This is a genomic window from Thalassospira sp. HF15 (genome assembly GCF_011806525.1).
In the GTDB taxonomy this organism is placed as follows: Bacteria; Pseudomonadota; Alphaproteobacteria; order Rhodospirillales; family Thalassospiraceae; genus Thalassospira.
This window is the reverse complement of the sequence record NZ_JAAVKI010000009.1, coordinates 1-115343: the sequence shown is the minus strand read 5'-3', so window position 1 is coordinate 115343 and position 115343 is coordinate 1. Positions and strand designations below refer to the sequence as shown.

Annotated in this window: 112 protein-coding genes and 1 riboswitch (1 of these 113 running past the window's edge); of the genes, 51 read left to right on the top strand and 61 right to left on the bottom strand. The window is 54.6% G+C overall.

Going from position 1 to position 115343, the window contains the following annotated elements; all coding sequences use genetic code 11:
- Positions 1–148: the 3' portion of a nucleoside deaminase gene (locus HED22_RS18680; protein ID WP_167725112.1), read on the top strand. It extends 305 nt beyond the left edge of the window; only the last 148 of its 453 coding nucleotides appear in the window; its start codon lies beyond the left edge, outside the window; the stop codon is at positions 146–148.
- Positions 149–158: 10 nt separating this feature from the next.
- On the opposite strand, the gene HED22_RS18675 is transcribed toward HED22_RS18680, so the two are convergent.
- Complete coding sequence (locus HED22_RS18675) at positions 159–632, bottom strand: Rrf2 family transcriptional regulator (RefSeq protein ID WP_167725110.1); 474 nt, start codon at positions 630–632, stop codon at positions 159–161.
- 153 nt (positions 633–785) lie between these two features.
- Between HED22_RS18675 and HED22_RS18670 the strand changes: the two genes are divergently transcribed.
- Complete coding sequence (locus HED22_RS18670; RefSeq protein WP_167725108.1) at positions 786–1415, top strand: bifunctional 2-polyprenyl-6-hydroxyphenol methylase/3-demethylubiquinol 3-O-methyltransferase UbiG; 630 nt, start codon at positions 786–788, stop codon at positions 1413–1415.
- Positions 1416–1480: 65 nt separating this feature from the next.
- On the opposite strand, the gene HED22_RS18665 is transcribed toward HED22_RS18670, so the two are convergent.
- A complete protein-coding gene (locus HED22_RS18665; RefSeq protein ID WP_167725106.1) occupies positions 1481–1747 on the bottom strand; it encodes an Atu4866 domain-containing protein in 267 nt (88 codons plus the stop codon).
- Positions 1748–1829: 82 nt separating this feature from the next.
- Positions 1830–2564 carry an SDR family oxidoreductase gene (locus HED22_RS18660; protein ID WP_167725172.1) on the bottom strand — a complete coding sequence of 245 codons (735 nt, stop codon included), beginning with the start codon at positions 2562–2564 and terminating at the stop codon, positions 1830–1832.
- Positions 2565–2746: 182 nt separating this feature from the next.
- On the opposite strand from HED22_RS18660, the gene HED22_RS18655 reads away from it, so the two are divergent.
- The gene (locus HED22_RS18655) at positions 2747–3664 is read left to right on the top strand and encodes an AraC family transcriptional regulator (protein ID WP_167725104.1); all 918 of its coding nucleotides are present in this window, start codon (positions 2747–2749) and stop codon (positions 3662–3664) included.
- Between the two features lie 4 nt (positions 3665–3668).
- Here the strand turns inward: HED22_RS18655 and HED22_RS18650 are convergent, their stop codons facing one another.
- Positions 3669–5270: a glucan biosynthesis protein gene (locus tag HED22_RS18650; RefSeq protein WP_167725102.1), complete on the bottom strand. Its 1602-nt coding sequence runs from the start codon at positions 5268–5270 to the stop codon at positions 3669–3671.
- Between the two features lie 172 nt (positions 5271–5442).
- Positions 5443–5647: riboswitch (cobalamin riboswitch) on the top strand.
- Between the two features lie 223 nt (positions 5648–5870).
- Here HED22_RS18650 and HED22_RS18645 point away from each other — a divergent pair.
- Genes HED22_RS18645 through HED22_RS18635 form a run of 3 tightly spaced genes read left to right on the top strand, consistent with a single transcriptional unit; the run spans position 5871 to position 8706 of the window.
- Complete coding sequence (locus tag HED22_RS18645; RefSeq protein ID WP_167725100.1) at positions 5871–6902, top strand: ABC transporter substrate-binding protein; 1032 nt, start codon at positions 5871–5873, stop codon at positions 6900–6902.
- Positions 6899–7933 (top strand): iron ABC transporter permease, encoded by a 1035-nt coding sequence (locus HED22_RS18640; protein WP_175581318.1) that lies wholly within the window; start codon positions 6899–6901, stop codon positions 7931–7933. Before HED22_RS18645 ends, HED22_RS18640 begins: the two co-directional genes overlap by 4 nt.
- On the top strand, positions 7930–8706 hold the full coding sequence (locus tag HED22_RS18635; RefSeq protein WP_167725098.1) for an ABC transporter ATP-binding protein: 777 nt from the start codon (positions 7930–7932) through the stop codon (positions 8704–8706). The genes HED22_RS18640 and HED22_RS18635 overlap by 4 nt, the downstream gene beginning before the upstream one ends.
- Positions 8707–8761: 55 nt before the next feature.
- On the opposite strand, the gene purD is transcribed toward HED22_RS18635, so the two are convergent.
- Positions 8762–10045, bottom strand: coding sequence for a phosphoribosylamine--glycine ligase (gene purD / locus HED22_RS18630; protein ID WP_167725096.1), 1284 nt, complete (start codon positions 10043–10045; stop codon positions 8762–8764).
- A 115-nt stretch (positions 10046–10160) separates the two neighbouring features.
- Between purD and xseA the strand changes: the two genes are divergently transcribed.
- From xseA to HED22_RS18615, 3 genes are read left to right on the top strand one after another with little or no spacing between them, the layout of a single operon-like run.
- On the top strand, positions 10161–11837 hold the full coding sequence (xseA, locus tag HED22_RS18625) for an exodeoxyribonuclease VII large subunit (protein WP_167725094.1): 1677 nt from the start codon (positions 10161–10163) through the stop codon (positions 11835–11837).
- Positions 11837–12691 (top strand): M23 family metallopeptidase, encoded by an 855-nt coding sequence (locus HED22_RS18620; RefSeq protein ID WP_167725092.1) that lies wholly within the window; start codon positions 11837–11839, stop codon positions 12689–12691. The genes xseA and HED22_RS18620 overlap by 1 nt, the downstream gene beginning before the upstream one ends.
- Positions 12692–12716: 25 nt before the next feature.
- Complete coding sequence (locus tag HED22_RS18615) at positions 12717–14255, top strand: gamma-glutamyltransferase family protein (protein WP_167725090.1); 1539 nt, start codon at positions 12717–12719, stop codon at positions 14253–14255.
- 23 nt (positions 14256–14278) lie between these two features.
- Here the strand turns inward: HED22_RS18615 and HED22_RS18610 are convergent, their stop codons facing one another.
- The 6 genes from HED22_RS18610 to HED22_RS18585 form a co-directional block, all read right to left on the bottom strand.
- Entirely contained in the window at positions 14279–14872 is a 594-nt protein-coding gene (locus HED22_RS18610; RefSeq protein WP_167725088.1) for a hypothetical protein, read from the bottom strand.
- A gap of 106 nt (positions 14873–14978) precedes the next feature.
- Positions 14979–15878, bottom strand: a complete 900-nt coding sequence (locus tag HED22_RS18605; protein WP_167725086.1) for a lauroyl acyltransferase — start codon at positions 15876–15878, stop codon at positions 14979–14981.
- Complete coding sequence (gene lpxK / locus HED22_RS18600; protein WP_167725083.1) at positions 15871–16842, bottom strand: tetraacyldisaccharide 4'-kinase; 972 nt, start codon at positions 16840–16842, stop codon at positions 15871–15873. The genes HED22_RS18605 and lpxK overlap by 8 nt, the downstream gene beginning before the upstream one ends.
- Complete coding sequence (locus tag HED22_RS18595; protein ID WP_167725081.1) at positions 16835–18127, bottom strand: 3-deoxy-D-manno-octulosonic acid transferase; 1293 nt, start codon at positions 18125–18127, stop codon at positions 16835–16837. The genes lpxK and HED22_RS18595 overlap by 8 nt, the downstream gene beginning before the upstream one ends.
- Positions 18124–18855 carry a lysophospholipid acyltransferase family protein gene (locus HED22_RS18590; protein ID WP_167725079.1) on the bottom strand — a complete coding sequence of 244 codons (732 nt, stop codon included), beginning with the start codon at positions 18853–18855 and terminating at the stop codon, positions 18124–18126. Before HED22_RS18590 ends, HED22_RS18595 begins: the two co-directional genes overlap by 4 nt.
- A 62-nt stretch (positions 18856–18917) precedes the next feature.
- Positions 18918–20726: an ABC transporter ATP-binding protein gene (locus HED22_RS18585; protein WP_167725077.1), complete on the bottom strand. Its 1809-nt coding sequence runs from the start codon at positions 20724–20726 to the stop codon at positions 18918–18920.
- 176 nt (positions 20727–20902) lie between these two features.
- Here HED22_RS18585 and HED22_RS18580 point away from each other — a divergent pair, with 176 nt between their 5' ends.
- Positions 20903–21700 carry a hypothetical protein gene (locus tag HED22_RS18580; protein ID WP_167725075.1) on the top strand — a complete coding sequence of 266 codons (798 nt, stop codon included), beginning with the start codon at positions 20903–20905 and terminating at the stop codon, positions 21698–21700.
- 13 nt (positions 21701–21713) lie between these two features.
- On the opposite strand, the gene HED22_RS18575 is transcribed toward HED22_RS18580, so the two are convergent.
- Positions 21714–22856: a glycosyltransferase family 1 protein gene (locus HED22_RS18575; RefSeq protein ID WP_167725073.1), complete on the bottom strand. Its 1143-nt coding sequence runs from the start codon at positions 22854–22856 to the stop codon at positions 21714–21716.
- The gene (locus HED22_RS18570; protein WP_167725071.1) at positions 22853–23770 is read right to left on the bottom strand and encodes a UDP-2,3-diacylglucosamine diphosphatase; all 918 of its coding nucleotides are present in this window, start codon (positions 23768–23770) and stop codon (positions 22853–22855) included. Before HED22_RS18570 ends, HED22_RS18575 begins: the two co-directional genes overlap by 4 nt.
- Positions 23771–23988: 218 nt before the next feature.
- Here HED22_RS18570 and HED22_RS18565 point away from each other — a divergent pair, with 218 nt between their 5' ends.
- Together HED22_RS18565 and HED22_RS18560 are read left to right on the top strand one after the other, a co-directional pair.
- Positions 23989–24936 carry a diacylglycerol kinase family protein gene (locus HED22_RS18565; protein WP_167725069.1) on the top strand — a complete coding sequence of 316 codons (948 nt, stop codon included), beginning with the start codon at positions 23989–23991 and terminating at the stop codon, positions 24934–24936.
- A gap of 264 nt (positions 24937–25200) precedes the next feature.
- Entirely contained in the window at positions 25201–27249 is a 2049-nt protein-coding gene (locus HED22_RS18560; RefSeq protein ID WP_167725067.1) for a methyl-accepting chemotaxis protein, read from the top strand.
- 96 nt (positions 27250–27345) lie between these two features.
- On the opposite strand, the gene HED22_RS18555 is transcribed toward HED22_RS18560, so the two are convergent.
- Entirely contained in the window at positions 27346–28695 is a 1350-nt protein-coding gene (locus HED22_RS18555; RefSeq protein WP_167725065.1) for a TldD/PmbA family protein, read from the bottom strand.
- 236 nt (positions 28696–28931) lie between these two features.
- Between HED22_RS18555 and HED22_RS18550 the strand changes: the two genes are divergently transcribed.
- Positions 28932–29525 carry a hypothetical protein gene (locus tag HED22_RS18550; protein ID WP_167725063.1) on the top strand — a complete coding sequence of 198 codons (594 nt, stop codon included), beginning with the start codon at positions 28932–28934 and terminating at the stop codon, positions 29523–29525.
- A gap of 55 nt (positions 29526–29580) precedes the next feature.
- Here the strand turns inward: HED22_RS18550 and HED22_RS18545 are convergent, their stop codons facing one another.
- Positions 29581–31107 carry a UbiD family decarboxylase gene (locus tag HED22_RS18545; RefSeq protein WP_167725060.1) on the bottom strand — a complete coding sequence of 509 codons (1527 nt, stop codon included), beginning with the start codon at positions 31105–31107 and terminating at the stop codon, positions 29581–29583.
- A gap of 264 nt (positions 31108–31371) precedes the next feature.
- Here HED22_RS18545 and HED22_RS18540 point away from each other — a divergent pair, with 264 nt between their 5' ends.
- Both HED22_RS18540 and HED22_RS18535 read left to right on the top strand, forming a co-directional pair.
- Positions 31372–31728, top strand: a complete 357-nt coding sequence (locus tag HED22_RS18540; RefSeq protein WP_062953954.1) for a hypothetical protein — start codon at positions 31372–31374, stop codon at positions 31726–31728.
- Positions 31729–31744: 16 nt separating this feature from the next.
- Entirely contained in the window at positions 31745–32485 is a 741-nt protein-coding gene (locus HED22_RS18535) for a hypothetical protein (protein WP_167725058.1), read from the top strand.
- Here the strand turns inward: HED22_RS18535 and HED22_RS18530 are convergent.
- Positions 32482–33189 carry a methyltransferase gene (locus HED22_RS18530; RefSeq protein ID WP_167725056.1) on the bottom strand — a complete coding sequence of 236 codons (708 nt, stop codon included), beginning with the start codon at positions 33187–33189 and terminating at the stop codon, positions 32482–32484. The genes HED22_RS18535 and HED22_RS18530 overlap by 4 nt on opposite strands.
- A 30-nt stretch (positions 33190–33219) precedes the next feature.
- Positions 33220–34173 carry a 4-hydroxybenzoate octaprenyltransferase gene (ubiA, locus tag HED22_RS18525; RefSeq protein WP_167725054.1) on the bottom strand — a complete coding sequence of 318 codons (954 nt, stop codon included), beginning with the start codon at positions 34171–34173 and terminating at the stop codon, positions 33220–33222.
- Positions 34174–34233: 60 nt separating this feature from the next.
- On the opposite strand from ubiA, the gene HED22_RS18520 reads away from it, so the two are divergent.
- Positions 34234–35034 (top strand): 16S rRNA (uracil(1498)-N(3))-methyltransferase, encoded by an 801-nt coding sequence (locus tag HED22_RS18520; protein ID WP_167725052.1) that lies wholly within the window; start codon positions 34234–34236, stop codon positions 35032–35034.
- Positions 35035–35045: 11 nt separating this feature from the next.
- Entirely contained in the window at positions 35046–36416 is a 1371-nt protein-coding gene (locus tag HED22_RS18515) for a glutamate--cysteine ligase (RefSeq protein WP_167725050.1), read from the top strand.
- A gap of 80 nt (positions 36417–36496) precedes the next feature.
- Here the strand turns inward: HED22_RS18515 and glpD are convergent, their stop codons facing one another.
- The 5 genes from glpD to phnD form a co-directional block, all read right to left on the bottom strand.
- The gene (gene glpD / locus HED22_RS18510; protein WP_167725048.1) at positions 36497–38017 is read right to left on the bottom strand and encodes a glycerol-3-phosphate dehydrogenase; all 1521 of its coding nucleotides are present in this window, start codon (positions 38015–38017) and stop codon (positions 36497–36499) included.
- Between the two features lies 1 nt (position 38018).
- On the bottom strand, positions 38019–38843 hold the full coding sequence (phnE, locus tag HED22_RS18505) for a phosphonate ABC transporter, permease protein PhnE (RefSeq protein WP_167725046.1): 825 nt from the start codon (positions 38841–38843) through the stop codon (positions 38019–38021).
- The gene (phnE, locus tag HED22_RS18500; RefSeq protein WP_167725044.1) at positions 38837–39643 is read right to left on the bottom strand and encodes a phosphonate ABC transporter, permease protein PhnE; all 807 of its coding nucleotides are present in this window, start codon (positions 39641–39643) and stop codon (positions 38837–38839) included. Before phnE (HED22_RS18500) ends, phnE (HED22_RS18505) begins: the two co-directional genes overlap by 7 nt.
- Positions 39640–40437, bottom strand: coding sequence for a phosphonate ABC transporter ATP-binding protein (phnC, locus tag HED22_RS18495; protein ID WP_167725041.1), 798 nt, complete (start codon positions 40435–40437; stop codon positions 39640–39642). The genes phnE (HED22_RS18500) and phnC overlap by 4 nt, the downstream gene beginning before the upstream one ends.
- A gap of 82 nt (positions 40438–40519) precedes the next feature.
- Complete coding sequence (gene phnD, locus HED22_RS18490; protein ID WP_254870281.1) at positions 40520–41446, bottom strand: phosphate/phosphite/phosphonate ABC transporter substrate-binding protein; 927 nt, start codon at positions 41444–41446, stop codon at positions 40520–40522.
- 228 nt (positions 41447–41674) lie between these two features.
- Here phnD and HED22_RS18485 point away from each other — a divergent pair, with 228 nt between their 5' ends.
- The 4 genes from HED22_RS18485 (at position 41675) to HED22_RS18470 (ending at position 45289) form a co-directional block, all read left to right on the top strand.
- Positions 41675–42520: a DeoR/GlpR family DNA-binding transcription regulator gene (locus HED22_RS18485; RefSeq protein ID WP_254870286.1), complete on the top strand. Its 846-nt coding sequence runs from the start codon at positions 41675–41677 to the stop codon at positions 42518–42520.
- Positions 42521–42672: 152 nt separating this feature from the next.
- The gene (gene fumC / locus HED22_RS18480; RefSeq protein ID WP_368484518.1) at positions 42673–44064 is read left to right on the top strand and encodes a class II fumarate hydratase; all 1392 of its coding nucleotides are present in this window, start codon (positions 42673–42675) and stop codon (positions 44062–44064) included.
- Between the two features lie 154 nt (positions 44065–44218).
- On the top strand, positions 44219–44692 hold the full coding sequence (locus tag HED22_RS18475) for a DUF2946 family protein (protein ID WP_167725035.1): 474 nt from the start codon (positions 44219–44221) through the stop codon (positions 44690–44692).
- A 75-nt stretch (positions 44693–44767) separates the two neighbouring features.
- Positions 44768–45289, top strand: a complete 522-nt coding sequence (locus HED22_RS18470) for a copper chaperone PCu(A)C (protein WP_167725033.1) — start codon at positions 44768–44770, stop codon at positions 45287–45289.
- Positions 45290–45386: 97 nt separating this feature from the next.
- Here the strand turns inward: HED22_RS18470 and HED22_RS18465 are convergent, their stop codons facing one another.
- Positions 45387–46442 carry a pentapeptide repeat-containing protein gene (locus tag HED22_RS18465; RefSeq protein WP_167725031.1) on the bottom strand — a complete coding sequence of 352 codons (1056 nt, stop codon included), beginning with the start codon at positions 46440–46442 and terminating at the stop codon, positions 45387–45389.
- Positions 46443–46597: 155 nt separating this feature from the next.
- Between HED22_RS18465 and HED22_RS18460 the strand changes: the two genes are divergently transcribed.
- Positions 46598–47101, top strand: a complete 504-nt coding sequence (locus tag HED22_RS18460) for a cupin domain-containing protein (protein ID WP_167725029.1) — start codon at positions 46598–46600, stop codon at positions 47099–47101.
- 108 nt (positions 47102–47209) lie between these two features.
- Here HED22_RS18460 and HED22_RS18455 read toward each other — a convergent pair whose 3' ends face one another.
- The 11 genes from HED22_RS18455 to tldD form a co-directional block, all read right to left on the bottom strand.
- Positions 47210–48205: a peptide ABC transporter ATP-binding protein gene (locus tag HED22_RS18455; protein ID WP_167725027.1), complete on the bottom strand. Its 996-nt coding sequence runs from the start codon at positions 48203–48205 to the stop codon at positions 47210–47212.
- Positions 48202–49206 (bottom strand): dipeptide ABC transporter ATP-binding protein, encoded by a 1005-nt coding sequence (gene dppD, locus HED22_RS18450; protein ID WP_167725025.1) that lies wholly within the window; start codon positions 49204–49206, stop codon positions 48202–48204. Before dppD ends, HED22_RS18455 begins: the two co-directional genes overlap by 4 nt.
- Positions 49207–49209: 3 nt before the next feature.
- Positions 49210–50145 carry an ABC transporter permease subunit gene (locus HED22_RS18445; RefSeq protein ID WP_167725023.1) on the bottom strand — a complete coding sequence of 312 codons (936 nt, stop codon included), beginning with the start codon at positions 50143–50145 and terminating at the stop codon, positions 49210–49212.
- 15 nt (positions 50146–50160) lie between these two features.
- Positions 50161–51171, bottom strand: coding sequence for an ABC transporter permease subunit (locus HED22_RS18440; RefSeq protein WP_167725021.1), 1011 nt, complete (start codon positions 51169–51171; stop codon positions 50161–50163).
- Between the two features lie 113 nt (positions 51172–51284).
- Positions 51285–52892, bottom strand: a complete 1608-nt coding sequence (locus tag HED22_RS18435) for an ABC transporter substrate-binding protein (RefSeq protein ID WP_167725019.1) — start codon at positions 52890–52892, stop codon at positions 51285–51287.
- Between the two features lie 405 nt (positions 52893–53297).
- Positions 53298–54317 (bottom strand): low specificity L-threonine aldolase, encoded by a 1020-nt coding sequence (locus HED22_RS18430; RefSeq protein WP_167725017.1) that lies wholly within the window; start codon positions 54315–54317, stop codon positions 53298–53300.
- A 73-nt stretch (positions 54318–54390) separates the two neighbouring features.
- Positions 54391–55413, bottom strand: coding sequence for a low specificity L-threonine aldolase (locus HED22_RS18425; protein ID WP_167725015.1), 1023 nt, complete (start codon positions 55411–55413; stop codon positions 54391–54393).
- Between the two features lie 101 nt (positions 55414–55514).
- Complete coding sequence (locus HED22_RS18420; protein WP_167725013.1) at positions 55515–57803, bottom strand: CHASE2 domain-containing protein; 2289 nt, start codon at positions 57801–57803, stop codon at positions 55515–55517.
- Positions 57804–57828: 25 nt separating this feature from the next.
- Positions 57829–59265, bottom strand: a complete 1437-nt coding sequence (locus tag HED22_RS18415) for a FecR domain-containing protein (protein ID WP_167725011.1) — start codon at positions 59263–59265, stop codon at positions 57829–57831.
- 2 nt (positions 59266–59267) lie between these two features.
- Positions 59268–60740: a tetratricopeptide repeat protein gene (locus HED22_RS18410; RefSeq protein WP_167725008.1), complete on the bottom strand. Its 1473-nt coding sequence runs from the start codon at positions 60738–60740 to the stop codon at positions 59268–59270.
- A 254-nt stretch (positions 60741–60994) separates the two neighbouring features.
- Complete coding sequence (gene tldD / locus HED22_RS18405; RefSeq protein WP_167725006.1) at positions 60995–62428, bottom strand: metalloprotease TldD; 1434 nt, start codon at positions 62426–62428, stop codon at positions 60995–60997.
- 209 nt (positions 62429–62637) lie between these two features.
- Here tldD and HED22_RS18400 point away from each other — a divergent pair, with 209 nt between their 5' ends.
- Positions 62638–63906 (top strand): DUF3422 family protein, encoded by a 1269-nt coding sequence (locus tag HED22_RS18400; protein WP_167725166.1) that lies wholly within the window; start codon positions 62638–62640, stop codon positions 63904–63906.
- Positions 63907–63924: 18 nt separating this feature from the next.
- Here HED22_RS18400 and HED22_RS18395 read toward each other — a convergent pair whose 3' ends face one another.
- On the bottom strand, positions 63925–64980 hold the full coding sequence (locus HED22_RS18395; protein ID WP_167725004.1) for a COX15/CtaA family protein: 1056 nt from the start codon (positions 64978–64980) through the stop codon (positions 63925–63927).
- A gap of 253 nt (positions 64981–65233) precedes the next feature.
- Here HED22_RS18395 and HED22_RS18390 point away from each other — a divergent pair, with 253 nt between their 5' ends.
- Positions 65234–65794, top strand: a complete 561-nt coding sequence (locus tag HED22_RS18390) for a bifunctional precorrin-2 dehydrogenase/sirohydrochlorin ferrochelatase (RefSeq protein ID WP_167725002.1) — start codon at positions 65234–65236, stop codon at positions 65792–65794.
- Positions 65791–66534 carry a phosphoadenylyl-sulfate reductase gene (locus HED22_RS18385; RefSeq protein ID WP_167725000.1) on the top strand — a complete coding sequence of 248 codons (744 nt, stop codon included), beginning with the start codon at positions 65791–65793 and terminating at the stop codon, positions 66532–66534. The genes HED22_RS18390 and HED22_RS18385 overlap by 4 nt, the downstream gene beginning before the upstream one ends.
- A 49-nt stretch (positions 66535–66583) precedes the next feature.
- Here the strand turns inward: HED22_RS18385 and HED22_RS18380 are convergent, their stop codons facing one another.
- Together HED22_RS18380 and HED22_RS18375 are read right to left on the bottom strand one after the other, a co-directional pair.
- Positions 66584–68032 (bottom strand): deoxyguanosinetriphosphate triphosphohydrolase, encoded by a 1449-nt coding sequence (locus HED22_RS18380; RefSeq protein ID WP_368484517.1) that lies wholly within the window; start codon positions 68030–68032, stop codon positions 66584–66586.
- Positions 68033–68145: 113 nt separating this feature from the next.
- Positions 68146–68565: a hypothetical protein gene (locus HED22_RS18375; protein ID WP_167724998.1), complete on the bottom strand. Its 420-nt coding sequence runs from the start codon at positions 68563–68565 to the stop codon at positions 68146–68148.
- Between the two features lie 502 nt (positions 68566–69067).
- Between HED22_RS18375 and gor the strand changes: the two genes are divergently transcribed.
- From gor to HED22_RS18345, 6 genes are all read left to right on the top strand, one after another.
- Complete coding sequence (gene gor / locus HED22_RS18370; RefSeq protein ID WP_167724996.1) at positions 69068–70429, top strand: glutathione-disulfide reductase; 1362 nt, start codon at positions 69068–69070, stop codon at positions 70427–70429.
- Positions 70430–70710: 281 nt separating this feature from the next.
- The gene (locus HED22_RS18365; RefSeq protein WP_167724994.1) at positions 70711–71277 is read left to right on the top strand and encodes a hypothetical protein; all 567 of its coding nucleotides are present in this window, start codon (positions 70711–70713) and stop codon (positions 71275–71277) included.
- On the top strand, positions 71274–71777 hold the full coding sequence (locus tag HED22_RS18360; protein ID WP_167724992.1) for a hypothetical protein: 504 nt from the start codon (positions 71274–71276) through the stop codon (positions 71775–71777). Before HED22_RS18365 ends, HED22_RS18360 begins: the two co-directional genes overlap by 4 nt.
- 20 nt (positions 71778–71797) lie before the next feature.
- The gene (locus HED22_RS18355) at positions 71798–72271 is read left to right on the top strand and encodes a hypothetical protein (protein ID WP_254870280.1); all 474 of its coding nucleotides are present in this window, start codon (positions 71798–71800) and stop codon (positions 72269–72271) included.
- Positions 72272–72278: 7 nt separating this feature from the next.
- A complete protein-coding gene (locus HED22_RS18350; RefSeq protein WP_167724990.1) occupies positions 72279–72749 on the top strand; it encodes a hypothetical protein in 471 nt (156 codons plus the stop codon).
- On the top strand, positions 72746–73174 hold the full coding sequence (locus HED22_RS18345) for a hypothetical protein (protein ID WP_167724988.1): 429 nt from the start codon (positions 72746–72748) through the stop codon (positions 73172–73174). The genes HED22_RS18350 and HED22_RS18345 overlap by 4 nt, the downstream gene beginning before the upstream one ends.
- Before the next feature lie 96 nt (positions 73175–73270).
- On the opposite strand, the gene HED22_RS18340 is transcribed toward HED22_RS18345, so the two are convergent.
- The 4 genes from HED22_RS18340 to HED22_RS18325 all read right to left on the bottom strand — a co-directional run bounded on the left by HED22_RS18340 (position 73271) and on the right by HED22_RS18325 (position 77046).
- On the bottom strand, positions 73271–74578 hold the full coding sequence (locus HED22_RS18340) for a TRAP transporter large permease subunit (protein ID WP_167724986.1): 1308 nt from the start codon (positions 74576–74578) through the stop codon (positions 73271–73273).
- Positions 74579–74653: 75 nt separating this feature from the next.
- Positions 74654–75256, bottom strand: coding sequence for a TRAP transporter small permease subunit (locus tag HED22_RS18335; protein WP_167724983.1), 603 nt, complete (start codon positions 75254–75256; stop codon positions 74654–74656).
- A 155-nt stretch (positions 75257–75411) separates the two neighbouring features.
- A complete protein-coding gene (locus HED22_RS18330; RefSeq protein WP_167724981.1) occupies positions 75412–76440 on the bottom strand; it encodes a TRAP transporter substrate-binding protein in 1029 nt (342 codons plus the stop codon).
- 21 nt (positions 76441–76461) lie between these two features.
- Positions 76462–77046 carry a gluconokinase gene (locus HED22_RS18325; RefSeq protein WP_167724979.1) on the bottom strand — a complete coding sequence of 195 codons (585 nt, stop codon included), beginning with the start codon at positions 77044–77046 and terminating at the stop codon, positions 76462–76464.
- Positions 77047–77228: 182 nt separating this feature from the next.
- Here HED22_RS18325 and HED22_RS18320 point away from each other — a divergent pair, with 182 nt between their 5' ends.
- Positions 77229–78266 (top strand): LacI family DNA-binding transcriptional regulator, encoded by a 1038-nt coding sequence (locus HED22_RS18320; protein ID WP_167724976.1) that lies wholly within the window; start codon positions 77229–77231, stop codon positions 78264–78266.
- Positions 78267–78272: 6 nt separating this feature from the next.
- Here HED22_RS18320 and HED22_RS18315 read toward each other — a convergent pair whose 3' ends face one another.
- Both HED22_RS18315 and HED22_RS18310 read right to left on the bottom strand, forming a co-directional pair.
- Positions 78273–78839, bottom strand: a complete 567-nt coding sequence (locus tag HED22_RS18315; RefSeq protein ID WP_167724974.1) for a YigZ family protein — start codon at positions 78837–78839, stop codon at positions 78273–78275.
- Positions 78840–78905: 66 nt separating this feature from the next.
- Complete coding sequence (locus HED22_RS18310; protein WP_167724972.1) at positions 78906–79652, bottom strand: sulfite exporter TauE/SafE family protein; 747 nt, start codon at positions 79650–79652, stop codon at positions 78906–78908.
- Positions 79653–79771: 119 nt separating this feature from the next.
- On the opposite strand from HED22_RS18310, the gene HED22_RS18305 reads away from it, so the two are divergent.
- From HED22_RS18305 to HED22_RS18295, 3 genes are all read left to right on the top strand, one after another.
- On the top strand, positions 79772–80209 hold the full coding sequence (locus HED22_RS18305; RefSeq protein ID WP_167724970.1) for a GFA family protein: 438 nt from the start codon (positions 79772–79774) through the stop codon (positions 80207–80209).
- Positions 80210–80516: 307 nt separating this feature from the next.
- Positions 80517–81902 carry a class II 3-deoxy-7-phosphoheptulonate synthase gene (locus HED22_RS18300; protein WP_167724968.1) on the top strand — a complete coding sequence of 462 codons (1386 nt, stop codon included), beginning with the start codon at positions 80517–80519 and terminating at the stop codon, positions 81900–81902.
- A gap of 248 nt (positions 81903–82150) precedes the next feature.
- A complete protein-coding gene (locus HED22_RS18295; protein WP_167724966.1) occupies positions 82151–82636 on the top strand; it encodes a hypothetical protein in 486 nt (161 codons plus the stop codon).
- Between the two features lie 92 nt (positions 82637–82728).
- Here HED22_RS18295 and HED22_RS18290 read toward each other — a convergent pair whose 3' ends face one another.
- The 3 genes from HED22_RS18290 to HED22_RS18280 are packed head-to-tail and all read right to left on the bottom strand — an operon-like array spanning position 82729 to position 85032.
- Positions 82729–83304: a hypothetical protein gene (locus tag HED22_RS18290; protein ID WP_167724964.1), complete on the bottom strand. Its 576-nt coding sequence runs from the start codon at positions 83302–83304 to the stop codon at positions 82729–82731.
- Positions 83305–83307: 3 nt separating this feature from the next.
- Positions 83308–84669, bottom strand: a complete 1362-nt coding sequence (locus tag HED22_RS18285) for a M48 family metallopeptidase (RefSeq protein WP_167724962.1) — start codon at positions 84667–84669, stop codon at positions 83308–83310.
- 18 nt (positions 84670–84687) lie between these two features.
- A complete protein-coding gene (locus HED22_RS18280; protein ID WP_167724960.1) occupies positions 84688–85032 on the bottom strand; it encodes a YbjQ family protein in 345 nt (114 codons plus the stop codon).
- Between the two features lie 261 nt (positions 85033–85293).
- Between HED22_RS18280 and HED22_RS18275 the strand changes: the two genes are divergently transcribed.
- The 3 genes from HED22_RS18275 (at position 85294) to cysS (ending at position 89782) form a co-directional block, all read left to right on the top strand.
- Entirely contained in the window at positions 85294–86970 is a 1677-nt protein-coding gene (locus tag HED22_RS18275; RefSeq protein ID WP_167725160.1) for an NAD+ synthase, read from the top strand.
- Positions 86971–86984: 14 nt separating this feature from the next.
- Positions 86985–88337 carry a glutamate--tRNA ligase gene (gene gltX, locus HED22_RS18270; RefSeq protein ID WP_167724958.1) on the top strand — a complete coding sequence of 451 codons (1353 nt, stop codon included), beginning with the start codon at positions 86985–86987 and terminating at the stop codon, positions 88335–88337.
- Positions 88338–88405: 68 nt separating this feature from the next.
- Positions 88406–89782, top strand: a complete 1377-nt coding sequence (gene cysS / locus HED22_RS18265) for a cysteine--tRNA ligase (RefSeq protein WP_167724956.1) — start codon at positions 88406–88408, stop codon at positions 89780–89782.
- A 71-nt stretch (positions 89783–89853) separates the two neighbouring features.
- Here cysS and HED22_RS18260 read toward each other — a convergent pair whose 3' ends face one another.
- Together HED22_RS18260 and HED22_RS18255 are read right to left on the bottom strand one after the other, a co-directional pair.
- Positions 89854–90267, bottom strand: a complete 414-nt coding sequence (locus HED22_RS18260) for a carboxymuconolactone decarboxylase family protein (protein WP_167724954.1) — start codon at positions 90265–90267, stop codon at positions 89854–89856.
- Entirely contained in the window at positions 90264–90635 is a 372-nt protein-coding gene (locus HED22_RS18255) for a MerR family transcriptional regulator (protein ID WP_167724952.1), read from the bottom strand. The genes HED22_RS18260 and HED22_RS18255 overlap by 4 nt, the downstream gene beginning before the upstream one ends.
- Positions 90636–90839: 204 nt before the next feature.
- On the opposite strand from HED22_RS18255, the gene HED22_RS18250 reads away from it, so the two are divergent.
- From HED22_RS18250 to HED22_RS18240, 3 genes are all read left to right on the top strand, one after another.
- Positions 90840–91796, top strand: coding sequence for an aldo/keto reductase (locus HED22_RS18250; protein WP_167724949.1), 957 nt, complete (start codon positions 90840–90842; stop codon positions 91794–91796).
- Between the two features lie 24 nt (positions 91797–91820).
- The gene (locus tag HED22_RS18245; RefSeq protein WP_167724947.1) at positions 91821–92528 is read left to right on the top strand and encodes a hypothetical protein; all 708 of its coding nucleotides are present in this window, start codon (positions 91821–91823) and stop codon (positions 92526–92528) included.
- 193 nt (positions 92529–92721) lie between these two features.
- Positions 92722–94077, top strand: a complete 1356-nt coding sequence (locus HED22_RS18240) for an MFS transporter (protein ID WP_167724945.1) — start codon at positions 92722–92724, stop codon at positions 94075–94077.
- Between the two features lie 16 nt (positions 94078–94093).
- On the opposite strand, the gene HED22_RS18235 is transcribed toward HED22_RS18240, so the two are convergent.
- From HED22_RS18235 to HED22_RS18225, 3 genes are all read right to left on the bottom strand, one after another.
- Positions 94094–94750 (bottom strand): LysE family translocator, encoded by a 657-nt coding sequence (locus HED22_RS18235; RefSeq protein WP_167724943.1) that lies wholly within the window; start codon positions 94748–94750, stop codon positions 94094–94096.
- Positions 94751–94871: 121 nt separating this feature from the next.
- The gene (locus tag HED22_RS18230; RefSeq protein ID WP_167724941.1) at positions 94872–95567 is read right to left on the bottom strand and encodes a DsbA family oxidoreductase; all 696 of its coding nucleotides are present in this window, start codon (positions 95565–95567) and stop codon (positions 94872–94874) included.
- 146 nt (positions 95568–95713) lie between these two features.
- Entirely contained in the window at positions 95714–95962 is a 249-nt protein-coding gene (locus tag HED22_RS18225; protein ID WP_167724939.1) for a hypothetical protein, read from the bottom strand.
- A 349-nt stretch (positions 95963–96311) separates the two neighbouring features.
- On the opposite strand from HED22_RS18225, the gene cimA reads away from it, so the two are divergent.
- Positions 96312–97925 carry a citramalate synthase gene (gene cimA / locus HED22_RS18220; protein WP_167724937.1) on the top strand — a complete coding sequence of 538 codons (1614 nt, stop codon included), beginning with the start codon at positions 96312–96314 and terminating at the stop codon, positions 97923–97925.
- Between the two features lie 167 nt (positions 97926–98092).
- On the top strand, positions 98093–98869 hold the full coding sequence (locus HED22_RS18215; RefSeq protein WP_167724935.1) for an RNA methyltransferase: 777 nt from the start codon (positions 98093–98095) through the stop codon (positions 98867–98869).
- Between the two features lie 106 nt (positions 98870–98975).
- Here HED22_RS18215 and HED22_RS18210 read toward each other — a convergent pair whose 3' ends face one another.
- Together HED22_RS18210 and HED22_RS18205 are read right to left on the bottom strand one after the other, a co-directional pair.
- Positions 98976–99551: a rhodanese-like domain-containing protein gene (locus HED22_RS18210; RefSeq protein WP_254870278.1), complete on the bottom strand. Its 576-nt coding sequence runs from the start codon at positions 99549–99551 to the stop codon at positions 98976–98978.
- A gap of 26 nt (positions 99552–99577) precedes the next feature.
- Complete coding sequence (locus HED22_RS18205; RefSeq protein WP_167724933.1) at positions 99578–100036, bottom strand: hypothetical protein; 459 nt, start codon at positions 100034–100036, stop codon at positions 99578–99580.
- A 388-nt stretch (positions 100037–100424) separates the two neighbouring features.
- On the opposite strand from HED22_RS18205, the gene rpsD reads away from it, so the two are divergent.
- A complete protein-coding gene (rpsD, locus tag HED22_RS18200; RefSeq protein ID WP_008891604.1) occupies positions 100425–101042 on the top strand; it encodes a 30S ribosomal protein S4 in 618 nt (205 codons plus the stop codon).
- Between the two features lie 90 nt (positions 101043–101132).
- On the opposite strand, the gene HED22_RS18195 is transcribed toward rpsD, so the two are convergent.
- The 4 genes from HED22_RS18195 to HED22_RS18180 all read right to left on the bottom strand — a co-directional run bounded on the left by HED22_RS18195 (position 101133) and on the right by HED22_RS18180 (position 105264).
- Positions 101133–103280: a mechanosensitive ion channel domain-containing protein gene (locus tag HED22_RS18195; protein ID WP_254870277.1), complete on the bottom strand. Its 2148-nt coding sequence runs from the start codon at positions 103278–103280 to the stop codon at positions 101133–101135.
- A gap of 244 nt (positions 103281–103524) precedes the next feature.
- Positions 103525–103857, bottom strand: coding sequence for a Grx4 family monothiol glutaredoxin (gene grxD, locus HED22_RS18190; RefSeq protein WP_167724930.1), 333 nt, complete (start codon positions 103855–103857; stop codon positions 103525–103527).
- A gap of 92 nt (positions 103858–103949) precedes the next feature.
- Positions 103950–104858, bottom strand: a complete 909-nt coding sequence (gene rarD, locus HED22_RS18185; RefSeq protein ID WP_167724928.1) for an EamA family transporter RarD — start codon at positions 104856–104858, stop codon at positions 103950–103952.
- 172 nt (positions 104859–105030) lie between these two features.
- Positions 105031–105264 (bottom strand): BolA family protein, encoded by a 234-nt coding sequence (locus HED22_RS18180; protein WP_167724926.1) that lies wholly within the window; start codon positions 105262–105264, stop codon positions 105031–105033.
- Between the two features lie 312 nt (positions 105265–105576).
- Here HED22_RS18180 and HED22_RS18175 point away from each other — a divergent pair, with 312 nt between their 5' ends.
- Both HED22_RS18175 and HED22_RS18170 read left to right on the top strand, forming a co-directional pair.
- Entirely contained in the window at positions 105577–106071 is a 495-nt protein-coding gene (locus tag HED22_RS18175) for a glyoxalase superfamily protein (RefSeq protein ID WP_167724924.1), read from the top strand.
- Positions 106068–106535 carry a DUF123 domain-containing protein gene (locus HED22_RS18170; RefSeq protein ID WP_368484516.1) on the top strand — a complete coding sequence of 156 codons (468 nt, stop codon included), beginning with the start codon at positions 106068–106070 and terminating at the stop codon, positions 106533–106535. The genes HED22_RS18175 and HED22_RS18170 overlap by 4 nt, the downstream gene beginning before the upstream one ends.
- Here the strand turns inward: HED22_RS18170 and HED22_RS18165 are convergent.
- The 4 genes from HED22_RS18165 to HED22_RS18150 all read right to left on the bottom strand — a co-directional run bounded on the left by HED22_RS18165 (position 106532) and on the right by HED22_RS18150 (position 110043).
- Positions 106532–107668 carry an FAD-dependent monooxygenase gene (locus tag HED22_RS18165; RefSeq protein WP_167724922.1) on the bottom strand — a complete coding sequence of 379 codons (1137 nt, stop codon included), beginning with the start codon at positions 107666–107668 and terminating at the stop codon, positions 106532–106534. The genes HED22_RS18170 and HED22_RS18165 overlap by 4 nt on opposite strands.
- A 35-nt stretch (positions 107669–107703) precedes the next feature.
- On the bottom strand, positions 107704–108702 hold the full coding sequence (moaA, locus tag HED22_RS18160) for a GTP 3',8-cyclase MoaA (protein WP_167724920.1): 999 nt from the start codon (positions 108700–108702) through the stop codon (positions 107704–107706).
- Between the two features lie 191 nt (positions 108703–108893).
- Positions 108894–109706, bottom strand: coding sequence for a hypothetical protein (locus tag HED22_RS18155; RefSeq protein WP_167724918.1), 813 nt, complete (start codon positions 109704–109706; stop codon positions 108894–108896).
- 151 nt (positions 109707–109857) lie between these two features.
- A complete protein-coding gene (locus HED22_RS18150; RefSeq protein WP_167724916.1) occupies positions 109858–110043 on the bottom strand; it encodes a DUF3553 domain-containing protein in 186 nt (61 codons plus the stop codon).
- Positions 110044–110339: 296 nt separating this feature from the next.
- Between HED22_RS18150 and HED22_RS18145 the strand changes: the two genes are divergently transcribed.
- The 5 genes from HED22_RS18145 to HED22_RS18125 all read left to right on the top strand — a co-directional run.
- Positions 110340–110945 carry a histidine phosphotransferase family protein gene (locus HED22_RS18145; protein WP_167724914.1) on the top strand — a complete coding sequence of 202 codons (606 nt, stop codon included), beginning with the start codon at positions 110340–110342 and terminating at the stop codon, positions 110943–110945.
- A 142-nt stretch (positions 110946–111087) separates the two neighbouring features.
- Positions 111088–113802 carry a chemotaxis protein CheW gene (locus HED22_RS18140; RefSeq protein WP_167724912.1) on the top strand — a complete coding sequence of 905 codons (2715 nt, stop codon included), beginning with the start codon at positions 111088–111090 and terminating at the stop codon, positions 113800–113802.
- A 17-nt stretch (positions 113803–113819) separates the two neighbouring features.
- On the top strand, positions 113820–114326 hold the full coding sequence (locus tag HED22_RS18135; protein ID WP_033069295.1) for a chemotaxis protein CheW: 507 nt from the start codon (positions 113820–113822) through the stop codon (positions 114324–114326).
- A gap of 83 nt (positions 114327–114409) precedes the next feature.
- Positions 114410–114775, top strand: a complete 366-nt coding sequence (locus tag HED22_RS18130) for a PleD family two-component system response regulator (protein WP_167724902.1) — start codon at positions 114410–114412, stop codon at positions 114773–114775.
- 70 nt (positions 114776–114845) lie between these two features.
- Positions 114846–115343: response regulator (locus tag HED22_RS18125; RefSeq protein WP_167724900.1), on the top strand; the 498-nt coding region annotated here is incomplete at its 3' end.

The window sequence follows — 115343 nt, the reverse complement described above, 5'->3', positions numbered from 1 at the left end:
CGCCTATGATCCCAAGGGCGGCGGCGTTGATCACGGTCCGCGCGTCTTTGAAAGCACAAGCTGCCATCACCGCCCGGAAGTCTATGGCGGCATCGGCGAGGTCGAGGCCGCCAAGCTTTTAAAAGAGTTCTTTGGGTCGCTCCGCTGACTGCTTGCAACTAGCGCGTCGCTGCGAGTTCATGAGTTAGATCATCCTGCGACAATCCAAGTTCGCCCAATCGTTTTTCAAAATCATCGGCCAGATCGGCCATGGTGACCGATGACAGCACCGTCATGAAGGTCTTTGACGCCATTTCAAGAGCATGGGAGGTCGCGGTATTTGCGGCCTTCTCCATCAAGCATTCGGATTCTTCATCCCCGCAACCCAGGGCAAAAAGGGTGGGGGCACCAAGTGCGTGATAAATCTCGGCCAGCGTGATTTGATCAAGTGGTCTTGCCAATTGCCAGCCGCCACCATGCCCCTTGATCGACGTCAGTATGCCCTGATCGCGCAGACCCGCCATGGTGCGCCGGACCACAGCCGCATTGGTGTTGAGCATCTCAGCCAACTGGTCGGATGTTGCCGGGTCTTTCATGCCGCTGAGATGCAAAAGCGCATGTAAAACGCGCGGAAGGCGATTGTCTTGGCGCATGGATCGGTCCTGTCTGGCGTTCGATTTTCCAGTCATTTCTAGCACATGTAACTTTCAAAGATACATGAAATTGACAGGCGAGCATAATCATGTAACTTTTAATGATACGTGAGTCGTGAGCACGCCACCATCAACAAATCCGAAAGACATGACATGAATATCGATCCGAAAATGGACCCAAGGAAGTTTTGGCAAGAAACCTATGAAAAGGCGTCACCGCAAACGAGTGGTAAACCATCCGCCATCCTTGAACGCTTCGTCAAAGACCGTACTGCTGGCTGCGCGCTTGAACTTGGCTGCGGCAAAGGCGACGACGCGGTCTGGTTAGCCAAACAGGGGTGGACAGTCACTGCCGTTGATGTCTCGGAAACCGCATTAGGCTATGCGCGGGCGAATGCAGAACGCAACGGCGTGGAACATCAGATTACCTTCGAAGCACACGATCTGACCAAAAGTCTGCCGGATGGTGTCTTTGATCTGGTGAGCGCACAATTCCTGCAGTCCCCTGTCGAGTTCCCTCGTGAGGCGGTTCTGAACCGCGCGGCTGCAATGATCGCAAAGGGGGGATTGTTGCTTGTGACCACTCATGGGTCGCGGCCGTCTTGGTCATGGGCACCAGAAGATACGGTGTTTCCAACCCCGCAAGAAGCCCTTTATGCACTGACGCTTGATCACACCCGTTGGCGTCAGATCGCAGTCGATAATTTCGAACGGATGGCAACCGGACCAAAGGGCGAAAAGGGATCAGTAATCGATACCGTCATTGCCCTTGAGCGTCTCTGACAAAACAAAAACCGGGCGGGTTTTGCATGCCCGCCCGATGTGCTTTGCCCGATTACAAAGGTTGCTTAGTCTTTGGCCGTTTCACGGAACATCACCATGCCACCGTGATACAGGACATCATTTTCGAAATGGCCATCGGCGGTAAAACCGGTGTCGTCCTGATAGGTGATGTAATTCCCCGAGACCTGATAATCGCCCAGATAGGCTGATTTCCGCGTGCCACGGGCTTCGTCATAGCGACCATCGGCACGGAGTTCCTGACGGATATGACCATCCTTGGTCACCCACATGCCGACATAGGGATGGGGAAGGCTTTCTGTACTTTCAGGCATCTCTGATCCCTGTTGGCTGAGGGCTGGTGGTGCGAACACCACCAGCAAGGTTAGCAGGCGTAAGCCCGAAGGTTGAGTTGCATCAGAACGCCGATGCTGTCGGACGCACAATGACTTCGTTGACGTCAACATCCGCTGGCTGATTAAGGGCATAAAGCACAGCCCGCGCAATGGCATCCGGGGTAAGCGCGATCTGGCGGAATTGGGTCAGAAGCTCTTTACTGGCCGGATCGGTAATGTCATGGCCCAGTTCGGTTTCGACCACGCCCGGCGAAATGGTGGTGACACGGACATTGGTGCTTTCCTGACGCAGGCCTTCGGAAATCGCCCAGACCGCGTATTTGGTTCCACAATAGACGGCACCGCTCGAATATACGTTGTGTGCGGCAATGGACGCGGTATTGATCACATGACCACCCCCCTGTTGTTCAAACAGCGGCAGGACAGCCGCAATACCGTTCAGAACCCCGCGAATATTGACGTTGACCATGTTGTCCCATTCGTCGGTTTTCAGTGCCGACATCGGGGCAAGCGGCATCACGCCGGCATTGTTGAAAATCGCATCGACACGGCCATAAAGGTTCTTTGCGTTGTAAACCAGTGCCTCGACACTATCGGCGCTGGTGACATCCACTGAACGGGCCATTGCGCTGCCGCCGGCAGCTTCGATTTCGGTCGCAATCTGGTCAAGGCGTTCCGTGCGGCGGGCACCAAGCACCACCTTGGCACCGCGTGATGCCAGAAGGCGGGCGGTGGCTTCGCCAATGCCGCTGCTTGCACCGGTGATGATGACGGTCTTGTTTTCGACATGGTTGATCGGGTTCGACATGACATGCTCCTTTGCGTTTGTGTCATGGCGCTTACTGTGTCGATAAAGTCCCCGCTGATGAATACACAGAACTCGAATTGGATTGCCTGATCCTCCAAATGCGGCATTGAGTGCTTTGTCAAGGCGCGCAGGTGTGTATAGTCCACATCAGGGAAACAAAGGGTTTTGTAATGGATAGCTATCAAAAGCTTTGCAATCTGATTGACAAATACTGCGAGGCAGATGGTGCTGTGCGGACGGCGGTCGAGCCGGTATGGATGTTCCGCTCCACAAGCCCGACCCTTAAGGTGCCGACGATCTACAAGCCTTGCCTGTGCCTGATTATCTCGGGAAGCAAGGAAGTTACACTCGGTCAGGAAGTCTATCGCTATGAGCCGGGTCAATTGTTGGCCGCGTCGGTCGATTTGCCGATTGTCGGGCATGTAACGCTGGCCAGCGATGACGCGCCTTATCGCAGCCTGTCTCTTGATCTGGACGCAGAGATCCTTGGCGAACTTGTTGCCAGTATGGATATCAAGATTGGCGGTGACGGCGAAAGTGCGCGCGGACTGTTTGTCGAGAAAACAACAGAAAGCCTGACTGATGCTGTCTTGCGGGTGGTCGAGCTGCTTGAGCGACCGGGTGACGTGCCGGTTATGCTGCCGCTTTTGATGCGCGAAGTGCATTATCGCTTGTTGTGTACAGGCAAGGGGGCCGTGATCGCAAGCCTTGCAATCGGCGGCAGCAACATGCAGCGGATCTCGGCTACGCTTCAACTGATCAAGGACAATTTCGACAAGCCGTTGAAGGTGGAAGAGCTGGCAACGCACGCCAATATGAGCCCGTCTTCCTTCCATCATCACTTCAAGCAGGTTACGGCCATGAGCCCGCTTCAGTATCAAAAGCGTCTCCGCCTGACCACGGCGCGTCAGATCATGCTCGCCGAAATGAAGGATGCCGCCTCTGCCGCCTATGCGGTCGGGTATGAAAGCGCGTCACAGTTCAGTCGTGAATATGCCCGCATGTTCGGGGCGCCGCCGATACGCGATGTCATGGCGATCCTGGGGCTGGGTGGGGCCAGCGGTTCTGCCGACATGGCACCGCATTAACCGGTTACCCCTGATGCTGGTTACCGAGTGCTGGCAGATGCTGGAACATCCAGGTTTCACTCAGCGGCGCATAGCCGCGTTTCAGATACATCCGCAAATCAACCGGATCTGTGCCAGCAGCTTTCAGGTCAAAGGCTGCGCGCCAGATGCGGGTATCCATGATCGGTTCGATCTTGGTGCGGGTGATTTCCCCGCGCGAAGTTGAAACGACGATTTCGGGGAATTCGCCGTATTCGAGCGTCCCAAGAACCTCGCCTTCGAACTCAACCGAAAACTTGATTTCATCCTTGGGGCGGTTGGTGCCGGGCTCCCCGCCGCGACCCATGCGGGTGGCGGTTGCGGTTGCCAGTTCCTTGACCGGGAACGGGTTATGGGCCTGCCAATACAGGCGGTATTTGAACTGATAGGAATTGCCGGCTTTGGCGTCGCCATTCGGGACCCAGAAGGCGGCAATGTTATCGTGGATTTCATCGTCGGTCGGGATTTCGATCAACTGCACCGCACCTTCATTCCAGTCGCCTTGCGGTTCGACCCACAGGCTGGGGCGACGGTGATAGCGCACGCCATCCAGATAGTTTTTCACATCCCGATCACGCTGCATCAGGCCAAAGCCACGCGGGTTATGATCGCCAAATGCGGATGCGCGGATGGTTTCGGGGTTGTTCAGCTGTCGCCAGATTCGCTCACCCCCGCCGGTCCAAAGTTCAAGCCCGTCACTGTCATGAACTTCCGGTCGCCAGTCAAAGCGGAACGATTTGTTCTGTTCGGAATACCAGAACATGCTGGTCAGCGGCGCGATGCCAAGACGTTCGATGTCCTTGCGGACAAACAGATGCTTTTCAACATCCATCGTCACCCCTTCGCCGCGATAAAGCAGGAATTTATAAGCACCCGTGATGCTCGGCCCATCCAGCAGGGCATAGACCGTCACCGGGTCTTCGGGGTTTTTTGCCGGTTCGATAAAGAACTGACGGAAATCGGGGAATTCTTCGGGGGCTGAGGTTGCCGTATTGACCGCAATGCCGCGCGCAGACAGGCCATATTGGCCTTCATCGCCAATCGCACGGAAGTAAGAAGCGCCAAGGAATGCTGCCCAGTCCTGGGTTTTCCAGTCATCGCGCGCCTGATTTTCATGCAGGCGGAAACCGGCAAAGCCGCTATTGGCGGGCAGTTGGCGGGCAATGCTGTCTTCGGGCATGTCAAAGTAATCAGGCTTGTAGATCACTTCGCGCGCCTGCCCTTTGTCCAGAAGATACATATGCACCGGTTTGGCGAAATACATACCCAGATGGAAGAAGGTCAGCGGATAGGTGCCCGACCCGTCGGAAAACGGCGAATGGTCGCGTTTGTAATGCAGCTTGCCGTGCGTGTCGTAATCAATCTTGCCGACAATTTCCGGATTTGGTGCAACGGGGGGCTCATAGGCCGATGCGGCCATGGATTTGGCGCGTGTAATCAGATCGGCAAAATCAAAGCGCTGTGGGTCGCCAAGATCAAGGCCCGGGACATCTGCCAAAGCATGCTGATAGATCGACATTCCCGGCAGGACAAGACCGGCTGCCGCGATGGATTTCAAAAAGCGTCTGCGTTCAACAGAAGTCGTCATGTTTATTACATTCCAGTGGTTTGAGTTGTCGGGAAAGCATACCCGGCAGTGTGGAGGTAATCGGGATGAAACATGGCAAATTCAAGGTCGCGTCGATTGCCTTTTATGCATGGAGCTGTGGTGTTAATACCACTGGTGGTCCGGCAATTTTCTTGACCGTGTTTTGGCTTTGATCTAACCGTGACGTGTCGGTATCCGATATTCGGATAAAGGGAATTCGAGATGGGCCTGATATTGGCTCATTAACCGAAGCTGCCCCCGCAACTGTAGGCGGAGAGCATTTTTCTGACCAATGCCACTGGGATAAAACCCGGGAAGGCCAGGGAAAATGCGTTGACCCGTAAGCCAGGAGACCTGCCGACACGAAGACGACGGACCGGGCGGGGTGCCCCGGAGGATGTCGGTAAATGTCATCTTTGCGGACCGATTGAATATCAATCAATCCGTCTTCTGGGCATGACAGATCCCGCCATTTTTCAGCACGTTAGCCAGTCCCTTGACCGTAGTAACTTTAATGTTATGTTATAACATAACATTTACAGGAGAGTGCCTCATTCAAGGCTTTGCCTTCAATGGGCTTCTCCATGAAAGGACAATAACGTGCTTACGATTAATAGACAGGGTTTGGCAGTCGGGGTGTTTGCTGCTGGACTGGTATTTACAGCAACAGGTGCGCAAGCAACTGAATATCCGCTTACCATTGAAAACTGCGGGCGCAGTGTGACGTTTGAAAAGGCACCTGAACGGGTGGTTTCGCTGGGTCAAAGCAATACCGAAATCCTTTATCGCCTGGGGCTGGCAGACAAGGTTGTCGGAACCGCCGTGTGGTTCAATCCGGTGGCAGAGGAATACCGCGAAGCCAATGCCAAGGTGAAACGCCTTGCCGATAATGATCCAAGTTTTGAAAGCGTTGTGGGTCAGAAGCCGGACCTCGTGACCAACCAGTATCAGTGGCATGTCGGCCCGAATGGTGCCGTTGGCACGGTCAAGCAGTTCAACGAACTTTCCATCCCGGTTTACACAGCACCTGCCGATTGTGTGGGCAAGGATAACACCACCGGCGGCGATGGCACGCGGCTTGATGCGTTTTCGATGGATCTGATCTATCAGACGATTAGCGAAATGGCGTTGATCTTTGATGTTGAAGATCGCGGTGAAAAGCTTGTTGCAGATCTGCGCGCCCGCGAACAGGCCGCCCGCGAAAGTGTCGAAACCGTTGATGGCAGCGGCATCAGCGCCCTTTTCTGGTTCTCAAGTGCGGAGATCGATGTTGATCCGTTCGTTGCCGGGCAAAAAGGTGCGCCGGGCTATATCGCCAATATCCTCAATGTCAGAAACGTCATCGAAAGCGACGATGAATGGCCGAAAGTCGGTTGGGAAACCATCGCGCGTGCCAACCCGGACATTATCGCCATCGGGAAAATGGAACGTCGCCGTTTCCCGGCTGATGACTGGCAACTGAAAATGAAATTCCTGAAATCCGATCCCGTGACCAGCCAGATGGATGCGGTTCGCAATGACCGGATCGTGGTGATTGATGCGATGTCGATGAACCCGACCATCCGCACGATTGATGGCATTGAAATGGTCGCCAAGGCGGTTGTCGATCTGCGCAAGAGCCAAACCAATTGATCGCAGTGCTTTCATCTGCACCAGGACGTCGCACCAGTGCCGCTTTTGCTGCGCTGGTGCTGCTGGGTTTATCGTTGGCCTTTGCCGCGTCGGTTGGTGAAACGGCCATCCCCATCCAGACGGTGATGGACACCATCGCCAATCATGTCTGGGGTGCCGGATATGATGTTGATCCGATTGATGCTGGTATTGTCTGGAATTACCGCCTCAGCCGGGCGGTGGTTGCGGCGTCCTGCGGGGCGGCACTTGCTTTGTCTGGTGCGGTATTGCAGGCACTTTTGCGCAATGCGCTTGCCGATCCCTATTTGCTCGGTATTTCTGCCGGGGCATCGACCGGGGCGGTCAGTGTCGCCATTCTGGGTGTCGGGGCCGGGATGTTTGGCCTGTCGGTTGGGGCTTTTATTGGCTCTGTCGTGGCTTTTGCCTTTGTCTCCTTGTTGGCATTGCAGGCCGGGCGGGGCACCGGGGCGATCATTCTGGCGGGCATTGCCGGTGCGCAGCTTTTTAATGCCCTGACATCTTTTATCGTCACCAAATCCGCCAGTGCCGAGGAAGCCCGTGGGATCATGTTTTGGCTTCTGGGCAATCTAAGCGGTGTGCGGTGGCCCGATGCCACACAAGCCTTGCCGATGGCGATCATTGGGTTGCTGGTATGTCTTTGGCATGCGCGTGCACTTGATGCCTTTACGTTCGGTCGGGATTCGGCCGCATCGCTTGGCGTGCCGGTGCGGCGCGTTTATGTGATCCTGATTGGGGTGTCCGCCCTGATGACGGCGGTGATGGTCAGTATTGTGGGTTCCATAGGATTTGTCGGGCTGGTTATTCCGCATGCGGCGCGCTTCTTTGTTGGCAATCGGCACGGACTTTTATTGCCATTGTCCGCATTGATTGGCGCGCTTTTCCTTGTCGGGGCGGATGTGATTTCGCGGGTGATTGTCCCCGGTCAGGTTTTGCCGATTGGGGTGATTACGGCACTCGTCGGGGCACCTGCCTTTGCGCTTATTCTTTGTCACGGAAGGATATTGCGGTGACGTTGGAGCTGCGCAATATCAGCTGGTCGGTCGGTTTCAAAAAGATCGTGCGTGATGTGTCGCTGCGCGTCGAGCCGGGCGAGTTTTTGGGCGTGATCGGTCCGAACGGATCAGGCAAAACCAGTATGATGTCGGTGTTGGGGGGTATTCGTCCGCCAAGCGATGGCATGGCGTTGCTGGGTGACCAAGCGATGCGCAAGGTCGGGCGTCGCAATCTGGCGCGCCGGATCGGCTTTGTCGAACAGCAGGCCGATACCAGCGACCGCATCACCGTGCACGAGGCGGTGTCGCTTGGACGGACACCCTATCTCAGTCTGCTGTCGCCCTGGTCAGAAATTGATGATGATATTGTCGCCAGCGCGCTTGAAAGTGTTGGCATGGGCAATATGGCTGATCGTATCTGGCACACATTATCTGGCGGGGAAAAACAACGGGTTCATATCGCGCGTGCTTTGGCTCAGCAACCCGATTACCTGTTGCTGGATGAGCCGACCAACCATCTGGATATTCAGCATCAGCTTGGGCTTTTGGAGCTGGTGCACGTCTTGCCGGTTACTGTCGTTGCGGCCTTGCACGATCTGAACCACGCGGCGCTGTTTTGTGACCGGATCGCGATGATGGATGGTGGCAAACTGATCGCAGTCGGAACCCCGTCTGAAATTCTGACACAACAGAATTTGCGCGACGTATTTGGGGTTGAAGCCGACATAGAAACCCAACATGACGGTCGCTGTCACATACGATATCGGGTGCGCAACCAGATGGAAGTTTAAGCCGAAAAAGGCCGGGTTGCGTAACCCGGCCTTTTAAATTTGGTGGTTTTTCAGGTTAGTTCTGTTCGCGGGCAACCGCGCGCCAGCCGATATCGCGGCGGCAGAAACCACCTTCCCAGTCAATGGCATCAACTGCCTCATAGGCGCGTTTCTGGGTTTCGGTAACCGTCGCACCGCGTGCGGTCACACCAAGAACGCGGCCACCGGTCGCAACCAGTTTGTCGCCATCCATTTTGGTGCCAGCATGCAGGACCTTGACCTTGTCCATGGTGTCTGCCGCCGGGACGTTTTTGATTTCGGTGCCTTTTTCATAGGACCCCGGATACCCCTTGGCGGCCATGACAACCACCATGGCGGTTTCATCATGCCACTCGGGTTTGACGGTATTAAGCGTGCCACTGGCAGCACCATCAAGGATATCAAGCACATCTGATTTCAGGCGTGTCATCAGGACCTGACATTCCGGGTCGCCAAAACGAATGTTGTATTCGATCAGTTTCGGATTGCCCGCCTCATCAATCATAAGCCCTGCAAACAGCACACCCTTGAACGGATGGCCTTCATTGGCCATGCCCTTGACGGTCGGGATAATGATTTGATCCATGACCTTGGCTTCGACCGCATCGGTAAAGACCGGGGCCGGGGAATAGGCACCCATGCCGCCCGTATTGGGGCCGGTATCGCCTTCACCAACGGCCTTGTGATCCTGGGCTGCGACCAGCGGGATGACGTTTTCGCCATCACACACGGCAAAAAATGAGGCTTCCTCACCTTTTAGGAATTCCTCGATGACGATTTCTGCACCGGCATCGCCAAACTTGCCGCCCACCATGCATTCGTCAATGGCGGCAAAGGCTTCGTCATTTGTCATACAAATGGTGACACCCTTACCCGCCGCCAGACCATCGGTCTTGACCACAATCGGTGCGCCCTGCTTTTCAACAAAAGCCTTGGCGTCTTTGGGGTCGGTGAAACGGCCATAGGCCGCGGTCGGAACCCCGAACTTTGCGACCATGTCCTTCATGAAGCCCTTGGAGCCTTCAAGTTGGGCGGCTGCCTTGGAACAGCCAAAGGATTTGATGCCTTCTGCGTCCAGTGCATCGACAAGGCCCGCAACCAGCGGCGCTTCGGGGCCGACAACGACCAGATCAACTGCGTTGTCCTTGGCGAATTTCACCAGACCATCAATGTCGCTATCGGAAATCGCCACGCACTCTGCCGAATCTGCAATGCCGGCATTGCCCGGGGCGCACCAAAGTTTGGAGATGCGCGGGCTGCGCGCAATTGCCCAGCACAATGCGTGTTCACGTCCGCCGCCGCCAACGACCAGAACCTTCATGACTTTATCCTTCGACTTGTCCGATTGCTTGATGGTCCATGCGCGATGAACTAGGCTAGATCCAATTGCCACCCCGCAAAATTATTACGCGGGCTTTTAGCATAAAGTACCCTTGATGACGCAAGATTTGTTCGACCCCTACGCCCCGGTTCCTGAAACGCCTGCAAAATCTGGCAATACGCCGGAATTTTCGGTTTCCGACCTTTCAAATGCGCTCAAACGCACGGTCGAGGATGCCTTTTCCTTTGTACGGGTGCGTGGTGAGATTTCCGGGTTCAAGCGTGCCGCCAGTGGGCATATGTACCTAGCGCTCAAGGATGACAAGGCGGTGCTCGATGGCGTTTGCTGGCGCGGGCAGGCGGGCAAGCTTGGCCTTGTGCCCGAGGACGGCATGGAAGTTATCGTCACCGGGCGCCTGACGACATTCCCGGGCCGATCAAAGTACCAGATCGTCATTGAGACGATGGAAGTTGCGGGTGAAGGCGCGCTTTTAAAGCTTCTGGAAGAACGCAAAAAGAAACTTGCTGCTGAGGGTCTGTTTGAGCCCGAACGCAAGAAACCCATCCCGTTCCTGCCCGATGTCATCGGCATTGTCACATCGCCCACCGGGGCCGTGATCCGCGATATCATGCATCGCCTGCGTGATCGTTTTCCGCGCCGCGTCTTGCTTTGGCCTGTCCTTGTGCAGGGACAGGGGGCGGCAGAACAGGTCGCTGAGGCCGTGCGCGGTTTTAATGATCTTTTGCCCTATGGCCAGATCCCGCGCCCGGATGTTTTGATCGTGGCGCGCGGTGGCGGGTCGCTTGAAGATTTATGGGCGTTCAACGAAGAAGTTGTCGCCCGTGCGGTGGCCGATTCTGACATTCCGGTGATTTCGGCGGTCGGTCATGAAACCGATACCACGCTGATTGATTTTGTTTCTGACCTGCGTGCGCCGACCCCGACCGGGGCGGCGGAAAAGGCCGTGCCGGTGCGCGGTGAGCTGATTGGTCAGGTTGAGGAAGATGGTCTTCGTCTGGCACAGGCCGTGCGGCGCCTAGGCGTTGAAAAGAAAACCGCCCTTGAAAGCCTGGCCCGTGGCTTGGGCGATCCCAAACGTATGCTTGAGGAACGCAGCCAGACCCTTGATAACTGGGCGGATCGCTTGCCGCGTGCCGCCGTCAATGTGACGCAACAGGCGCGTGCACGCCTGAACGAGGCCAGCGCAAGGCTGGTTAGTCCGCGTGAACAGCTTTCGGAAAAGCGTGGCCGTCTCGAAAACGCCGCCCTTCGTCTGGATGGGGCGATGAAATCCGCCCTTCAGATGCAGCAATCGCGACTTGATCGTGCGGTAGCCGGATTACGGCCCAGTGACGCAAAACGCGATATCGCGCGCACCGACAAGCAAATCATTGATCTTGGCACGCGCCTTCAGGCCGCTATGGGCAATATCCTGACGCGCGAGGCCGAGGGACTGGCACGCTATGACCGGCTTCTGGAAAGCTATTCTTATCGCAATGTGCTGAAACGCGGCTTTGCCGTGGTGCGCGATCGCGGAGGCAATCTTGTTGGCAAATCAACCGACCTTGTCACCGGCGAGACTTATGACCTTGAAATGGGTGATGGCATTACACCGGTCACCGCGGGTGAGGGTGTTGCGACATCAAAGCCGGTGCAGGGCAGGGATAATGACGCTAAGATTAACGCAGGAAGCGCTGCCGCACCCGCGCCCGAAAAATCCACCAAACCAAAACCGGCGAAGAAGAAAAATCCAAGCCCTAAAGACGATGACAGACAAGGGAGCCTTCTGTAATGCGTATGACCATTTCTGGCATGCTGGCCGCAGCGGGCCTTTTGGCGGCTAGTCTGTCCGTTCAGGCAGCAGAGCCAACTTATCAGGGCGAATTTGTTCAGGGTGGGATTGTGTTCGGGCAGACAGATGCCGGATCGAAAGTCCTTCTGGATGATGAGGCAATTGACACAATTGCACCTGATGGCCGGTTTGTTCTGGGGTTCCCGCGTGATTACGAAGGCCCGGCACGCGTCAGCATCCGTCATGCCGATGGCAGTGTCGAGGCGTTCAGCTACGAGATCGGGGATCGTGAATTTAACATTCAGCGCATTGATGGTCTGGCACCCAAGATGGTCAACCCGGATCCGGAGGTCATCAGCCGCATTCAGGATGATTCCCGCCAGGCCCGCGAAGCACGTACCGAACGGTTTACCGAGAATTTCCTGCAGAACGGTTTTATCTGGCCGGCGGTTGGCCCGATCAGCGGGGTTTACGGATCACAGCGTATCTTGAATGGTGAACCGCGTGCACCGCATTGGGGCGTTGATATCGCGCTTCCGACCGGAAGTCCGGTGGTGGCCCCGGCGGATGGCATTGTGACGCTGGCCCATCCCGATATGTATTTTTCCGGCGCGACCCTATTTATCGATCATGGGCTTGGCGTGGTATCGGCCTTTTTGCATCTGTCGGAGATTGATGTGAAAGTTGGTGACGTGGTCAACCAAGGCGATCTGATCGGTAAAATTGGTGAATCAGGTCGTGCAACCGGGCCGCATCTGGATTGGCGGGTCAATGTTGGCGCGGCGCGCGTCGATGCCCAATTGCTGGTCCCGCCGATGGAAGAGGCCCAAAAAACCGCAAACGCCAGCAATTGATAAGTAACTAACGGGAAAGCAAGCCATGAAAACCCACGGGGCCGTTGCCGCAGGACATGCCGTTACCGCAGATGCGGCGGCCCGTGTGCTGGAAGCTGGTGGCAATGCCTTTGATGCGGTGATTGCTGCCATGTGGGCGGCCTGTGTGGCGGAGCCGGTCTTGGCGTCGCTCGGCGGGGGCGGTTTTGTTATGGCGCGGCCTGCCGGGCAAACGCCACGGCTTTATGATTTCTTTGTTGAAACGCCGCTTGAAAAACGATCACGTGAAAATCTTGAATTTGAAAGCCGCCTTGCAACCTTTGCCGGGGGCGTAACCCAGGAATTTCATGGTGGGTATGGGGCGGCGGCAACACCGGGCGTGGTCGCCGGTCTTTTTGCCGTTCATGACGATCTTGCAAAGTTACCGATGACGCAATTGGCGGAACCTGCCATTGAAGCCGCGCGCACTGGCGTCAAGCTTGATGCGTTTCAGCGCTATGTCATGGGCATTGTTGAACCGCTTCTGAGCTTTTCCCCGGATAGCCGTCAGGTCTATGGCAAAGCAGGCAAAACCGATCCAAACAGTTTCGAGTTGCTTGATGCCGGTGTTTTGCACCGACAGCCCGATCTGGCTGACAGCATTGATTATCTGGTCGAGAGCGGGGCAGAGGGATTTTACCAAGGTGATATCGGTAAGGCACTTGTAAGCGCATGCACCGAACATGGCGGGTATCTGACAGCGCAGGATCTGGTCGCCTATCGCGTTTTGGTGCGCGATCCGTTGTTGGTATCGGGGCGCAAGGGCCGGTTTGTCTTGAACGCGCCGCCAGCGTCGGGCGGGGTTCTGGTTGGGTTTGGCCTTAAGCTTGCGCGCGAGATGGCTCTGGGGGCCTTTGGTTCTGAACGCCATCTGGAAGCAATTTCGCGGATCATTCATGCCACGGGTCTGGCACGTGGGGAGCATGGCGCAAGCCCAATAATTCTTGGTGATGAGCTTTGTGAACGCTATCGCTCAATGATCGGAGAACGCCCGCTTAGTCAGCAGGGAACCACGCATATCTCGGTTGTGGATGCACAGGGAAATCTTGCCGCGGCGACCATTTCTAACGGATCGACGTCGGGTCGGGTTGTGCCGGGAACCGGGATCATGATGAACAATATGCTCGGTGAGGCCGATCTGTCGCCCGATGGGTTCCACAACTGGCCATGCCGCGTTCGAATGACATCAATGATGACACCGGCCCTTTATCTTGGCCAAGACGGGGCGTCGGTTGCACTTGGCTCGGGCGGGTCAAACCGCATTCGGTCAACGATGCTGCAGGTATTGCTGAATATCGATGCGTTTGACATGACCTTGCACGGGGCGATTTCGGCACCGCGCATGCATGTCGAAGATGATCTTTTGTCGGTCGAGCCGGGATTTGACGGTGCTTTGCTTGATGGCCTAAGCCTTGACAATCAGCAGCGCTGGGATTGCGAGGACATGTTCTTTGGCGGGGTGCATGCAGCGAAGGTCAGCCAGGGTGACGGTACCCTGACCGCAATCGGGGATGGGCGGCGTAATGGTCATCAGATTATCATCTGACCTGTCAGATGATGCATGCGACCCTATCTGAACCGCTGAATAACGGCAAAAATCAGTGAAAAGATCGCAATCAAAACGATGGCGACCGTTGCGATCAGCAGCGCCTGTTTGGTGCGTAATTCGTAGGCCTGTTTGCGTTCGACATAGACAATGACATCGCGACGCAACTGGTCCATTTCGGGTACGACATCAAGACTGTTGAGGTAAACCTTGGCACCAGCACGTGCAAGAAGGTCGTTGGTTTTGTTCATTTCGCGCGTAAATACGGCAAAGCGTTCCTCGGTGTCGGCCAGATCATCAAGAAGGTTTGAATCATCTTTTCCAGCCGAGGCAACTGTGATGGTTGTGCGTGTCAGATCGCGCGCGTCAACTTCAACACATTGCGACAATGACTTTCGGGGTTGATCAGAGGTGCATTCGACTTGCCTGTCACCGAATTCTTCAAGGGCGCGACGCAGATGCTCCTTGAGTTGCTGATCGAGTTCGGAAATCCGAAGCCGTATGTCGCGCGCGGTATCGCGAATGGTCGCATCGTCCTGATCAAGCGCCATTGTTGGCCAGACGACAAAGATCGACCCGGCCATAATCAGACAAAAAAAAATGAGTAAGCGGCGCAAAAAACAGCGGGCTCCGAAGACGCGTTCGACAGGGGACGAAAAGCCAGTCTGCGCCAACAGGGTTCCTATTCGGTTAATGTCCGTAGTCGGAACTTAGTCATTGCGCCTATTTCGGCCAGCGACGATGCAGCCAAAGCCATTGTTCGGGACGTTCACGGATCCACGATTCCATGGTCGCGTTGACCTTGGTCATGATCGCCAGAACATCGGCATGCCGGTCACCGGTTTTGGGAATGTCCAGGGCTGGATAGAACGTCATTCGAAAGTGTGCGCCATCAAGACGTTCGACCCTGACCGGAACAATCGGGGCATCATATTTAAGGGCAAACTGTGCCAAAGCCGGGGCTGTCATCGCGTCACGACCAAAGAATGGTACCGCAATGCCGTCGGCCATCTTTTGATCGACCAGCATACAGGCATGACCGCCATTTTTCATGAAACGGGTCAGCTTGCGGGCGCCATCAGGGCCTTTTTGGACCAACTGGCCGCGGAAGGTTTTGCGCGCGCGCATGAACAGGTTATCGACCCATGGATTGTCCGGGGCGCGATAGACGCTCATCATGTCCATCTCAAGGACGGTGGCGATGCACATGCTGACTTCCCAGTTTCCGATATGTCCTGTGAAGAACAGACCGGGCTTGTCATCATCCTTCGTTGCCAGGCCGTTTTCGACACCGACAATTTCGATGCGCGGGCCACCGGGTTTCAATTTGTGCAGATGGGGAATTTCCCCAACGGAACGGCCAAGGTTTTCCCACATGTCGACGATGATCTGATCGATTTCCTCAGTGGATTTTTCCGGAAAGGCCGCGACCAGATTATTCCGTGCTTTCTTTGTCTGACCGACCTTGGGGCCAAGGGTACGCAAAAGCCAGCCACCAAACGCCGACGCCGTATCAATCGGCATCAGGGCGAACATCCAATAAGCCAGATACGCCCCGAACCCCTGAAGCGGGTGAGACAGGTATTTCTGACGCATTTTGTAAAGTTGGCTGTTCTTATCCATCGGCGAGCACGGATGTTACGATTTTGGCGAGCTGGTCTGGAGCCTCAAACACCAAACGAATGTTGAGACTGCTTATGCCGTCCCGGTCCGCCATTGGCAAGCGCATCAAATCTTTTTGCGTCGTGACAAGTCGGGCATCAAGCCTTGCGGCTTCGGAACGCAGGTCTTCGATTTCCTGGGGGCCAAAGGGGTGATGATCTGAAAAGTCACGTGTCTCGACGAGTTGCGCACCAGCCTGACGAAGACTGTCATAGAATTTCGATGGTCGACCAATTCCGGCAAAGGCCAGAACGCGTGACTGTTGAAATTCCGCGCCGTTGACCGGCTGGATCGCAGCACGCAACACCGGGACCGACGCCGGAAGGCGTGTGATAAAGTCTGGTGTCTTGTCGCCGATCAGAATGATGGCATGGACCTTTTCCAGACCGCTGATCAGCGGTTCGCGCATTGGACCTGCCGGCATGACGCGGCCATTTCCAATGCCATAGTTGCTGTCGATCACGGCAAAACTGCAATCCTTGATCAGGGATGGGTTTTGTAATCCGTCATCAAGAATGATCGCGTTGGCCCCGGCATTTCGTGCCATTTCGGCACCAAGCGCGCGGTTGCGCGAGATCCATGTCGGCCCATGCTGGGCAAGCAAAAGCGGTTCATCCCCGACCTTGGCGGCGGTATCAGTGTTCGGGTCCACCCGATGCGGGCCTTCGATCGATCCGCCATAGCCGCGACTGACAAAATGCGGGGTGCGTCCAAGGCTTCTAAGCAACGCATAAAGGGTCACAGCGGTGGGCGTTTTCCCGGCCCCGCCGACCGTGAAATTGCCGACGCAAAAAACCGGGCAACCGGGATGGCGCGGCGTGGTTGTCAGTTTTCGAAAACACGTGCCCGCCCGCCAAGCTGCTGAAAGCGGGCTTAGAAGTTTCGGGATAACACCGTCATGCTGCCAGAATTCAGGATCACGCATGATCGATCTCCTTGATGGTCTTTTCTGCCATCAGGGGGCGCAAGGCATCAATCGTACGATCAAGAACCTCGGCCTTGGAATTTGCGTAATCAAGCGCGGCCTTGGCAATCTTCGCCGAGGCTTCCGGATCGCGAAGCAGGGCGGCAACCTGTCGTGCAAGGTCGTCGGCATCTGTTACCGGACGGCAGGCGCGCGTTGCCAGCATTTCGCTGCTGATGGCGGAAAAGTTGCTCATATCGGGCCCGTGCAAAATCGCGCAGTTCAACCTTGCGGGTTCCAGCGGGTTCTGCCCGCCGCCAGCAGACAGGGTTTTGCCCATGAAGACGATTGGCGCAATACGATAAAACAGGCCAAGTTCACCCATGGTATCGGCAAGATAAACATCGGTTCCCGGCGTGATTTCGTGGCCAAGACTGCGGCGCGAGACCTGCAAACCCTGTGCAACCAGATCGGATTCAATATCATCTGCCCGGTCAGGGTGACGCGGCACGATCATGGTCAGAACACCGCTATGATCCTTAGCGAGCTTTTTGTGCACATCGCCGGCAATATGTTCTTCGCCCTTAAACGTGCTTGAGGCAAGCCAGACCGGACGACCGGCAATCTGTTGCTGAAGATTGGCCAGTGCATCTTCGTCGGCAGGCAGTGGCGGGGCTGCAAATTTCAGATTGCCGACAGCCTGAACCGATGTTGCGCCCAAGCTTTCAAATCGCGTGGTTTCGTCACTGCTTTGGGTCAGGATCAGGTCAAATGCAGAAATAACCGGGCGGATAAAGGATGGATAGCGGGAGTATCCCTTAAAGCTTTTTTCCGAAATACGGCCATTGAGAAGGGCCAGCTTGACGCCGGCCTTTTTTGCCTTTGTCAAAAGGTTCGGCCAGAAGTCGCTTTCAAGCCAAAGCGCAACATCAGGTTTCCAATGATGAAGGAACCGCGCGACACAGACCTGACGGTCAATCGGGACAAACTGGTGAATGACCCCTTGGGGCAGGCGGGTATGCATCATGGTGGCGGATGTGACCGTGCCGGTGGTTACCAGAATGGATACCGAAGGATAGAGACGGCGGATTTCATCAATGACCGGGAGGGCGGATAGGGATTCACCCACACTGGCCCCGTGTATCCACACCAGATGGCCCTTGGGGCGGGCAGCCCCGGGGTGGCCAAACCGTTCGCCAATCCGGCCTGCATCCTCCTTGCCACGGTTTTTGCGCCGGTTGAGATAAAGGTTCACAACCGGACCAAGCAGGCGGGTGGTCGCGCGATAGGCGTAAAACAGGCTCATGACCCGGTTTCCCCCGCCGCGATCGCAGATCGCTTTTGCTTGGGCAGTTCATCGGGACCAGCTGGGGGGATAACGTCAAGGCCAAGTGACCGGTCGGTTTCCTGAGTCAGGGTGGTCAGGGCATTTTCAAGTTCGACCCGTTTGGCTTCCATGCCTTCGTCATCAAGCTTGCGGTCGACAAAAATCGGATCGCCCCAGTGAAATACACCGCGCGAAAAGGGCAGCGGCAGCACAAACCGATCCCAGCTTTGAAAGACTCTCCGCCTGGATGCCGAATAGGTCAGGGGGAAAATGGGAACACCAGCCATACGGGCCGCCTGAATGACACCGTCTGATGCCCGCATGCGCGGCCCGCGCGGGCCATCGGGCGTCATGCCAACCACTTCACCGGCTTTTAGCGCCTTGATGATCTGGCGCAGTGCCGCGGCACCGCCTTTGCCCTTGCCGGTCGATCCGGCAATGGTCTTGATGTCGAACTGGCCCACTGTACGCGAAATGATTTCCCCGTCGCGATGCGATGAAATCAGCATGTTAAACGGCCGGTCACCGCCAACAGAACGCCAAGTATAGGGCATCATCAAAAGACGTTGATGCCAGAAGGCAACGATAAACGGTTTGCCTTCTGTCAGATAGTGGGCGGGATGATCGCCCCCTTCTGTGTGCCAGCGCCCTGTTGCACGGATCAGGCGCACATAGCATGCCGCCAGCCAGCACAGGGTGCTGCGCATTGTATCGCTTTTTATGATCCGTTTATGCCACTGCACGCCCGATAATCCCGAAGTTACCCGGATCAGTTTCCGTTTTCTTCCGAGAATTGCAAGTTATAGAGATGGGCGTAAGCCCCTCCCTGCGCTAGCAATTCATCGTGTTTGCCCTGTTCGGTCACCCGCCCGTTACTAACCACGCAAATCTTGTCGGCATCAATAATCGTCGACAGACGGTGCGCAATCACAAGGGTGGTGCGACCCTTCATCAGTTCGGCCAAGGCGCCCTGAATATGGCGTTCGGATTCCGTATCAAGGGCCGAGGTTGCTTCATCAAGCAACAGGATCGGTGCGTTTTTCAGCATGGCGCGCGCAATTGCAATACGCTGACGCTGCCCACCGGATAGTTTTACCCCGCGTTCGCCAACAATGGTGTCATAGCCGTGTTCGAGCTGCGTGATGAATTCATGAGCTGCAGCATGACGTGCAGCTTCTTCTATTTCTGCGTCTGTTGCACCGGATCGACCGTAGGCAATGTTGGCACGTACAGTATCGTCAAACAGGGTGATTTCCTGACTGACAAGTGCGGTTGCCTTGCGCAGGCTTTCAAGGGTTACATTGCGGATGTCCTGACCATCAATGGTAATGTCACCTTTATCGATCTCGTAAAAACGCGGGATCATGTTCAGGATGGTTGATTTACCTGAACCCGATGGTCCAACTAGGGCTACAGTTTCACCAGCCTTAATATCAAGATCAATGTCACGAAGAGCAGTGGTTTCGGTATTGTAGGCAAACGCAACATTACTGAAGCGAATGTTGCCACCAGCGACCGTCAACTGCGTGGCATCTGGCGCATCCTTGATTTCCGGTTCTAGGTCCAGAACTGTAAAGACGCGTTGGGATGCAGCAAGGCCTTGTTGCAAAGTGATGTTGATATTGGCCAGACGTTTGACCGGTTCGTAAGCAAGAAGCAGGGCTGTGATAAAGGCAAAGAAACTGCCAGGGTCACTGGCACCTTCGATTACCCGACTGCCGCCGTAAATCACGATCGCGGTTATCGCTGCACCACCAAGCGTTTCCATTATGGGCGAAGACCGGGCACTTACTGACTGAGCCTTGTAAGTTAGGCCAAATACAGTCTCTACAAGTCGGCCAACTCTAGAGCACTCATAGGCTTCCATACCGTAAGCTTTTACATGGCGAATGCCTTGGAAGGTCTGGTCCAGAAGTGTGGCGAATTCTCCTAATTGCTGCTGGGTATTCGCCGAGACTTTACGCATGCGTTTTCCAAGGCGTGCAATAGGATAGATTGCAGCTGGAAAGACTGTAAAAGCAATAATTGATAACAACCAGTCTTCGGTAAACATGACAGTGATCAGCACAGCAGCGGTTACTAGGTCTTTGCCAAAACCAACCAGTGAACTTGATACTGCGTTACGCATGGCAGTTATATCACTCGTGAAGCGCATAATCAGCTTACCGGTATTGGTGCTGTGGAAAAAGCCGATGTCCATCCGCACCACATGTTCGTAGAGCTGGTGCTGGAGGTCCGCAATAATTCTTCCTCCGACATAGCTCATCAATACCGACTGGCCGTAGTTTGCAAATCCTTTCAAAGCGAAGGATGCCAACACAGCTGCACCAACTGGGAACAGCATGGACTCGTCTTTGTTCATGAAGATCTCGTTGATGATTGGTTTCATCAACTTTGCGTATGCACCAGTTGCTAACGCCATGATCACCATGCATAGCAAAGCAAGAATAATCACTCGGAAATATGGTTTTACCGCATCTTGCACGATGCGTTTGACCAGTGGCCATGTGTCCCAATGTTCAGATGTATGGTCCAATGAGTGCTTGGGCAAAGAGTTCTTCCTGATCGTTTCGGCCATTTCCACATTGTATCAACGTGATACTATCTCTATGGATATGGCTGCAAAATATGATTTAAGCACGTGCGCTGTTGCTAGCATGCCGGGCCATAGGCGGCAAGCCGCAGAGCGCATATACGGGACACAAAAATGGTCTGTGCGTGGGCTAATCGCGCAGCGATATATAAGACACATAAATGAACGAGCAACTCCACGCACTTGTCGAACGTACCCTTGCCCAAGGTGTGGGGGCGCGTGTTTTTCCGCTGCGCTGGGAAAACCGGCGTATCTGGGTCAAACAATCCGTTCCGGCCAAACACAAAGTCTGGCACCGTATTCAGCGTTTTGCGGCCAACATCACCGGCATTCCGTTATTGCGTCCGACTGTATCACCGGGCGGACAGAAAGGCCTTGAAAGCGAAGCCGCGACCTTGCGCAAGCTTGCATCGCTTGGAGTGCTGGTTCCTGATCTGGTTGATGTTGCACCAAACTGGATCGCCATCGGCGATAATGGCCGCATCCTTAAAAACTGTATCGAAGACGAAGTAGACAAGGGCAATGATGACGCCATCCGTCGCCATGTTGTTGACGCAGGCACAGCCCTGGCTGAGCTGCATGGCGCAGGTGTTTCGCATGGTGCGCCGTTGCTGCGAAACATGACGTTGCGCGAAGATGGGCAGATCGGCTTTATCGATTTTGAAGAAGACCCGAATGCCCGGATGCCGGTCATTGATGCCCAGGCACGCGACATTTTGTTGTTTGTTTTTTCCATCCAGCGGGAATTCAAAAAACGCCCGGAGCTGCTCCGCGCCGGGTGGCAGGCCTATGTCGAAGCAGCAGGCGAAACCGCACCGCAATTGGTGCCGTTGCGCAAGGTGATCAGATTGCTGCGCCCGGTCTATCTGCTGCTGCGACCGTTCCGTCGCTGGCTGGGTACGGATGCGCTCAACGGCCTTTGGGCATACCGCACTTTGCGCAAAAGCCTTTATCGCTAGTTTGGGCTAAGGCCTATTGCGCTGGTTGGCCGATGGGGGCGTTGCCCGCTGTTGTATCGCTATCTTGCCTCGGGGCCGCCCCACTCGGTTGCGCCAGACTGGTTGTTGCCACATCATCAAGCGAAACCCGAGTGGCCTCTGTGCCATCAAATCCGCCGGAAAATGGTGCCAGATTGTGCAGGAACTGGGTGGCTGAGTTACGCCAGCTATATTGTTCGGCCAGCGCACGGGCATCTTCACTTTTAAGCTCCAGCGCCGCCAGGGCGGCCTCACGCAGATCGGCATCAATTGCGCCTGCCTTGGTGCCGCGCACGATATCGGCTGGCCCCTGAACCGGGAAGACGGCGACCGGGGTGCCTGATGCCAGGGCTTCAAGGATCACAAGACCGAACGTGTCGGTTCTGCTTGGGAATACAAAGACATCAGCGGCTGCAAAGGCGGTTGCCAATTCCTCGCCGATTTTTTTGCCAAGAAACTGGGCGTTGGGATATTTGCCCTTAAGCTCATTTAGTTGCGGTCCGTCGCCGACCACAAATTTCGTGCCCGGCAGGTCCAGATCAAGGAAATGGCCGATGTTCTTTTCCACCGCAACCCTGCCAACAAACAGCCAGTGCGGTTTTGGGAAATCGCCAAAGCTGGCATCGGGGCGAGGGCGGAACAGATCAAGATCCACACCGCGTGACCAGATATGCAGGTTGTTAAAGCCCCAATCTGACAGTTCCTGACGGAGCGTCTCGGTCGCGACCATCACCGATTGTGACTTGCCGTGGAAACGCTTCATGCCGCGATAAAGGATCGAAAGCGGCAGGCGCCAGCGGGCATGAATATATTCCGGGAAACGCGTGTGATAGGCGGTCGAAAACGGAATACCCTTTTTCAGGCAATAGGCCCGTGCCGCCTGACCCAGCGGGCCTTCGGTTGAAATGTGAATGGCAACCGGATGAAGGGCCTCGATCATTTTCGCCATTTTGCGTTTGGCGAAAAGAGCCAGCCGGATTTCTGGATAGGTCGGGCAGGGGATGGTTTTAAACTGATCGGGCGAGATGACATGAACGTCATGCCCCATCTCGCCCAGCTCGCTCCGTACGGTTTCAAGGGTACGGACAACACCGTTGACCTGTGGATACCAGGCATCGGTTACGATCAGTATTTTCATGCAGTCTTTCCAATCGGTGCATCATTGCCCTTTTTCGAAGAGCCCGATGCAGAGTTGCCCGCGCTATGGGCGATACGAAACATGGAAATCAGTTTGCCAAGGCCAAGGGATGGCGCGCTTGCCGCGTCGCGGCCGGGGCTTGAATGGGTCATCGCCATCTGGCGCATTTCCGCCCAGTGCAGCAGTTCAAGCTTGCCATCCATGTCTTCGACAAGGGCTGTGCAGCTCTCAACCCAGTCGCCATCATTGCAGTAAAGCACATTGCCGATTTCGCGCTTTTCCGCGTGATGGATATGTCCGCACACCACACCATCCACCTTGCGTTTGGCAGCTTCGTGGGCGACTGCATTTTCAAAGTTGCAGATGAACTGAACGGCGTTTTTCACCCGGTTCTTAAGATAGGCCGAAAGCGACCAGTACCCATAACCAAGGCGGCGGCGCACCCCGTTGAAATAGCGGTTGAGCGTGATAGCCAGGTTGTAGGCGGTGTCGCCCAGATAGGCCAGCCACCTGGCATATTTGACCACCCCGTCAAATTCGTCGCCATGAATGACGAGAAGGCGCTTGCCATCGGCAGTCACGTGGATATCGTTCATCTTGACGTCGACATGGCCAAACGTCATATCGACAAATTCGCGGGCGAATTCATCATGGTTTCCGGGGACGAAGATGACTTTGGCGCCATTCTTTGCCTTTTCCATGATTGTCGTGATCACGGCATGATGACTTTCGGGCCAATACCAGCTTTTCTTAAGGCGCCAGCCGTCAATAATGTCACCCACCAGATAATAGGTGTCTGCCGTTACTTCATTGAGGAAATCCAATAGAAGGTCTGCCTGACATCCACGTGTCCCCAGATGGACGTCCGAAATCCAGACCGTGCGGTAATGCGGTTGCAGCGTCATCGCTGTCATTGCCGCCCCTCCGTATCCTGCCAAAAGGATGGCTGGAATTCGACAATTTGTCTTGCCGAATACTGTCCCCAACCAGTATCCGTTTAAAACAAATCGGGCGATTATATAACCCGTTCACAGAAATTTCGCGGTTCTGTAAAGCAACTGTTACATGTTTTATTTCATATGTTAGTGCGCATGAAAAATTTATTTCATTTTTATTTCGGAAGTGGGTCCAAATGACCGAAGCGGACGTGACTGTCATCTTCAATCCACGTGCCGGTGGCAACAAACAGCGGTTTTTGTCCCAGATTTTGCAATATGCGGGCATCAAGGTGGAATTACTTCAAACCACCCATCCCGGTCATGCGCGGGAACTGGCGCGCAAGGTACGCGCCCATCAACGTTTGTTTGTGGCTGGCGGGGATGGATCGCTGAACGAGGCGCTGAATGGATTGCTGGATGCGCAGATTGACGGCCACGAAGTTCCACCGCTTGGCATCATTCCACTGGGAACTGCCAACGTCCTTGCGGTCGAGGTCGGGCTTGAAATCCGGGCAAGTGCCATTGCCGACTATATCAACAATCCCGGCATGGTCTGGGTGCGACCGGGTCTTGTGAATGGCCGGGCATTCTTTTTGATGGTTGGTATGGGGGCCGATGCGGATACGGTGGCCAATGTTTCGCTGCGTCTAAAGCGCCTGATTGGCAAGGGGGCCTATGTTCTTGAGGGTCTTCGCAATATCTTTTTCCCGCGCCACCGCGACTTTGAAGTCAATATCGGTCGGGAAAACTATCGGGTGTCGGGCGTTGTTGTGACCCATGCGCGTCACTATGGCGGATCCTTTATCATCTCACCAGATGCCAGTCTGACAGCCAACAGCCTTGATGTGGTGATGATGCCCGGCAACGGGATCGGTGCATTGTCGCGTTATGGACTGGCCCTGACGCTTAATCGGTTGCATGCCCAAAGTGATGTGTCCGTGGTTCAGGCCGAACGCATAACGATTACAAGCCATTGCGGGCCAGCCCCGCTTCAGATTGACGGCGAAAGTGCGGGGAAACTTCCCTGCGAGATCAGTTTGTCACCCTATCCCGTGCGTTTGATGGTGCCGCCAGCCTATGCCGAATTGACATCCGGGATCGCCGACACCTCAGCTGATCTTTTGCGGATCGCTGCAGATTAAAAAATAACGTCCAAAAGTCTTTCCACGGATTGTCCGGCTGTCGCGGGCAAATGTCCGGGTTTAGACACTCCACCGCGTGCTCATGACGAAATGGCAATGGGTCCTTGAAGTTGCATTTCTGTTTCCCACTTTAATTTTAAGGCAGTATGTGCGAATGGTGCGTTCCGGTCCAACGGAAGTGGACCGTATTTGCAGGTGCGCACTATGCAGCTAAATCCGGCGCGTAGCATTGATAGATAACGTCGCCGTTCACGGAGATTGACGATGGTTTCGGGCTCCTCTGGTGTGATTCTCAATTCAGGTATGTTGGCTGATATGCGGATAAAATCGAAAATCCTTGCAGGGTTTGCTGTGGTTTTGGCAATTCTGATCGCGGCCCTGGCCTTTGCCTATTTTACCTTTGTCGCGGTTTCCCACGATGTGGACGAATACGCCCACTATGTTGAAGAAGCTGCCCTGATCGGCGAGATCGAAACGCAGTTCCTGCGCTTTAACAGCCACGCGCGCGAATTTGCCAATACGGCTGCGCCAGAAGATGCCGAAGCCGTGTTTACCTATGCCAAGCAGCTTGACTTGATGCTTGAGGACGCCCGTGAACAGTTCATTGACGAACAGCATCGAAACCGCATTGAACATATTGCCGAAGAGCTTGATGCCTATCTTGCAAGCTTCGCATCAGCCAAGAACCTGAGTGACGAGTATCATTCCCTGATTTTGGATCGCCTTGAGCCGGACGGGATCAAGATCGTTGCTGATCTGGACAAGCTTGTTGCCCATGCCCAGGACACCGGTGATCTGGAGCTTCTCAAACGCTCGGTCGCGGCACGTGAACATGCGCTTTTGGCGCGGTTGTATGCCAATATCCTGATTGGCCGTCAGGATGACAGCTTTGGCGCCAAATCAGCCGATGAGTTTGCAAAGCTTGAAACCGCATTGCGGCAAATTGGCGATCAGCCGCTATCTGGTGACCTGAAAGCAGTGCTGGATGATGCCAACAAGCTTTTTGCCGATTACCGTCAGGTGTTTGACAGGGTGCGTTCTGATGAACTGGAAATTGTCACAACCGTTCACGGCACCATGCGCGAGGCATCCGACGGCATTATCGCCGATGCCGAAGCCCTGAAGCAGGAACTCGCCGTGGCAGAAAAGAACATCTTTGAAAAGGTCGTTGCCGAAATCGCCCTGGCCGAAAAGGAAATCCTGATCGCGTCGATTGGCGGGGCGGTTCTTGGCATGGTCTTGGCGTGGGTCATGGGGGATCGTCTGTCACGTCCCATCATTGGTATCACGGCGATCATGCGCAGGCTAGCGGACCGCGATCTTGGCGTTGAAATTCCCGGGCAGACCCGAAAGGATGAAATTGGTCAAATGGCCAAGGCCGTTCAGGTTTTTAAAACCAATGCCATTCGCAACGACGAACTCGAAGCCGAGGCCCGTGCGCAGGAAGAACGCGCCAAAGAAGAACAGCGTCGCTTCATGAACCAGACCGCGGACAGCTTCACCAGTAGTGTTGGCAGCATTATCGAAGCGGTGGCTGCGGCCGCTGTCGAATTGCAGGCAACTGCCACGGGCATGTCCCAGATCGCAAAAACGGCATCAGAGCAAACAACCGCCGTTGCCTCGGCCAGTGAAGAGGCCAGTGGCAATGTGGATTCCGTTGCCTCGGCCACAGAAGAACTCAACAGTTCGATTGAAGAGATCAATCGTCAGGTCGTGTTTTCCACCGAGATCGCCAAGAAAGCCGTCAATCAGGCGCGCGAAACCATGCAAGGTATTCAGGAACTGGTCGAGGCATCGAACAATATCGATCATGTTCTTGAACTGATCACCGACATTTCAGATCAGACCAATATGCTGGCGCTCAATGCAACGATTGAAGCATCGCGCGCCGGTGACGCCGGCAAGGGCTTTGCGGTGGTCGCCAACGAAGTTAAAAACCTGTCGGCCCAGACTGCCAAAGCGACCGAGGAAATTCGCGCCCAGGTCAACAGTGTTCAAAGTCGTACCGGTCTTGCCGCTAACCAGATCGAACTGATCAGCAAAACCATCAGCGAGATGGACGGCATTGTTGCGACGATTTCCTCGGCGGTCGAGGAACAGTCCGCCGCGACCCGCGAAATCGCCTTTAACATCGAACAGGCCGCAACCGGAACAACGGTTGTGAGCTCCAACATCGTGACGGTGTCTCAGGCCGTGAACGAGGCGGGCACGGCATCCAGTGACGTCCTTACGGCTGTTGGCACCTTGTCGGAGAATTTCACCACACTCAAAGGTGCCACGGATAGTTTTGTCAGTACCATTCGGACAGCCTAGCCCCATTGAGGGGCGATAATCCTGATTGCCCAAACTGAAAACGCCCGGCCATATGGACCGGGCGTTATTTTTTGTCGGGTGGCGAAGGCCAGTGTGTTACTGCCCGGCTAGGGTCATGCCATCAATGCGCAGGGTCGGGGCATTGGTGCCGTATTTAAACGTCAGGTCACTGGCGGGGACAACGGTCTTGAACATGTCCTTGAGGTTGCCTGCCACCGTAATTTCAGACACCGGATAGGCCAGTTCGCCATTTTCAATCCAGTAGCCGGATGCACCACGCGAATAATCGCCGGTCACACCGTTGACGCTGCTGCCGATCATCTCGGTGATATAAAGACCCGATTTGATGTCCTTGATCATGTCTTCCGGTGCGATTGTACCCGGTTCCATATAAAGGTTGGTGGTCGACGGTCCCGGCAGGCTTCCGGCCCCGCGCGATGCGTTGCCGGTTGATTTCAGACCAAGCTGACGGGCCGAACGCAAATCCATGATCCAGGTTTTCAGAACACCGTTTTCGATCAGATGACGTTTCTGGTTTGCCACCCCTTCGGCGTCAAATGGTTTGGAACGCAGGCCGCGTTTGCGATGCGGATCATCAATGATGTTGATATGCGGCGCAAAGATTTCGCTGCCCATTGCATCAAGCAGGAAGCTTGTACCGCGTGCGATGCCGGATCCGTTAATCGCAGATGACAGATGTCCGACAATGGATGCGGAAACACGTGGATCATAGATGACCGGCACTTGCGCGCTTTTGACTTTTCGGGGGTTTAGGCGGCGCAGAGTTTTTTCGGCGGCCTTTTTGCCGATATCGACAGGATCGCGCAGATCGCTCGAAAAGACAGCACTATCATAGTCATAGTCACGTTCCATCGCGGTGCCGGTACCGGCAAGGACAGAAACCGAAATGTGGCTGCCCGACCCGGCATAGGAATTGGCAAAGCCATTGGTCGCGGCCAGCGTGATCTGATGGCGGCCCCAGCCGGCCTCAGATCCTTCGGAGTTGGTAATACCATCGACCGAGCGTGCAGCTTCTTCGCAGGCCGTTGCCCATTCGATCAGTTTGTCCTGATCGACTTCGCCGGGTTCACACAGCTCGAGCGCCTCGACATCAAAGGTTTCGGCAAGTTCACTTGGATCGGCAATACCACAATAGGGATCTTCGGGCGCATTTTTTGCCATCGCAACAGCGCGTTCGACCAGTTCGTTTAACGCTGCGTCGCTGGTGTCTGACGACGAAACAACCGCCTGTTTTTTACCAATCAGAACCCTAAGGCCAAGATCGGCCCCTTCGGAGCGTTCAAGCTTTTCCATCTTGCCCAGACGCTGGGCAACCGAAAGCGATGTGCCTTCGACATAAACGGCATCGGCATCGTCTGCACCGGCCTTTTTCGCCTGCGTCAGAAGATCATTGATGCGATCAAGTGTCATGTCGGTCTTGGGCATGGAGGCTCCCTTGTATCGGAATGGGTCTCGGAATGTATTTCTTACGTTATAGGGCGCAGGAACGCTTTCGCAAAGACCGGAAACAAAAAGCTGTTTGGGGTCGTAATTTGCTGCCCTTTATCAGAGGTGGCAGGACCGGGGCGAACTGGCAAGGCCCCGACAGTTGCAGATTTCAGATGGCTTTCTGCTATAATCAAACAAACAAGCGCGAAACGCGCCAGATAAACGGGAACGCGATGAACACGCAAAAAATTCTTTCTAGGTTTGGTGTCGCCTGCCTGATCGGTATGGCCTGGCCTGCAATTGCCGACGACAGCAAGACTGTGATGCATGGATGGGATGAAAATGGCGTCTGGGAACTGAACGCAGACGGCAAGTCCGATCCGGTATCAAGCGCGCAGCTTTATAGCGAAATGCGTATTCAGGGCGGGCAACATGCTCGGAACTATCGCCACCAGATACTGACCGGTGATTTTACCTGTGACGGCGTATTTGATCGCATTGTCGGATGGGTTGACCTCGACAATCCCGAAGGCCCGTTTTTTGCGCTGTTGTTCGTCACCAATCACGGTGCCAAAGCGCAAAGCGAATTGCGTTATATCCCGTTTAAACAGTCCGAACAATTTGCGCTGTGCATCTATGACGAAACGGCCCCGCCAGTGCTGAGCTGGCAGGAAAACGAGGTCGAATTCATGCGCGAGGTCGTTGGCAATGATGAACTGTGCAACATCGGCATTCGCGTTGACGACTTCATGTGCGATGCGCCGCAATTTTTCTATTCAGAAAAACCCGATGCAAATGACGAGCATTGGGCGTTTTTCAGAAACTAAACCGACTGGTTAACGGCAAAAGAAAAGGCGGGCTCGATGCCCGCCTTTGTCATATTCAGTCCCGCCAGATTTTCTTGCCCGATCCGGGCAGGCCATAGCGGTCCCATTTCTGATCGACACGGTCGATGATCTCATCATCCATGTAGATTTTCTCGCCCCATTCGCGGTTGGTCTCGCCGGGCAGCTTGTTGGTGGCATCAAGGCCAAGTTTGCCGCCAAGGCCCGACACAGGGGACGCGAAATCAAGATAATCAATCGGTGTATCGGTGACGGTGGTGATGTCACGTACCGGGTCCATCCGGGTCGAGATTGCCCACATGACATCTTTCCAGTCACGGACATCAATGTCGTCATCCACGACGATGACGAATTTGGTGTACATGAACTGACGCAGGAACGACCAGACACCCATCATCACGCGCTTGGCGTGACCGGCATAGGCCTTCTTCATTGACACAACCGCGATGCGATAGCTGCAACCTTCGGGCGGTAGCCAGAAATCAACAATTTCCGGGAACTGCTGCTGGAGGAGCGGCACGAAGACATCGTTCAATGCCTCGCCGAGAACCGATGGTTCATCTGGTGGACGACCGGTGAAGGTCGACAGATAAATCGGATCTTTGCGCATGGTGATCGCTGTCACGGTAAAGACCGGGAAGTCTTCGACCGAGTTATAATAACCGGTGTGATCGCCATACGGGCCTTCGGGGGCGTATTCATCAAGCGACACGTAGCCTTCCAAAACGATCTCGGCGGTGGCGGGCACCTTGAGCGGGACGGTCTTGCAATCCACCAGTTCGACTTTCTCGCCGCGCAGAAGACCGGCAAACTGATATTCCGACAGGGTATCTGGCACGGGTGTCACCGCGGCAAGGATCGTGCCCGGATCGGCCCCCAGCACGATGGCGGCCGGAAGCGGTTCGCGTTTTTCATTTTTCCAACGGGCATGATGCTGTGCGCCACCCCGATGTTTTAGCCAACGCATGATGGTCCTGTTCTTGCCCAGCACCTGCATGCGATAGATGCCAAGGTTAAAGACATCGCGCTTGTCGCCGCCTTTTTCACCGGCACTTGGGCCTTGTGTCACGACCAGCGGCCAGGTGATCAGCGGGCCGGGTTCGCCCGGCCAGCAGGACTGAACCGGAATTTTGGAAAGATCGACATCGTCCCCTTCAAGAACCACTTGCTGACACGGGGCCTTTGAGACTGTTTTGGGCTTCATCGCCATCACGGTCTTTGCCAGCGGCAACATGGAAAAGGCTTCGCGGATGCTGGCCGGTGGTTCGGGCTGTTTAAGAAACGCCAATGTTTCGCCGACTTCACGCAGTTCTTCGGGCTTGCGGTTCATGCCCGCTGCCACACGGTCCACGGTGCCAAACAGGTTGACCAATACCGGCATGTCATATTTTTTGCCGTCGTCACCCACGACATTTTCAAACAGAACCGCCGGTCCACCCTCGGCCAGAAGGCGTGTCTGGATTTCTGTCATTTCAAGGTTGGGCGATACCGGTTCGGTGACGCGGACAAGACGGCCGGTTTTTTCCAGCGCATCCATGAAGTCACGAAGGGATTGATAGGGCATGGCACCTGTCATCTGCAAAGCTTTGAAACCTGATTGTCTTCATACGCGGGCACGCGGGCTTGGACAACCTTGCTGTTGTCAAATACGTCATTTGTAACCGGGCCGATCCATCCCTACATGCTCTGACAATGCTGCGTTGCACGAAGATGCATAATTTTGCGGTTTTGGTTAGCGCATCATTTGGTTATACATGGGCAAGGAATAGAGTCGCGTGGCCCACAACACGCGACCTGGCAACTCACCAAAAGCATGAAGGACGCACAGATGGCCAAGTACTGGGTTATCGGGGGCACCTATCAGGATACCGGTTTCGACAAGCCGATTGGCGAAGAAACCAAGATTGGTCCGTTTGGCAGCTTCGAAGAAGCCGAACAGCAATGGTCGAAAATGGCCTGGCAGTCGGTTGATGACGCAAATTCGCGTTACCGCATTGAACGCCTTGAAGAATACTGGGTTGTTGGTGGCGAGTATGAAAGCACCGACTTTGAAAACCCGGTCGGCGGCGAAGAAGAGCGCCACGGTCCGTTCGCGACGTTCGGTGATGCAGAAAAAGCCTGGTCGAAACTGGCTTGGCAGCATGTTGATGACTGCAACTATCGCTATCGCGTCGTAGAAGGCTAAGCCGGACCGATCAGACATGTTTTCGTTATCTGAGGCGCACCTCATCACGGATCCCGTGCTGCGCGACCAGATCGAACAGCATCCACGCGCGCAGGACCTCCTGCGCGCGTTTTTGTATCCTTATGCCGCGCCGGATCATGATTTCCTGTTTCGGGGTGGCGAAGTGACCGCGTTGTCTGCAAGCGATCTTGCCCAGCTTACGCGCGGTCGGACGCCAGTTCTGGCCGTCGGGTCGAACCGCGCGCCCATTCAACTGACGCGGAAATTTACCCATCAGAGCCTGTCGGATGAAATTCCGGTGACCCACGGCTGGATCTCGCATCACGACATTGTCTATTCAACCCATTTGACCGGCTATGGCGCGGTTCCGGCAACGTTGGCACCTTCACCGGGTACACGGGTGCGGGTTTCGATTACCTGGCTCACAGCCACACAACTTGCCCACATGCATGTCACCGAATCTGTGCCCGCCCATTACAGCTTTGTGCAGCTTCATGGCCGCGATCTTGAACTGGATTGTGGTTTGAAGCCCGATCATATCGGCATGTACCAATCCGTGCGCGGGCATGTTTTTGATCAGGGCGCGGTTTATGCGTTGTCTGCGATTGAGGCCAAGGATCGCCGGTTTGCGTCGCTTAGCCAATGGGACATGATCGCGCATTTCGCCAAACGCGCCGGGCACAGCTTCACTCCCGGTTTTGTGCTGCGCGTGATTGATGACGTGGCATTTCGCCGTTCTGTTGTTGAACGCGGCTAATCACGGTCGGGCAAAAGCTGCCAGATGCGGGTGAACTTGCTGTCGGTGTCTTCGACGGCGACATCGACCGGCACGTCATAGGTTTCAAGTTCGTCGATATTATGTGTTGGGGCGTAGGTGCGACCGGGATCAGCAAGGATGACCTTGGTGCCAAGGCGGGCTTCTGCCATCAGCCATTGCAGGACGGCATTTGCCATATCTTGCTGATAGCAGACGTCACCGGCAAAAATCACGTCCCAGCGTTTTTCCGGGGATGACGTGCCAACAAGGTTTTCCGTCGTGGTCGGGATTTCAACGCCATTGTGTTTGGCATTCAGCCGCGTCGCTGTAATCGCCACCGGATCAATATCATTGGCAAGAATTTCGGCAGCCTCGGACTGCACACAGGCAATCGCCTGCATGCCACCGCCACAGGCAAAATCAAGCACCCGTTTGCCGCGCACCAGTTCCGGATGATCAAGGATATAGCGCGCAATCGCCTGGCCTCCCGGCCATGCAAACGCCCAATAGGGCGGCGGGATATCGAGCACACCCAGAATATCTTCGGTCGCCTGCCAAAGCGGGGTGATGTGGGTTGCCAGATACATCTCGATTTCCGGGGCCAGTGGCACGCGGGCGGGCACGGTGAATGTTTCGATCAGATCGGCAAATTGCGGATCATCGACGTCGGGCACCAGTGCATCGGCAAAGACATTGTCGCTCATCAGCGGTTTACCTTGAAAAGGGGTATGTGTTTAAGCGGCCGCAATCAGGTGCGAAATCACAATGGCGGCCAGCACCAGCAATCCGTAGTCGCGGTTGGATTTAAACCGCTTCAGGCAATTGGCCGCGTCATCAAGTTTGACGGTGGCAACCTGCCAGCCAAGGTGAATGCCAGCAAGCCCCAGCAAGACGAAATAGGACCAGTGCAGATCGGCCAGCATGCCCGAAATGCCAAGCAAAAGGGTGGTCATGGTATAGAACCCCTTGGCCCATTTCGGCGTCGCATCGCCCAGACGCAGCGCCAGAGATTTCAGGCCGATCTTGGCATCATCATCCTTGTCCTGATGGGCATAGATGGTGTCATAGCCAAGCGTCCAGAAAAAGCCCGCCGCATACATGGCAATGGCGGCCGGTTCGACCGTGCCGGTCACCGCGGCCCATCCCACAAGCGCGCCCCAGTTAAAGGCAAGGCCAAGGCAGGCCTGCGGCCAATAGGTTATCCGCTTCATGAACGGATAGGTGATGATGATCGGGATCGAACAGATGCCGACGATGATGGCCTCGATGCGGAATTGCACCAGAATGCCAAGACCAAGCAGCATCATGAAGCCAAGAAACAGCAATGCCTGCCAGACCTTGACCTGACCACTGGGAAGCGGGCGGGTGGTGGTGCGTTCAACCTGACCGTCAAAATTGCGATCGGCCAGATCGTTGATCACGCAACCGGCCCCGCGCATGATGATCGCCCCAACCCCGAACAGGGCCATCATGATGACGATCTGTTTGGCATTGATATCGTCAGACAGGCCGCCCGCCATGGCCGTTGACCACCAGCAAGGCAAAAGCAAAAGCCAGGTGCCAATCGGGCGATCAAGGCGCAGCAGTTTCAGATAGGGCCGCACAGCTTCGGGCATGAAACGATCAATCCAGCCATCCTGTGGCATGTCGTTCTTGCTGGTCTGTATTGGCTGGTTGACCTGTGTCATAATTGGCCTATCTGATAAAAAACTATTTCAAGATGCCGTAAAACGGCTTTGGGGACCTTTATGACCGCAGATGCCACGCGCGCCCGCCAACGCCTTTTCGTTCGTGATCCTATCATGGCCGGTAGCGAAATCGAACTTGCTCCCGAACAGTCTCATTACCTCGAACATGTCATGCGCCTCAAGCCCGGAACGCCGGTAAAAATTTTTAACGGTCTGGACGGGGAGTGGCTTGGCACGATTATCGCGCTTCGCAAGAAGAAGGGCAGTGTCACGGCAGATCGCCAATTGCGCGAGCAGGGAAGCGAGGTCGGACCGACTCTTGTCTTTGCACCGATCAAAAAGCAGCGCCTTGATTTCCTGATCGAAAAGGCGGTCGAGCTTGGGGTTGAAAGATTGCAACCGGTCATCACCCAGCATGGCATTACCGACAAGGTCCGCCTTGACCGTTTGCAGTCACAGGTCATTGAGGCGGCAGAACAATGCGAACGCCTGACTGTGCCTGAGGTTTGCGAGCCCGTGCGGCTTCTGGACTGGGTTGCAAATGTGCCGGAAAGTCATCATTTGCTGTTTTGTGATGAAACAGGATCCGGGTCACCAATTGGTGAAGTGCTAAGTCAGCTATTGGCAAAGGGCGCTGGCTCGGTTATCGACAATACCAATGTTGTTAACCATGCAATCGTGATTGGACCCGAGGGCGGCTTTAGCGCCGACGAACTTGAACGTATCCGCAAACAGTCTTTTGCAACGCCTGTAAGCCTCGGTCCGCGTATCCTGCGTGCCGAAACGGCGGCAATCGCAGCTTTGACCGTATTTCAGGATCGTATCGGCGATTGGTCGCACCGACCCGTTGCGAGAGATTAGGGGAAGCCCTTATGACTGTCAGCGCCTCCACTGGTGACAGCCCGGTAATTGAAAGCCGGCGCCAGCTTGTCGAATGGTTCGAGTCCGGCTGTACGCCGAAAAAAGACTGGGCCATCGGCACCGAACACGAAAAATTCGCCTATACCCGCGATGATCTGCGCCCTATCCCCTATGAAGGGGATCGCGGTGTCAAAATGCTGCTTAATGCCCTTGCCAAACATTATGACTGGGAACCGGTCATTGAAAACGGCAATGTCATTGCACTGACAAAGGACAAGTGTTCCGTATCCCTTGAACCGGGCGGGCAGATCGAGCTTTCCGGTGCACCGCTTAAAAACATTCACCAGACCTGTGGTGAAGTGCATACGCACCTGCACGAAGTGCGCGAGATTTGCGACGGGCTTGGCATCGATATGCTGGGCGTCGGGCACAATCCGAAGTGGCGGCGTGAAGATATCCCGTGGATGCCCAAGGGGCGCTACAAGATTATGGGCGAGTATATGCCCAAGGTCGGAAGCCTCGGTCTGGACATGATGCTGCGGACCTCGACCATTCAGGTCAATCTCGACTTCAGCTCCGAAGCCGACATGATCAAGAAGTTCAAAACATCATTGGCACTTCAGCCGGTGGCAACGGCGTTGTTTGCGGCGTCGCCATTTGTTGATGGCAAGCCAAGCGGCTTCCTGTCGGCACGTTCGAACGTCTGGACGGATACCGATCCGGATCGTTGTGGCATGCTGCCATTTGTGTTCGAAGACGGTTTTGGCTTTGAACGCTATGTGGATTACATGCTCGATGTGCCGATGTATTTCGTTTATCGCGACGGAAAATATCTTGATGCATCAGGCAAGTCGTTCCGTGATTTCTTGGATGGCAAACTTGATGTCTTGCCGGGCGAACGCCCGACGATGAATGACTGGTCCGATCATATGACCACGGCCTTCCCGGAAGTGCGTCTCAAGAAGTTCCTTGAAATGCGCGGCGCCGATGGTGGCCCGTGGAAGCGTATCTGTGCGCTGCCGGCCCTTTGGGTTGGTCTGCTTTATGATGATGCCGCCCTTGATGCCGCATGGGACCTGGTCAAGGATCTGTCAGTTGCTGAGCGCGAAGCGCTGCGTAATGACGTTCCGCGTACCGCCCTTGCCACCCCGTTCAAGAACGGCACGGTGCAGGACCTGTCAAAAGAGGTTCTGGCAATTGCCCGTAAGGGTCTTAAAAACCGTGGCCGCATGGATGGCTATGGCGATGATGAAAGCCACTTCCTTGACAGCCTTGATGACGTTGCCGAAAGCGGCGTGACGCTTGCCGAGGAATTCCTTGATAAGTATGAAACCGAATGGAACGGATCGGTTGATCCGCTGTTCAAGGAATATGCCTATTAAGGCCGTTTGATACTTCGCAAAAAAGGGCAGTGAAATCACTGCCCTTTTTTAATATCTGCTGAGTGCGCGTGGCCCGATGATTACTGTGCAGCCCGACCAAGCCGGGTTTGGGCGGCAAACCATTTATCGATGGCTTCGACCTGATCAGGCTGCATCCCGATGCCAAGCTTGGTTCTGCGCCACAGAACATCTTCTGTGCCACAGGCCCATTCATTGGCCATCAGGTAGTGAAGTTCGGCTTCATACAGTTGCGGGGCGACCTCCGTCCCTAAATCGTCAAGTGACTGGGCAGTCCCGATGATCCAGTTGATCGCCGTGCCATAGCTTCGCACCAGCCGATACAGCAAAGCGTTCGGCAACCAGTCATAAGTTGCCTTTGCCTTGGCAAGGAACGCGTCAAAGTCCCCGTCCGGCATATCGCCACCGGGCAGAACCGCATTGGCTGTCCAATCCTTGGCATCATTCCCCAGAACCGGGGCCAGTTTTTGCATCGCATGTTCGGCCAATCGGCGATAGGTGGTGATCTTGCCGCCATAGATCGACAGGATCGGGGCGGAATTTTCGGTTTCCCCGGTATCAAGATCAAACACGTAATCGCGGGTTACCGCCGATGCATTGGTGTTTTTGTCATCATACAGTGGACGGACACCGGAATAGTCCCAAACCACGTCGTCGCGCGTAAGCGGTTTGGCCAGATATCCATTTACCAGATCAAGCAGATAGTCGATTTCCTGATTGCTGATTTTGACCTGTGCCGGGTCGCCATTATAGGCAACATCCGTGGTCCCGATCAGGGTGTAGTCCTGCTGATAGGGGATGGCAAAGGCAATGCGCCCGTCGCTGTTCTGGAAAATATAGCAATGATCATGGTCATAAATGCGCGGAACCACGATGTGGCTGCCCTTCACCAGTCGAAGGCCGGCGGCCTTTTTGCCCAGTCCGGCATTTTCGACCATCTCGGTCACCCATGGTCCGGCGGCATTGACCACCGCCTTGGCCCGAACCGATTGCGGGGAGCCATCTGGCCCGATCAGTTCGGCATTCCAGTGTTCGTGATGACGCACAAGGGACGCACATTTGGTGCGGGTTCGAATTTCCGCCCCACGCTCTTGCGCATCCTGTGCATTCAAAACCACAAGCCTTGCGTCATCCACCCAGCAATCGGAATAGGAAAAACCGCCGGTAAAATCGGATTTCAACGGTTCGCCTTCGGGCGTCCCCGTAAAGGAAACAGCGCGGGACCCGGGCAGACGTTTGCGTTTCGCCAGATGATCATACAGGAACAATCCGGCGCGCAGCATCCATTTCGGACGCAGGCCCTTGTGATGGGGCAGAACGAACGTCAAAGGCCAGATGATATGTGGGGCAGCGGCCAAAAGAACTTCGCGTTCCTGAAGGGCTTCACGCACCAGACGGAACTCGTAATGTTCAAGATATCGAAGACCGCCATGGATCAATTTGGTCGAGGAAGAAGAGGTGGCCGAGGCAAGGTCGCGCTGTTCGACCAAAAGAACAGAAAGCCCGCGACCGGCGGCATCACGGGCAATACCAGCCCCGTTGATGCCGCCGCCGACGACCAGAAGGTCGTAAGTTCTGGTCACGTTAGATCACCTTTTTACGCAGGTAAGCTGAGATGGCTTCGCCAATAATGACCAGACCAATGATTGCCAGAAGGATGGTGGCAACCGTCTGCCATGCAAAGGTATCAATCGCGCCTTGCAGGATGATGCCGATACCGCCAGCACCGACCAGACCCAGAACCGTACTTTCGCGCAGGTTGATGTCCCAGCGCAGGATCGAGACGGCAAAGAAGGTCGGCATGACTTGCGGAATGACGCCATAGACCAGAATCTTGAAGCGCGATGCGCCAACAGATTCCAGGGCTTCGATCGGTGCTCGGTCGATTTCCTCGATCGCTTCGCCCAGCAATTTGCCAAGGAAGCCAAGCGACCGGAAAATGATCGCCAGAATACCGGCCAGAACACCCGGTCCGAACACGGCGACAAACAGCAATGCCCAGATGATGGTATTAACCGAACGCGATGACACCAGAATGAACCGGCCAAGCCACAGCGTTGCGCGGTTTGGTGTGGTGTTCTGGGCCGCGATCAGGGCAATCGGCAAGGACAGGAACACGGCAAAGAACGTCGCAATCGTTGCGATATTGACGGTTTCAAGCAGTGTCCAGCCGATTTCCTGCCAGCCTTCAAGCGATGGCGGGAACATGCGGGCAAACAGATCACCCATCTGTTCCGGTGCATCCCAAAGCCATGGCCAGATGATGTTGATCGTGGACAAGGACCAGACGACAGCCAGTGCGACCAGTGCCATCAGGCCATACCGCCGCCAGCGTTCCTTGGTGGTGTAGCGAGACCATTCGCGGTTGGCGATTGCTTCCGGTCCGGTCGGTTGGGTGGTGGCTACCATAGGTTCCTCCTGATCCGGCCGCTGATGGCCTCGCTGACAAGGATCACACCGATGATGCAAAGGGTAATCGCCAGCGCAAAGTCATAGTCGTAACGCCCGAAAGCATTGAGAAGGGTCGATCCGATGCCGCCCGCACCAACGATGCCGACAATGGCAGAAGCGCGCAGGTTACTATCAAGCTGATAGATCGAAAGACCGATCTGACGGGGCATGATTTGCGGGATCACGGCGTAAAGCAGGGTGACAAAGGTCGCCCCGCCTGCGGCACGGATTGCCTCGACCTGACCCCAGTCGATTTCCTCGATCCGCTCAGCCAGCATTTTGGCAACGAAACCGATGGAATAGACCGTCAGTGTCAGAATGCCAGCCAGCGGGCCAAAGCCGACGGCTTTGACAAACAGGATCGCAACAATGACCGGGTGGAAGGAACGGGCAACAATGATGACACCACGCCCGATGGCATAAAGCCATTTCGGTGCGATGTTGGACGCCGATGCAAAGGCAATCGGAACGCTCAGCGCCAACCCAAGAAGGGTCGAGACGATGGCGATCTTGATGCTTTCCATGAAGCCGTCAAACAGCAATTCACCGCGGATGAAGCTTGGTGGGAAGGCGCCCTTGAAGATGCGGATCGCGCGCGGGACACCGTCCTGAATGCGTTCCCAGTCGAATGGCAGGGTTGTTAAGGCCCACCATACATAGGCCGCGACCGCCACCAGAAGGCCCCAGCGCAACACAGGGTTGGCAATAAAGGGGGGCTTTTTCCAGGTGCGGCCCGTTGGTTGAACGGTGCTGCTCATTTTGCGGCAACCTCGCGCAGGTGGGTGCTGCTTTCCGCGCCACCGCGTTCTTCGGCCGGAACACCGGCATAAATCTCGTCCATCGCCTCATTGTCCAGATCGACAGGCTCGCCGTCGAAAATGATGCGGCCAAAGCGCATGCCAACGATACGCTGGGTATATTCCTTGGCTTCATTGACGTTATGGATGTTGATCAGAACCGGCAGGTGCAGCTCGGATGCGAGCGCGCGCAGCAGTTCCATGATCTGACGGGATGTTTTGGGATCAAGCGATGCGGTCGGTTCATCGGCCAGCAGGATTTCAGGTTCCTGCATCAGGGCACGCACCACGCCAACACGCTGGCGTTCACCGCCGGAAAGTTCATCGGCACGTTTGTCGGCGTAATGGGCGATGCCGACACGTTCCATCAGGTGGAAGGCGCGATCAATGTCTTCCTGCGGATATTTGCGCGTGACCGCGCGCCATGCCGGAAGATAGCCCAGACGACCGGACTGGACGTTTTCCATGACCGTCAGGCGGTCAATCAGGTTAAAGCCCTGAAACACCATGCCGATGCGGCGGCGTGCCAGACGCAGGGCCTTGCCTTCAAGTTTGGTCAGTTCGGTACCATTGAGTTCGATAGAACCCGAAGACGGTTCCACAAGGCGGTTGATACAGCGCAGCAGGGTACTTTTACCCGCGCCCGACGCACCGATGATGGAAACAACACTCTCGCCCGGGACTTCAAGGTTCAGGTTCTTCAACACTGCCTTTTCGTCGCCATAGCGTTTTACAAGTTCTTTGATACGCAGCATTGCGTTACCCCGAAAGAAATGGGTGGCACAGGGCCTGCCGAAGCAGGCCCTGCAAAGTTCGGAACGATTGGATAGTCAGGAATTACTTCAGGTTGTCCGGGGTGTATTTCACGCCGTTAGCGGCCTGAATTTCACGGATAACCGCCCAGTCATCCTGATAGGTGATCGGCAGAAACTTCGAGACACCTTTGAACTCTTCACCAAGGGCGGTGCCCTTCATGTCAAAGGTAAAGAAGGCTTCCTTGATCTTTTCGATCAGTTCCGGCTTCAGGTTGTAGGCATAGTTGAACGAAGTGGTCGGGAAAGGCTTGCTTTCATAGATGATTTTGACTTCGTTCGGATCATAGAGATCACGCTGGGCCATACGCTCGACAACTTCCGAGGCAACCGGGGCTGCGTCATAGTCACCGGCAACAACGCCAAGGATCGACTGATCGTGGGAACCGGAATAGACAACTTCGTAATCCTGTTCCGGAACGATGCCCTGACCCGGAAGCAGTGCACGCGGTGCCAGGTTGCCCGAGTTCGACGTCGGCGAGGTATGGGCAACGCGTTTGCCTTTCAGATCCTCAACCTTGTCGATACCGCTGTCGGTGCGGGTATAGAGCTGCAAGGTGTAGCCAAAGCGACCATCATCCGCACCCATCAGGGCGAACGGAACCGCACCGGCAAGGTTAACGGCAAACGGGGTCGGGCCGGTCGAGAAGCCGGCAACGTGCAGGCGGCCTGAACGCATGGCTTCGACTTCTGCGGAGTTCGACTGAACGGCAAAGAAGTGAACATCCTTGCCGGTCACTTCTTCAAGATGCTGCAGGAACGGGTCCCAGATATCGGCATAGACGGCCGGGTCTTCAACCGGGGTGTATGCGAAGACAAGCGTGTCGGGATCGACCAACTGGTCTGCTGGCGGGGCATCGGCAACAAGATCGCCATCCATGTCGCAATACATCGGATCAAGGTCGCCGCGTGCGATGCAGTCATCTGCTGCCGCAGCCGGGCTGGCGGACATGCCAACCATGCCGATTGCGGCAAGGAGAGTGGTAAGCTTTAAACTGTCGGTTTTTTTCGGAATTGAAAACACTGTTTTCGAACCTTTCTTCCCTGTGAATAACGGCTTTCCGCCATTTTGAATGTGGTTTTGTTGTTTTTATTGTTGCTTTAGACAACAATATGAATTTGAAAAAGTTGGAAAATCAACACAAAACTGTAACAAAACATGTCGGTCATCGTTGTTAAGATGCCTGTATTCGGCACAAAACCGGCCATAATTGAGGGGGATGTGGCTTTGCGTTTGGGAAAAAAAGAGCGTCAGCAACGTATTCTGCAAGAGTTACAAGTTCATCCTCATGTGAGAGTTGCCACACTTGCAGAACGATTCGACGTTGCAACCGAAACCATCCGCCGCGATCTTGATTCACTGAGCCATGAGGGATTGATCAAGCGCGAGTTTGGCGGAGCGTCTGCCCGGCCGATGGGCCATCAGCCAGATCTGGCTGAACGCCAGATGTCTGCCGTGGCGGGGTTTGAGCGGATTGGTATGCTGGCCGCCGATATGGTGCGCTCAGGCGATGTGGCGATGATCGATGCCGGATCAACGGTTGCCCAGATTGCACCGTTTCTTGCCGCACGCACGACGAAACTGCCGCGTACGTTTCTGACCAATTGCTATGCGGTGGTGCATGGCATGGCAGAACTTGTTGATCATGACGATGTGCTGATGTGTCCGGGGCAGTTTGATCGACGGGAAAACGCGGTCTATGGCAATGACACCATCGAATATCTGCGGCGGTTTCATGCCAATATCGCCTTTATCGGCGCATCGGGAATTTCCCGACAGGGGTTTAGTGACGTCAACCGGCGCGCGGTTGCCGTTAAGCGGGCGATGATGGAACGGTCGGATGAAACATGGTTGATGGTTGATCATACCAAGTTTGATCAGCGCTATCTGGAAAACGTCGCCCCGCTGGAAGACCTGACGGGCATCATCACAGACCGACAACCCGAACCGGAATTCGCGTCCCAGCTTGAACGGGCCGGCATCCGCCTTTTGGCGTGGTCTGATGAAAAGCGGGCTATTGCCTGATAAACCCGGAAATCTTTGAAAATAAGATTTGTTCGCAATTGAGTTTGCGTTATTCCTGATTCCAAACCATATTTCCGGGCACAGCGCGTTATTGTGCTATGTGCCGGGTTCCCGCCCCGGTCAGTTTGTTTCTGACACGGAGGATTTTGATCGTGACCAATCCAGTGACGACCCGTACCGAACAGGACACCATGGGCGAAATTGAGGTGCCCGCCGACCGGTACTGGGGGGCGCAAACCCAGCGATCCAGACAGAATTTCCGCATTGGTGGCGAACGCATGCCCGATGCCCTGATCAAGGCGTTCGGGGTTCAGAAACTGGCGGCTGCGCGTGCCAATGCTGCACTTGATAATCTTGACCCCGAACTGGCCAAGGCGATAGAGGCGGCAGCATCCGAAGTAGCCGAAGGCAAGCTTCTTGATCATTTCCCCCTGGTGGTCTGGCAAACCGGATCAGGTACCCAGACCAACATGAACACCAACGAAGTGATCGCCAACCGGGCCTGTGAGATCCTTGGCAAGCCGATGGGCAAGCGTGAACCGGTCCATCCCAATGATCACGTCAACCGCGGCCAGTCATCCAATGACAGCTTCCCGGCTGCGATGCATATTGCGGCCGTTGTCGAGATTGAAGAAAAGCTCAAACCCGCCCTTAATCACCTGCGCAAGACCCTTGAGGACAAGGTCGCGGCATTTGACGATATTGTCAAAATCGGTCGTACCCATATGCAGGATGCTGTGCCGCTGACCCTTGGGCAGGAATTTTCAGGCTACGTCGCCCAAATCACGCTGGGGCTGGACCGGATTGACGATGCGCTTAAACGCCTGCGCAAGCTGGCACAGGGTGGTACAGCACTTGGCACCGGATTGAATGCGCCTGATGGTTTTGATGTCGAATTTGCCAAACAGGTTTCCGACATTACCGGCCTTAAATTTGACACCGCCGAGAACAAATTCGAAGCATTGGCGGCGCATGACGCGTGCGTTGAAATGTCGGGCGTGATGAATGTTCTGGCGACGTCTCTGATGAAGATCGGCAATGATATTCGCCTGTTGGGCTCCGGGCCGCGTTGCGGATTGGGCGAACTTGTTCTGCCAGCCAACGAGCCCGGATCATCGATCATGCCGGGCAAGGTCAACCCGACCCAGGCAGAGGCATTGACCATGGTCTGCGCACAGGTGATGGGCAACCACGTTGCAGTGACGGTGGGGGGATCAAACGGTCATCTGGACCTTAATGTGTTCAAGCCGGTGATCATTTATAACCTGCTGCAATCCATTCGCCTGATTGCCGATGCGTCGATCAGTTTTGCCGACAATTGCATTGCCGGGCTTGAAGCTGATCAGGAAAAGATCGACCACTATGTCGAACAAAGCCTGATGCTGGTCACGGCCTTGGCGCCGCATATTGGCTATGACAATGCAGCGGCGGTCGCCAAAAAGGCGCACAAGGAACGCAGCAGTCTGAAAGAAGCCTGTATCGCGCTTGGTTTCCTTGATGGGGATCGGTTTGACGAGCTGGTTCAGGCACGCGACATGATCTGATGTGACGTTTTCAAACATCACAACGCAAGGCCGGGCATCGCACCCGGCCTTATTCTTCCACATCGTGAAAAGTAGAAAGACGTCTGGACAAAACAGACAGGCTGCAATGATCAATGTCATTGCAGGTCTAACTTAAATCGGGCATATCCAAGTGATGATCACGCACAAACGCCATAACCGCCACGCAGGCGGAATGTCCATGCGCCGTGTCGTTCAGACATGGTTGGTGGCGTTTGTTGTTCTGTTTGCAGGCGTCACCCAGTCCGGGCTTGTGCCAGCATTGCTGAGCGGGCAGTCAACCGGTATTGCGACCGCATCGGCGGCAGAAATCGCGCCGGGTGGTGACTATGTTCTGATTTGTACGCCGGCTGGCATCAAGCTTGCGTCGGTGGATCAGCTTTATGGTGTGGTTGCATCCGCATCGACAGATGACACCGACGAGATGCCTGCTCATGCGTCTTGCCCGCTTTGTGCAAATCATCACGGGGCGATGGCCGCGATTGATCTGCCCTATGTCGCGCCGGTTCCGGTCATTCATGACGTTACTTATGCCAAGGCAATTGCCTTGGTCGCGCTGCATGACGTACGACGTACCCGACATTCCCGGGCCCCGCCCACTTCCATCTGATTTCACAGACTGATTACCGCAATACGACTGAAATCGAAGGCCCGCGTGTGCTGGCCGACTAATGGATGGAATATCATGAAAAAGCTTTTTGCAATTGTTGCGACCGTGGCGTCGCTGTTCGTCGTAACCAACGCCTTTGCCGCCGATATCGAAATCAAGGATGCCTGGGCGAAGGCCTCCAAAGGCATGGTGCGCAACGGTGCGGCTTTCTTTGACATCGTTAACCATGGTGGTGCGGACCGCGTCGTTGCGGCGCGCAGCGACATCTCCAAACGCACCGAACTTCACACCCACATCATGGAAAATAATGTCATGAAGATGCGTGAAGTTCAGGGTGGTGTGGAAGTGCCAATGCATGGCACCGTCCATTTCAAGCCGGGTGGCTATCACGTCATGTTCATTGGCCTGAATGAGGCGCTTGAAGAAGGTCAGAAAATCGACATCGTTCTCGAATTCGAAAAAGCTGGCGAAGTTCCGGTGACCATTGATGTCCTGAACACCATGTCGATGGGCCCCAAAGGCGGTGCTGGCATGGGGCATGGCAGCGGCCATGGTTCGGGCCATGGTGAAGGCAAGATGAAAATGAAGAGCAACTAAGTCATCTTTTGATACTGTTCTGAAAATGCGCAGCGTCCTTTAAAAAAGGAAAGGGGGGAAGTTTTTACGTTCCCCCCTTTATTCACGTGTCTGCAGTTTATGTTCCGCAGGCCTTTGCTGGCCAATCAAGATGTTCTGGTATTTGCGGGGGTGGTCCAGTAGATCTTTGGCAGGATTGGTTCAGCTGACTCTGTGTGATATCGGATTTCCGAAAATCAGCATTAGTGACATCTGCATTTATAAAGTTGGCTTTATATAAGACTGAGTTTACGAAGCTTGCGGAATCAAGTTGAGCATTTTGAAAATCAGCCAAGGATAGGTCCGAATTATCAAAATGTGCGTACGAAAGGTTTGCGTATTTGAAGTTCACTTTTTGTAACGTTGCATCACCGGCATCCAGAGCAAATCCAGATGCACGCTCAAAAATTGCACTGGTCAGTTCTGCTTTGTGGAAGTTAGACATTCCCAACTGTGCATTTGTGAAATCTGCACGTCCCATCCGAGCTGCCTCGAAATCTGCGACTTGTACTTTTCCATAGGAGAAATCCGCTGCATGCAAACTGGCTTCTCTAAATGAGGCGCCTGTACCCCATATCCCAATTTCAATGGATTCTGGGGTAGGAATTGTGTCGCCGAGGTTCGCCTCGTGAAATATACCTGCGGTAAGGACTACATTGTCGAAATTTGCTGAGCGGAGTTGCGCGCCGGAAAAGTCTGTCCGAGCTGGGAAATAGACACCAGTAAATGATGCGGCATCTAGAGAAACACCTTCTCTGACCAAGAACTCGACTAAGCTAGCAATTCCTATGCCTGCTGCACGGTCTCCCGGTTTTGCCAATGACGAGACTTGAGCAATTAATGTAGCGTTTCTCACTGCTCTATCAGTTTCGCGCTGCTGCAGCTCAAGGTAAAATGAAAGAGCACCAGTTGCGACTAACGCAGCGCCAGCACTCTCAACAACCAATCGTACAAGGGCGTTCGCCCTCCAAAACGAAAACCATTTTTCGCTTATGCGGTTTCCAAAATGCCAGATACCGCGAGGTATGCTCAAAGCCGATTGTGTCAGAGATAGAAGCTTAGAACGAGCTTTCTGGTTACGGCTTTTCCTGAAGCCGTAATAAGGATGGTATGTATGTTGAATTCTTTTGTTCAAGGCTCAGTCTGTCTTGTAACCAAAAGATGTTTAACTCGTCTACAATGATGTCAGAGGTTGTTTTTTCGTCAATAGATAATGCGGTGCACTGTACAAAGTACGTTTGTTGTCGTCATGATGGGGAAGCAATAGCCGTTGATTACCGGGAGCCCATCATGTCCGACGACATCACCATCGACGATTTGATCGCCAAGCTTGACCTACAGCCACACCCTGAGGGCGGCTATTACGCTGAAACCTTCCGGGCGTTTGAAACCTGTAATCCCGGCAATCGGTATTTGGGTGTGCGCAGCACCGGAACTGCGATCTATTACCTTCTGACGCCGGATACCTTTTCGGGCATGCATATCCTGACCAGTGACGAGATTTTCCACCACTATATCGGGGATGCGGTTGAGCAGCTTCAACTGTTTGAGGATGGCACGCATCAGAAGGTCGAAATCGGCAAGGATCTGCTGGCGGGTCAAAAGCCGCAGATGATTGTGCCCAAGAATGTCTGGCAGGGCGCGCGCCTTAAACCCGGTGGCAAGTTTGCGCTTCTGGGCTGTACCGTGGCACCGGGGTTTGATTTCGCCGATTTCTCGATGGGAAAACGTGCTGCGCTGAGCGCAAAATGGCCTGCGGCATCCGAGATGATTGCGGCATTGACGCGCGACTGATCCTGCGTGTGCAAAAATGCGCAGGGGCGCAGCTTTGTAAAAAGCGCGCCCCCTTGCTCCCTTGTCTACCTGGATAAGCTGTTAGGCTTTCCGGGCGATCGCCTGTTGTCAGGCGATTTCTTCGACCCGATGACACGCCACTTCGCGGCCTTCGAAATTGCGCAGTTCCGGGCGAACTTTCGCGCATTCCTCGGTCGCAAACGGGCAGCGTTTGTGGAACGCGCAGCCCGATGGCGGGTTGATCGGTGATGGCAATTCGCCGGTCAGCGGTTCTGCCTTCACACGTTGTGTCGGGTCGATCTTTGGTGCCGACGCCAAAAGCGCCCGAGTGTAGGGGTGCAGCGGCTTGGCAAAGATCTCTTCGGTTGGTCCCTTTTCAGCGACGCGACCGAGATACATCACCATGACGTCATCTGCAATATGTCTGACGACAGAAAGATCGTGCGAGATGAAAACATAGGCGACATTCATCTCTTCCTGAAGGTCCATCATCAGGTTCAGAACCTGCGCCTGTACCGATACATCAAGGGCCGAAACCGGCTCGTCCGCAACGATGACCTTGGGTTCAAGGATCAGGGCACGGGCAATCGCGATGCGCTGGCGCTGGCCACCGGAAAACATATGCGGGTAACGCTGATAGAATTCCGGACGCAGGCCAACCTTCGCCATGGTCGCGCGCACGCGTTCTTCGCGCTCCTTGCGGCCAAGGTTGTCCATGTTCAGAAGAACCGGCTCTGCCAGGATTTGCCCAACCTTTTTGCGCGGGTTCAGCGAGCCATACGGGTTCTGGAAGATCATCTGAACCGTGCGACGGAACTGTTTGGCGTCCTTGTCAGACAGATCACCAACCTCGTTGCCATTGAGCTTAAGCGCGCCAGAGGTCGGCTTTTCGATCAGGGTCAGCTGACGACCAAGGGTCGATTTACCACAGCCGGACTCACCAACAACCGCGAGGGTTTTTTGCGATTCAAGCGTGAAGGAAACGCCATCAAGCGCCTTGACCATGGCGCTGGGTTTGCCAAGGCCGCGATTAACTTCGTAGTGACGGACAAGATCATCGGATTCCAGAAGCGGAACACCGGGTTTGGTATCCAGAAAACTCATAACACAGTCTCCCCGGTGGCCATGCCAGTCGGCTGGCCCTGATCATTTAGCGGATAGAAGCAACGCACATCGCGGCCGTTGAAGTCGGTGACCTCCGGGCGCGCTTTCAGGCACTGGTCATTGGCATAACGGCAACGCGGTGCCAGCAGACATCCAGCAGGACGGTCATACTGACCGGGAACCACGCCGGGGATGGTCCGAAGACGGTCATGGCCTTCGGAGCGTTCCGGCAGGGCTTCAAGCAGTGCCTGCGTGTACGGATGACGTGGGGCTGCAAAGATGCTGTCAGCCGGGCCACTTTCAAACAGCTGACCGGCATACATGACCTGAATGCGGTTTGCAGCCTCGGACACCAGTGCCAGATCATGGGTGATCAGCAACAATCCCATGTCGCTGTCTTCCTGCAATTTCAAAAGCAGGTCGATGATCTGGGCCTGAATGGTCACATCAAGGGCGGTGGTCGGTTCATCAGCAATCAAAAGGCGCGGGTTGCACGCAATCGCCATGGCAATGACGATACGCTGGCTCATGCCACCGGAAAGCTGATGCGGATAAGCGGTCATACGCGATTTCGGATCGGGAATGCCAACCTGGTTCAGCAGATCAAGCGTGCGTTCCCGACGCTGTTTCTTGTTGCCACCCTCATGGACCTTAAGGGCCTCCATGATCTGGGCTTCGACCGTGAAGCAAGGGTTGAGAGCTGACATCGGATCCTGAAAGATCATGGCGATGTCTTTGCCGGTGATCTGACGACGGCGTTTTGCCGGCATGTTAAGCAGATCCTGACCATCAAAGGTCAGGGCGTCTGCTGTCACACGCCCGGGAAAATCAATCAGACCCATCACGGCAAGTGATGAGACCGACTTGCCCGAACCGGATTCACCGACGATGCCAAGCACCTCGCCGCGATCAACAGAATAGCTTACGGAATCAACAGCACGAAACGGCTTGTCTTCGGAGCCGAACTCGACTGTCAGGTTTTTTACTTCGAGAAGAGCCATGACTTACCGTTTCATCTTGGGATCAAGGGCATCGCGCAGGCCATCACCCATCAGGTTGAAGGCAAGCACGGTGACAAGGATGCAAAGGCCGGGGAAGGTGATCACCCACCATGCAGAGCCCACAAATTCACGGGCTTCGGACAGCATGGTGCCCCATTCCGGCAGCGGCGGCTGCGCGCCAAGGCCCAGGAAGCCAAGGGCGGCAGCATCAAGGATTGCACTCGAAATACCAAGCGTACCCTGCACGATCAGCGGTGCCATGCAGTTTGGCAGGATATTGACGAACATCTGGCGGGTATGACCGGCACCGGCAATCTGCGATGCAATGACATATTCCTTGTTCAGTTCGGAAACGACCGAGGCACGCGTCAGGCGCACATAGTGTGGCAACTGCACAATGGCGATGGCCAGCATTGCGTTTTCAAGTCCCGGGCCGAGGATGGCAACGATCGCCAGCGCCATGATCAGGCTGGGCAGGGACAGCATGATGTCCATCAGGCGCATCACAGCGACTTCAATCCAGCCGCGGAAATAACCCGCAACCATGCCAAGCACGATGCCAGCAATCATCGACAGGATCACAACGGCGACACCGATCGAAACCGACAGCTGCGCGCCATGGATCAGACGCGACAGGATATCACGGCCAACTGCGTCGGTACCAAGGATGTAGCGCGGATCGGCACCTTCCATCCAGATCGGCGGTTTCAGAAACGCGGTGCGGTCCTGGGCAATCGGATCAAACGGCGCGATCCATTGTGCTGTCAGAGCCAGAAACAGGATGACCCCAATGACGATTAGGCCCGTGAAAGCCCCACGATTGGTCTTAAAATATGCCCAAGTCTCACGCATCGGGCTGGGCGGTGCGCCGACCGGTTCAACGGCTGCTTCGGCAACATTTGACGCCGGGGCTGCGGACGGGGTGGTGTTCTCGGTCATGTTTCGCTGCTCCCCTTAACGCTTGTACCGGATACGGGGGTTAACAATCCCGTACAGAAGATCAACGATCAGGTTCATTGACATCACAACGAAGGCAATCATGAGAATGCCACCCTGAATGGTTGGGTAGTCTCGACGGTTCATGGCTTCGATGATCCATTTGCCGATCCCCGGCCAAGAGAAAATTGTTTCCGTCAGGATCGCACCACCCAAGAGGACACCAACCTGCAGGCCAATGACCGTGATCACCGGGATTAGTGCGTTACGCAAGGCATGAATCATGATGACACGGAAGGGGGCTATGCCCTTGGCCCGGGCAACGCGGATATATTCTTCGCCCAGCACTTCCAGCATCGAGGAGCGCGTCATGCGCGCAATGACGGCCATCGGGATCGTTCCCAATGCAACGGTTGGCAGGATCAGATGGCTAACTGCGCTGGTAAATGCGCCTTTTTCACCACTCAGAAGGCTGTCGATCAACATGAAACCGGTGACGGGTTCGAAGAAATACATGACTGACAGACGCCCGGAAACCGGTGTCCAGCCCAAGGTGGTTGAGAAGAACATGATCAGAAGCAGGGCCCACCAGAATATCGGCATCGAATAACCCGTCAGGGAAATTGACATCGTCAGGTGGTCAATCCACTTGCCACGGTTGATGGCGGCTAGGACGCCGAGCGGCACACCAATGAACACCGCAAACAGGATGCCCATCAGGGCCAATTCGACTGTTGCAGGGAACAGGGTCAGAAATTCGTCAATAACAGGCTTTTTGGTGACAAAGGACTTACCAAGATCGCCTTGGAATACACCCACCAGATAATCGAAATATTGGACAATAATCGGTTGGTCAAAGCCGTATTGTGCCTGAAGTTCTGCGTATCGTTCCGGTTCCACGCTGCGCTCGCCGGCCAACATTATAATTGGGTCGCCGGGAATAAGACGGATCAGGAAAAATACCAGAAGGGTGACACCGAAGAAGGTCGGGATGATGTCCCCCAAACGGCGAAACAGGAATCCTAGCATGCCATCGGGCCTTTTTATCTCCGGGCGGATCAAGCCGACCGGATGTCTCTCTCTTTTACGAAATTGCAAAGAGGCCCGGAAATCCGAGCCTCTTTGACAAGATTTTGGTGCGCTTACTCAGCGAGATCGACACCGTAGAAGATGTGACCACCGAACGGATCGATTTTGTAGTCAACAACTTCATTACGGATCGGCTCGAAGACGATCGAATGTGCGATGGTTGCCCATGGTGCTTCACGTTTGAAGACAACCTGAGCTTCTTCGTACAGACGGGTACGCTCAAGAACGTCCGAAGTGGTTTTTGCCTGCTGAATCAGGTTGTCGAACTCTTCGTTGCACCACTGTGCACGGTTTGAGCCACCAACTGCGTCACAACCCAGAAGGACTGCGAGGAAGTTGTCGGGGTCACCGTTATCACCGGTCCAACCGAGCATGAAGGTACCCTGTTCACCTTTTTTGGTGCGCTCAAGGTATTCGCCCCACTCGTAGGATACGATCTCGGCATTCACACCAATCGCAGCCCAGTCAGCCTGAACAAGTTCTGCCATACGGCGTGCGTTCGGGTTGTAAGGACGCTGAACCGGCATGGCCCAGATGTCGGTGGAGAAACCATCCGGGTAACCGGCTTCTGCCAGCATGGCTTTGGCGGCTTCCGGATCATACGGATCATCGACGGTTTCGGTGTTGTAGGACCAGATGGTCGGCGGGATCGGGTTTTTCGCAGCCGAACCGGCACCCTGATAAACACCTTCAATGATGGCGTCTTTGTTGATCGCCATGTTCAGTGCTTTACGAACCTTCGGATCGGTGAACGGCTCTTTCGCGGTGTTGTAACCAAGATAACCAACGTTCAGACCTTCCTGGCTCAGCAGGTTGATGTCGGCGTCTGCTTCCATCTCGGTCAAGTCAGCCGGGTTCGGGTACGGCATGACATGGCATTCACCAGCTTTAAGCTTCTGGTAGCGAACGGTGCTGTCCGGCGTGATGGCAAAGATCAGGTTATCGATTGCCGCTTTGCCTTCCCAGTATTCCGGGAATGCTTTGTAACGGATAACCGCATCTTTCTGATAAGCTACCAGCTGGAACGGACCGGTGCCGACCGGGTTCAAATCAACCGCTTCCGGCGTGCCTGCTTCCATCATCTTGTCAGCATATTCAGCCGACAGAACAGATGCGAAATCCATGGCCATGTTGGCAATGAACGGCGCTTCCGGACGGTTCAGGACGAATTTGACGGTGTAGTCGTCAACTTTGACGATGTCTTTGACGAGATCAGGCATCGACATGGCGTTGAAGTACTCGTAAGAGCCGCCAGAAACACCATGATACGGATGTTCCTTGTCGAACTGACGCATGAAGGTGAAGATCACGTCATCCGCGTTAAATTCACGGGTCGGGGTGAAATCTTCGGTGGTGTGGAACTTTACACCTTTGCGCAGGTTGAAAGTATATTCCTGACCATCAGCCGAAACGTCCCAGCTGGTTGCAAGACCCGGAACAATGGTGGTGGTGCCGCGCTTGAACTGTACCAGGCGGTTAAAGACCTGACGCGAGGACGCATCAAAGGTCGTGCCAGCGGTGTACAGCGACGGGTTGAACCCTTCCGGGCTACCTTCCGAGCAATATACCAGGGTTTTTGCCGAAGCGGCAGTCGGAGCAGCAAGTGCGGTGGCTGCGAGCAGGCCTGCACCAAGTGCCACTTTGACGAAATTCGCTTTCATTAAATGCCTCCCTCAAGGCTGGTCCGAGCAAATCAGTGCGGTCTGCGTGACATTGAGCCAGTCACGTTTGACGACACATTTTGCAACGGACGAGGTTTACCCGATCCAACAGATATGAATGTTGGCAATCGACGAGGGAAAGTAATCAGGGTTTCTACGTATCGTCAACGGTTCCTGCGGGATTTTACGTAGTGCGGCCTCAGGTCCGAATGATGAATTTAAGTCAAGTGTTTGTTATTTTTATGAAATTCACTGTTCAATTTCATCGGGGCAGCACTGCATTTTTTTCAATGCTCGAGGGGTGAAATCGTTAAATCACGTGTTTGAAATGTGCTTTTAAACGATTCATATCTTATTGAATCATAATGATTCGTTTGATTTCATCCGGCTCGTCCGGATGATTTTCTACCCTAGGGTGGTCTTGAGATTGGTGATTTGCACGATATCCGTGTTCCAGGCGGCGACAAAGCGATAAACATCCGTACCAAGTGATGGCCAGCCATGGAACATCAGGCCAGCATCGCGCAACTTTCCAGCCAGTTCAGGGGACATTTTGACAAACAGCTCATTGCCCTCTGCCGCATGGACAAGTGTCGCGCCCTGCCTGATCAGGACCTCTGCAAGCGCTTGTGCTGCTTCATTGGCATGAGCTGCGTTTTTCAGCCAAACGTCATACTGGATATAGGCCAGAAGTTGTGTCGCCAGATAGCGATGCTTGGAATGCAAATGACCACTGCGTTTACGGGCCTGCTCGATCCGCGATTTCAGACTGATGTCAAACAGCACAATTGCATCAACCGCCATCGCGCCATTTTTTGTCGCGCCGAAGCTGATGGCATCGACGCCGGCCTTCCATGTGACATCGGCCGGATGACATTTCAGATGTGCGACCGCATTGGCAAAACGGGCTCCATCCATAAACAGGCGCAGATCATGCTTGCGGCAAACCTCGCCAATCGCGGTGACTTCATCAACGCTGTAAACCGCGCCAAGTTCAGTTGCCTGTGTGATCGCGACACATTCTGGCGACACCGAATGCACGCCGCGATCAACGCGGTCTGCAATGAAGGTATCAAGGCTGCTTGATTCCAGTTTCGCCGCCGGTCCATCCATCGGCAACAGTTTTGCGCCGCCCGTGAAAAAGGCAACGCCTGTGCTTTCATCCTCATTGATGTGGGCCTCGTGATGGCACACAACCCCGCCATAGGGCGAAACGAGTGCCGACAGGCTGATGCAGTTCGCCGCAGTACCTGTTGCTACCGGAATTACCGCGACATCTTTGCCAAACAGTTCGGAAAACGCCGCGTCAAGCTGCTGACTGATCTCGTCGCCGCCATAGGCGGGGGCATTCGCTGATGCCTCTTTTGTCAGAGCTTCGAGAATTTCCGGGCAAAAGGGCGATACATTGTCCGAGGCAAAGTTCATCTTAGATCTCGTTGTTTTTGGTGGCATTGGGGCGGTGATATCACACGCAACATGCGTCCGTGGCAAGGCCGCACTATTGCGCAACGGTTTCTGGCAAGGCTTCGATCATCTCAATCGGACTGTTCCAGGCACAGACAAACCGATAGGCATCCGAACCAAGCGATGGCCATGGGCGGTAAACAATACTTGCATCGCGAAGCTTTTCGGCCAGCAGATCGGTCATGTGAATAAACAACTCGTTGCCCTGCGGATTAAAGGCGGGCGTTGCCCCCATGGCCGAAAGCGATTTGGCAAGTGCCTGTGCCGCTTGGTTGGCGTGGCTGGCGTTGCGCAGCCAAAGGTCATCCTCAAGATAGGCCAGAAGTTGCGCGGCAAGATAGCGATGCTTGGAAAACAGATGGCCGCCCCGCTTGCGGTTTTGTTCGGTTTTACGACGGAGTTCCGGATCAAACAAAATGATCGCATCAACAGCCAGTGCACCGTTCTTGGTAGCGCCAAAGCTCAGAACATCAACACCGGCTTTCCAGGTGATTTCGGATGGATGGCACGCAAGGGCCGCAACCGCATTGGCAAAACGCGCCCCATCCATGAAAAACCGCATTTTGTGTTTCTTGCACACCGATCCAATCGCCTGAATTTCATCCACGCTATAGACTGTGCCAAATTCCGTGCTTTGCGTGATCGCGACACATTCCGGGTCTACCGAATGCATGCCGTTCGAAACGTGGTTGTTCAAATAAACATCAAGCGCGTCGGCCTCTATCTTGGCCGATGGCCCATCCATCCCAAGCAGCTTCGCGCCGCCGCCGTAAAAGGCTACACCGGTCGATTCCGTAACATTGATATGGGCCTGATGATGACACACCACGCCGCCAAACGGGGATACCAGCCCCGAAAGACCAATCACGTTGGCCGCTGTTCCGGTTGCTACCGGCACGACACAAACATCGCGCTCAAACAGTTTTGAAAAGGCTGCATCAAGCTGCTGGCTTTTGTCATCGACGCCATAAGGCAAGGCGCTGGCATCACTTTCGGCGGCAATGGCCGCAAGGATTTCCGGGCAGATCGGTGTGACATTGTCAGATGAAAAATTCATTGGGGCCTCAAATGCATCGGAAAACGACGCGCTACTGCGCAACGGGATCATGCTTGGTGGTATTTCAAGATTGTTTGGATTTGGCGCGCTTGGCAAGTCGGCTATTTGCTGGTCGCGACAAACACACCGTCCCATTCGCGCGATGGCGGCGTTGCCCGGAATAGCGCGATACGTTCTACATAAAGATCATACAGGTCTTCAAGCGACCCTATGTCGCGGGCGATTTCCCGGCACTGCGTGACCAGTTGTTCCGCATCATCCCAGCGTTGGTTGCGATAGGCCGCAAGCATTGCAGCGTGCAAATCGGTTAAGGTTTTGAATTGTGTCTTTGTTGACAAGTCCTTGTCGCCCAACAGGGCAAAAATATGCACCGCTTCGCTTTTGCCTTTAACCGCAATCAGGTCCAGCTCGACAATCGCAAAGTCATTACCAACCCGTCTGGCGACATCTTCACCCAGAACGATATCGACACCATGGTTCTTTGACTGCCCTTCAAGTCGGGCGGCAAGGTTGACCGCATCGCCCAGCACCGAATAGTCAAACCGCTGATCGGAGCCCATATTGCCCACAAGGCAGTCGCCGCAATTAATCCCGATACCGACATTGAGCGGCAAGAAGGTCTCATTGGCCTGATCTGCTTCCTGTTCTCGGTCCGCATTCAACTGCTCAAGCGCACTTCGCATGGCAAGCGCACTATCACAGGCCTTATGGGCGTGATTTTCAACATCAAGCGGCGCGTTCCAGAACGCCATGACGCAGTCGCCCATATATTTATCAATCGTGCCCTCGCGACTAAGAATACATTCGCTCAGTGGCGTCAACAGCCGGTTGATCAGGCGCGTCAGACCCTGCGGATTGGATTTGAAACCTTCCGAGATGGCAGTAAATTCGCGGACATCACAGAACATCAAGGTCATGTCACGGGTTTCACCGCCCAGTTTCAGACGTTCGGGATGTTCGGCCAGCTGTTCGACAAGTGCCGGCGAAAGATAGTTGGCAAAGGCTGCACGCACCTGACGGCGTTCGCCTTCGGTCCGCATGAAGCCAATGGAACTGGTCGCAAGGTAAACTGCCGCCAGTCCGAAGATCGGATATAGCGGATCAATCAGCACAAGTTCCTGTGCGTAGGCCCACCACGAGATGCAAATTGCAATTGCGGCAATCGCCAATCCGATAATAGCCGGCCAAACGGCTCCAAGGCGGGGAACGGTCAAAACAAAGAACATGCCGACGATCAGAAGGACCAGCATTTCGACTTCTGCTGCCCAATAGGGACGGGTCAGGAAATGCTCAAGCAGCATCTGTTCAAGCATTTCGGCATGGACTTCGACGCCCGGGATAACTCGGTCAAGTGGGGTGGAACGCAAATCAAGCAAGCCTGCCGCACTCGTTCCCAGCAACACCATCTTGTTCTGCAAAATCTCTGCCACAACTGTCCCGTCAAGGATGTCGGTTGCCGACAAATACCGATCTTGCTGATGGCCGGTAAAATGCACCCACATATTGCCGGCATGATCGGTCGGGATGGTCACGGCTCCCACACGGACGGACACAATGCCTTCCGAGCTGGTCCAGCGCGTGCCGCCACTCGCACCAGACATCCGCACCAGCATGGTTTTGGGGGCATTTTGTAAAACGCGCAGCATCTCAAGGCTTAATGTCGGGTAAACCGGCTTGCCAATTCCGGGCTGATCATAATCTATGGCGGCCAGTAACGGCACGCGTCGGACAATCCCGTCCTGCCCTGGGGACACATTGACCAACGCATTGCCGGTTGCTGCGTTTTCTATGACATCAAGGTTTTTGGCCGCACTTGGCAATACCGGTACGAAATCTGAAAGCTTGCGTCCAACTTCCCCCGCAGCACTGAAATTGCCAACCTGGCGCGGAAGTCTTTCAAATGTCCCGTTGCGCAGCTGAACAGCGGTGATGACATTGCCCGTACCCTGAATGAACTGGGCAAACAGCTGATCATGGTCTGGCAGTGCTTCGGCTATTTCCGCAATGCGATCATTATCGGGGCTTTGCGGCCAATCATGGATCACGCGCGATGGCGATGTGCGGTCCGGTTCGGCAAAAACCATATCAAAGCCGACAACGGCCGCGCCATTTGCTCGCAGGCGATACAGCAGTTCCGAGAGCTTCGTGCGCGGCCAGGGCCATTGGCCTTCTTCCTGCAAGCTGCGTTCGTCAATATCGACAATACGAACGCCAACGTCTTCAAATTCTCGCGGGGAAATCTGTTGATAAAGGTCGAAAACCGTTAAACGCAACTGGTCAATCACCGGTACATTCTGCCAGCGCAGAATGATGCAGGTGAATAGAACGGCCAGTGGAACGGTGTATTGCAGCCCGGTCAAAAGAACGGATTTGCTGAGGTGCTTGACCATTCAGACTTCCGTCTGTCGTACAAAACTATTCAAGCGTTGCGCTGCCATCTGTGCCAGAGGAATAAGTGGTGGTCGACACATTGAAATCAACGTTGTACGCATCTTTGAATGTTGCGGTAGCCTTGCAACCCAATGTGCCACAGTTCGAATCATAGCTGAAGTCATCGCTGGCGAAGGCTACATTCCCGCTTGCGCTGGTGTAATCGAAAGTCGTCGGGTTGAAGCTGCCGTCGAGAATCCCAGCCTTCCCGGTTAAGCCAGACCCGCTCTGAGTTATGTTTGAAAACTCTATTGCGATTGTACGGTTCGCAAAATCTATTGAAGAACTAAAGCTATAGTCGACATTGGCACCATCTACATTGATGGTGCCAGTCGATACTGAACTTCCAGTGACTTGTCTGAGGCCGTCATAGGTAAATGATTCCGACGAACTTGATGACGCGCTTTGCGTATTGTTGTTCAGGATCATCGTGGTTTCAGCGACATTTTGGGCGCTGTTAACTGTACCCATTTGCGCCATGGCGACTTCAACTGCTTGTGCGCTGGTTGCGCCAGTCTGATTTTGCGCCTGTCCGGTTTGCTGGCTCGTGACAACAGGCTGTTGAGCGGCTGATGAGGCCGAGCTTGAACCCGTCCCGGAATCAGAACCATTGCCAAGTGACGCGGTGCGCACGATATTTGCCGAAAAATCGAAGGTCGCCGCGCTAACCGGGAAACGTGTGGGTGTGGTGACGTTGCTGTCTGAAACGAAAACGCCAAAGTTTTCGCCGGTCACACTTTGTGAATTGCCATCTTGATTAAAGGCGGCAAAGGCCCCGGGACGTGATGTCGTGTCATTGCGCGACAGGCCGGGCCCCTGATTGACTGCCATAAACACCAACTGGTTTGCTATGCTTGCGTCGCTGGTATCAAAACTGCCCGGTACAATCTGGTTTGCTTGTTCGGCTGTCATCGAACGGATCAGGCCAATGGTGCCGCGGATACCAATTGAGCCAACCGGCAGATTGACATCCATGCTGGATGGATTGTTGAGCGGGATTTTGCCGGTCACAAAGCGCATCACGCCCTTGGCCATGTCGGCCACAATGCGTCCGTCGCCGGTGGCCGGGTCATAGACGAATTCGTCAATCGCGACGTCGCTGTTCGGGCCAATGGTAAACACGGTTTCGTCAAGCAACAGGACCTGCATGCCAGCACCAGCCGACGTGATAATGCGATCGCCGAGATAAACCGGCATGCCACTTTCGACCAGAATGCCGACTTCACCAGTGACTTTTGCCAGGGTGATTTCACCGGTGACGGCGGCGGAAACCCCGGCCATTTCGGCCTGTACTTCTGCCTGTGCCGGTTGCGGTGAGACGAGCGACGTGGCGGTCAGAAACGGCGCGCACAGCAAGGCTGTTGTCGCTAGTCGTTGGATTGATTTCTTGCAGTTCAGGGGCGAAATCTTGGCCTTGTGCATCACTAGAACTCCCAGCGGCGTGTCAGAAATACCTGTGCACGTGCATTATGGTATTCGTAGTTGGGAATGTTTGATTTTGTGTTCAGATACTCTCCGGTGATCGACCAGTTGATCGGTGCCAGAAAGCCAAGTATCTGATTTGCCGTTTCGCTATCCCCAAACAAGTCGGTCGGCATTATGTTTGACAGCGGTGCACCATATGTCAGGCGGGTCCGGGTCGTGCGATCCGTGCGGTGTTGCGGCGAGTTGCCGGTCGTCAGGAAATCCGGATCGCGATACTGGTCCATGCCATAACGGATGCTGCCGCTGATGTAACTTCCCCCGCCAAACAGATAAGCATGGATCAGCTCGCCGCTCAAGCTATTGTAACTGTAATAGTTTCTTGCGGCTTCCTTCATCCCGCCTGTCAGGTTCACAGTCGTGCGGTTGTTTGGTGACCAGTTATAGTTTGCCCCGATGCGCGCGCCGTATCGTTGCCCTGAATGCAGGCGAAGTGCGCTGGATTCAGAGGTGTTCTGATAGCGCTCATCGGAATAGCTGACATCGCCATTAAGGTTAAAGAACGGGCGAAGGTTCCAGTCGAGGCGCAGGCGGCCGGTGCGCGCCGTCAGATACTTTTCGCGCGAAAGTGACTGGGCGGTTTGGCTCAGCGTTGGCGTCAGCATCCAGTAGCCGCCGCGAATGCGCGCACCGACATCAGCCGAGAACGAGCCAAGATCAAGCGCATCAAGTTGGACCTGATCACTGCCATAGCCGGTTATACCGGCGAAAATTTCGTGACCTTCCTGATAGCCAAGGTCATAGCTGACGTCGTAGCGGAGGGCACCAATATAGGCGATGTCGTTATTGGGTTTGTCGCTGCTTGAAGTGATGGTGGTTGGCGTGCCGGTCAGAAGCTGGACCTTGTCGTTCGGGGCTGAATTACGGTTGCTGTCGATCTGGCTTCCCAGTGTCAGGGTAAGGCTTTGCGACAGACGTTTGCGGCGGCGTTCAATGGCGCTGACATATTGTCTGATATTGCTTTCGACCTCGGGCGAGATATCCATTTTTAGCAGGCGCTCGAACTGGCTGCGGGCTTCGTCCAGGCTATCAAGTCGGTAGAGCACGATCGCGTAGTAAAGCCGCACCGGCGCAAGATCGGGATCAAGCACAAGAATACGTTCAAGTGTTGCCGACGCACCCCGAACCTCACCACGGGCCAGTTGGGCCTTCGCCCAGCGGAAATTCAGAACAATGTCATCAGGATTGGCCAGGATATCAGCATAGGTGATGTCGCCGCCATCATCGGTACGCAGCAGAAAGTTTGCCCGCGCGGTGACGTCGGTCAATCGGTCGAAATCTTCGGAAAACTGGCGTGCTTCATCTGTGCGCACATCAATACTTTGTTGCGCACGAACTTCGGTTGTTCCGATTGCAAGTGACGTCAAACCTGCTGCGACAAGCGCGGTAACGTACTGCCATCTGCCTGTAGTCAAACTGCTTTCCTGCCGTTGGCAGGTCATGGCAGTCATCGGGGTAAAGGAATATCACGTGGAAAGGTTCGTGACGAAACCCGATGGGGGACCATAACCTGTTTGGAAACGATCAAATCAGATTATGGTCTTTAAAAAGGCAGGGATAGCCATTCGGCAGGTTGGTGTGGGGGCCCTCCCACGGATAGGTTTTGTAACCTTCCGAATAAATAAATTATCGGAAGGTAGTATGTCGCCTATCCGTAGGTCACCCAAGGTTATACCGCAGTTCCGCCGACGGTAAGACCATCAATGCGGAGCGTTGGTTGCCCGACACCAACAGGTACGCCCTGCCCATCCTTGCCGCAGGTGCCAATGCCGTCATCAAGCGCCATGTCATTGCCGACCATGGAAACCTTGGTCAGGCTGTCTGGACCGTTGCCGATCAGGGTCGCACCCTTGACCGGCGCACCAAGCTTGCCGTTTTCAATCAGATAGGCTTCCGATGCAGAGAACACGAACTTGCCGGATGTAATGTCGACCTGACCGCCACCAAAGTTAACGGCATAGATACCGTTTTTGACCGAGGCCAGAATTTCGTCCGGCTCCTTGTCGCCGCCCAGCATATAGGTGTTGGTCATGCGCGGCATCGGGGCATGGGCGTATGATTGACGGCGCCCGTTGCCGGTGGATTTTACCCCGGTCAGGCGCGCATTGAGGCGGTCCTGCATGAAGCCCTTGAGGATACCATCCTCGATCAGGACGGTTTGCTGGGTCGGGGTGCCTTCATCATCAATCGAAAGCGACCCGCGGCGGTCATGGATCGTGCCATCATCCACCACGGTCACGCCGGGCGATGCAATCCGCTGGCCCAGCAGCCCTGCAAACGCAGACGTGCCCTTGCGGTTAAAATCGCCCTCAAGCCCGTGACCGATTGCTTCATGCAACAGAATGCCCGGCCAACCCGGTCCAAGCACCACGGTCATTTCACCCGCAGGGGCGGCGACCGAATCAAGGTTCACAACAGCTTGACGAAGCGACTCATCAACGGCCTTTTTCCAGGTTTTTTCATCAAAGAACCCGTCATAGCCAATACGACCGCCTTCACCGTGCGATCCGGTTTCCATACGGTCGCCCTGCTTGACAACGACCGAGACGTTGAAACGGACCAGCGGGCGAATATCGCCAATGCGCTGTCCGCCGGAACGCCAGATCTGAACAGCCTGCCAGTTTCCGGAAATCGATGCCGAAACCTGCACGACACGCGGATCGCGTGACCGGGCATAGGCATCAATTTGCGCCAGCAGATCGACCTTGGCCTCGAAGGTGGCTTCACCCAGCGGGTTCACGTCCGAATAAAGCGAAATGTTGGTGCCAATCGACCCCAGATCGACCTTGCCCGAACGGCCCGATCCAACCGCCTTGACGGTCTCGGCTGCACGCGCCACCGCATCATTGGACAGTTCGTTGGAATGCGAAAAGGCGGTGGCTTCATCAGCAACAGCGCGCAGGCCAAAGCCCTGTGCGGTATCAAAGTTCGCACTGCGCAACCGGCCATCATCCCAGACAAGGCTTTCGGATTGGCGATATTCAAGGAAAAGTTCCCCGTCTTCGGCAGCGTTAAGCGCATCATTGACCTGTGTTTCAAGCCGGTCGCGATCAAGATCCCCTTTGGCGAAAAACAGATTGTCGGTGGTGCGAAGATCGGTCATGGAACCTCCTTGGGGCCGGGATCGTTCGGCCAGAGAAAATGTCTTTCCCGGTATAATATTCCAGTTAAGGCAGTATTTTCCCTTACTCAATTTAGGGTTTCTAGTGCCTTCGACTTTCGTCTATACAGGTACTTGTTCGGGCACAGAGCTGTGCGACGGCCCGAGTGGTTTATATAGACCGCAATAACCAATTATGAAAGCCCGTGGCAATGTTTGTCGAACATCCCCAGCGCGTCGCCCTTCATAATGAAATCCATGCCCGGCCATTTGGCGGGGTGACGAGTCCGGCACGCTGTTCTTGCCTTGCCTTTCAAACGGGCGAAGACCTTGATCAGGCGGTGCGCGATCATTTCACCGCATTTTGCAAACGCTATAGCCTGACGCCACCAGCTGCAGATCAGAAATATTTTGAAGCTGCCTGTGACGGGTTTTCCGTGATCTGGGAACGGCATGCGGAATTCACGGTGTATGTGTTCAAGCGGACCGAACCGTTCGACAATCCGTTTGATGACCCGGTGATCAATCTTGTGCCGCGTGACTGGCTGGATGAAACCCCCGGACAGTTGCTGGTTGGCTTGCACATCGTTGTCGACAAGGCCGACCGTGGCGAAGATGAACTGTCCCGGCTGTTTGATCATAACGGCCTGACGGGAAGCCGGATATTGGGGGGCACCGCACAGGTCTGGACAGATTTTCGCCTGCATGGTGACGGGTTTGGCCGTATCCTGATCAAGGATTGCGGCCTGGAGCATCTTCAGGCCGGGCGTCTGGTGCAGCGTCTCAAGGAAATTGAGGTCTATCGTATGATGGCCCTGCTTGCCTTCCCGCTGGCGCATACCGCGACGCCAAAGGTTTCGGAAATTGATACCCGCCTGTCGGAAATTACCGCTGAAATGGCCAGCAAGACCCAGACCAACGATGAAGAAACTCTGGCGAAACTGACCGACCTTGCCGCCCAGACAGAGGAAATGGCAGCGTCACTTAATTACCGCTTCAGCGCGGCGCGCGCCTATTACCGCATCGTTCAGGCCCGGTTGGGCGAACTCCGCGAAGAACGGATCGAGGGCATGCAAACGATTGCCGAATTTCTCGAACGTCGATTGGCCCCGGCCATGCGGACCTGCCAGAATATCGGGGATCGGTTGGAAGTTCTGTCAAAGCGTGTTGCGCGTGCCAACAACCTGTTGCGGACCCGCGTTGATATCCTGCTTGAAGCGCAAAACCGTGATCTTCTGGCCAGTATGGATCGGCGCGTGAAATTGCAGCTGCGCTTGCAACAAACCGTCGAAGGGCTGTCGGTTGCCGCCATCACCTATTATGCGGTCGGGTTGTTGGGCTATCTGTTCAAGGCGATCAAGGATACCGGCGTCCCGATCAATGACCGGGTTGCCACCGGGGTTGCCGTGCCGCTGGTGCTGGGCGCAATCTGGTTCTCGATGCACCGCATCCGCAAGGCGCTGCATCGATCAGATGACTAAGTCCGGCGGCTTCTCAGCTTAATCGGCGTTACGCAGTTTGTAGGCCGCATAGGTTGCAGTACCAACCAAGACAACTGCACCGGCCTGATGCGCCACACCAAGTGGCAGCCATACAACACTCAGAAGCGTTGAAATACCAAGGGTAACCTGAAGGCAGGCTGCAAGCAGGACCAGATGGGTGGCAAAGCGTTGATTGGCGGTGAGGTCCCATTTGCCAGCCCGCCACCAGAAGATCAGTACCATCACAAAGGTCAGCTTTGCCAGCCAGCGATGATCCCACTGAACTGTCATGTGATCTTCAAACGGGGCCCGCCAGGCCGGATCAAACACGAACAGGCCATCAGGGATCAGTTGTCCATCCATCAGAGGGAAGGTGTTGTAAACATGCCCGGCATTGAGGCCGGCAACAAAGCCCCCGGACAGGGCGGTGAACACGATCAGGCCCAATAACTGCCACGCGCGCGTTGAAGATGCGGTTGTTGCGATACGTGGGCTAAGCTGTTGCAACGCGACCCAAAGCAGCGCGATGAAAATCACCAGTGCCAGTCCGAAATGAGCAGTCAGGCGATACTGGCTGACATCCGGGCGATCGACCAGACCGCTCATCACCATGTACCAGCCCATCAGGCCTTGCAGACCACCGAGGATGAACAGCCCCCAGAGCTTCCACTTGGTGGCGCGGTCAATTGACTTTTTCGCCAGGAACCAGACGAACGGGATGAAGAACACCACCCCGATCAGCCGTCCCCAAAGGCGGTGGATGAATTCCAGCCAGAAGATCGATTTGAAATCCTCGACCGACATCCAGGCGTTGATTTTCTGAAACTCCGGATACTGGCTGTATTTGATATACAGCGCCTGCCAGTCCGCTTCATTCATCGGCGGAATGATACCGGTGAAGGGCCGCCATTCAACAATGGAAAGCCCGGATTCTGTCAGGCGCGTCAATCCACCGATCACCACCATGATGAATACCATCGCCGCACAGGAAAACAGCCAGATGGCGACGTTCTTGTTGGCCTGTGGTTGCGCAAGGCTGACTTCGGACAGGGCGGGGGAGGCACTGCTGGACATCTGGACGCTCTCTTGTCGGTATCTTCTGTCGGACGGGTTTTGAAATTTGGCCCAATATAGGGCGATTTTGCAAGAATTGCAGAAAAAGCTTTACGCGAAGGTCGGGGCAAATGGATCAGTGCGGGGTGGGCAAATAACCACAAATAATTTATGTTATTTAAAGATAAAACACATAAAAAATGTATTGAATAAATAAATAACCACACTCATAGTGATGGGTAATAGAGAGAAACCCGCTACTCGAGGATCGACGATGTTTCCCATCAATCTGGACCTGACGCGACTTTCGGTCGCTTTGGTTGGCAACGGTCAGGCCACCCTGAACCGTTTGCGCCAGTTTGACGGTGATGGGGCAAAATACGTCACCGTCTATTCTGAAGACCCGATACCCGAACTGGTCGATCAGGCCGGTGACCGGTTGCAGCGCTATTTGCCGAATTCGGCCGATATTAATGCGGCCTCGATCATGTTTATCATCGACATTGACCTGAAAAAGGCAGCTGAGCTGGCATCCACTGCCAAGGCCGTCGGTACGATTGCCAATGTCGAGGACGTAAAACAATACTGTGATTTTTCGTCACCCGCGCGCGTTCAGCGCGGTGATCTGATGATCACGGTGTCGACCAACGGCCACAGCCCGCGTCTTGCCGGTCGGATCCGCCGCGCCCTTGAAAAATGGCTGGTGCCAAGCTGGGACCAACGTCTGCGTGAATTGTCCAAACAGCGTGAGAAATGGAAGGCCGACGGGGCTGATATGCAAACCCTTCTGCGCAAGACCGATGAATACATCGATCAGCGGAGGTGGCTGCCATGAATGTCATGCGCGAAGAAGACATCGTCACCGGCGGCTCCATGTCTGTTGAGGAAGCAAACGATCGCGCTGCCCGTCTGCTTGATCAATATGGTCACCTTCAAGGTGTGTCGCTGATCGAACCGATGGTGCACGAAGAGTTCAATGGTCGCATCACCATGACCTCGTCCTTTGGGACCGAGGCCGCGGCACTTCTGGCACTGGTCGCGGAAGTTGATCCGAACTTGCCGGTGATCTTTCTGGATACCCGGAAACTGTTTGGTGAAACCCATACCTATCGCGAGCAGTTGGTTGATCAACTGGGCCTGACCAACATCAAGATTATGCGTCCGGACGAAAAGAAGCTTAAGGCCGAGGACCCTGACGGGATGTTGTTCGCCTCCGATGTGCCGAAATGCTGCTATTTGCGCAAGGTGGAGCCGCTTCAGCGCGCGCTTGAAGGCTATGATGCCTGGCTGACGGGGCGCAAACGTTTCCATGGTGGGGAACGTGATGCTTTGCCGGTAATTGAACCGGCAGGATCGCGCATCAAGATCAATCCGCTGGCGGGCTATCAGCGCGAAGACATCGATGACATCTTTGAACATCGCGCGCTGCCGCGTCATCCGCTGCAGGCCGAAGGGTTCCTGTCAATTGGCTGCATGCCCTGCACCGAACGTGTTGACCCCAACACGACCGATGTCCGTGCCGGGCGTTGGGCCGGGCAGGACAAAACCGAATGCGGCATTCACTACATTATCTAAGCCCAATCAGGCTTTAACAAAAAACCCGGCCATCTGGCCGGGTTTTTTGTTAGATCGTAATGCCCTGAAGCTTTCGAAATAGCGTCACCGCATAGCGGTCTGTCATGCCGGAAATATAATCCATGACCCGCATCAGGCGACTATACAGGTCCGGGGCTGCCATCAGCTTGCCGGATAAAAGCTTGTCGATGCGGTCCGCTTGTGGCGGCAGGCGTTTGCCGTGATTTTTATGCTCGTCAATATCAATTGCCGCGCGCACAAAGCTATCAAGCAGCCCATTGATGACTTCAAACCCGGCCATTTCAATCGGCAGGACATGCGGCGCATTATAGATCTTTTGTACGGCGAGTTTCTTGCACGCCTTGGCATAGGGACCAAGCGGAGTATTTGCCAGAAGATCGCCTTCGATGGTTCCGGCAAGCAACGCATCTTCATGTTCGATGAAGGCATCAACAGCGGCCTTGACCAGATTGCCAATCGCCTTGCCACGCAGGAAACCAATCCTGTCGTCTTCGGATTTTTCCGCATACCAATCCTCGGCACGCAGATCTTTCCAGCGTTGTTCGGCATCGCCATCATATTTTTCCGGATGACGGGCAATCGGCGCGAGCGCGCGTTCGACTTCCTCGAAACTCACACAACCCAATTCCCAGCCATCCTCCAGATCGACAACCGAGTAGCAAATATCATCAGCCGCCTCGACCAGGTAGACCAGCGGATGACGTCGCCATGCGCCATCAAATCCTTCAAGCGGTGACAGGCCGCAGACACGTGCAATTGCATACGCAATGTCGCGCTCTGCCTGATAATAGCCGGGTTTTTTAAGGCCTGTGTATTCCTTGCGGCGCGCATCGGGGACAGAGGTGCTGCGCGGATATTTGATAAAGCTGCCAAGCGTGCCGTAGGTCAGGTTAAGCCCACCGTCAAAGCGTTTCATTTCAAGCTGGCTGATGATGCGCAAACCTTGCGCATTGCCTTCGAAATGACGCAGGTCTTCAAGCTCCGGCCCTGACAGGCGCGATGTCAGTTCATCCTTGGCAAGGCGCGATGTGGTGAACCATTCATTGATGGCGTCTTCGCCGGAATGGCCGAATGGAGGGTTGCCGATATCGTGCGCAAGGCAGGCTGCCTGAACCATATAGCCGATATCGGCCACCGTCGTTTCCGATTCCTTTGGCAGGTTCTTGACGATATGCGCACCGGCCATAAGGCCCAATGATTGTCCGACCGAGCCGACCTCAATCGTGTGGGTCAGGCGGGTATGGACATGATCATTTTCCGAAAGGGGATGTACTTGCGTTTTGTTTTGCAGACGGCGGAAGGAGGATGAAAAAATCACCCGGTCGACATCAATCTGAAACGGGCTTCGGCCATCCGGTGTCGGATAGGGGGCACCTTCGGGCAGGCGAATTTTGCCATCCTTGAATTCAAGCCGATGAGAAGAAAGAAGATCTTCCCAGCGCATTTTATCGCCAGACCCTTGCGCAGACGACGCCACTGTTAAACCCCTGTCCGTATCCAGTTTTGTATATCGGCCAACCTTAGCGGGCCGGGGAGTCCGGTGCAATCGGACAAAACAGCTTGTTGCCGATTGCACCTGAATTCAGGCAATCAGCCAAAGAACCAGCTTTGCGGGTTGTCAATCGGACGCCCGTTAAGCGCGCGCAAGAGCCCGATCACATTGCGCCCGATAAACCAGGCGGTGGTGTAAAGCCCCATCAGGCCCATAAAGGCCCAGCCAATCAGCGGTACCCAGCCGATCACAACAAAGAAGAACCCGGTGATAATGGCGTAGAGAATGCTGATCCAGAATGTGCGGATCACAAATGTGTAGTGACTGTTGGTCCAGTGATTGTCGTCTTCACGCGCGATATAGGACACAATCAGCGCGATAAAGCCTGTGGCAAACGCCGTAAACAGGGTTGCGATCATCAGCCCATAGCAAACAAGGGCCGTGTTCCCGCCGCGCTCGTCAGTGTAGCGCGGTGCCGTGTCAAAAGACGCATCCTGACCGTGGATATGGTCGTTCATGGATAAAATCCTATCAAGTTGTCGCAATCCCCATCGCGTCTTTTTAGGGTCAGGACCCATTAATTTGATTTAAATGGCAGACGTTATATTTGTAAAACCCAAGGAAAAGCCCGCAGGGTGGGCTGGTATCCCGGCCAAGGGGTTTGACGCAGGAGTTTGCAAATATAACGTCTGTCCTTCGGATTAACCGGATTTGCACGGGCTACTTTGTCGTAAAACCTTGAAAGATAAATATCTTCCTGCGGTTTTGCTTCGCGTATCCGCACAAATTCGGTGAACCATTTAAACCAAATTAATGGGTCCTGACCCTAATCATATAGGGCGAAAGTTTAAAAATGCTAACGCCCGTTGGTATCTTTGTCACCAAGGTGTGTTGAGCCACTGTGATAGCCTGCATCACACAATTTTTACGCCGATATTACCGGGTTTTGCCTCGACTCTTGGCAAATTCGCCCTACATTTGGCGCCATGTTGTCAATTGACCCAAAACAGGAATTTCCGCATGTCGGACTATGATTTTGATTTGTTTGTTGTCGGTGCCGGATCGGGGGGCGTGCGTGCCGCCCGTGTCGCATCGGGATATGGCGCAAAGGTCGCCATTGCCGAAGAAAGTCAGGTCGGTGGGACCTGCGTGATCCGCGGCTGTGTGCCCAAGAAACTGCTGGTCTATGGCGCACACTTTGCCGAGGATTTTGAAGACGCATCAGCCTATGGATGGACCCTTCCGGGCGAGCCCAGCTTTAGCTGGAAGACCCTGATCGCCAACAAGGATGCCGAGATCAATCGTCTCAATGGCATCTATAAAAAGCTTCTGGCCGGCTCAAATGTCGAACTGTTTGAAAACCGTGCGGTTCTCAAGGATGCTCATACCCTTGATGTTGGCGGCAAGACGGTCACGGCCGAGCGCATCCTGATTGCTGTTGGCGGGACGCCGGTGATGCCCGACATTCCGGGCATCGAACATGCGATTTCTTCCAATCAGGCCTTCCATCTTGAAGATCTGCCCGAACGGATCGCGGTTGTGGGGGGCGGCTATATCGCGGTTGAGTTTGCCGGTATCTTCGCTGGTCTTGGCGCGAACGTAACCCAGTTCTATCGCGGTGAGCAGATCCTGCGCGGCTTTGACAATGATATCCGCAATCATCTGGCCGAGGAGATCGTTAAAAAGGGCATTGATCTGCGCCTGAATACCAATGTCACGGCGATTGAGAAGAATGATGACGGTTCATTGACTCTGACGCTGACCGGCGGTGGCCATCAGGAAGTCGATGCCATCATGTTTGCCACGGGGCGCGAACCCAAAACCCATGGTCTGGGCCTTGAGCAGGCCGGTGTGGAACTCAATGACAGAAGTGCCATCAAAACCAATGCCGGGCTGCAGACCAGCGTGCCCAACATTTATGCCGTTGGTGATGTGCGCGATCACGTGCAACTGACCCCGGTTGCGATCAAGGAAGGCATGGCCTTTGCCGATACGGTTTATGGCGGTAAGCCATGGTCAATGTCCTATCAGGCCATCCCGACTGCTGTTTTCAGCCAGCCACCGGTTGGCACTGTTGGCCTGACAGAGGAAGAAGCACGCGATAAAGGCAAGGATGTCGAAATCTATAAATCGACCTTCAAGCCAATGCGCCACACGCTTTCGGGCCGTGATGAAAAAACCCTGATGAAACTTATTGTCGATAAAACCACCGATGTGGTGCTGGGCGCGCACATGGTTGGCCCGGATGCGGCTGAAATCATTCAGGGCATCGGCATTGCAGTCCGCATGGGCTCAACCAAGGCCCAGTTCGATCAGACCGTTGCGGTTCATCCGTCGGCGGCGGAGGAATTCGTCACCATGCGCTTCGCGGTTGCGGATTAGGTAGTTCATATCGCTTCATCTTTAGGGGGCGGTTGTCTTACCCTGGTTGCTCACAAGAGAAAAAGGCGGAGTCAATTGGCTCCGCCTTTTTCGTTCAGATCAATTGCGAAAACAGCCCTCCTTGAGGATAGTAAATCCTGTCGTGAATAATATTGTTGCAATTATCACAAGGAAATCTGTCGTTTGTTCTTGTCAGAGTTGTTGAGCCAGATGTTCAAATCTGCTTTAGTCTGTTGCTCGATTATGGTGGGTATGGTTTCCGGTTTTCAGGGGGAAACGGTATGAAGAAGTTTGCAGGCAGAGCGGGAACCGTGATCTTGTGTGCTCTGATGCTTGCGTCATGTGTGACGCACAACGAATACGCAATGCAAATCGGGGCACCACCTCTTGATGAGGGCGAAACAACAGTATCTCTCCGTGCGATTCAGCAACGTTCTTTTGATACTCTAGAGGCCAAACGTATTGTTGCCGCATCGGCTGCAACCTTGCAGGACTTGGGCTTTAATGTCACCGCCTCCTCGGGCGGTTATGGTGTTCTCGCTGCCTCAAAGGAGAGGGACGCAGTCGAAACCGGGGAAGTGGCTGGACAGGTATTTCTTGCGATATTGGCGGGTTTGGCAGGTTCTTATCATCAGGTCGTTTACGACGAGAGTCAGAAGATCAATGTTTCATTGCTGGTGAGTGAGGCACCAGGTGGCAGTTCAAATGTGCGGGTGATTTTTGATCGACACATTACAAATAACCAAGGACTGCTCTGGCGCGCAGAGGTAATCAAAGACCAAGAAATATATCAGGAGTTCTTTGATCGTCTTTCGGAAAGCCTATTCTTGGAGGCGCATACGCTATGATTTCCAGACATCTGAAGATAGTTTTCCTGATCTGCGGTGTTCTTGCTCTTGGTGCCTGCCAAACCACACAGGAAGTCATCTTAAGTCAAAAAAGCGCGCTAGAAATGCGCTCGATCCAGAGTCGTGTGTATGACACTGACGATCAGCCGAAAGTTTATCGCGCGGTATTGGCTGTAATGCTCGATCTTGGCTACGCGATTACTTCGGTTGACCCTGAAGCTGGTGTTGTGAGTGGTAACAAGCTTGCCAAACTGGATCTGACTGCGTCTGTAGCAGCACGGGGGGAAGAGCAGAGTGTTGTTCGTGCAAATGCTGTTGTTCAAACAGCGCCAAACCTAGCGCCAATGCAAGTGGACGCTCCCGAATTTTATCAACAACGGTTTTTTGAGCCGTTGTCGGAAGCATTGTTTCTGGAAGCAATGGATGAAGAGCTGACTGCCGAGGAAGAAGAGCAACTGAGTGTTGATCAGAAAACGCAGGACAGTCTTGAGCAGCAATAACTTAACATAAGGGATCGCAGATGTTTTACAGGATGAAGCTAGCCGGTATGGTCGTAGGCTTATCTATCTTGACCTTGGCTGGCTGCAAATCGGTTCAGACCCATAGTGCAGATGTTCAAGCTGCATCGGCTACTGATGAACGTCTGACTGTCGGAACTGTTCAACGTGAAATCAAAATCGGTATGTCGTCTAGCGAAGTGGTTTTGGTTCTTGGTTCCCCGAACATGGTAACCACAGATAGTGAGCGACGGGAAAACTGGGTTTACGACAAAATCTCAACGCAACAAGTCTACTCGACATCAAGCGGTGGCGTGAATGCTCTAGTGTTAGGTGGAGCAGGTGTTGGAGCTGGCATCGCGGGCGGTGCTGGTGGGGTAGGATATTCGAGCAGTTCCGGTGCTTCATCAACAACTCAAAAGACCCTGACGATCGTAATCAAATATGATCATGAGAACAAAGTTCGCGATTTTGCGTATCGTTACAGCAGCTTCTGATTTCACGATGAAAAAACACCTGTTTCTTTTGCTGCTCGCTCCATTTCTGGTTTCTGCTTGTGTAACCAAAGGTAATCAGATGGCGGCGTTTTCATCAGAAGTTTCGCAAGTCCAACAGCGGAAGATTGACAGCCGTATGTTTGAGACGGGTGACGAGACGTTGGTTCTTCAGGCTGTTGTTGGAGTTCTACTGGATACTGGCTTCAAAGTGACAGAAACGAATATGGCTCAAGGCTTGATTTCGGCTCAGAAAGGCAAGTCGGGTTTTGGTCTCTTCGCTGGAAGAGATGTCCGAATTACGGTAACGACCTTCAAAGTGACTGAATCTAAAGTTCGCGTTCGTGCGACTTTGCAAGATATCTCGACAGGTATGGATCCACGCTACATACGTGGAGAGCAGGTTCGAGACGCACGCGTCTATCAAGAGTTCTTTGATAAACTCGCGCAATCACTATTCTTGGAAGCCAATCAGGTATGATTACAAAATTGCTTAAGTCTTTAACTGTTGCGGGGCTATTTGTGTCGCTGGCGGCATGCCAAACCAATTCTAAAGACCAGATCCTTTCGATGGATTCTAGTCAGGTAGCTTTGCGGAGTGTTCAATCAAGAGTATTCGATACGTCTGATCAGAACCTGACGACCAGGACGGTTATTGCCACTCTACAAGACTTGGGCTTTACCGTCGAAAAAGCAGATACCGAGCTCGGTTTGGTTAGTGCAGTAAAGGTAAACGACTATCTTGTTAAAATGACGGTCACTGCGAGGCAGCACGGTGCGGGCCAAACTCTGGTGCGCGCAAGTGCTCAACACAACATGCAGGCGATTAGTGATCCAGTGCCTTACCAGCAGTTTTTCGATAGTTTGGCGCAGGCAATGTTTCTAGAAGCACATGAGTTCAATTAGATTATTCTGACCGCCGGTTTGTGTTCAGATCAGTTGGCCTCAGAAGACCAAAAAAAGGGCGGAGCCATGTCTCTACCCTTTTTTTGTTTGGTGGTCTTAACCCCCGGCAAGGCCCGGGAAGATGATCAGAAGGGCGACCGCCAAAATCTGCAGGCAGATAAACGGCAGAAGCGATTTGAAAATATCGCCCAGTGATATGTCGGGTGGCGCGACCGATTTCAGGTAAAAGGCCGCAGGCCCAAACGGCGGGGACAGGAAGCTGACCTGCATGTTCATGGCAAACAGCACGCCAAACCAGACCGGGTCAAATCCAAGCTGTTTTACGATCGGCACAAAGATCGGCATGGTCAAAAGGGCGATACCCACCCAATCCAGGAACATGCCCAGCACGAACAGGATCAGCATCATGAACAGGATGATGATGGTCGGATCTTCGGAGATGCCGGTAATCAGGCCCGATACAAAGCGGATGCCGCCCATCAGGTTAAACACGCCGACAAGGGCGGATGCCCCGATCCCGATCCAGACAATCATGCCACAGGTCGAAAGCGTTTGAACTGCCGCGCCTTTAAGCATGGTAAGTGAAAATTCACGGCGCAAAATGGTCGAGGCAATCACACCGGCCACACCAACGGCCGAGGCCTCGGTCACTGAGGCGATGCCGCCATAAATCGATCCAAGAACACAGAACACGACCAGAATGGGCAGGAAAAGCCCCTTGAGCAGGCGTACTTTTTCTTCGCGCGGGATTTTTTCAGTCTGCGGCGGTGGGGCGATGTTGTCGCCCGTGTAAGAACGAAACAGCACGTAGGCGACATAGAAACCCGCGAGCATGAAGCCCGGTAAAAAGGCCGAGGTAAACAGATCGCCAATCGAAACGTTTGCGGTCAGGCCATAAATGATCAGAACAATCGATGGTGGCACCATGGTGCCCAGCGACCCGCCGGCACAGACCACCCCGATAGCAAGGTTCTTGTCATAGCCCTGTCGCAGCATCTGGGGCAGGGCAATCAGGCCAAGCAGAACAATCTCGCCGCCGATAATACCGCTCATGGCGGCCAGAATAACCGCAACAAAGATCGTCTGAACGGCAACGCCCCCCTTGAGCCTGCCGCCAAACAGGCGCATGGCATCAAACAGGTCGCGCGCAATGCCTGATCGATCAAGGATCGCCGCCATCAGCACGAACATCGGCACCGAGACGAAAACAAAGGATGAAACAAATGAATAGACCCGGCTGGTAATCAGCGGCACCGCCATCGGGCCAAACCAGCCAAGGGTAAAGATCAAGGCAATCAACAGCGTGACAAACGCCAACGGCATGCCGGTTACCAGGAAACCAAGCAGCATGACGAACATGGCAAGTGTGCCGTACTCGATGCCTAGGGACTGTAAATCAAACATCTAAATGTATCCTGTTGCGCTGCTTGGCGAGGCCGTAACAAGGCGCATCAATGAATTGGGCACGAGGCGCGCTGATTATTCGGTTGAAGTGTGCGATGCGGGCATGATCGGTGGCTTGCGGGCATAATTGACGGCCTGAACCAGAAACTGAACCATCAAGACAATCAGAACCACCAACAAAAATACCTTGAGCACGCCCGGGTAGGGCGCGTTGAACGCACTGCCGGTCGTTTCAAAATGAATGTCGCCAGTCGGGGTAAAGACGGCGCGTTCGACCATCAGCCAGGATGCCCAGGCAAAGAAGCCCGATGCGATCATGCAGATCACCGAGATAAAGATATCAAGGGTCTTGCGCATTTTCGGTCCGGCAATGTCATAGAGCAGCACAACACGAATATGCTTGTCGCGCGCAGCACAAAAAAGGCCACCAAACACAAATCCGACCGCACAGATAAACGTCGTCGTTTCATGTGCCCACAAGGTCGGGCTGCCAAAAACATGACGTGCCACGATTTCATAAATCAGGGTTGCCATGGAGATCAGAAAACCAATGGCAAAAACATTGGAGATCTTTGTGATTACCTGACCCAGAAGACCGGATACCTCGGTCGCCTGTTCGGTGTTTTCTACGAGTTCGGGAAGTTCTGGCAACGGTGCATGTTGCGGGGTGTCAGACATAACTGCGTTCCTTGCATCAACAGGAAATACAATCCGGCAAGGAGGGAGGCCTTTGGTCCCGATACGTCTCGGGTTACGGAACCAGCCGGATTGTATTCCAGCATTTTGCCGACAGCAACAAGGCGCGTTGCTGCCGGCGAAAAAGCTGATCTGTCTTAGATCATACCCTGTGACTTAAGGTATTTGACAAGGGTATCGTAAACACGCTGCGCATCTTCGGAACGTGCAGCGACTTTTTCCCACTGGCTGGTGGCAATCTGGCGGAACTTCGCACGTTCTTCAGCCGACCAGTTATGAATGGTAACGCCGCCTTCAGCACGGGCAGCTGCCACGGCTTCCATGTCTTTCATGGCAAGACGTGCATCCATGTCATGGGCCAGATCACGGACCGACATTTCCAGGATGGCCTGGATATCTGCCGGCATGGAATCCCACTTGGTCTTGTTGATCGAAACTTCCAGCATCGGCATGGAGTGGAAGCCCGGATAGACCGGATGTTTTGCAACATCATGCAGACCCATGGCCTGGTTGGTCGAGAACACGGTCGCATCCGCAGCGTCGATCACTTTTTTATCAAGGGATGTAAACACTTCGGACTGCGGAATGTTCACCGGCGACGCACCGGCTGCGGCAAATACCTGCTGAACCATGCCTTCCGGGGCACGCATCTTCAGGCCTTTGAGGTCGGCAACGCCATCAAGCGGAACAGAGGAAACAAATGCTTCCAGGCCCGGGGTTACGGCGCCGATGAACTGCAAACCACGCGGGTTAAGCAGGCTGTTCATCAGTTCCTTGCCGCCACCATATTCAACAAAGCGCAGCATTTCGGACGGTGCCGACCATGCGCCAACCGGGTTGGCGATCAGGCCGAAGGCCGGGTCCTTGCCGGTGAAGTAGCTGGTGTCGGTGATGTGGCCGTCAAGAATGCCAGCAGCGATGGCGTCCTGGGTTTCGGCATGTTCGACGATCGAGTTGACCGGCAGCATTTCAACAGAAACGCGACCACCCGTCATGACGCCGACACGTTCGGCCCATTCCTGTTCCAGAACAAAGTTCGGAACGCCTGCCGAATCACTCGACTGCATCTTGAGGGTAAAATCCTGAGCATTGGCGCCAAGCGGCGACGCTGCAATCAGGGTTGCGATAAGGCCTGCACCTGCAAGCGATTTAAGAGTCTTGGTCATTCATCTTCTCCCTAATGTGCCTTATTTTCCGGCGGTATTCTCTTTGACAAAGGAAAAACTGCCGTCTTCACGCTCCGCCAATCGGTCCAAAGCCGTGGCGACAACAGTTTCAAGCGGGGCATCAACAAAGACAGTCACGCAATTCTCGTCCGGCCCCGGCGGTTCAAGATCTGCAAACTGGCTGTCTAACAGTGCGGATGGCATGAAATGACCGACACGGGTTTCAAGCCGCGTCTGGATCAGTTCGCGTGTGCCATCCAGAAAAACAAACGTGATCGGGTTCAGGTGCGTGCGCAGTACATCGCGATAGCGACGTTTCAGCGCAGAACAGGCAATGAAAATGGCCCGACCGGCCTGAGTTGTTTGGGCATCAGCAGGTGAACCGGCCTGCGTGCGAGCCGCTTTGGCGACCGCATCAAGCCAAGGCCACCGCATGTCATCATTCAGCGGAAGACCACGGCGCATGTGTTCTACATTCGTGCTTGGATGGTGGTCGTCTGCGTCCAGATAAATGCTATCCGTCAGGTTTGCCAGACGACGCGCGACCTCGGTTTTGCCGGATCCGCTCACACCCATGACAACGACATACTGCGTTTGCCGGTTCATTGAATTCGATACACTCACTGATTTTCAGGGCGGGTTTTACTCTTGGACTGCCCTGTTGTGTTATAATGTTAGCGCTAACATAATGTTAGCGCTAACATTGAGTCAACAGGCTAATTTCCGCTGTTTGATTTACCGTGACAAGGTGCTTGTCGGTTTGGAAAGGACGTAATAAATGTAAGGGTATGAGGAAGCGCAAAGGGGCCGGACGGCCAACAATATCCGATGTTGCCGAACGGGCTGGTGTCAGCACCATCACGGTTTCACGCGCGTTGCGCGATCCGTCAAAGGTGTCTGATCATCTGCGGCGAAAGATCAACAACGCTGTGCGCAAGCTCAATTATGTGCCGCATTCGCATGCCAGTGCGCTGGCCTCGACCCGATCCAATGTGATCGGTGTGATCGTTCCCTCGCTGACCAACAACGTTTTTGCCGATACGCTGCGCGCCATTTATGACGAGCTGTATCAGGGGCCATTTCAGGTGCAGCTGGGTAACTCGCGCTATGTCGCGAAGGATGAGGAACGCCTTGTGCGCACCTTCCTGGGGCAGGGTCCGTCGGCCATGATTGTTGCCGGCGTTGATCAGACCGATGCCACCCGCGAACTTCTGGAAAATGCCGAATGCCCGGTTGTTCAGGTCATGGACATCAGCGACGACCCGATCGACATGATGGTCGGCTTTTCACATTTTGAAGGCGGTCGGGCGGCCGGCGTTCATCTGGTGCAAAAGGGTTACAAACGCATCGGCTTCCTTGGTGCGCGTATGGATCCCAGATCCCATCGGCGTATGGAAGGGTTCAAGGAAGCCCTGCGGTCGGGTGGTCGTTACGACCCGGACCTGATCGTAACGACGACAGACTCATCAAGTGTTTCGCTTGGCGGACATTTGCTTGAAACATTGCGCAAACGCCGCCCCGACCTTGATGCGGTGTTCTGCAACAACGATGACATGGCGCTTGGCGCGCTGTTTGGGTGCCAGAAGGCCGGGATTTCGGTTCCTGATGACATGGGGATCATTGGCTTTAACGATCTTGAAATGATGGCCGCAAGCTATCCGGCGCTCACATCGATCCGAACAGATCGCTATCAGATCGGCAAACGCGCCGTGCAAATGATCAAAAGCGTTCTGGATGGCGAGCCCCCCGAACAGAAGATCATTGATCTCGGCTTCGAGCTTCAGTGTCGCGAAAGCACCACGCGGCCAAAATCAAAAACGCGCTAGTGGCTGTCACTGCGGCAGGGGAAAACGTTCACTCAGCTCAGCCAGGCATTCGCGTGGGCCGGTGATTTTAATGCGCGTCCCGTCGGTATCAAACTGACGATCAAGGATGGTGATGCCATCCTCGGCACAGGCCTGTTCGAGCGTTCCGGCATCGGAAAACCCGGCAAACAGTTCTGCTTCGCCCTGCGGGATATACTCGATGATCTCGGCCACATCACAGACCGCATTGGCCGCCCCGCTATAGGCGCGCACCAATCCGCCAGTCCCCAGTTTTGTCCCGCCAAAATAACGCGTCACGATCACCGCAACATTAATCAGATCACGGCCCTGAAGAACCTTAAGGCAAGGGATGCCTGATGTGCCCGATGGTTCGCCGTCATCCTTGCCGTGTTCGATCAGTTGCTCTTCATCATTAAGGTACCGATAGGCGTTCACATGGTGATTGGCCTTGGGATGAAGGGCGCGCAATTCATCAATTCGCTTGGCCAGATCGTCATGAAAAACGAGTTCGGCCAGAAAACGCGATTTCTTTTCTTCGGTTTCGGCAAAGGCAGGGCGGGCGATGGTTTTCATGAGGATGTGCTAGCAGAAACGATACGATTGTGCCAGATGACATCGCCGCGTTGCGTAGATGTTTGATCATGAAGGGGCAAACAGTTTGCCAATCAGAATGACGCCAAAGATGATCAGCATGATCAGAACGACCTTGCGAAAGGTTTCTGCGTCCATGCGATCACGCACGCGCGTGCCCAGTTTCGTCCCAAGATACACCGGTACCAACCCCGCCAGTGATATCCAGAGTGTTTCAATCGTCATCAGGCCAAGCCGGGCAAGGCCCAGGGCCATGACGATGCTTGAAAGACTAAACGAGATATTGATCGCCTGTAGAAAGCGTTTTGGTTCAAGCCGCATGGAAAGCAGGAAAGGCAAAACCGGCATAACCTGCGATCCGGTGATGCCGTTGATCAGGCCGGTGGCAAAGCCCGAAACCGGGGCAAGTCCGCGTGCAACCTTGTCCGACAGTGGCTTGCCATGGCGAAACAGGGTAATCGCCCCGTAATTCATCAAAACCAGCCCCAAAACGGCACCTGCCAGAATGCTGTCGACCATCTCAAGCACCGCCAGTCCGATCAGGATGCCCGGAATTGTTGCCAGAAACATCGGCCAGAACCGGTTGACGGTTTCGCGGAAATGTCCCGCCTGGGCCATGATGATTGAATTGCTGACAAGCGATGGAATGATCACAAGCGGCATTCCGGCCTTAAGCCCAAGTCCAAGGGCCAGGATCGGCAATGCCGATGTTGAAAACCCCAAGCCGGTGGCACCCTTGACGAAGGCCGCCACGAAATAGGCACAGGCAATGACAGCGATCGTTTCAGGGGTCATGGAAGGTCCATGTTAAAGTCGACGGGCGGGCAGTGTGGCGCTAAAGTCTTGATGGTGCAAGAAAATGGCGGTCTGCAAATGCAAAAGCCTGCCGCCCCAATGATGTTCTGGAGGTCCGTGTGAGCGCATTGACCCAAAATCAATCGCAGTCGTTGAGCGGTGGCTGCCAGTGTGGCGCTGTCAAATATGTGCTGTCTGCGCCACCATCAAAGGTCTATGTCTGCCATTGCCGGGAATGTCAGCTGCAATCAGCATCTGCCTTTGGCATTTCGGCAATTGTCGCACCGGCGCATATCAAGATCATCCAGGGTACTGTTAAAACATGGACCCGTTCGACATCGGATGGCGGGAAGATGCCGTGTCATTTCTGTCTCGATTGCGGGACGCGCCTTTTTCATGGCGATCTTAACGGTTTTGAGCCTGTCAGTGTCAAAGGCGGGTCACTTGATATTCAGCCCGACCTTAGTGATGCGATGCATATTTGGGCCAAGCGGAAATTAGAAGGTGTGATTATTCCCAAAGGCGTTGCGGTTTTCGATGAAGAGCCGGAATTTTGACGTCACAGACGTTTTGCTAATCCGGATTCGCACATATCTGAAGGGTGTGAGTATTTGATCACACTGCATCCGCCCTTGATAAATTGCAGGTTTTGAGTGGAATTTTGCGCCAAATTTTGACGGTTTGGTAAAAAATTGCCGAAAAATGATCTCCGAACGTCGAGAAGGGGTGGAAATGCGTTGGCAAAACCCGTATCAAGTCTGGCCCGGTTAAATTACCGGTCAAGCGGGCGGAATTCCGCCAGATAAACGTATATGTGCTATAATGGCGGCATGACGATGAACATGCCGGATTGAGAGGAAGCAAATGAGCAAGAGCTGGAGCATTGATAGCTGGCGTAACCTGCCGATTAAGCAGGTGCCGACTTATCCTGATGCACAGGCCTTAAAGGCCGTAGAGCAAGAGCTCGGCAGCTATCCTCCTTTGGTGTTTGCTGGCGAGGCGCGTGCGCTCAAGGAAAAGCTTGGTGAAGTCGCAGAAGGCAAGGCTTTCCTGCTGCAAGGCGGGGACTGTGCCGAAAGCTTCAAGGAATTTCATCCGAACAATATTCGCGACACCTTCAAGGTGATGTTGCAGATGGCCGTGGTCCTGACCTATGGCGCGGCATGCCCGGTGGTCAAGGTTGGGCGTATGGCTGGTCAGTTTGCCAAGCCGCGCTCATCTGATACCGAAACCATCAATGGTGTCGAACTGCCTAGCTATCGCGGTGATGTGGTCAACGGCATCGAGTTCACCGAAGCAGCCCGCATTCCGGACCCGCAGCGCCAGATCCGCGCCTATAACCAGTCCGCCGCAACGCTTAACCTGCTGCGTGCCTTTGCACAGGGTGGCTTTGCCGATCTGACCAAAATCCATCGCTGGAACCTGTCCTTTGTCGATGGTAGCCCGGCTGGTGAACGCTACAGCAAGATGACCACCCAGATCGATGAGGCGGTTGCCTTCATGGAAGCGTGCGGCATCACCGCCGAAAGCGCACCGCAGCTGCGCGAGACGGATTTCTATACCTCGCACGAGGCGCTTTTGCTGGGTTACGAGCAGGCATTGACCCGTCAGGACAGCCTGACCGGCGAGTGGTATGATTGCTCCTCGCATATGCTGTGGATTGGCGACCGTACCCGCCAGGCCGATCACGCACATGTTGAATTCCTGCGTGGGGTTAACAACCCGATCGGCATGAAATGCGGCCCGACCATGGATGAGGATGACCTGATCCGTCTGATCGACATCCTGAACCCGAACAACGAAGCCGGTCGCCTGACCCTCATCGCACGCATGGGCGCAGATAAGGTGTTTGATAACCTGCCGCGTCTGGTCAAGCGTGTGAAGGATGAAGGCCGCAAGGTTGTCTGGTCCTGTGATCCGATGCATGGCAACACGATCAAGGCATCAACCGGATATAAAACCCGTCCGTTCGATGCGATCCTGTCAGAGGTCAAAAACTTCTTTGAAGTGCACAAGGCCGAAGGCACCCATGCCGGTGGCGTTCATTTCGAAATGACCGGAACGGATGTGACCGAATGCATCGGTGGTGCGCGTGAAGTGACCGAAGACACCCTTTCGGATCGTTACCACACCCATTGCGACCCGCGCCTGAACGGCGGACAGGCTCTTGAGCTTGCCTTCCTGATGGCCGAAATGATCAAAAAAGAACGCGACAGCGTTCGCGCAGAACAGATGGCTGCTTCTGCTTGATTTGATCGTCTGATTGAACAGATTGATTGTTAAGGTGCCCGGGAGTGTCGGGCACCTTTTCTTTTGGGACTTCTTTTGGGACGTCGGCTTCCCAAGTGAGGCAGTTAAAGCAGGCTTCGATGCATTTTGTTGCACAATCAGTATGAATTCGTGAAAAAACATCTACCAATGGCGATCAAATATTCTTAAGTATGGGTAATTGCAGGGTGTTCCTGACAGAAGATTAAGGGCGAGGGGTCGCAACGGGTATGGTGGACGACGCTGAATTCAGCGCATGGCAAAAGAAGGTGGAGGGAACCAATATTTCCTCGACCACGCTTTTGGCGACCGATTATCTGAACCATTTCAATGAGATCGTCATGCTTCTCGAAATGGTGCCCGACATGCCTGACATGATCGAGGACTGCAAGGAATGGGCGCCGAAAAGCTATCAGGAGCACTTCCGCGATAGCGCCTTTTCAGACAAGGATCTGGCGATTGAGGCTTATGAGCATGTGCCAGCCAAGTTCCGTCAGCCGTTTGAAGAAACCATCGAGCATCTTAACAGGATTGTGTCGCATGCGGTTTCGCAGCTTGAGACCATTATCGAGACCGGCGATGAGGATTTGCTGCGCGTGACGGCAAGTGCCGTGACCACCTCGCTTCAGAAGTTCATGGATGTCGCCAGTGGCATTATCCATGGTTCAGCCAAAACCATGAGTCAGGGCGAAATCGACGCGGCCTTGGCCCTTTGATCCCTGATTTCCTCCTCCTCTAAGTGAAAAAGAAAAACCGGGACTGATTGCAGCCCCGGTTTTGTGTTTTCGCCATCTGAGGATGCACGAAATCAGTGCGTCATTTTCGCCAGATCATCATCGAGGCGTTTTATTTCCGAGTGCAGCAGGGGCAAGACCTCAGCCCGCGCTGTTGCGGCGATTTCACCCATTTTCCTCAATGCATTGCGCGCCATGCCATTGGCGTTTTGTTGCATGAACATGATCGTCATCTGTGCTTCGATATCGGAATAGAAGCGGCGTACCCCGGTGATGATCGCCGGGTTTACCTCAAACGTGCGTTGCGAATAGCGCATTGTCTGCCACACCATATCATCAAGTTTGTGGCGTTCACGCGGGGCAAGTTTTGCGGCATGCCAGGTCATCGGGCCTTCGGGATAGTCCGCAATCCAGGTTTCGACCTTTTCGATATTGTCGGAAAATTCCGCTTCAAGCGACTTTTCCAGATTGGAAACATCGGAAACACTTTGGTAGCGGTCAAAATCAACCGCAATCTCAAAACCGGCAAAGCTTGCTAGGTAGACACCCATAATGGTCGAGGCCAGAATGATGCATTGTGTGAGCCAGAATTCACAATTCGGGCGTCCGCTAACGCTCAGAAAGCGAAAAGGCGCAAAAAGTCCACGCATGGGTCAGTTTCCCGTGTTGGTAAGGTTATATTGGTGGCGGTCTTCAAGGGCGCTGGCCGGGATTTCTCCGCTTCGAACCAGATAATTCTCAAAGGCGGTTTGAAGATCGACAGGCTCGCCAATTGGCAGGCCTTGATCTTCCGCCATTTTATTGAGGCGGTTCACCCGGTCCTGCGGATGCGGATGGGTGGCTAGATAATCCATCACGCTGTGCCCGCCCTGCATGGAGGCAAGTTTTTCAAACGTGCGCGATGCTTCGGCAACGTGGCCATATTTGGCCATCAGAATCTTGAGGCTCCAGTTATCGGCATCAAGTTCCTGACTGCGGGAGTAATCCATATCGGCCAGCAATTTCGGCCATCCTGCGACCCAGGTGGTCAGAACCGCATCGTTCTGGAACATCATGGCCGAAAGGGCGACGCCAACGACCTCGCGGCCGAGTCCTTCAAGGTGATCGCGCCCATTATAATGGCCGATTTCATGCCCCAAAATTGACAGTAGTTCGTTTTCGCTGTCGACCAGTTCAAGCATGCCGGTATGGACCAGGATCAAGCCGCCGGGCAATGCGGCCGCATTTGGTGTGTCGTCAGGGATAATGAGCACATCAAAATCGTACGCTTGTGCTGGACCAATCGCCTCTTTGGGGATCGAATTGATTAAATCGACTAGGTAGCGTTCCGGAATGCTGCGTTCGGAATCAAGTCGATGTCCGGCAATCAGTTCGGGTTCAAGCTCCGACCAGATTGCAACTTCGTCCTCAACCGAAATGCTGTCTGCCGCCCATTCAATGGCAAAGCCGCTTGCCGCATAAATGGCCCAGCAGATCAGAAGAAATGCAAAGCTGCCGGACACCAGTTCTGCCAACAGGTTCCGATGAGAGATATTGACCCCGTCATCAGGAAGGGCGGCCGGCTTGCCACCGGTCGGGCGATGATCGGTGTAAAGGGCAGTGCCTGAAACGATCACCTCGATCATGCCCCGCCCGAGTTCGGAAGAATCAAAGCGCAGGCCGATAATATGGCTGGCACCCTTGGCATTGGTGCGAAGGCGAAGGACGGCATCGCGCTTGGCACGTGTAACCGTTGCTTCGTGTGCGGCCAGACGTCCGCCGACGAAAATGCGGAGGCGGGCCAATAGGTTGCGAAAACGGTCTTCGGCAATAACGACCTTACCGGTGACCAGTTTGCTGTCGTGCAATGTGACGTGTTCGGGAACTGCATCCCCGGAATCAAGATACTGATGCGGCAAAAGGGTTTCGTCGCGTGCAAGCGCACGTTCGTGCGCCGCATCGGCCAAACGGCCGGTCAGATAAGCGATTCCGATCAGGATGGTCAGCGCAATTCCCGGAAGAAAGAACTCTTCCATTGTTATGCTACCACCCGGTTATTTCAGTCGAACAGCAGTGCCATAGGCAAAAATCTCGGCGGCCTTATAGGCAACCTGCGATGTTGCAAAATGCACATCAACGATGGCATCGGCATTCAGTTTCACGGACTGGGCAATCAGGCGGTCGGTCGCTTCTTGCTGGGCATCTTCAAGAAGGCGGGTATAGGACCGGACTTCGCCGCCAAAAAGGTTCTTGAGCGTTGCCATGATATCAAAAAGGAAGTTACGGCTACGCACCGAACTGCCAAAGACGATGCCAAGGTTTTCGCTGATTTCTTTGCCCGGGATGTGGGAAATCGTGACAACCGGGATTTGGGGCGTGGTGGTGGCTTGGTTTGACATTCTATTTGCTCGTATCAGTTTGTTGTGTTTTTGCCGTGTTTTCACGGTCAAGCGGAATAGAACGGCCCATGATCAATTTTGCAAGTGATTATCAACCGATAAACACGCGCCACTAAACGTGAATAGGCGCGAATTATCATAGTATTAGCGACATTCAGCCCTTTGCATTGCTGCTATGCAATAATGGTCGTCGTGTGTGAAACATGGCATATCTTGTATTCCGCAATTGACAGCGCGCAGGGGCGATCCTATTCCAACATCATGACAAAGAAGCTTGCCATCGCGATTGCCCAGCTGAACCCGATTGTCGGTGATGTCACCGGGAACCGGGACAAGGTTGTGGCTGCCTGGGAAACTGCGGCTGATAAGGCTGCGGAGATCGTACTGTATTCCGAACTGGTGCTGTCGGGCTATCCGCCCGAGGATCTGGTGATGAAGCCAGCGTTTATGCGCCATCTGCATGATGCGGTTCAATTCATCTGCGATCATACCGCCAAACGCAAAGATGGTCCGGCCTTGCTGTTGACCACACCGTGGGAAGTGGATGGCACGCGCCACAATGCGGTTTTGCTGATTGATCAGGGCAAGATTATTGATGTGCGCGCCAAGAACGACTTGCCGAATTATGGCGTGTTTGATGAAAAGCGCGTCTTTGCTGCTGGCCCGATGCCAACCCCGATTTCGTTCAAGGGCGTAAAGCTTGGCGTGCCGATCTGCGAGGATGTCTGGACGCCGCATGTTGTCGCCCATCTGGCAGATGCCGGGGCGGAGATTTTCCTGGTGCCCAACGGGTCGCCGTTTGAGGCCGACAAAAGCGGCCTGCGCCGCAAGCTGATCGAGGATCGGGTGCGCGAAAGCGGCAAGCCGATGATCTATTGCAACGAAGTCGGCGGGCAGGATGAACTGGTTTTCGATGGTGGATCGTTTGGCCTCAACGGCGATGGATCGCTTGCCGTTGCCTTGCCGGCCTTTGCCGAGGATGTCGCGCTAACCACCTGGCAGCAGCATGATGACGGTAAATGGCGCTGTGCGGATGATGCGCCCAAGGCCGTTTATCCCAGCGGGCTTGATGCCATCTATCAGACGCTGGTTCTGGGCCTGCGTGATTACGTCAATAAAAACGGCTTCCCCGGTGTTGTGATTGGTATGTCGGGCGGGATCGATAGTGCGCTTTCGGCTGCCATCGCCGTTGATGCGCTGGGATCGGATCGTGTGCGTCTGGTGATGATGCCATCGCCTTATACCTCGGCAGACAGCCTTGAAGATGCGGAACAGTGCGCCGGCATGCTCAAGACCGGGATTGAAAGCATCAATATCGGTCCGGCCATGGCGGCATTTGATGAAATGCTAGCCCCGGCATTCGAGGGCCGTGATACCGATATTACCGAAGAAAACATTCAGGCCCGTTCGCGCGGAATTATCCTGATGGGGCTTTCAAACAAGTTTGGCCACATGGTGCTGACGACCGGCAACAAGTCGGAAATGTCGGTTGGCTATGCCACGCTGTATGGCGATATGTGTGGTGGTTATTCGGTTCTGAAAGACCTTTATAAAACGACCGTGTTCAATTTGTGCCACTGGCGCAATGAACACAAACCAAGCGGGGCGATGGGCCCGGATGGCATGGTGATTCCCGAGCGGATTATCACCAAACCGCCATCGGCTGAACTGCGCCCCGATCAGAAAGACGAAGATAGTCTGCCGCCGTATGATGTTTTGGATGATATCCTGCATCAGATGATTGAAGGCGAGCGGTCCGTTCGCGATATCGTTGATAGTGGTCATGACGAGGCAACAGTACGCCGGGTCTGGCGGTTGCTGGATCGGGCGGAATATAAACGCCGTCAGGCACCGCCGGGGGTCAAGATTACCCCGCGCGCCTTTGGCCGTGACCGTCGCTATCCGATTACCAATGGCTTCACGAACCTTGTTACGTGATTGAAAAGTTTGAAATGACAAAACCTGTTCTGCGATTTGCTCCCAGCCCGACCGGGCTTCTTCACGTCGGTAACGCCCGTGTGGCGCTGATGAACTGGCTCTATGCCCGTAAATCAGGCGGGAAATTCATCCTGCGTTTTGACGATACCGATCCGGTACGCTCCAAAGACGAATATGTCGATGCGATCCGTGAAGACCTTTCATGGCTTGGTATCGACTGGGATCAGGAAGAACGCCAGTCGCTCCGTCTGGATAAGTATGACGCCGCCATCGCGGACCTTAAAAAGCGCGAATTGCTGTATCCTTGCTATGAGACGGAAGGTGAACTGAACTGGAAGCGCAAGGCTGCCCGCCAGCGTCATCAACCATTCATCTATGATCGCAAGGCGTTGACCCTTAGCGATGAAGAAATCGCTGCCCTTGAGGCCGAAGGCCGCAAGCCGCATTGGCGGTTCCTTCTGACCGACGGCATGGTCGGATGGGATGACCTGACGCGTGGTGTATGTTCGTTCGATACCGAACACGTATCCGACCCGGTTCTGATCCGCGAAGACGGGTCGTTGCTTTATATGCTGGGCTCGGTTGTCGATGATCTTGAAATGGGTGTCACCCACATCATCCGCGGCGAAGACCATGTGACCAATACCGTGTCGCAAATACTGCTGTATCTTGCTCTTGGCGGGAAACCGGGCGCACTTGAATTTGCCCATATGCCGCTTTTGGCCGGGCCGGGTGGTTCGCAGCTTTCCAAACGTCTGGGCAGTCTTTCATTGCGTGAACTGCGCAATGACGGGTTTGAGGTCGAGGCATTGGTTGGCCTTCTGACCGGCCTTGGCGCATCGGACAAGATCGAACCGGCAAACCTTAGCCAGGTGCTTGAGAAATTCGACCTTGATCATTATGGCCGTTCGACCCCGAAATTTGATCCGGCAGAGCTGGCAAGCCTCAATGAAAAAGTCATTCACGACATGTCGTTTGAGGCCGCCAAACCGAAGCTTGAAGCTGCTGGCATGGCAGAAGCCGATGAGATGTTCTGGAATGCGGTGCGCGGCAATTGCTGGCGCGTGGCCGAGGCGCTGGAATGGTGGGATGTGATCCACAAAAACGTCATTCCGGAAATTGATGGCGAGGACGAAGCATTCCTCAAACAGGCCGCCGAGATGTTGCCCGAAGGCGAGCTTGACGGCACCAGCTGGAAATCCTGGACCACAGCGCTTAAGGAAGAAACCGGCCGCAAGGGCAAGCAGCTTTTCATGCCGCTGCGCAAGGCGTTGACCGCGCGTGAACATGGTCCGGAAATGTCGACCATGCTGGTTTTGATCGGGTCTGAAAAGGCGCGTGATCGGTTGTGTGGGAAGGCGGTCTAAAGCATCTGCTTTGATCGCCGGAAACTGCCTGCATCCAAACCGATATAACAGCCAAACGGACGTTTGAAATGACCAAGACCCTTCGCATTTTTGATACGCTCACCCGCGAAAAGCAGGTGTTTGAGCCGATTGATCCCAATCACGTGCGCCTCTATGTCTGCGGCCCGACGGTCTATGACTATGCCCATGTCGGCAATGCCCGCCCGGTGGTGGTGTTTGATACGCTGGTGCGCGTTTTGCGCCATATCTATCCGAAGGTGACCTACGTTCGGAACGTCACTGACGTTGATGACAAGATCAATGCGCGCGCCAAGGAAAGCGGCGAGCCGATTTCTGAAATCACCAAACGCACCCATCAGGCCTATCTGGATGACATGGGTGCCCTGAATGCGGCCAAGCCTGATATCGAACCGCGCGCGACTGAACATATCGCCGAAATGATTGCCATGTGCGAAAGCCTGATCGAGCAGGGCTTTGCCTATGCCGCCGAAGGACATGTGCTGTTTTCGGTCGAGGCGTTTGATGACTATGGCAAGCTGTCGCGCCGTGATCGCAAGGAAATGATCGCCGGTGCACGTGTTGAAGTCGCACCCTATAAAAAAGATCCGGCAGACTTTGTTCTGTGGAAACCATCCAGTGATGACATTCCGGGGTGGGATAGCCCGTGGGGCCGGGGCCGTCCGGGGTGGCATATTGAATGCTCTGCCATGTCGACGCGCTATTTGGGCGAGAATTTTGACATTCACGGCGGTGGTTCGGATCTGGTGTTCCCGCATCATGAAAACGAACTGGCGCAAAGCTGCTGCGCGAACAAGGGCTCAAGCTACGCCAAATACTGGATGCATAACGGCCATCTGATGGTCGAAGGCGAAAAGATGTCCAAGTCGCTGGGCAATTTCGTCACCGTGCATGAGTTGCTTGAAAAATGGCCGGGTGAAGCAATCCGTCTGGCGATGATGGGAACGCATTACCATCAACCGATCAACTGGACCGAAGAAAACCTGCGTCAGGCCAAAGAGGCGCTTGATCGGTTCTATACGGCCCTGCGTCAAAGCGGCGATGTGACCCCGGAAGAAATGCCGGTGCCGCGTGCGGTGCTTGATGCGCTGTGTGATGACCTCAACACGCCGCTTGCGATTTCGGAGTTCCATAACCTTGTGACCAAGTTCAACAAGGCGGAAAAGAAGTTCGAGCGTGCAGAGGCCAAAGGTGAAATCCTGGCGGCCGCCAAGTTGCTTGGCATCCTTGAAGGTGATCCGGAAGCCTGGTTTACCGGGTCGGCCGATGAAGACGAGACTGCCGAAATCGAAGGCCTGATTGCCCAGCGTGCAGATGCCAAGAAGAACAAGGATTTCGCCACCGCTGACAAGATCCGTGATGATCTTTTGGCGCGCGGTATCATCCTTGAAGACTTCAAGGATGGCACCAGCTGGAAACGCGTGTAAGGCGTTATAGCCCCTGAATTGAAGAAAGGCCGCAGTTCTCACTGCGGCCTTTTTCTTTGGGATCGGGCTGATCAGGCGGCTTCATCAAGTTCCTCAAAAACCTCGTGTGCGGCATTGAGGCCATTGATTGCGGCAGGTAGCCCGCCATAGACGGCCATCTGCCAGATTGCCTCGATGATTTCGGTGCGTGTTGCGCCGGCGCTCAGGGTGTGTTGGATATTGACTTTAAGTTGCGGGCCAGTTTGACCGCCAAGAACCGTCAGGGCCGAAATGGTGCAAAGTTGCCGGGTTTTCAAATCCAGCCCGGGTCGGGCGTAATGGCGACCATAGGCCCATTCAACCAGGCTTTCGGCAAAATCCGGCACCAGATCGTCGTATTTGTCGGCAAGTTGTCCTTCAAGTGGCGGGTTGAGGCGCGCGACGATATCGCGACCTTTTTCAAGGGCACAGGTGCTGTTAAGGGTGTTGGGGCGTGTGTCGCTCATCGGGATGCTCCGTTGCATTTGGCGGCCGTCTCGTAAGTGGCGATTTTGGCATCAAGGACATCAAGTGTTTCGCTGAGACTGGCGACACGTTTTGCCAGATCGTCGCGATAGGTCTGGAGCAATTCCCGACGTGCGGAAATCGTACTGTCGCCTTGTGCCCGCATTTCGGCATATCGCACCCGATCACGGATCGGCATGCCGATTTGTTTCAGGCGTTCGACAAACTCAAGCCAGACCAGAACATCCGGGCCATAAACCCGTCGTCCCCCGGCATCACGCAAGGTTTCCGGCAACAAGCCGATCTTTTCGTAATAGCGCAGCGTATGAACACTAAAGCCGGTCTTTTCAGCCACTTCACCAATCATCATATCGGCCACCATCATTTGGAAGGGGTATGCAGTCCCGAAGGAAGCTAGGTGATAGAGTGTACTCTAGGTCAAGGATTAATCTTAATGGCGTGAATAGCGCGCGAGCCAGGTTGGTCAGCAAATTGCATCGCCCGTTTCAGGTGGGCAGATTTTTGCCAGATTCCTGTTTGACTATGGTGGCGAACCACAAGGATAGAGCGAACCATGTCTGATTTTGATCGTCGGAAGTTCCTGAAATCGGCCGGGGCCGTTGCCGCCCTTGGCGGACTAGGTGTGTTCGGAACCGGCGCAAACCGGCACGCATTTGCGCAAACAGGTGCTGCGAACGACTTGCCTCGGATTATTCAGAAAACCATCCCCTCAAGCGGAGAGACAATTCCCGCTGTCGGGCTTGGCAGCTGGATCACGTTTAACGTCGGCAATGACATTGAATTACGTGATCAGTGTGCGGATGTAATGTCGGCCTTTTTCGATGCCGGTGGTCGCATGATCGACAGTTCGCCGATGTATGGTTCCGCCCAGGATGTGATTGGTTACGGGCTTGATAAACTTGGCGCGCGTGATCGGGTGTTTTCGACCGACAAGGTCTGGACCGCAGGTGATGGTGCAGAACAGATTGCAGAAACGTCCGACCGCTGGAAGGTCGCGGAGTTTGATCTTTTGCAGGTCCACAATCTGTTGGGCATCAATGAAAACCTGCCGCTTCTGTTTCGCATGAAGGATGCCGGGCAGTTACGTTATGTCGGTGTGACGACATCGCACGGCCGACGTACCGAAGATCTGATTGCCGTGATGAAGAACGAGCGGCTTGATTTCGTGCAGGTGACCTATAACCCGATTGATCGCAAGGTCGAGGACTACCTGTTGCCGCTGGCCTATGATCGGGGCATCGCGGTAATTGTAAACCGCCCGTTTCGCGGCGGCAGCCTGACCGAACGGCTTGAAGGGCAGCCTTTGCCGGAATTTGCCCGTGATCTTGAAGCGAAAAGCTGGGCGCAGTTGATATTGAAATACCTTATTTCCCATCCTGCGGTGACCTGTCCGATCCCGGCCACCACGAAACCGGCCCATGCGGTCGAAAACATGGCAGCTGCTAGCGGTCTGCTGCCCGATGACAAGATGCGTGAACAGATCGCGGCCGTCATTGGCGTTCTGGTGTGAACAAGGTAATCGGGGGCAAACAGCATGAGTGAATGGTGGGATTACGGACTGGGGGACTTGTTGTTGTTTTCGCCGCGCGTCTATTACCGGCTGTTTGAAACCATGAATACCACCTGGGCGCTGTTGGTTGCCGGTGCGCTGGTTGCGGGGCTGATCGCATCGGGTTTGGCCCTTCGGCACGGCTTTCGCGGCAACCGGGTTATTCTGGTTTTGTTGGCGCTGGTTTGGGCCTGGTGCGGATATGGCTTCCTTTGGCAATACTATCAGCCGATCAACTGGGCGGTGCCCTATCTGTTGCCGGGCTTTGCCCTTCAGGTTGTTTTGTTTGCCATCTTTGCTGCGCGTCCCCTGCCGCTTCGCTTTGGCTGGCGGGGTGACCTTTCATGTTATGTCGGCGTGACGCTGATCGCCTTTGCGCTGATTGCCTTTCCGTTTATCGGCCTGATTGAGGGGCGTGATCTTGTCCAGGCGGAGTTGTTTGGCAGTGCTGCTGATCCGACCGCACTTGGCACATTGGGCTTTGTCCTGTTGTCACGCGGGACGTGGCGTTGGGTTCTGTTACCAGTACCTTTGGCGTGGTGCGTCATTTCTGCAGGAACACTGTGGGTGATGGATCAGCAGATCGCGGTTCTGATGTTGGCTGCCGTCTGGGTGACTGTTTTCTGCGGTTGGCTTGATCTTAAAAACGGTGTCACCACCCGTCGCCTGACAGAGGCAGAGATCAGGGATTAGGTCCTGACACTTTCCCGGCCATATCAAAAAAATCATTTCGCGTTGAAAAAAGTCTGGAAACCAAAGCTGATCGGTGGTTTCGTACTTTTGCTGAAACAAGTCGTTTGTCTGAAACACCCTGCATCAGACCAATGTGCGGTAAGCAATGACATCCATGACTGTTCGGTAATCCCCAAGCGTGAAAGGGCGAGCCATGATCCAGGTTTTAACCAGTGTCTGGGCACTTCTTATTGGTGTTGTCCTGATCATGCTGGGCAACGGCATGCATTTCACCCTGATCGGTTTGCGTGGCGGGATTGAAGGATTTTCCTCGGCCGAGCTTGCAATCGTGACATCGGGCTACTTTGCTGGCTTCCTCGCCGGGGCACGCATTACGCCGCGCATGATCAAGCGGGTTGGCCATGTCCGGGTCTTTGCTGCACTTGGCAGTTTTACCTCGGCCGGTCTGATTGCCTTGCCCTTGATTGCAGAGCCGTGGGCCTGGACGTTGTTGCGCGTGATCTTGGGCTTCTGCATGTCGGGCATTTATGTCACGGCGGAAAGCTGGCTGAACGATTCCTCGACCAATGAAACGCGCGGCAAGGTTCTGTCGGCTTATATGATTGCCCAGACATTGGGAATTATCGGTGCACAGGGTCTTTTGACGTTTGGGGATGCGGCAAATTCGGCCCTGTTTATTGTTGCATCCATTCTGGTTTCGATTTCCTTTGCGCCGATCCTGCTTTCGGCAACCTCTGTTCCAGTGACGGAAGCAGCCCGCCCAATGGGGCTCAAGGAGCTTTTTGCCGGATCGCCGCTCAGTACGGTGGGGATCTTCCTTTTGGGGTGTGTCTATGCGATCCAAACCGGTATGGCGGCCGTTTTCGGAACCCAGATTGACATGACGGCCAGCCAAATTGCGACCTTTGTTGCGATGCTGTTTGCCGGTGCGTTGGTCTTTCAGTATCCGATTGGCTGGCTTTCGGATCGTATGGATCGTCGCAAGCTGATCTTTGGTGCCTCGATGGTGGCAATGGGCGCCTGCATTTTGGGGTGGGTGTCTGGAAGCAATCTTGTGTTCATGATGTGTGCGGCCTTTGTCGCGGGCGGCATGACCACACCGCTTTATGCGCTGTTTCTGGCCTACACCAACGATTTCCTGCCGCTTGAAGACATGCCTGCAGCGTCGGGTGGTCTTGTGCTGACCTTTGGGGTTGGCGCGATTTTGGGACCGCTTCTGGCTGGTTGGTCGATGGAGCATCTTGGTCCACGCACCTTCTGGCTGGTGCTGGCCATGACATTTGCTGTCATTTCGGTTTATGCGCTGTATCGCATGACGCGCCGTGAAGCGCTGCCGGTCGAAGAAACCGAAAGCTATGTCAGCGTCCTTCCGACTGCATCGCCCATGGCGGTTGAAACCGCTGGTGTCTGGGCCGCCGAACAGGCTGAAGCCGAGGCCGAAGCGGCCGCAGAAGAGGAAGCAGCAGAAGAGGCTAAGGCGGAAGCCGAAGCTGAAGCTGATGCAAAGGCAGAAGAAAATACCGCCAAAGACGACACGCCCAAGGTTTAACCCTTGGGCGTTTGCCTTAGCGGTTGATCAGCAACCTGATTCCGACTGCGGCGAAAAACACGCCAAGCAATCCGTTGATCCAGCTTGCCGCACGGCGATAAATCGAAATCGCCGGTGCGGTAGAAAACGCCGTGGCATACAGCAAATGCATGCTGGTTGAAATCAGACCACAGCCAATCACAATTGCAGCCCCGACCCAAAGCGGCGCACCTTCGTGAAAACCAATCGAGATGATGGCAATCCAGGTCAGGATGGCCTTTGGATTGGTCAGATGCAGGCCCAGGCCACGGAAGTAATATCCGCGTCCCGAGACTTGCGGGGCGTCAAGCGCATCCGCAGAAGCTTGCATGCCAGGTGTCTTGCGAAAGGCCGTGCGAAACGCCCGATAGGACATCCAGAGCAAATAAAGCCCGCCAAAAATCCTGATGGCAGTCATGGCGTCGGCATAGGTCGCAAGAACCGCCGACAAACCGGTCAGGGTCAGAAGGCCGATGGAAAAAGATCCGGTTCCGATGCCAAGTGCAAAGTGTTGTCCGGCACGGCGGCCCTGATCAAGCGAGACCCCCATCAGACCCAGAAGGGCGGGACCGGGACTGATGAGGCCGACAAGCAAGGCAGCATAAGACAGCAATATTCCGGGCAGATATTGCCCGATTTCTGCAAGACTGATCATGGGGCATTTCCTCAAGTGGTGGCAGGATAAGCCTAGATCGGTATTTAAATTCTGTCGAGTTCAACAAAAAAGCCCGATCCATTGGACCGGGCTCTTATGGTTCGTCTGATGTCGGCGTTGATCAGGCGTCGTTCTGCGCTTCGGCCAATATCTCGTCACCCTGACGGGCGATTTCGGAAAGGGCCTGTTCGAATACCTCTGGCGGATGGCCGCCGGAAATGGCGAATTTGCCATTGACCACATAGGTCGGCACCGAACTGATGCCGGCATCGCCAAATTCGTCTTCCTCGGCGCGGACTTCCTTGGCGAACTCGTCGCTGGCAAGGATTTCGGCCGCGCGGTCCACAGGAAGTCCGACTTCCTCGGCCGCGCGTTTGAGAACACCATGGTCAGAGGTGTTGTCACCACCCTGGAAGTATGCGGCAAACAGATTGAGCTTAAGCGCCGTCTGCTGACCGTATTCACCTTCTTTGCCTGCCCAATACAGCAGGCGGTGGGCATCAAAGGTGTTGTAGATGCGGGAATCTGATCCAAAATGGATCGGGAAGCCGACATTTTCGCTCATCATGGTGATGCGTGCACGGTTATCGGCACTTTGATCAGCAGTCAGGCCGTACTTTTCGCTGATATGTTCAGAAAGATCCTGACCCTCTGGCGGCATATCACGGTTGAGTTCGAACGGGTGCCAGCGCAGGGTAACATCAATTTCACCGTCCAGACGGCTGATGGCATCTTCGAGGTTTTTGTAACCGATGATGCACCACGGGCAGACCACGTCCGAAACAATGTCGATCTGCATAGGGATGGCTTTGGTCATTGGATTAAAATTGCCTTGGTTTATGTAAGGTTGTGTTACCCCAACACATAATCGACATGGCGTCAAACGCAAGGAAAAGGCTGGTTCCCCCGTCCGGAAGTGTCGATTTATTAGGTGTTCCTGATTTTCAGGTGCCGATCACACGATCAGGATGATTGGCGGCGTGCGTTATCGACCATGTATTCGGCGAATGTTTCCAGAATCGGGCAAGACCATTCAGCACGGATTACTTTTCCGTCGCGTTCCCAATCGCCATACCAACGTTCATCAATGTCACGGAAAATGGTGTATCGGGCAAAACGATCCGATGCTGTCCAGCAATTCCGACCTGTGCGTTCCCATGTCAGCCCGGCGAGCATCATGATGTTAACGCTGGTGGAGGCGTCATTTCCCATTTTTATTGTCCTTGGACGTCGCGCGATCACTGTGAATCTAAAAGTAGTGCAGGGCATTGATCACGCAGCCTACAATATACAATGAGTTAATCATCGAGTGGTGGGGGTTACAACCATTCAAGGGAACAGGTGCGCTATCCTAAAGGTGGGTAATTTGTTGAAATAGGGCGGAAATTATCCCCAAAGTACCTATTCGCGTAATGCTGTTGCGCTGATGGCTATTTTGCGGCAATTTGCCAGACCCGCAAAAGGCATGAAATCAAGACCCGTTCATGACCGTCTGCGTTCAGAACAAAGACGGCAAAACAAATGGCCGTCCCCAAGAGACTATCGATCAGTTGGAATGAAAATGTCAGACAAGCGCGTCTATCTCTATGACAGTACCTTGCGCGATGGGCAACAGACCCAGGGCGTGGATTTTTCGGCCGCGGACAAGACCGCGATTGCCAAGGCACTGGACGAATTGTCGATTGACTATATTGAAGGCGGCTGGCCCGGGGCAAACCCGACCGATGATGCATTCTTTGCCAATCCGCCCAAGCTCAAGAATTCCAAACTGACCGCCTTTGGCATGACCCGCCGTGCGGGACGTTCGGCATCAAATGATCCGGGTCTGACCAGCCTTGCGCAGAATGCACCGATTGTCTGCATGGTTGGCAAAAGCTGGGATTTTCAAGTCACCGAGGCACTCGGGATCGAGCTTGATGAAAATCTGGCGATGATTTCGGACTCAATTGCGCACCTGAAAACCAAGGTGTCCGAAGTGATGTTCGATGCCGAGCATTTCTTTGATGGCTACAAGGCCAATCGCGACTATGCCCTTGCCGCGATCAAGGCGGCCTATGAGGCCGGTGCGCGTTGGGTGGTTCTATGTGACACCAATGGCGGCACGTTGCCCGACGAGATTTTTGATATTGTGACGGATGTCTGCACACAGATTCCGGGCACCCATGTCGGCATTCACTGCCACAATGATACGGAAAACGCGGTTGCGAACTCGTTGGCCGCTGTGCGCGCCGGTGCGCGGCAGGTGCAAGGCACACTGAATGGCCTTGGGGAGCGGTGCGGCAATGCCAACCTGATTTCGATCATCCCGACGCTTATGCTCAAGATGGGCTATGACGTTGGGGTTTCCCATGATCAGTTGACCAGTCTTCGCCGGATATCGCACATCCTTGATGAGCGGCTTAACCGTGAACCGCTGCGCCAGGCGGCCTATGTTGGCGACAGTGCCTTTGCCCATAAGGGCGGCTTGCATGTTTCGGCGGTCGAAAAGAACCCGACCTGTTACGAACATGTCGAGCCGCATCTGGTGGGTAATCAGCGCCATATTCTTGTGTCCGATCAGGCAGGCCGATCCAACATCCTTGCGCGGTTCCGCGAAATCGGGGTTGAGGTCGATCCGAAATCCGAGGCGGTCGGCAAGCTGGTTGAAACCGTCAAGCAGCGCGAATTTGATGGCTATGCCTATGACGGGGCCGAGGCAAGCTTTGAGCTGCTGGCGCGCAAGGCCATGGGCGAGCTTGACCGCTATTTCCGCGTGACGTCTTTCCGTGTGATCGATGAACGCCGCTGGGTCGATGAACAGGACGAACAGGTCCTGACCATGTCGGAAGCCACCGTCAAAGTCGTCGTCGGGGATGATCAGTTCATGTCGGTTGCCGAAGGTAACGGCCCGGTCAACGCCCTTGACGCCGCGCTTCGTAAAGTTCTTCTGACCGTGCCGGAATACCGCGATGCGGTCGAGCAGATCGAACTGATCGACTATAAGGTCCGCATCATAACCCGTGGTGATGGCACGCGTGCGGTCACGCGTGTGATGATCGAAAGCCGTGATGCCGAAGGAAATTATTGGGCGACGGTTGGGGTTTCGACCAACATTATCGAGGCGTCCTATAACGCGCTTCGCGATTCCATAACCTATAAACTGTTCAAATCCGGTGTGCGCAGTCAGCACGCCTGATTGCGTGATCAAGCATCGAAGATGCACGCAGCCGGACCCGGTCAAGGTTCGGCTTTTTTCGTTTGATACATGGAGACTGGCGCGAACAGTTGGCTTTTGCTAAGTAAGCGCCAATATGAGCGGGGATGCCTGCAAATACCATCCTGTGACGACCGGAGAAAAGCGCGATGAGCGAGCCCATCGGCAGTGCCAAGCCTGAAACAGGCGGGATTGCCAATCCACCCGTGATCATTCTGATAGAACCGCAGCTTGGCGATAATATCGGCAAGGCGGCGCGTGCGATGCTCAATTGTGGTTTGGTGGATTTGCGTCTGGTGCGTCCGCGCGATGGCTGGCCCAATGAGCGGGCAACCGCCAATGCATCGGGTGCCGACATCGTTATTGATAATACCAAGGTGTTTGAACGCGAAGAAGACGCGCTGGCCGATCTCAACCGGGTTTATGTCACGACAGCGCGCACCCGTGATGCCATCAAGCCGGTCTTCACCCCCAAGGGTTTGGCACCGGAGATGCGCACGGTTATTGCGCGCGGCGAAAAGATCGGTGTGATGTTCGGCCCGGAACGCACCGGTGTTCGCAACGAACATATCGCAATGGGCGATGCGGTGGTGACCGTGCCGCTCAATCCCGGATTTACATCGCTTAACCTGGCGCAGGCGGTTTTGCTGATCGGGTATGAATGGTGGCAGGCCGGTGTGGATGTGCCCGATTATCAGTTGATGATGGCCGATACTTTCCCGGCGACCAAGGACGATATGGAGCACCTTTTTGTGCATCTTGAACGCGAACTTGATGAGTCGGGTTTCTTTCGGGTGGCGGAAAAACGTCCCGGTATGGCGCGCAATATCCGCAACATCTTTAATCGTGCCAACCTGACCCATCAGGAAGTCCAGACCCTGCGCGGCATGATTGTTGCCATGCGCGGTGGCAAGTACAAGCCATAGCAACGCACGGATTTGCCAAAACGAAAAAGGGTTCCCTGACTTTGATCAGGGAACCCTTCTTTGGTTGCGTTGAACGTGCCGGGGGCAACTACCCGATTGCTATATGTTATGGCCGGTCCAGACGATAGATCTTGTCCGGGTTCGGTTTGCTTTGCCAAGGCAGACCGTCATTCTGCCAGCCGTTTAATAGGCGGAGGCCTTTTTGCGGTCCGTCCTTGATGGAGCTGCCCTGAAAACCATGAACGACATAGCGGGCATTGGCAAAACCGTTTTCCTGCAGGAAGGCTGCACTGGGTTTGCCGCGTTCGCTGCCCGAACGGCACATGGTGATCACGGTGGCGTCTTTATCCATGCCGCGTGCTTTCAGGGCGGCTTCGATTTCGGCGGCAAAGTCGGGATTGCGATAAAGCCGGAAACGGCCCTTCTTTGCGTCCCATTGGCTGCGATCAACCATCAGATAGGGGATGTTGATATCAACCGCATCGGTAAAGCCGATAAACAGGATTTCCACCGGATCGCGGACATCGACAAAAAGCACATTGTCCTTCTGTGATGAAAGCTCGAACGCCTCGGTGGTGGAAATACCAAGTTCGTCAGCCCTGACCGAGACTGGGAGTGCGGCCGAAAAGGCGATGGCAAACAGCAAAGCCAGACCGGCCAAAACGGGGCGCATTTTAAACATGTTCATATTCCTGCGGTCCTTTGGGCTTAGAATGAAAAGACGCGGGTATCTTCATCAACCATCATTTTGGCCATCGCTGGCGGGGTCGCGACACCAACACCGCTGCGAAGTGCAGTTTGATCATGGCTGCTGTTGGGAAGATAAAGCGCGCAGACATTGACCGAGGCGCCGCCACTCATCAGCTTGCCCAGAAGTTGTTCCGGGGTGACTTTCTTGGGTTCAAGGGCTGGGCTTTTGGTTGTGCTTAAGGCCAGATCGCCTGCCGTGTCGCACAACAGAACATCGACCCTGACACCCTGGGCCTGCATGGTGTTGCCAAGAACCATCGCCATGCCCTGGGTTTGCAGGGATGGGCTGGTCAGGATGATCAGGGCCTTGTCTATTTTGTCATCGGCCTTGGCGACGGCGACATTCAAAACAAGAAGAATTGCCATCAACAGCAACATGAAGGCAAAACGGCGTGGGGTAATGGTCGAGTTGTCCATGGGGCGCTCCGAATTCTGTATTATTAATTAGTGATAATATTTTAATTTGAGGGCGACTTTGGGTGATATGACAATCGTCAATCTGGCGTCAAAACAGATCTAAACCCTTGGAAAGCAGCCAGATAATGTTGGCTGGTCGGGAAAGGACTTGCGTCGGGGGAGGAAGCCTTGCGAAAACTGCAGGCATTGCTTGCGTTGGCAGGCCATGAAAACGGCCATTTTCGTTTGACTCTCGGCCCGTGATCTCTATATTGCGCCTCACTTCCGAGAAAGTGGGTCGAAACAGGTGGTTTCGTCCCCGTTCCGCGTGCCCGGGCCAAATATCCGGTTTTGGGCGGTTGGAAACTATCGGGACAATAAGTGATCTTTAAAAAAAGAGAGTTACAAAATGTCGAAACGTATTGCTGCAAAGCATAAGATTGACCGCCGCCTTGGTGTGAACCTTTGGGGCCGTGCAAAATCGCCGCTGAACAAGCGCGAATATGCACCGGGCATGCACGGCGCAACCCGCCGTAAGAAGCCGACCGACTATGGTACCCAGCTGTTCGCCAAACAGCAGCTCAAAGGCTACTACGGCTCGATCTCTGAAAAACAGTTCCTGCGCTACTACAAAGAAGCATCCCGTCGTCCGGGCGATACCTCCGAGCATCTGGTTGGTATTCTTGAGCAGCGCCTTGATGCGGTTATCTACCGCATGAAATTCGTTCCGACCGTGTTTGCTGCACGTCAGTTCGTTAACCACGGCCACATTCTTGTCAACGGCAAGAAAGTAACCATCCCGTCCTACCTTGTTAAAGAAGGTGACGTTGTCGAAGTGAAATCCGCTTCGCGCGAAATCCCGATGGTTATGGAAGCAGCCAACCTGAACGAACGTGACGTTCCGGAATATCTCGACGTTGACGCGAAGGCCTTCAAAGGCACCTTCGTTCGCGTACCGAAATTCGCAGAAATTCCGTACCCGGTTCAGATGCAGCCGAACCTGGTCATCGAATTCTACTCGCGTTAATCCTTACGGATTTCGCGACGAACCGATACGAAGACGCCCGTTGGAAACAGCGGGCGTTTTTGTTTGTCTGGAATTTGGGCTGGGCCGCAATCAGGCCGGTGGTTTGTTGGTCTGCTCGGACGCCTGCTGGGCGGCTGCGGCCACGGCTTCCTGCTTTTGTTCTGGCGTGGCATCTGCTGGCACGGCGACCTTGACGTCGCGCGAAGCCATCTGGATACCGTTTTCCTTGAACATGGCCAGAACCCGTTGATAGACGGTTTTGCGGATCATGAACTGTTCGCCGGGTTTTGAGGTGTATTTCAGCCCGATCACCATGTTGAATTCTTCCATTCGGCGCACGCCCTGGGATTTCAGCGGTTCGATGAAGCTATCCCCGATCAGCGGATCTTCCAGAAGTTCGGCCGCCAGTTTCTTGACCAGTTTCTTGATCTTGTTGACGTCGGTTTCAAACGGCACGCGGAATTCCAGTTTGACGATGACCCAGTCGCGGCTGTGGTTGACGATGGATTTGATCTCGCCAAACGGGACGGTCTGAAGCGGACCGCGGTGATGGCGCAACTGCATGGAGCGGATCGAGATGTTTTCGACCCGTCCGCGCAGGTTGTCGACTTCGATATATTCGCCAAGCCGAAACGCATCATCAAGCAGGAAGAACACCCCCGCCACCACATCGCGCACCAGTGCCTGACTGCCAAAACCAAGGGCGAGGCCGACAACACCGGCACCGGCAATCAGCGGCCCGATATCAACGCCGAGCGATGACAGCGTCACCATTGCCACCATGATGACAATCACGGTCAGCGCAAAGTTCTTGAGCAATGGCAGAAGTGTTTCGACCCGTGACAGTCCGGAACCACCACCTTCATCACCTGCATTGCCCTGATTTGACGCGTTCATGCGTTCATCAAGGAAGGTTTTGATCAGTGACCAGATCAGATCGGCGATCAGAAGGATCATGATGATTTCGGTGGAACTGTCGATGATGCGGGCAACAATCCCGGCATCCTCGGCAAGGGCCAGACGGTCAAGGCCCCAGATACGCCAGAAGCTTGCCAGCACAAAGACCAACGCCAAAAGCCTGACAGCGCGGTTCAGTACCTTGGTGAAAACCGGGTTTTTGGGCTGTACGGGTTCGAATTCTTCTTCATTTTCAAGGGCGATGGCCTCGGCCCTGGCATTGTGTTCAGCGGCTTCCTGTTCGGCCAGTTGCAGTTTCTTGCGATGCTGGCTTTCGATGATGTTGCGAAACACCACATCAAACAGGCAGGCAAGACCAATGGCGAGAAGCGCCTTGAGAAGGCGTTCGGCACCAATGACCGCCACCCCGCCGACCAGAATGAACCAGCTACAAACGATGGCTGGCCAAAGGCGGGCAATGGATGTCGGCAATGCGATTTTCTCAACGTCTGCATTTGCTGTGTGGGTGGCAAAAAAACGACCAAGCCAAAGGGTTGCCCAGCAAAAGGCGATAACCGAAATCACCACCGCCATATCAAACAGGATGATATCGCCTGAATTGAACGTCGGCGCAGCACTGAAGACCCCGGCCAGGGCAAAGGCAAACAATGAAATCCCGGCGGCCCATGTCAGGCTTTTGGTCAGTGCCGTGGCCGCATCGGGGGCGACATTGATCATGCGAAGGCCTGCGGCCTTGGGCGCAAACAGGAATTGCAGCACGATGACCAGGACACGAAGCGCAAAGAACGCCATCAGAAGCGACATGATCGCCGTCTTCATGATGTCGGGCCAGTCAAACACCATGAAGGTACCAAGTGAGCCGATGGCAAAAACAAACAGGGAAAGCAGTGAAAGCGTGCAAAGCCCGGCAATGTTTTTAAGCCGTTCGGAGAACTTTTGCGGTGCGCGGGCTTCAAGATAGGCACACATTGGTGCCGAAAGCCGACGATAGATCAGTTCGGCCACAATGCCGACACCAACAAATATTGCGGTAAACAGGAAAACACGCATCAGACCGGTCTGACCAAAATCGGTCGACAGAAATTCAAGTGTGGCGTCCAGTTCGTCGGCAAAAGCTTCAAGACCAACAAGCGTCTTGTTGATGCGGGCGCGGGTTCGTTCGACCCCTTCATCAAGGAACCCATAGTAGCTGAAGGTTTCCGTGACCATGTCTTCTGGGGCAGGGGGGCTGTCTGTTGCGGTGGGATCGTCGGTGCTGCCCATCTGGGCAACGGCGGCCATTTGCGCCTGTGCAGGCGTGGTCAGTGCAATGAAAGACATCGCAAATAACCAGATGGCAAAGCATGCCATTGTTCTCATTGATGGTTTCATGCCGGTGACCTTCCCCTGTGGTGCAATTGGCAGCATGCCCTAAAGATGGGGAACGACACGGAAACCATCAAGAAATAGTTTCATGTTGCGGTGTCTGTGATCGTATTTGGCGAGTTTTGATGTCGTGCAAACACAAAAAACGCGCTGGCGGCAAAACCGAACAGCGCGTTTGAATGTTGGAATTGCGTGCGCTTTAAGCGGCAGCAACACCCTTGTCTTTAAGGTGCTGGGACAGCTCGCCGCTGGCAGCCATTTCGCGCACGATGTCGCAACCGCCAAGGAACTCGCCCTTGACATAAAGCTGCGGAATGGTCGGCCAGTTGGAAAAGTCCTTGATGCCCTGACGGATTGCCGGGTCAACCAGCACATTGATATCCTTGAACTGAACGCCAAGTTCAGCCAGCACCTGCACAACAGCAGCAGAGAAGCCACACTGCGGGAACATGGCAGTACCCTTCATGAACAGGACGACGTCATTGTCATTGACGTCTTTCTGGATGCGCTCGAATACCGGATTGTCGGTCATGATGATTGTCCTTGGCTTGGGCGGCTCTGTTCGGGCCGCAAATTCAGGTTAAACTTTTATGGGCGAAGATATGGCTGGAACCTGCGGTTCTGTCAACTCTTGGCGCGATTTTGCCGCGCAGTGCGCAGGTTGTCCCAAGTGAAAATCGCCAAGCCAATCCATACCAAGCCATAGGTGACCATGTGGGCCTGAGTAAAGGCCTCGCCGAAAACCAGAACCGCGACAAAGAATTGCAGGGTCGGGTTGAGATATTGCATCAGTCCAAGGGCGGAAAACTTCATGTTGCGCGCCGCATAGGCAAACAGAACCAGCGGCACCGCGGTGCAGACCCCAAGGCCGATCAAAAGCGCGTCTTGCGTTAAACCGATTGTGCCAAATGCCGCCCCGCCGTGACTGTCAAGCCAGATCATATAGCCCAGTGACATCGGTGCAAGCAGGGCACATTCAACAAAAAGACCGGCAATCGGATCGGCCGGGACAAATTTGCGGATCACGCCATAAAATGCAAATAGCGACGACAGGCTAAGCGCAATCCAGGGCAGATGACCATAAAACACCAAAAGGTTCAAAACCCCGACGGTGCAAATCGCCACCGAAATCATCTGAATGCGGTTAAGTTTTTCGCCAAAGAAAACCCGGGCCAAAATCAGCATGACCAACGGCATGATGTAGTAGCCAAGGCTGGCTTCAAGGGCGTGTGCGTTATTGACGGCCCAAATGTAGATGATCCAGTTTCCAGCGATCAAAACACTGCTCAGAAACAGAAAGCCAAGCGTTCTCGCCGATGAAATCAGCGCCCAAAGCTGCTTGCGACGTCCGAGCGCAAATACCAGAAGCAGTGTTAAAATCGCGGACCAGATAATTCGGTGTGACAGGATTTCAACCGGCCCGGCAAACGCGACCAGTTTGAAATAAATGCCAAACGTGCCCCAAACGGTGAAGGCAGCAAGACCTGCGAGGGGGCCGGGGCCGATCAGTGCCGGTTTTTCCTGAGAAGACATAACTTTAAAGCCGTGGTCAGTTAATGGGGCTGTGACCGGCCGCTACGTCATCGGACCGATTCAGTGCAAGGCTGAAAGGCAACGGGCGCCCGATGGTGTAAGGCGCCCGTATATCTGTTGGCAAGGCAGGGTCTGATAGGTGGTGGCGATCACCCCTGCCAAAGGTGGGCTCTTAGTCCGGTGCAGAAGTCTGCAGCGCAAGCGCGTGCAGATCGCCGCCCATTTTTCCCTTAAGCGCGGAATAGACCATCTGGTGCTGCATCACGCGGGTTTTGCCGCGAAACTGCTCTGACACCACGATGGCGGCATAATGGTCGCCGTCGCCGCGCAAATCCTCGATGCGGACCTGTGCATCGGGCAGGGCTTCCTTGATCATGCTTTCGATTTCATAGGCTTCCATCGCCATGGCGTTTATTCCTTATCATTGATCGCAGGCCGTTCATGCGGCCCGGATAAAACATCTTTTGTCTGGTATATGTTGTTGTCACGGGGGCTGTCAATTTCTGCGCGATGGCCGGTTTGCGACAGCGCTCAATGAGGTCGAAAGGCTTGTCATGCGCGCGATATTGCTCTAATCACGCAGGCAGGGTTGCGCACACCTGCCGTCCGCAAGGTTTATGCCTTTGGTAAAGTGCGTGGAATGAAATTTTCGGACCCGTTTCCCGATCAGGATGCGGCCCGGCAATGCGGACACCCGGCCTCCTGCGTGGAGACGAAAATGACTTCAAATACGCTTAACATCAGTCGTGCCGAAATTGACACGGACGCGACCGAACAATTCAAGACACAGGCCAAACGCCTGCGCAAGGCACTGGCGGCGCGTGATGTCGCCATCTCGCATGCCGGTTCGCTGGAACTGTTGGCACAAAGCCACGGTTTTCGCGACTGGAACACCGCCGTTGCCATGGCAAGGCGCAATATCCCGACCAATGTGTCTGATCTTGGGATCGGCAAACGATTTGCCGGATCCTACCTTGGTCATGCGGTGACCGGGCTTATCCGCAGCGTAAATGCAACGCCGACACCCGGTGTGTTCCGGGTTGAGGTGCATCTTGATGAGCCGGTCGATGTGGTGGAATCAAAACGCTTTAGCGGCTTTCGCCAGCGCATTGCCGCGCGCATCAACGAACATTGCGAACCGGTCCTGACCAATGGCATGTCCGGCCCCGGACTTTCGATTGATTTGTTGCTCAGAGAGTCCCCGGACGCGTGAGCACGTTTTTCCCGGAGATAAATGACGAAACCCTCCGGCAGCTTCCCAAAGTTGCCGGAGCTTACGTTCTGGTGATCGAACTCGAAGCTGACCTGACACTGCAAAACAAGCGCTTCGCCGGAAAGATCCTGCCCAAGGGCACCTATCTTTATTGCGGTTCCGCCAACGGCCCCGGCGGCATTGCCGCGCGCGTCAAACGCCACTGCAAAGGGGACAAGAAACCCCATTGGCATGTCGATGAGCTGACTTCAAACGGAGTGGGGCGGGTAGTTTCGGCATTGGTAACGCCTAGCGGATGTGAATGCGATTTGCGTGTGGCATTCGCGGCTTTGCCAGGGATCAATATACCCATCGCGGGTTTTGGCAGTTCAGACTGCTTAGGTTGCCCTGCGCATTTGCTGGCGGCGGAAAGCCATGCCGCCGCAATGGCTGCAATGGCGGAAGCCAGCAGTTTTCCAGCTTAGTTTTTGCGTGTTCCGGCCTTGCCATCAATCAGTGGCTGAAAGCCTGTTGCAACAATCTTCGGGCCGATTTTGCGCATCAGGGTATTGCGCAACCAGACACCCGCCTTGCCGCTGATTTTGGCAAAGGCCATCCGTTTCAGGGATTGTTGTTGCACCCAGTGGGCTTCTGGCAAACGTGCGGCCTGCCAATCAGCAAGGGCCGTTTTGATATCAGCGTGCGTGCGAAGGGCATTGGCGAGGGCGAGGCCATCCTTGATCGATTGGGTCGCACCCTGTGCCATGGTCGGAAGGGTGCCATGGGCTGCATCCCCGATCAACGCAACGCGCCCGGCCACCCATTCGGGCATGACCATCTGTTGAAGGCGACCTTCGTGAATTGGTGTGTCGGGTTTTATGGTGCTGAGCATGTCGCGTATCGGCCCATCAAATCGGGCAAAGTGCGCGGACAATTCGCTTGGCGGCAGATTGCGTATTCTTTCGCCCGGATCATAGGTGCTGGCATAGATATAAAAGCGGTTACCGCCCACCGGCATCACCAGAATAACCTGCCCGTGACCGATGACGAATTTGGGCGCAGTCAGGCCAAAGGGATAATCCGTAATCCAGCGCCAGCAAATATAGCCGGTCGGCTGCGGCACGTGTTCTGTTCCAAAAGCCAGCCGTCGCACAGTTGAATTGATGCCGTCAGCACCGACCACGAGGTCAAAGCTGCTGCTTGTGCCGTCGGTAAAGCTTACCTTCGTCTGATCGGCGTCATGGTCAATGGCAGATACGGAAAGGCCAAACCGGATAGTGGGTGTGATCAGCTTCGCGCACAGGATTTCGTGAAACTCGCTACGCGTCAGTGCCTGAAAGGTTGGCCAGCAGAGTTGCTCGGTCTCTAGCGCAAACAGTTTGCGGTCATGATGATCGTAATAATCCAGCCTTGGAAAAGCACTGGATTTGGCAGCAACATCCTGATCAATGCCAAGGGCACGAAGGGCCTCAATTGCATTCCCTGGAAGGTGTAATCCCGCACCAGCCGGTTTCCAGTCCTCAAGGGTTTCGACAATTGTAATGTCGTGTCCGTCATCTTGCAGGGCAATGGCGGACGACAAGCCGGCGATACCGCCGCCGACAATCAATATCTTCATGTTGTGCCTGTTCTGGGAAAGGTGAATTTTGCGGATCAGCCGCCGGTCATGCTCATATGCCGCCCGACAGCAGGCTTTTGGCCTTTGCGGTCGATGACGAAATCATGGCCCTTGGGTTTGAGGTCCATGGCGGCATCCAGCATCTGATCAAGCGCACGCGGATCACCGGTGCGGAGCGCCGCGCGCAGATCAACGTGGTCTTCCTGCCCAAGGCACATGTAAAGGGTGCCGGTGCAGGTCACACGCACACGGTTGCAGCCCTCGCAGAAATTATGGGTCAGCGGTGTGATAAAGCCCAGACGTCCGCCGGTTTCGGCGACCGTGGTATAGCGGGCCGGGCCGGGTGTGACGTGATCGGACGGGATCAGGGTGTATTCCTGTTCCAGGCGTTCACGCACAGCCGTCAGCGGCAGGTATTGATCGGTGCGATCCCCATCAATGTCGCCAAGCGGCATGGTTTCAATCAGGCAAAGGTCGAAACCCTCCTTACCGCACCAGGCAACAAGGCGTGACATTTCGTCTTCGTTGAAATTGCGAAGTGCGACTGTGTTGATCTTGATCGAAATGCCGGCCTGTTTGGCGGCCTCAAGCCCGGCCAGTACCTGTTCAAGGCGGCCACGCCGGGTGATTTCGGTGAATTTCTGGGAATCCAGACTATCAAGCGAGATGTTCAGGCGCTTGACGCCAAGGCGCGCCAGATCATCGGCATAGGTGGCAAGCTGACTGCCATTGGTGGTCATGGTCAACTCGTCCAGCGCGCCGGTTTTAAGATGGCGCGACAGATTGGCAATCAGATCCATGATATTCCGACGGACCAATGGTTCGCCGCCGGTCAGGCGCAACTTGCGCACGCCACGCGTGATGAAAGCCGTGCAGAGCTGATCGAGTTCTTCAAGCGAGAGAACATCGGATTTGGGCAAAAAGGTCATGTTTTCCGCCATGCAATAGGTGCAGCGGAAATCGCAGCGATCGGTTACCGATACGCGCAGGTAAGAGACATGTCTGCCATATTTGTCGATCAGTGGTTTGGTCATGGTGGCGTTTAACCGGTGTTCTTGAGTTTCCGGGGCTTTTTGTAATTTTTCTGTTGGAACTGTTGCATAGCAGACGGGGGTTTGACCAGTCTGTTTCGATATGGCGCGATCACCTTTCCGTCAGGTGAAAACGATCAAAGCCGCCCCGGTTTTCGATGGGCGGCCTTGATATCGGTTCTTGCAAGACGTGTTCAGGCCGAAAGGCGTGCAACATCCGCATCAATGCATTTGACCACTTCACGCAGCGTTGCGACATCTTCGCTGCCCATCTTGGCAACCAGCTCGGCGGATTGTTCGGGCACGGCAAGGGTTTTGCGGACATCGGCAAAAAGCGCATCAAGCAGGCGGATGCAATGGGCTTCGGTGAATTCCCAGCGTTCCTCGCCCATGACCATATTGTCATTGACCAGCTGGATCAGCCATTTCTTGCGGTGTTCATAGTTGCTGAAATGAAGCGCCATGCGGGCAAAGACGAGATTGATGCGCGAACGCACTTCCGGGGCCTTGGCAAGGTGATCCCAGTATTCGGAAGGGTTGCGCAGTTCATCGTCGTCGTCGGCGTGGGCTTCGATGATCTCGTGGATCTCGCGATCGATTTCCTGAAGCATGTCCATACCGACCATCATGCGAATGACCTTGAAGAAAGGCTGCAGGATGGTGCGTGACAGGGCGCCATGTTCGGTATCACCGGCTTCGTTGCCTTCGAGCAGATGATCGAACCGCGACACAAGCAGACGGCCAAACGGATCATGGCGGACTGCGGCATGTTCGCGTGCCTTGATCGATTCCAGATCGGCTTCAAGAACCGCCCATGCACTGTCAAACAGTTCTTCGTTGTCGCGAAGTCGGTCGACGGCCTTGAGAATCTGTTCTTCGGTAATGGAACCGCCATGGTCGCGGGCATAGTGTACAAGCCCTTGGGCAAATTGTTCCAGCACGGTAAACGCAGCGACATGGTGGCGCTGTTTAAAGCTGTCACGCGGTGGTTTGTTGGCTGCAATCATGGGTTTCGAGACCTTCTTAAGACTGTTTTGCTCGTGTCAGGTTCATCTATCCAAAGTCCGATAGAGTCCATCTTGTAGGTTAAATTCATTAACAAACAGAGCAATCTGTATGCCAGTTGTCGGTCTTCCTGACCTGTTGTGATCCGATGCCCTATTCGTAGCCACCGGCAGCTTCGACGATTTCGAGCACAACAAAGCGCGGGCGGATGATCTGGCGACCGGCTTCTTCGAAATTGACAGCGATTCGATCCCCGTCGACGGCCTGAATTCGGCCCAGTCCCCAGTCGGGTTGGTCGGGATGACGCACGATGGCGCCTGGCGTCAGCAAGAAATCCATTGGGTACTCTGTATCCTGTGTAGCTACCTTCAATATAGGCCGATTATGACGAATGCACAATTTGCGGCTGTTATGATCGCATTGCGCCACAGGCAGGTTTGCAGGCCGCGGGCAAAATTTGCCGGGTTAGAAAAGCCTGATTTTAAAGCGTGCTAAATAAGCTCTTAATATATACGCGGCAATCTTGTGCCTTCTGCGAGTGGCCTTTGTGATCTGCACAGGCCGTTCGGGGTCGGGCACCCTGTTTTGGAACAGGGTCCCTTGAAGACATGCAAATACCTTGGAGAGTCCGCGCTATGGTAGAGGATGCCACCCTTGAACTGACCTTGATCGAATTGATCAGTTCGCGGATCTGTCACGATCTTGTCGGCCCGGTTGGGGCGGTCAATGCCGGGGCGGAGCTGATGGGGGAAGACGGAGTCGGTGATGACGAGGCGCTCGCCCTTATGCGTAAAAGCGGGCTTGAGGCCGCACGACGTCTGCAACTGTTCCGATTGGCCTTTGGACGCGCGGGCAGCAGTGCCGATACAGGTGCGATGCGCGACGCCGCAAAACAGACTTATGCGGCCGAAGGAAAGGTGGCGCTCGACTGGCCGGACCTTCCAATTGATCCATCGCATGCAAGAATCGTATTGAATATGGTTATGCTGGCCCGCGAGGCCTTGCCATTCGGAGGAACGCTTTCGGTGATGCGCGACTCCGGCAAGGTAACGGTGCTGGGCGAGGGGAAACGTGCCGCCTTGCGCCCTGAAATCATGAACGTTTTGGAAAAAGAAGTCTCTGCTGAAGTACTTGATCCGCGAAATGTTCAGGCGTTTTTCTTGCGGAAATTGGCTAAACTGGGCGGTGGTGCTCTTTCAGTCTTGCAACAGGATGAAAATATTGCATTGATCTATGGATAAAAATTTGACCTGCAGGTCTGGTAATAGCGTGTGATAGCTTCTACGTATGATATCAATGTATAGTATTATGTTGTGTATCGACGTTTTAATGGGAGTTCCAGTTCCGGCAAGCAATTGATTGTTGGAGTTTTGGAGGGGGTATATGGACGATCTTTTAAGTGAATTTCTGACCGAGACTTCTGAAAGCCTCTCGACGCTCGACGTCGAGCTTGTGAAGCTGGAACAGAACCCGAATGATCCGGACATCTTGTCCAACATTTTCCGCTTGGTTCACACCATTAAAGGCACTTGCGGCTTCCTTGGCCTGCCGCGCCTTGAGGCTGTTGCCCACGCTGGCGAGAACGTGCTCGGTAAAATCCGTGACGGCGAACTGGTCGTAACGGCAGAAGCCGTGACACTGGTGCTTGAGTCGATTGACACGATTAAGTACCTGCTCGGCGAGCTTGAGCAGAACGAAGCCGAGCCGGACGGCAACGATGCCGAACTGATCGCACGTCTGAACCACTTCGCAGATACCGGTGAAATCCCGGGTGGCGCGCCAGCTGCCGAAGCAGCCCCGGCCGCAGCAGAAGAAGCTGCTGACGAAGAAGTTCCGATGACGGATGACGAAAAGCTGCAGGCTGCATTTGACGCCGCAGAATACGATCCTGATTTCGAAGTACCCGACGAACCGGCCGCAGCCGCCGAGCCGGAACCGGAGCCCGAAGCACCGGCAAAACCGGCCGCTCCGCCCGCAGCAGCGAAATCCCAGGAAGTCGCACCCGCCAAAAAGCCTGCCGAGAAGGCAAAGGCCGAACCGCGTGGCGAGACCAAGGAAAGCTCTGTTGCAGCCCAGACCATTCGTGTGAATGTCGAGCTGCTTGAAAACCTTATGACGCTCGTTTCCGAGCTTGTCCTGACCCGTAACCAGCTCCTGCAGATGGTTCGCGGCAAGGATGACAGTGAATTCACCGTTCCGTTGCAGCGCCTGTCGCACATCACCACCGACCTTCAGGAAGGTGTGATGAAGACCCGTATGCAGCCGATTGGCAATGCCTGGGCAAAACTGCCGCGTATCGTTCGCGACCTTGCCCTTGAAATGAACAAGAAGATCGATCTGCAGATGATCGGTGCCGACACCGAGCTGGACCGTCAGGTTCTTGAGCTGATCAAGGATCCGCTGACCCACATGGTGCGTAACTCTGCCGACCACGGTCTGGAAGACATTCCGGGCCGTCGTGACGCAGGCAAGCCTGAAACCGGCACAGTCACGCTGAATGCGTATCACGAAGGTGGTCACATCATCATCGAGATTTCCGATGATGGCCGTGGTCTGAACCTTGATCGCATCAAGGCCAAGGCGATTGCCAATGGCCTGACCACCGAGAGCGAACTGGAAAGCATGGGTGACCAGCAGATCCAGCAGTTCATCTTCAAGCCGGGCTTCTCGACCGCAGAAAAGGTGACTTCGGTTTCCGGTCGTGGTGTGGGTATGGACGTTGTGCGTACCAACATCGAAAAGATCGGTGGTACGGTTGAACTGAAATCGGTCGAAGGCCGTGGTTCGACCTTCATCATCAAGATCCCGCTGACGCTGGCCATTGTGTCCGCGCTGATCGTCGAAAGTGGTGGCGAACGCTTTGCCATCCCGCAGATCAGTGTTCTGGAACTTGTCCGCGCGTCGAACAATTCCGAGCATTCCATCGAACGCATTCACGATACGCCGGTCCTGCGTCTGCGTAACCGTCTGCTGCCGCTGGTGACGCTCAAACGTATCCTTGGCCTTGATAACAGCGATGCTACTGATGAGTCGCTTGATGAAGAAGCATTCATCGTGGTTGCACAGGTCGGGACATATTCGTTTGGTATCATCGTTGACCGCGTGTTCGACACCGAGGAAATCGTTGTCAAACCGGTTGCTCCGATCCTGCGCGATCTGTCGCTGTTCTCGGGCAACACCATCCTTGGCGATGGTAGCGTCATCATGATCCTTGATCCGAACGGCATTGCCACCCGCACCGGCGAAATCACCGTTGGTGGTTCGCAAGGTGTCGAAGGCAAGGCCAAGCAGGATGCATCGGATCGCGAAACCACCTCCATGCTGGTCTTCCGGGCTGGTGGTAACGAAGTGCGTGCGGTTCCGCTGGCACTGGTTGCCCGCCTTGAAGAGATCGATGTCGAGAATATCGAACATTCCAATGGCCGTCCGCTGGTTCAGTACCGCGGCAAGCTTATGCCGCTTGTCTTTATCGACGGCAGCTACCAGATGAAGGCCGAAGGCCGTCAGCCGACCCTTGTGTTCCAGGATCGCGAGCGCACCATGGGGCTGGTTGTCGACGAGATCGTTGATATCGTTGATGACGTCCTGAACGTTGAACTGACTGCTGACCAGGATGGTCTGGTTGGCTCGGCCGTGATTGACGGCAAGGCGACCGACCTGATTGATGCCGGTTACTATCTTGAACTGGCATTCAGTGACTGGTTCGGTAATGAGGAAAGCGGTGGCGAGAAAAAACGCGTTCTGTTGATTGATGACAGCCCGTTCTTCCGCAATCTGCTGACTCCGATGCTTTCGGTTGCTGGCTTCAATGTCACCGCGGTTGAAAACGCCGAACAGGCCATGGAACTTAAAAACCGTGGCAACCAGTTTGACGCGATCATCAGTGACATCGAAATGCCGGGCATGAACGGCTTTGAATTCGCCGAGGCCTTGCAGGATGATGCAGAGTGGGGTGAAATTCCGATTATTGCCCTGTCTTCGCACACCAGCGAGGAAGACTTCGAACGCGGTCGTCAGGTCGGCTTTAGCGACTATGTGGCCAAATTTGATCGCGATGCGCTTGTCTCGACCCTGATCCAGACACTGAGCAGCATGTAAGCGGGAGATAAAGTCCTATGAGCGATAAAAACGCACTCGTCCCGAGCCAGGAAAAGGGCGGCGCCCTTGAACTTGGTGGTGACAGCCAGGATTTCGTGACCGCGAATATTGGCAAGCAGCTTTTCGGTATCCCGGTCCTGACCGTTCAGGATGTTCTGGGCCCGCAACGCATTACCCGTATTCCGTTGTCTCCGCCGGAAGTCGCAGGGTCATTGAACCTGCGTGGACGTATCGTGACGGCGATTGATGTACGCAAACGCCTTGGTTTGCGTGACCGCGAAGACGATGATCCGGGCATGAGCATTGTTGTTGACGAAGGCGGCGAGCTTTACAGCCTGATGGTTGATCAGGTTGGCGAGGTTCTGAGCGTTCCGAAAAAGGCGTTCGAACAGAACCCGGCAACGCTTGATCCGCGTTGGCGTGAATTCTCGGACGGTATTTTCCGTCTCGACAAGAAGCTTCTGGTAATTCTTGATGTGACCCGTCTGCTTGACTTTACTTCGTCCGTCAAGCAAGCCGGTTAAACTGAAATTTCCATGCCGGGCACAAAATGTGCCCGGTTCCTGCCATTGTGGCTTAACGACCTAAGTAAGCGAGAAGGAAGTCGATGAAGAGTTGTCTCGTCGTCGATGATTCGAAAGTCATCCGAATGGTAGCACGCCGTATCCTTGAAGAAATGGGATTTGCGGTCGTGGAGGCAGTGGACGGTCAGGAGGCCATTGATCGGTGCCTTGAGTCCATGCCTGAGGCTGTCCTGCTGGACTGGAACATGCCGGTCAAAAGCGGGATTGAATTCCTGCGTGAGCTTCGTGCATCTCCTGGGGGCGATGATCCTGTTGTTGTGTTCTGTACAACTGAAAACGACCTTGAACACATTCAGGAAGCGATTACCGCTGGCGCGAACGAATACATCATGAAGCCGTTCGATAGCGAGATCATTCAGGCCAAGTTTGAACAGGTCGGCCTGATCTAGGCTGGCCGATCAACGCGAACCTGCACGCCTTTAATAACGGATCTCCTTAATCTAGCGGGGACGCTGCTACGTGGAAGAGACGCCTATCCATTCGCCATATAAAGTCCTGATCGTGGATGATTCCGCCATCGTGCGCGGGCTTGTTACACGCATGATGGCCGAAGACGCAGACATTGACGTCGTCGGATCGGTTACTAATGGCGAAGAAGCACTGGCAGTGATGGAAGGCGGCGGCATCGAAGTCGTCGTTCTTGATATCGAAATGCCGGTGATGGACGGGTTGACGGCCTTGCCGAAACTGTTGGAAATCGATCCGACAGTCCGCGTGATCATGGCGTCCACGCTGACCAAGCGAAATGCCGATATCAGTTTCCAGGCCATGACGCTGGGGGCGGTGGATTACATCCCCAAGCCAAGCTCGTCAAAGGATCTGAATGTTGGCGAGGGGTTCCGCGAAGAGCTTCTCGACAAGGTAAAGGCCTGGGCGGAGCAGCGTCGCAAGATGCTTGAAGTCGAAGAGGCCGCGGCGGCCGCCGCAGCCCTTGAACGCGCACCAGAACCACAGGCT

Excerpts from the sequence above, each read along its gene's own strand:
- HED22_RS18675 (WP_167725110.1), bottom strand. The coding sequence starts at position 632 with ATGCGCCAAGACAATCGCCTTCCGCGCGTTTTACATGCGCTTTTGCAT.
- HED22_RS18670 (WP_167725108.1), top strand. The coding sequence starts at position 786 with ATGAATATCGATCCGAAAATGGACCCAAGGAAGTTTTGGCAAGAAACC.
- HED22_RS18665 (WP_167725106.1), bottom strand. The coding sequence starts at position 1,747 with ATGCCTGAAAGTACAGAAAGCCTTCCCCATCCCTATGTCGGCATGTGG.
- HED22_RS18655 (WP_167725104.1), top strand. The coding sequence starts at position 2,747 with ATGGATAGCTATCAAAAGCTTTGCAATCTGATTGACAAATACTGCGAG.
- HED22_RS18650 (WP_167725102.1), bottom strand. The coding sequence starts at position 5,270 with ATGACGACTTCTGTTGAACGCAGACGCTTTTTGAAATCCATCGCGGCA.
- purD (WP_167725096.1), bottom strand. The coding sequence starts at position 10,045 with ATGAAGGTTCTGGTCGTTGGCGGCGGCGGACGTGAACACGCATTGTGC.
- xseA (WP_167725094.1), top strand. The coding sequence starts at position 10,161 with ATGACGCAAGATTTGTTCGACCCCTACGCCCCGGTTCCTGAAACGCCT.
- HED22_RS18620 (WP_167725092.1), top strand. The coding sequence starts at position 11,837 with ATGCGTATGACCATTTCTGGCATGCTGGCCGCAGCGGGCCTTTTGGCG.
- HED22_RS18615 (WP_167725090.1), top strand. The coding sequence starts at position 12,717 with ATGAAAACCCACGGGGCCGTTGCCGCAGGACATGCCGTTACCGCAGAT.
- HED22_RS18605 (WP_167725086.1), bottom strand. The coding sequence starts at position 15,878 with ATGGATAAGAACAGCCAACTTTACAAAATGCGTCAGAAATACCTGTCT.
- lpxK (WP_167725083.1), bottom strand. The coding sequence starts at position 16,842 with ATGCGTGATCCTGAATTCTGGCAGCATGACGGTGTTATCCCGAAACTT.
- HED22_RS18595 (WP_167725081.1), bottom strand. The coding sequence starts at position 18,127 with ATGAGCCTGTTTTACGCCTATCGCGCGACCACCCGCCTGCTTGGTCCG.
- HED22_RS18590 (WP_167725079.1), bottom strand. The coding sequence starts at position 18,855 with ATGCGCAGCACCCTGTGCTGGCTGGCGGCATGCTATGTGCGCCTGATC.
- HED22_RS18585 (WP_167725077.1), bottom strand. The coding sequence starts at position 20,726 with ATGGCCGAAACGATCAGGAAGAACTCTTTGCCCAAGCACTCATTGGAC.
- HED22_RS18580 (WP_167725075.1), top strand. The coding sequence starts at position 20,903 with ATGAACGAGCAACTCCACGCACTTGTCGAACGTACCCTTGCCCAAGGT.
- HED22_RS18575 (WP_167725073.1), bottom strand. The coding sequence starts at position 22,856 with ATGAAAATACTGATCGTAACCGATGCCTGGTATCCACAGGTCAACGGT.
- HED22_RS18570 (WP_167725071.1), bottom strand. The coding sequence starts at position 23,770 with ATGACAGCGATGACGCTGCAACCGCATTACCGCACGGTCTGGATTTCG.
- HED22_RS18565 (WP_167725069.1), top strand. The coding sequence starts at position 23,989 with ATGACCGAAGCGGACGTGACTGTCATCTTCAATCCACGTGCCGGTGGC.
- HED22_RS18560 (WP_167725067.1), top strand. The coding sequence starts at position 25,201 with ATGGTTTCGGGCTCCTCTGGTGTGATTCTCAATTCAGGTATGTTGGCT.
- HED22_RS18555 (WP_167725065.1), bottom strand. The coding sequence starts at position 28,695 with ATGCCCAAGACCGACATGACACTTGATCGCATCAATGATCTTCTGACG.
- HED22_RS18550 (WP_167725063.1), top strand. The coding sequence starts at position 28,932 with ATGAACACGCAAAAAATTCTTTCTAGGTTTGGTGTCGCCTGCCTGATC.
- HED22_RS18545 (WP_167725060.1), bottom strand. The coding sequence starts at position 31,107 with ATGCCCTATCAATCCCTTCGTGACTTCATGGATGCGCTGGAAAAAACC.
- HED22_RS18540 (WP_062953954.1), top strand. The coding sequence starts at position 31,372 with ATGGCCAAGTACTGGGTTATCGGGGGCACCTATCAGGATACCGGTTTC.
- HED22_RS18535 (WP_167725058.1), top strand. The coding sequence starts at position 31,745 with ATGTTTTCGTTATCTGAGGCGCACCTCATCACGGATCCCGTGCTGCGC.
- HED22_RS18530 (WP_167725056.1), bottom strand. The coding sequence starts at position 33,189 with ATGAGCGACAATGTCTTTGCCGATGCACTGGTGCCCGACGTCGATGAT.
- ubiA (WP_167725054.1), bottom strand. The coding sequence starts at position 34,173 with ATGACACAGGTCAACCAGCCAATACAGACCAGCAAGAACGACATGCCA.
- HED22_RS18520 (WP_167725052.1), top strand. The coding sequence starts at position 34,234 with ATGACCGCAGATGCCACGCGCGCCCGCCAACGCCTTTTCGTTCGTGAT.
- HED22_RS18515 (WP_167725050.1), top strand. The coding sequence starts at position 35,046 with ATGACTGTCAGCGCCTCCACTGGTGACAGCCCGGTAATTGAAAGCCGG.
- phnE (WP_167725046.1), bottom strand. The coding sequence starts at position 38,843 with ATGGTAGCCACCACCCAACCGACCGGACCGGAAGCAATCGCCAACCGC.
- phnE (WP_167725044.1), bottom strand. The coding sequence starts at position 39,643 with ATGAGCAGCACCGTTCAACCAACGGGCCGCACCTGGAAAAAGCCCCCC.
- phnC (WP_167725041.1), bottom strand. The coding sequence starts at position 40,437 with ATGCTGCGTATCAAAGAACTTGTAAAACGCTATGGCGACGAAAAGGCA.
- phnD (WP_254870281.1), bottom strand. The coding sequence starts at position 41,446 with ATGTCCGCCAGCCCGGCTGCGGCAGCAGATGACTGCATCGCACGCGGC.
- HED22_RS18485 (WP_254870286.1), top strand. The coding sequence starts at position 41,675 with ATGCCTGTATTCGGCACAAAACCGGCCATAATTGAGGGGGATGTGGCT.
- HED22_RS18475 (WP_167725035.1), top strand. The coding sequence starts at position 44,219 with ATGATCACGCACAAACGCCATAACCGCCACGCAGGCGGAATGTCCATG.
- HED22_RS18470 (WP_167725033.1), top strand. The coding sequence starts at position 44,768 with ATGAAAAAGCTTTTTGCAATTGTTGCGACCGTGGCGTCGCTGTTCGTC.
- HED22_RS18460 (WP_167725029.1), top strand. The coding sequence starts at position 46,598 with ATGTCCGACGACATCACCATCGACGATTTGATCGCCAAGCTTGACCTA.
- HED22_RS18455 (WP_167725027.1), bottom strand. The coding sequence starts at position 48,205 with ATGAGTTTTCTGGATACCAAACCCGGTGTTCCGCTTCTGGAATCCGAT.
- dppD (WP_167725025.1), bottom strand. The coding sequence starts at position 49,206 with ATGGCTCTTCTCGAAGTAAAAAACCTGACAGTCGAGTTCGGCTCCGAA.
- HED22_RS18445 (WP_167725023.1), bottom strand. The coding sequence starts at position 50,145 with ATGACCGAGAACACCACCCCGTCCGCAGCCCCGGCGTCAAATGTTGCC.
- HED22_RS18440 (WP_167725021.1), bottom strand. The coding sequence starts at position 51,171 with ATGCTAGGATTCCTGTTTCGCCGTTTGGGGGACATCATCCCGACCTTC.
- HED22_RS18435 (WP_167725019.1), bottom strand. The coding sequence starts at position 52,892 with ATGAAAGCGAATTTCGTCAAAGTGGCACTTGGTGCAGGCCTGCTCGCA.
- HED22_RS18430 (WP_167725017.1), bottom strand. The coding sequence starts at position 54,317 with ATGAACTTTGCCTCGGACAATGTATCGCCCTTTTGCCCGGAAATTCTC.
- HED22_RS18425 (WP_167725015.1), bottom strand. The coding sequence starts at position 55,413 with ATGAATTTTTCATCTGACAATGTCACACCGATCTGCCCGGAAATCCTT.
- HED22_RS18420 (WP_167725013.1), bottom strand. The coding sequence starts at position 57,803 with ATGGTCAAGCACCTCAGCAAATCCGTTCTTTTGACCGGGCTGCAATAC.
- HED22_RS18415 (WP_167725011.1), bottom strand. The coding sequence starts at position 59,265 with ATGCACAAGGCCAAGATTTCGCCCCTGAACTGCAAGAAATCAATCCAA.
- tldD (WP_167725006.1), bottom strand. The coding sequence starts at position 62,428 with ATGACCGATCTTCGCACCACCGACAATCTGTTTTTCGCCAAAGGGGAT.
- HED22_RS18400 (WP_167725166.1), top strand. The coding sequence starts at position 62,638 with ATGTTTGTCGAACATCCCCAGCGCGTCGCCCTTCATAATGAAATCCAT.
- HED22_RS18395 (WP_167725004.1), bottom strand. The coding sequence starts at position 64,980 with ATGTCCAGCAGTGCCTCCCCCGCCCTGTCCGAAGTCAGCCTTGCGCAA.
- HED22_RS18390 (WP_167725002.1), top strand. The coding sequence starts at position 65,234 with ATGTTTCCCATCAATCTGGACCTGACGCGACTTTCGGTCGCTTTGGTT.
- HED22_RS18385 (WP_167725000.1), top strand. The coding sequence starts at position 65,791 with ATGAATGTCATGCGCGAAGAAGACATCGTCACCGGCGGCTCCATGTCT.
- HED22_RS18375 (WP_167724998.1), bottom strand. The coding sequence starts at position 68,565 with ATGAACGACCATATCCACGGTCAGGATGCGTCTTTTGACACGGCACCG.
- gor (WP_167724996.1), top strand. The coding sequence starts at position 69,068 with ATGTCGGACTATGATTTTGATTTGTTTGTTGTCGGTGCCGGATCGGGG.
- HED22_RS18365 (WP_167724994.1), top strand. The coding sequence starts at position 70,711 with ATGAAGAAGTTTGCAGGCAGAGCGGGAACCGTGATCTTGTGTGCTCTG.
- HED22_RS18360 (WP_167724992.1), top strand. The coding sequence starts at position 71,274 with ATGATTTCCAGACATCTGAAGATAGTTTTCCTGATCTGCGGTGTTCTT.
- HED22_RS18355 (WP_254870280.1), top strand. The coding sequence starts at position 71,798 with ATGTTTTACAGGATGAAGCTAGCCGGTATGGTCGTAGGCTTATCTATC.
- HED22_RS18350 (WP_167724990.1), top strand. The coding sequence starts at position 72,279 with ATGAAAAAACACCTGTTTCTTTTGCTGCTCGCTCCATTTCTGGTTTCT.
- HED22_RS18345 (WP_167724988.1), top strand. The coding sequence starts at position 72,746 with ATGATTACAAAATTGCTTAAGTCTTTAACTGTTGCGGGGCTATTTGTG.
- HED22_RS18340 (WP_167724986.1), bottom strand. The coding sequence starts at position 74,578 with ATGTTTGATTTACAGTCCCTAGGCATCGAGTACGGCACACTTGCCATG.
- HED22_RS18335 (WP_167724983.1), bottom strand. The coding sequence starts at position 75,256 with ATGTCTGACACCCCGCAACATGCACCGTTGCCAGAACTTCCCGAACTC.
- HED22_RS18330 (WP_167724981.1), bottom strand. The coding sequence starts at position 76,440 with ATGACCAAGACTCTTAAATCGCTTGCAGGTGCAGGCCTTATCGCAACC.
- HED22_RS18325 (WP_167724979.1), bottom strand. The coding sequence starts at position 77,046 with ATGAACCGGCAAACGCAGTATGTCGTTGTCATGGGTGTGAGCGGATCC.
- HED22_RS18320 (WP_167724976.1), top strand. The coding sequence starts at position 77,229 with ATGAGGAAGCGCAAAGGGGCCGGACGGCCAACAATATCCGATGTTGCC.
- HED22_RS18315 (WP_167724974.1), bottom strand. The coding sequence starts at position 78,839 with ATGAAAACCATCGCCCGCCCTGCCTTTGCCGAAACCGAAGAAAAGAAA.
- HED22_RS18310 (WP_167724972.1), bottom strand. The coding sequence starts at position 79,652 with ATGACCCCTGAAACGATCGCTGTCATTGCCTGTGCCTATTTCGTGGCG.
- HED22_RS18300 (WP_167724968.1), top strand. The coding sequence starts at position 80,517 with ATGAGCAAGAGCTGGAGCATTGATAGCTGGCGTAACCTGCCGATTAAG.
- HED22_RS18295 (WP_167724966.1), top strand. The coding sequence starts at position 82,151 with ATGGTGGACGACGCTGAATTCAGCGCATGGCAAAAGAAGGTGGAGGGA.
- HED22_RS18290 (WP_167724964.1), bottom strand. The coding sequence starts at position 83,304 with ATGCGTGGACTTTTTGCGCCTTTTCGCTTTCTGAGCGTTAGCGGACGC.
- HED22_RS18285 (WP_167724962.1), bottom strand. The coding sequence starts at position 84,669 with ATGGAAGAGTTCTTTCTTCCGGGAATTGCGCTGACCATCCTGATCGGA.
- HED22_RS18280 (WP_167724960.1), bottom strand. The coding sequence starts at position 85,032 with ATGTCAAACCAAGCCACCACCACGCCCCAAATCCCGGTTGTCACGATT.
- HED22_RS18275 (WP_167725160.1), top strand. The coding sequence starts at position 85,294 with ATGACAAAGAAGCTTGCCATCGCGATTGCCCAGCTGAACCCGATTGTC.
- gltX (WP_167724958.1), top strand. The coding sequence starts at position 86,985 with ATGACAAAACCTGTTCTGCGATTTGCTCCCAGCCCGACCGGGCTTCTT.
- cysS (WP_167724956.1), top strand. The coding sequence starts at position 88,406 with ATGACCAAGACCCTTCGCATTTTTGATACGCTCACCCGCGAAAAGCAG.
- HED22_RS18260 (WP_167724954.1), bottom strand. The coding sequence starts at position 90,267 with ATGAGCGACACACGCCCCAACACCCTTAACAGCACCTGTGCCCTTGAA.
- HED22_RS18255 (WP_167724952.1), bottom strand. The coding sequence starts at position 90,635 with ATGATGATTGGTGAAGTGGCTGAAAAGACCGGCTTTAGTGTTCATACG.
- HED22_RS18250 (WP_167724949.1), top strand. The coding sequence starts at position 90,840 with ATGTCTGATTTTGATCGTCGGAAGTTCCTGAAATCGGCCGGGGCCGTT.
- HED22_RS18245 (WP_167724947.1), top strand. The coding sequence starts at position 91,821 with ATGAGTGAATGGTGGGATTACGGACTGGGGGACTTGTTGTTGTTTTCG.
- HED22_RS18240 (WP_167724945.1), top strand. The coding sequence starts at position 92,722 with ATGATCCAGGTTTTAACCAGTGTCTGGGCACTTCTTATTGGTGTTGTC.
- HED22_RS18235 (WP_167724943.1), bottom strand. The coding sequence starts at position 94,750 with ATGATCAGTCTTGCAGAAATCGGGCAATATCTGCCCGGAATATTGCTG.
- HED22_RS18230 (WP_167724941.1), bottom strand. The coding sequence starts at position 95,567 with ATGACCAAAGCCATCCCTATGCAGATCGACATTGTTTCGGACGTGGTC.
- HED22_RS18225 (WP_167724939.1), bottom strand. The coding sequence starts at position 95,962 with ATGGGAAATGACGCCTCCACCAGCGTTAACATCATGATGCTCGCCGGG.
- cimA (WP_167724937.1), top strand. The coding sequence starts at position 96,312 with ATGTCAGACAAGCGCGTCTATCTCTATGACAGTACCTTGCGCGATGGG.
- HED22_RS18215 (WP_167724935.1), top strand. The coding sequence starts at position 98,093 with ATGAGCGAGCCCATCGGCAGTGCCAAGCCTGAAACAGGCGGGATTGCC.
- HED22_RS18210 (WP_254870278.1), bottom strand. The coding sequence starts at position 99,551 with ATGTTTAAAATGCGCCCCGTTTTGGCCGGTCTGGCTTTGCTGTTTGCC.
- HED22_RS18205 (WP_167724933.1), bottom strand. The coding sequence starts at position 100,036 with ATGGACAACTCGACCATTACCCCACGCCGTTTTGCCTTCATGTTGCTG.
- rpsD (WP_008891604.1), top strand. The coding sequence starts at position 100,425 with ATGTCGAAACGTATTGCTGCAAAGCATAAGATTGACCGCCGCCTTGGT.
- HED22_RS18195 (WP_254870277.1), bottom strand. The coding sequence starts at position 103,280 with ATGTCTTTCATTGCACTGACCACGCCTGCACAGGCGCAAATGGCCGCC.
- grxD (WP_167724930.1), bottom strand. The coding sequence starts at position 103,857 with ATGACCGACAATCCGGTATTCGAGCGCATCCAGAAAGACGTCAATGAC.
- rarD (WP_167724928.1), bottom strand. The coding sequence starts at position 104,858 with ATGTCTTCTCAGGAAAAACCGGCACTGATCGGCCCCGGCCCCCTCGCA.
- HED22_RS18180 (WP_167724926.1), bottom strand. The coding sequence starts at position 105,264 with ATGGCGATGGAAGCCTATGAAATCGAAAGCATGATCAAGGAAGCCCTG.
- HED22_RS18175 (WP_167724924.1), top strand. The coding sequence starts at position 105,577 with ATGACTTCAAATACGCTTAACATCAGTCGTGCCGAAATTGACACGGAC.
- HED22_RS18165 (WP_167724922.1), bottom strand. The coding sequence starts at position 107,668 with ATGAAGATATTGATTGTCGGCGGCGGTATCGCCGGCTTGTCGTCCGCC.
- moaA (WP_167724920.1), bottom strand. The coding sequence starts at position 108,702 with ATGACCAAACCACTGATCGACAAATATGGCAGACATGTCTCTTACCTG.
- HED22_RS18155 (WP_167724918.1), bottom strand. The coding sequence starts at position 109,706 with ATGATTGCAGCCAACAAACCACCGCGTGACAGCTTTAAACAGCGCCAC.
- HED22_RS18150 (WP_167724916.1), bottom strand. The coding sequence starts at position 110,043 with ATGGATTTCTTGCTGACGCCAGGCGCCATCGTGCGTCATCCCGACCAA.
- HED22_RS18145 (WP_167724914.1), top strand. The coding sequence starts at position 110,340 with ATGGTAGAGGATGCCACCCTTGAACTGACCTTGATCGAATTGATCAGT.
- HED22_RS18140 (WP_167724912.1), top strand. The coding sequence starts at position 111,088 with ATGGACGATCTTTTAAGTGAATTTCTGACCGAGACTTCTGAAAGCCTC.
- HED22_RS18135 (WP_033069295.1), top strand. The coding sequence starts at position 113,820 with ATGAGCGATAAAAACGCACTCGTCCCGAGCCAGGAAAAGGGCGGCGCC.
- HED22_RS18130 (WP_167724902.1), top strand. The coding sequence starts at position 114,410 with ATGAAGAGTTGTCTCGTCGTCGATGATTCGAAAGTCATCCGAATGGTA.